This is a genomic window from Serratia sp. TMDUHS_CL, assembly GCF_037137105.1.
Classification (GTDB): Bacteria; Pseudomonadota; Gammaproteobacteria; order Enterobacterales; family Enterobacteriaceae; genus Serratia; species Serratia nevei.
In genome coordinates, this window is the sequence record NZ_JBBBDV010000004.1 from 224,372 (window position 1) to 320,246 (window position 95,875).

At 60.6% G+C, this 95,875-nt stretch carries 78 protein-coding genes, 4 tRNA genes and 1 pseudogene (1 of these 83 only partly in view); 25 read left to right on the forward strand and 58 right to left on the reverse strand.

All coding sequences use genetic code 11. The annotated features are described in order from the left end of the window. A protein-coding gene (locus tag WCL58_RS10985; RefSeq protein ID WP_141957774.1) for a hypothetical protein crosses the window boundary here: on the reverse strand, positions 1–261 show its 5' portion. 102 nt of this gene lie to the left of the window's left edge; the window shows 261 of its 363 coding nt (coding positions 1–261); the start codon lies at positions 259–261; the stop codon falls past the left edge of the window. Between the two features lie 123 nt (positions 262–384). After that, complete coding sequence (gene yjfP / locus WCL58_RS10990) at positions 385–1,137, reverse strand: esterase (RefSeq protein WP_060440893.1); 753 nt, start codon at positions 1,135–1,137, stop codon at positions 385–387. A 127-nt stretch (positions 1,138–1,264) separates the two neighbouring features. Between yjfP and bsmA the strand changes: the two genes are divergently transcribed. Both bsmA and WCL58_RS11000 read left to right on the forward strand, forming a co-directional pair. Further along, positions 1,265–1,573, forward strand: coding sequence for a biofilm peroxide resistance protein BsmA (gene bsmA, locus WCL58_RS10995; protein ID WP_038879199.1), 309 nt, complete (start codon positions 1,265–1,267; stop codon positions 1,571–1,573). Between the two features lie 122 nt (positions 1,574–1,695). Next, positions 1,696–1,971, forward strand: a complete 276-nt coding sequence (locus tag WCL58_RS11000; protein WP_033638652.1) for a DUF1471 domain-containing protein — start codon at positions 1,696–1,698, stop codon at positions 1,969–1,971. Here the strand turns inward: WCL58_RS11000 and WCL58_RS11005 are convergent. The 16 genes from WCL58_RS11005 to nnr all read right to left on the reverse strand — a co-directional run bounded on the left by WCL58_RS11005 (position 1,968) and on the right by nnr (position 20,593). Further along, positions 1,968–2,366, reverse strand: coding sequence for a DUF350 domain-containing protein (locus WCL58_RS11005; RefSeq protein WP_015376394.1), 399 nt, complete (start codon positions 2,364–2,366; stop codon positions 1,968–1,970). The two genes, WCL58_RS11000 and WCL58_RS11005, sit on opposite strands and share 4 nt — an antisense overlap. Positions 2,367–2,432: 66 nt before the next feature. Next, positions 2,433–4,061 carry an isovaleryl-CoA dehydrogenase gene (locus WCL58_RS11010; RefSeq protein ID WP_169317983.1) on the reverse strand — a complete coding sequence of 543 codons (1,629 nt, stop codon included), beginning with the start codon at positions 4,059–4,061 and terminating at the stop codon, positions 2,433–2,435. A gap of 116 nt (positions 4,062–4,177) precedes the next feature. Then, the gene (rlmB, locus tag WCL58_RS11015; RefSeq protein ID WP_038879203.1) at positions 4,178–4,909 is read right to left on the reverse strand and encodes a 23S rRNA (guanosine(2251)-2'-O)-methyltransferase RlmB; all 732 of its coding nucleotides are present in this window, start codon (positions 4,907–4,909) and stop codon (positions 4,178–4,180) included. A 61-nt stretch (positions 4,910–4,970) separates the two neighbouring features. Next, a complete protein-coding gene (gene rnr / locus WCL58_RS11020; protein ID WP_060421893.1) occupies positions 4,971–7,445 on the reverse strand; it encodes a ribonuclease R in 2,475 nt (824 codons plus the stop codon). Positions 7,446–7,504: 59 nt separating this feature from the next. Further along, a complete protein-coding gene (gene nsrR, locus WCL58_RS11025) occupies positions 7,505–7,930 on the reverse strand; it encodes a nitric oxide-sensing transcriptional repressor NsrR (protein WP_015376391.1) in 426 nt (141 codons plus the stop codon). A gap of 233 nt (positions 7,931–8,163) precedes the next feature. Continuing rightward, positions 8,164–9,462: an adenylosuccinate synthase gene (locus WCL58_RS11030; RefSeq protein ID WP_033648701.1), complete on the reverse strand. Its 1,299-nt coding sequence runs from the start codon at positions 9,460–9,462 to the stop codon at positions 8,164–8,166. 98 nt (positions 9,463–9,560) lie between these two features. Further along, complete coding sequence (locus WCL58_RS11035) at positions 9,561–9,761, reverse strand: DUF2065 domain-containing protein (protein WP_336851144.1); 201 nt, start codon at positions 9,759–9,761, stop codon at positions 9,561–9,563. 63 nt (positions 9,762–9,824) lie between these two features. Further along, positions 9,825–10,829, reverse strand: coding sequence for a protease modulator HflC (gene hflC, locus WCL58_RS11040; RefSeq protein ID WP_336851145.1), 1,005 nt, complete (start codon positions 10,827–10,829; stop codon positions 9,825–9,827). Between the two features lie 3 nt (positions 10,830–10,832). After that, entirely contained in the window at positions 10,833–12,083 is a 1,251-nt protein-coding gene (gene hflK, locus WCL58_RS11045) for an FtsH protease activity modulator HflK (protein WP_038879209.1), read from the reverse strand. 68 nt (positions 12,084–12,151) lie between these two features. Beyond that, entirely contained in the window at positions 12,152–13,432 is a 1,281-nt protein-coding gene (hflX, locus tag WCL58_RS11050; RefSeq protein ID WP_004933675.1) for a ribosome rescue GTPase HflX, read from the reverse strand. Positions 13,433–13,530: 98 nt separating this feature from the next. Then, entirely contained in the window at positions 13,531–13,839 is a 309-nt protein-coding gene (hfq, locus tag WCL58_RS11055) for an RNA chaperone Hfq (protein WP_004933678.1), read from the reverse strand. A 114-nt stretch (positions 13,840–13,953) separates the two neighbouring features. Beyond that, positions 13,954–14,895 (reverse strand): tRNA (adenosine(37)-N6)-dimethylallyltransferase MiaA, encoded by a 942-nt coding sequence (gene miaA, locus WCL58_RS11060; RefSeq protein WP_060421891.1) that lies wholly within the window; start codon positions 14,893–14,895, stop codon positions 13,954–13,956. Next, positions 14,888–16,771, reverse strand: coding sequence for a DNA mismatch repair endonuclease MutL (gene mutL / locus WCL58_RS11065; RefSeq protein ID WP_336851146.1), 1,884 nt, complete (start codon positions 16,769–16,771; stop codon positions 14,888–14,890). Before mutL ends, miaA begins: the two co-directional genes overlap by 8 nt. 22 nt (positions 16,772–16,793) lie before the next feature. After that, positions 16,794–18,590 (reverse strand): N-acetylmuramoyl-L-alanine amidase AmiB, encoded by a 1,797-nt coding sequence (amiB, locus tag WCL58_RS11070; protein WP_336851147.1) that lies wholly within the window; start codon positions 18,588–18,590, stop codon positions 16,794–16,796. Positions 18,591–18,597: 7 nt separating this feature from the next. Continuing rightward, positions 18,598–19,068: a tRNA (adenosine(37)-N6)-threonylcarbamoyltransferase complex ATPase subunit type 1 TsaE gene (gene tsaE / locus WCL58_RS11075; protein ID WP_038879220.1), complete on the reverse strand. Its 471-nt coding sequence runs from the start codon at positions 19,066–19,068 to the stop codon at positions 18,598–18,600. Positions 19,069–19,078: 10 nt separating this feature from the next. Beyond that, positions 19,079–20,593, reverse strand: coding sequence for a bifunctional ADP-dependent NAD(P)H-hydrate dehydratase/NAD(P)H-hydrate epimerase (gene nnr / locus WCL58_RS11080; RefSeq protein WP_084826949.1), 1,515 nt, complete (start codon positions 20,591–20,593; stop codon positions 19,079–19,081). On the opposite strand from nnr, the gene queG reads away from it, so the two are divergent. Next, the gene (queG, locus tag WCL58_RS11085; protein ID WP_060421876.1) at positions 20,592–21,731 is read left to right on the forward strand and encodes a tRNA epoxyqueuosine(34) reductase QueG; all 1,140 of its coding nucleotides are present in this window, start codon (positions 20,592–20,594) and stop codon (positions 21,729–21,731) included. The genes nnr and queG overlap by 2 nt on opposite strands. 311 nt (positions 21,732–22,042) lie before the next feature. Here the strand turns inward: queG and WCL58_RS11090 are convergent. The 4 genes from WCL58_RS11090 to orn all read right to left on the reverse strand — a co-directional run bounded on the left by WCL58_RS11090 (position 22,043) and on the right by orn (position 23,128). Then, positions 22,043–22,118, reverse strand: a tRNA-Gly gene (locus WCL58_RS11090). A 54-nt stretch (positions 22,119–22,172) separates the two neighbouring features. After that, positions 22,173–22,248: transfer RNA gene (locus WCL58_RS11095), tRNA-Gly, on the reverse strand. Positions 22,249–22,314: 66 nt separating this feature from the next. Beyond that, positions 22,315–22,390: transfer RNA gene (locus tag WCL58_RS11100), tRNA-Gly, on the reverse strand. Positions 22,391–22,582: 192 nt separating this feature from the next. Beyond that, the gene (gene orn, locus WCL58_RS11105) at positions 22,583–23,128 is read right to left on the reverse strand and encodes an oligoribonuclease (protein WP_033636776.1); all 546 of its coding nucleotides are present in this window, start codon (positions 23,126–23,128) and stop codon (positions 22,583–22,585) included. Positions 23,129–23,373: 245 nt separating this feature from the next. Between orn and rsgA the strand changes: the two genes are divergently transcribed. From rsgA to mscM, 3 genes are all read left to right on the forward strand, one after another. Then, complete coding sequence (gene rsgA / locus WCL58_RS11110; protein WP_004929686.1) at positions 23,374–24,423, forward strand: small ribosomal subunit biogenesis GTPase RsgA; 1,050 nt, start codon at positions 23,374–23,376, stop codon at positions 24,421–24,423. Between the two features lie 76 nt (positions 24,424–24,499). Then, complete coding sequence (gene asd / locus WCL58_RS11115; RefSeq protein ID WP_060440899.1) at positions 24,500–25,393, forward strand: archaetidylserine decarboxylase; 894 nt, start codon at positions 24,500–24,502, stop codon at positions 25,391–25,393. A gap of 13 nt (positions 25,394–25,406) precedes the next feature. After that, positions 25,407–28,754, forward strand: a complete 3,348-nt coding sequence (gene mscM / locus WCL58_RS11120; RefSeq protein WP_336851149.1) for a miniconductance mechanosensitive channel MscM — start codon at positions 25,407–25,409, stop codon at positions 28,752–28,754. A 68-nt stretch (positions 28,755–28,822) separates the two neighbouring features. Here the strand turns inward: mscM and epmA are convergent, their stop codons facing one another. Beyond that, complete coding sequence (epmA, locus tag WCL58_RS11125; RefSeq protein WP_004929681.1) at positions 28,823–29,800, reverse strand: elongation factor P--(R)-beta-lysine ligase; 978 nt, start codon at positions 29,798–29,800, stop codon at positions 28,823–28,825. A 385-nt stretch (positions 29,801–30,185) separates the two neighbouring features. On the opposite strand from epmA, the gene frdA reads away from it, so the two are divergent. From frdA to blc, 5 genes are all read left to right on the forward strand, one after another. Beyond that, a complete protein-coding gene (gene frdA, locus WCL58_RS11130) occupies positions 30,186–31,982 on the forward strand; it encodes a fumarate reductase (quinol) flavoprotein subunit (RefSeq protein ID WP_038879239.1) in 1,797 nt (598 codons plus the stop codon). Next, entirely contained in the window at positions 31,975–32,709 is a 735-nt protein-coding gene (locus tag WCL58_RS11135) for a succinate dehydrogenase/fumarate reductase iron-sulfur subunit (protein WP_033636770.1), read from the forward strand. The genes frdA and WCL58_RS11135 overlap by 8 nt, the downstream gene beginning before the upstream one ends. A gap of 15 nt (positions 32,710–32,724) precedes the next feature. Next, the gene (frdC, locus tag WCL58_RS11140) at positions 32,725–33,117 is read left to right on the forward strand and encodes a fumarate reductase subunit FrdC (protein WP_142109166.1); all 393 of its coding nucleotides are present in this window, start codon (positions 32,725–32,727) and stop codon (positions 33,115–33,117) included. 12 nt (positions 33,118–33,129) lie between these two features. Continuing rightward, complete coding sequence (frdD, locus tag WCL58_RS11145) at positions 33,130–33,489, forward strand: fumarate reductase subunit FrdD (protein ID WP_004929672.1); 360 nt, start codon at positions 33,130–33,132, stop codon at positions 33,487–33,489. 84 nt (positions 33,490–33,573) lie between these two features. Then, positions 33,574–34,107, forward strand: a complete 534-nt coding sequence (blc, locus tag WCL58_RS11150) for an outer membrane lipoprotein Blc (protein WP_141957765.1) — start codon at positions 33,574–33,576, stop codon at positions 34,105–34,107. On the opposite strand, the gene sugE is transcribed toward blc, so the two are convergent. From sugE to efp, 4 genes are all read right to left on the reverse strand, one after another. Continuing rightward, entirely contained in the window at positions 34,101–34,418 is a 318-nt protein-coding gene (sugE, locus tag WCL58_RS11155; protein ID WP_004929669.1) for a quaternary ammonium compound efflux SMR transporter SugE, read from the reverse strand. The two genes, blc and sugE, sit on opposite strands and share 7 nt — an antisense overlap. 192 nt (positions 34,419–34,610) lie before the next feature. Beyond that, positions 34,611–34,742 carry an entericidin A/B family lipoprotein gene (locus WCL58_RS11160; protein WP_033636766.1) on the reverse strand — a complete coding sequence of 44 codons (132 nt, stop codon included), beginning with the start codon at positions 34,740–34,742 and terminating at the stop codon, positions 34,611–34,613. A gap of 121 nt (positions 34,743–34,863) precedes the next feature. Further along, on the reverse strand, positions 34,864–34,995 hold the full coding sequence (locus tag WCL58_RS11165) for an entericidin A/B family lipoprotein (RefSeq protein ID WP_049202118.1): 132 nt from the start codon (positions 34,993–34,995) through the stop codon (positions 34,864–34,866). Between the two features lie 70 nt (positions 34,996–35,065). Then, entirely contained in the window at positions 35,066–35,632 is a 567-nt protein-coding gene (gene efp, locus WCL58_RS11170; RefSeq protein ID WP_004929666.1) for an elongation factor P, read from the reverse strand. Positions 35,633–35,674: 42 nt separating this feature from the next. On the opposite strand from efp, the gene epmB reads away from it, so the two are divergent. Further along, positions 35,675–36,703: an EF-P beta-lysylation protein EpmB gene (gene epmB, locus WCL58_RS11175; protein WP_033636765.1), complete on the forward strand. Its 1,029-nt coding sequence runs from the start codon at positions 35,675–35,677 to the stop codon at positions 36,701–36,703. A gap of 82 nt (positions 36,704–36,785) precedes the next feature. On the opposite strand, the gene WCL58_RS11180 is transcribed toward epmB, so the two are convergent. The 5 genes from WCL58_RS11180 to WCL58_RS11200 all read right to left on the reverse strand — a co-directional run bounded on the left by WCL58_RS11180 (position 36,786) and on the right by WCL58_RS11200 (position 41,823). Further along, the gene (locus WCL58_RS11180; protein WP_025305007.1) at positions 36,786–37,130 is read right to left on the reverse strand and encodes a DUF4156 domain-containing protein; all 345 of its coding nucleotides are present in this window, start codon (positions 37,128–37,130) and stop codon (positions 36,786–36,788) included. 178 nt (positions 37,131–37,308) lie between these two features. Continuing rightward, positions 37,309–38,934 carry a methyl-accepting chemotaxis protein gene (locus tag WCL58_RS11185; RefSeq protein ID WP_084826952.1) on the reverse strand — a complete coding sequence of 542 codons (1,626 nt, stop codon included), beginning with the start codon at positions 38,932–38,934 and terminating at the stop codon, positions 37,309–37,311. Between the two features lie 226 nt (positions 38,935–39,160). Beyond that, positions 39,161–40,807 carry a chaperonin GroEL gene (gene groL, locus WCL58_RS11190; protein ID WP_004929662.1) on the reverse strand — a complete coding sequence of 549 codons (1,647 nt, stop codon included), beginning with the start codon at positions 40,805–40,807 and terminating at the stop codon, positions 39,161–39,163. Between the two features lie 44 nt (positions 40,808–40,851). After that, positions 40,852–41,145 (reverse strand): co-chaperone GroES, encoded by a 294-nt coding sequence (locus WCL58_RS11195; protein WP_004952634.1) that lies wholly within the window; start codon positions 41,143–41,145, stop codon positions 40,852–40,854. Positions 41,146–41,334: 189 nt separating this feature from the next. Next, positions 41,335–41,823, reverse strand: a complete 489-nt coding sequence (locus WCL58_RS11200) for an FxsA family protein (RefSeq protein ID WP_308343397.1) — start codon at positions 41,821–41,823, stop codon at positions 41,335–41,337. Positions 41,824–42,192: 369 nt separating this feature from the next. Here WCL58_RS11200 and aspA point away from each other — a divergent pair, with 369 nt between their 5' ends. From aspA to WCL58_RS11230, 6 genes are all read left to right on the forward strand, one after another. Beyond that, positions 42,193–43,629, forward strand: a complete 1,437-nt coding sequence (aspA, locus tag WCL58_RS11205) for an aspartate ammonia-lyase (RefSeq protein ID WP_004929659.1) — start codon at positions 42,193–42,195, stop codon at positions 43,627–43,629. 125 nt (positions 43,630–43,754) lie between these two features. Then, entirely contained in the window at positions 43,755–45,056 is a 1,302-nt protein-coding gene (locus WCL58_RS11210) for an anaerobic C4-dicarboxylate transporter (protein ID WP_033654882.1), read from the forward strand. Between the two features lie 109 nt (positions 45,057–45,165). Next, a complete protein-coding gene (gene cutA, locus WCL58_RS11215; RefSeq protein WP_004929657.1) occupies positions 45,166–45,489 on the forward strand; it encodes a divalent cation tolerance protein CutA in 324 nt (107 codons plus the stop codon). Beyond that, positions 45,465–47,189 carry a protein-disulfide reductase DsbD gene (locus WCL58_RS11220; protein WP_060440903.1) on the forward strand — a complete coding sequence of 575 codons (1,725 nt, stop codon included), beginning with the start codon at positions 45,465–45,467 and terminating at the stop codon, positions 47,187–47,189. Before cutA ends, WCL58_RS11220 begins: the two co-directional genes overlap by 25 nt. A 39-nt stretch (positions 47,190–47,228) precedes the next feature. After that, positions 47,229–47,804: a division control transcriptional repressor DicD gene (gene dicD / locus WCL58_RS11225; protein ID WP_060440930.1), complete on the forward strand. Its 576-nt coding sequence runs from the start codon at positions 47,229–47,231 to the stop codon at positions 47,802–47,804. 160 nt (positions 47,805–47,964) lie between these two features. Next, a tRNA-Phe gene (locus WCL58_RS11230) sits at positions 47,965–48,040 on the forward strand. An 868-nt stretch (positions 48,041–48,908) separates the two neighbouring features. Here WCL58_RS11230 and WCL58_RS11235 read toward each other — a convergent pair. The 10 genes from WCL58_RS11235 to WCL58_RS11280 form a co-directional block, all read right to left on the reverse strand. Next, positions 48,909–49,454: a response regulator transcription factor gene (locus tag WCL58_RS11235; protein ID WP_141957757.1), complete on the reverse strand. Its 546-nt coding sequence runs from the start codon at positions 49,452–49,454 to the stop codon at positions 48,909–48,911. 433 nt (positions 49,455–49,887) lie between these two features. Continuing rightward, on the reverse strand, positions 49,888–50,697 hold the full coding sequence (locus tag WCL58_RS11240) for an MrpH family fimbial adhesin (RefSeq protein WP_154632739.1): 810 nt from the start codon (positions 50,695–50,697) through the stop codon (positions 49,888–49,890). Positions 50,698–50,946: 249 nt separating this feature from the next. Continuing rightward, on the reverse strand, positions 50,947–51,480 hold the full coding sequence (locus WCL58_RS11245) for a fimbrial protein (protein ID WP_080440259.1): 534 nt from the start codon (positions 51,478–51,480) through the stop codon (positions 50,947–50,949). Further along, positions 51,477–51,953, reverse strand: a complete 477-nt coding sequence (locus WCL58_RS11250) for a fimbrial protein (RefSeq protein ID WP_230201692.1) — start codon at positions 51,951–51,953, stop codon at positions 51,477–51,479. The genes WCL58_RS11245 and WCL58_RS11250 overlap by 4 nt, the downstream gene beginning before the upstream one ends. Before the next feature lie 34 nt (positions 51,954–51,987). Further along, entirely contained in the window at positions 51,988–52,479 is a 492-nt protein-coding gene (locus WCL58_RS11255) for a fimbrial protein (RefSeq protein ID WP_060440905.1), read from the reverse strand. A 134-nt stretch (positions 52,480–52,613) separates the two neighbouring features. Continuing rightward, positions 52,614–53,270, reverse strand: a complete 657-nt coding sequence (locus tag WCL58_RS11260; RefSeq protein ID WP_060440906.1) for a fimbrial protein — start codon at positions 53,268–53,270, stop codon at positions 52,614–52,616. 36 nt (positions 53,271–53,306) lie between these two features. After that, the gene (locus WCL58_RS11265; RefSeq protein ID WP_060440932.1) at positions 53,307–54,059 is read right to left on the reverse strand and encodes a fimbria/pilus periplasmic chaperone; all 753 of its coding nucleotides are present in this window, start codon (positions 54,057–54,059) and stop codon (positions 53,307–53,309) included. Positions 54,060–54,076: 17 nt separating this feature from the next. Further along, positions 54,077–56,650: an outer membrane usher protein gene (locus WCL58_RS11270; protein ID WP_336851152.1), complete on the reverse strand. Its 2,574-nt coding sequence runs from the start codon at positions 56,648–56,650 to the stop codon at positions 54,077–54,079. Positions 56,651–56,695: 45 nt separating this feature from the next. Continuing rightward, a complete protein-coding gene (locus WCL58_RS11275) occupies positions 56,696–57,238 on the reverse strand; it encodes a fimbrial protein (protein ID WP_336851154.1) in 543 nt (180 codons plus the stop codon). A 91-nt stretch (positions 57,239–57,329) separates the two neighbouring features. Continuing rightward, on the reverse strand, positions 57,330–57,863 hold the full coding sequence (locus WCL58_RS11280) for a fimbrial protein (RefSeq protein ID WP_060440909.1): 534 nt from the start codon (positions 57,861–57,863) through the stop codon (positions 57,330–57,332). A 414-nt stretch (positions 57,864–58,277) separates the two neighbouring features. On the opposite strand from WCL58_RS11280, the gene WCL58_RS11285 reads away from it, so the two are divergent. After that, positions 58,278–59,033: a winged helix-turn-helix domain-containing protein gene (locus tag WCL58_RS11285; protein WP_141957744.1), complete on the forward strand. Its 756-nt coding sequence runs from the start codon at positions 58,278–58,280 to the stop codon at positions 59,031–59,033. 55 nt (positions 59,034–59,088) lie between these two features. On the opposite strand, the gene WCL58_RS11290 is transcribed toward WCL58_RS11285, so the two are convergent. From WCL58_RS11290 to fes, 11 genes and pseudogenes are all read right to left on the reverse strand, one after another. Further along, entirely contained in the window at positions 59,089–59,583 is a 495-nt protein-coding gene (locus tag WCL58_RS11290; protein ID WP_185741762.1) for a hypothetical protein, read from the reverse strand. Further along, positions 59,564–60,352 (reverse strand): winged helix-turn-helix domain-containing protein, encoded by a 789-nt coding sequence (locus WCL58_RS11295; protein ID WP_336851156.1) that lies wholly within the window; start codon positions 60,350–60,352, stop codon positions 59,564–59,566. The genes WCL58_RS11290 and WCL58_RS11295 overlap by 20 nt, the downstream gene beginning before the upstream one ends. A 262-nt stretch (positions 60,353–60,614) precedes the next feature. Next, entirely contained in the window at positions 60,615–61,232 is a 618-nt protein-coding gene (locus WCL58_RS11300) for a DUF2238 domain-containing protein (protein WP_336851158.1), read from the reverse strand. Positions 61,233–61,353: 121 nt separating this feature from the next. Beyond that, on the reverse strand, positions 61,354–62,418 hold the full coding sequence (gene yncE / locus WCL58_RS11305; RefSeq protein ID WP_060425210.1) for a 7-bladed beta-propeller protein YncE: 1,065 nt from the start codon (positions 62,416–62,418) through the stop codon (positions 61,354–61,356). 60 nt (positions 62,419–62,478) lie between these two features. After that, positions 62,479–63,339, reverse strand: coding sequence for an isochorismatase (locus WCL58_RS11310; protein ID WP_004930014.1), 861 nt, complete (start codon positions 63,337–63,339; stop codon positions 62,479–62,481). Positions 63,340–63,342: 3 nt separating this feature from the next. Next, a complete protein-coding gene (locus tag WCL58_RS11315; RefSeq protein WP_336851159.1) occupies positions 63,343–64,971 on the reverse strand; it encodes a (2,3-dihydroxybenzoyl)adenylate synthase in 1,629 nt (542 codons plus the stop codon). Positions 64,972–64,978: 7 nt separating this feature from the next. Further along, entirely contained in the window at positions 64,979–66,184 is a 1,206-nt protein-coding gene (locus WCL58_RS11320) for an isochorismate synthase (protein ID WP_087762887.1), read from the reverse strand. A gap of 212 nt (positions 66,185–66,396) precedes the next feature. Then, complete coding sequence (gene entS, locus WCL58_RS11325; protein ID WP_047729313.1) at positions 66,397–67,653, reverse strand: enterobactin transporter EntS; 1,257 nt, start codon at positions 67,651–67,653, stop codon at positions 66,397–66,399. A 176-nt stretch (positions 67,654–67,829) separates the two neighbouring features. Further along, entirely contained in the window at positions 67,830–71,774 is a 3,945-nt protein-coding gene (locus WCL58_RS11330; protein ID WP_141957737.1) for an enterobactin synthase subunit F, read from the reverse strand. A gap of 35 nt (positions 71,775–71,809) precedes the next feature. Beyond that, positions 71,810–72,013, reverse strand: a pseudogene (locus tag WCL58_RS11335) (MbtH family protein); the annotation flags it as partial. Beyond that, the gene (gene fes, locus WCL58_RS11340) at positions 71,988–73,367 is read right to left on the reverse strand and encodes an enterochelin esterase (protein WP_072271055.1); all 1,380 of its coding nucleotides are present in this window, start codon (positions 73,365–73,367) and stop codon (positions 71,988–71,990) included. The gene fes and the pseudogene WCL58_RS11335, both read right to left, overlap by 26 nt. 284 nt (positions 73,368–73,651) lie before the next feature. Between fes and WCL58_RS11345 the strand changes: the two genes are divergently transcribed. Then, the gene (locus WCL58_RS11345; RefSeq protein WP_141957735.1) at positions 73,652–75,934 is read left to right on the forward strand and encodes a TonB-dependent siderophore receptor; all 2,283 of its coding nucleotides are present in this window, start codon (positions 73,652–73,654) and stop codon (positions 75,932–75,934) included. Positions 75,935–75,993: 59 nt separating this feature from the next. On the opposite strand, the gene WCL58_RS11350 is transcribed toward WCL58_RS11345, so the two are convergent. From WCL58_RS11350 to WCL58_RS11360, 3 genes are all read right to left on the reverse strand, one after another. Next, on the reverse strand, positions 75,994–77,226 hold the full coding sequence (locus WCL58_RS11350; protein ID WP_141957733.1) for a YncE family protein: 1,233 nt from the start codon (positions 77,224–77,226) through the stop codon (positions 75,994–75,996). 47 nt (positions 77,227–77,273) lie between these two features. Then, positions 77,274–80,183 (reverse strand): condensation domain-containing protein, encoded by a 2,910-nt coding sequence (locus WCL58_RS11355; RefSeq protein WP_336851161.1) that lies wholly within the window; start codon positions 80,181–80,183, stop codon positions 77,274–77,276. A 78-nt stretch (positions 80,184–80,261) separates the two neighbouring features. Beyond that, positions 80,262–82,355, reverse strand: a complete 2,094-nt coding sequence (locus WCL58_RS11360) for a TonB-dependent receptor (protein WP_025304960.1) — start codon at positions 82,353–82,355, stop codon at positions 80,262–80,264. Positions 82,356–82,889: 534 nt separating this feature from the next. On the opposite strand from WCL58_RS11360, the gene WCL58_RS11365 reads away from it, so the two are divergent. Both WCL58_RS11365 and WCL58_RS11370 read left to right on the forward strand, forming a co-directional pair. Further along, the gene (locus WCL58_RS11365; RefSeq protein ID WP_336851162.1) at positions 82,890–84,500 is read left to right on the forward strand and encodes a condensation domain-containing protein; all 1,611 of its coding nucleotides are present in this window, start codon (positions 82,890–82,892) and stop codon (positions 84,498–84,500) included. Between the two features lie 64 nt (positions 84,501–84,564). Further along, entirely contained in the window at positions 84,565–87,660 is a 3,096-nt protein-coding gene (locus WCL58_RS11370) for an amino acid adenylation domain-containing protein (protein WP_336851164.1), read from the forward strand. 42 nt (positions 87,661–87,702) lie between these two features. Here the strand turns inward: WCL58_RS11370 and WCL58_RS11375 are convergent, their stop codons facing one another. Together WCL58_RS11375 and gltP are read right to left on the reverse strand one after the other, a co-directional pair. Then, positions 87,703–89,046, reverse strand: coding sequence for a condensation domain-containing protein (locus tag WCL58_RS11375; RefSeq protein ID WP_336851165.1), 1,344 nt, complete (start codon positions 89,044–89,046; stop codon positions 87,703–87,705). A gap of 275 nt (positions 89,047–89,321) precedes the next feature. After that, positions 89,322–90,638, reverse strand: coding sequence for a glutamate/aspartate:proton symporter GltP (gltP, locus tag WCL58_RS11380; protein WP_015376334.1), 1,317 nt, complete (start codon positions 90,636–90,638; stop codon positions 89,322–89,324). A 900-nt stretch (positions 90,639–91,538) separates the two neighbouring features. Here gltP and acs point away from each other — a divergent pair. The 3 genes from acs to actP all read left to right on the forward strand — a co-directional run bounded on the left by acs (position 91,539) and on the right by actP (position 95,549). Then, a complete protein-coding gene (acs, locus tag WCL58_RS11385; protein WP_084826977.1) occupies positions 91,539–93,497 on the forward strand; it encodes an acetate--CoA ligase in 1,959 nt (652 codons plus the stop codon). 91 nt (positions 93,498–93,588) lie between these two features. After that, positions 93,589–93,900, forward strand: coding sequence for a DUF485 domain-containing protein (locus WCL58_RS11390; RefSeq protein WP_004930047.1), 312 nt, complete (start codon positions 93,589–93,591; stop codon positions 93,898–93,900). Then, on the forward strand, positions 93,897–95,549 hold the full coding sequence (gene actP / locus WCL58_RS11395; protein ID WP_148874231.1) for a cation/acetate symporter ActP: 1,653 nt from the start codon (positions 93,897–93,899) through the stop codon (positions 95,547–95,549). The genes WCL58_RS11390 and actP overlap by 4 nt, the downstream gene beginning before the upstream one ends. Positions 95,550–95,875: the final 326 nt, after the last annotated feature.

The following is a 95,875-nucleotide window of genomic DNA, read 5'->3' on the forward strand; positions in this document are numbered from 1 at the left end:
ACCCGTCAAGGTCGCCCGCTGTTCGAACGAGAGCGTATCGGCCGCTGCGGTGTGAGTGGCTGCCGCTTTCGGCGCGGAGGCGAACAGCGCCGTCATGTTTTGCACCGTCTGCGCCGTGATGCGCGACAGCGGATTCGCCTGGTTTTGCCGCGCCTTGCCGTCGGCGGCCCCCAACATCTCGCTGAATGCCGCAGAGTTAAGCTCGGCGCGCGCTTTCATCGTCCCCATTAAACCGGCCGTACTGCCGATGCTTTTTATCATGCCCTCTGCTCCTTGCTGCCCTGAAAGAATTCACGCAGACATTTTCCCCTTCATTCGGCCAAACGATGGCCGAAACAGCAGGCACAGAGCGGTGCAATTCCAGGCATCGCGCCCGGCGGAGCATTACAGTTCGCGGCGGAAGAAGTCGGCCGTGGCGGACAGCGCCAGCGGCGTGATGCGGTGCTTCACCCCCGGTTCGATGAGCGACGTCAAACGGCCGTCCGCGCCTTGCTGCCGCAGTTCAGCCGCCAAACGCAGGCTGTCCGCCGCCGGCACCACGTCGTCCGTCTCGCCGTGCCACAGCAGCAGCGGCCGCCCGGCGATCGCCGCCAAACGCCCTTCCAGCTCATACTCCGCCAGCACGGCCGTGCGCGCCGCAAACGCTGGCGGCGAGAGCGCCTCGCCCTCTTCGCCCAACGGCGGATACAGCGTTTGCGCCAGCGCACGGTAATAGCCGGAACCCATCAGGCTGGCGGCCGCCCGGATCCACGGGAAGCGCGCGAAGGCGCCAAGCGCGGTCATGCCCCCCATAGAGGCACCGGCGACGCCGATACGCCCGTCGGCAATCAGGCCGAGCCGCTCGAAATGCGCCTTGATCTGCGGCAGCTCGTCGATATTGCTGCGCAGGACCTCCCAAAACGTGGCCAGACGCCGCGCCTCATCGCCGTCGAACCGCTCGCCGTGCCGATCGGCATCCGGCAATATCACCCGAAAACCGGCGCGCGCCAGCGCATAGGCGAAGTACGCGTACACCTCTTTCGACGAGGTATAGCCATGACAGAAGAACACCGTCGGCAAGGGCCGCTGATAGTGCCCTGCGGGGACGGCATGGATCACCGCAATATCGCCCGCCCGCTCGTCATGAATTTCGATCATCCGTTCATCCTCAACTCACCTGTTGGCATTCATCATGACAAACTTGCGCCAGCCAGCGTTAGCTCAATCTGTTCCAGCTTATATTGCGTTACACTGAAGCCATCGTACCGGCTCTTTCGAGGTCACCATGACGCTTGTCCGCACACTCATCGCCCTGACGCTGGCCGCACAGCTTTCCGCCTGCGGCATCATGACCACCACGCCGAAACCGCCGCCACCGCCCACCGCACAGGCGCAGGAGATCGTCCGCGCACAGACCGCCGAGCTGGTGAAGATAGGTACCGTCACCGCCGTGGTGCGCGGCAGCCCGATGGACGTGGAAGCGGAGATCCAGCGCAAGGCCACCGCCGCCGGCGCCCGGTATTACGTGATCATCATGAACAGCGAAACCATCGTGCCGGGCCAATGGTATTCCCAGGCGATCCTGTATCGGTAAGGCGGGGATTTTTTAAGCAGATTTACACTGGCTTTGCACAGGCTGAAGTAGGGTATTGCACACTGTCGGACAGCATGCCGCATGTTGCGGGTGCGATTCAGGATCTGACGAAGGGGAACGCCATGAAACGCTCCACCGCACTCACCTCCCTCCTGCTTTCAGTAGGGCTGCTCAGCACCGGCGCACAGTCCGCCGAGCTGGCGCCCGCCGATCGCGTGACGCCGCTCAGTGAAATCGCCGAGATCACCTTTAACGATCTGCCCGGTTCACCGCAGGAGGCGGAGCAGGCCATCGCTCGCACCGCCGGCCAACACGGCGCCAGCTATTACCGCATCCTGCGGATGGAAGAACAGGCGCACCCGCTTGGCTGGCGCGCCTCGGCCATCTTATACCTTTAGTAGCTCATGCAAGCCGCATTCAACACGCCGCCGCTCACGGAGACGCCCCCCAGGAAAATCCCGGCGGCCAGGTGGTTCGCTTCGATCTTGTCGCTGATGCGTGGCATGTAGATCTTCACGGCCGCGAACAGCAGCAGTTGCACCACCAGCGCCACTACGCCCCACAGCAGGTAATCCAGCAGGCTGATCGAGTTGATCGCCGCGCTGGCCAACGGGATCACATACCCCAGGCAAGCGCCGATGAAAGCAAAGGCGGCGGATTGATTATCGGCCTTGATCAGCGCCCATTCGTCGTGCGGAGTGATGCGGGTATAGACGAACAGAAACACCAAAATCATGGCGAAACCGCTGAAGAAATAAGAGGCGAACGCCGCCAACGCGCTGAGAATATCCATGTGCATTTTCCTGTCAGAGTGAGGCTGAATTAAAAAGGTTTTCGCCGCCGCGCGCCACCCTTTTCCCTAACCGCCGATAGCGCGGTTGAGCAGCAGTTCGCACACCTCGGCCGACAGCAGGCTCTCGCCGCGGTGATCCAGCGTCAGGTGGCACCAGGCGTCGGCTATCTGCGGGCTGGCATGCTGCAGCAGCTGCGCGGCACAGCACAGGTCGAACAGCTGCTGGGTCAGCAGCCGCCCCATCTCTTCACGCGGTTGCCGCACACGCTGCTGCCACTGCCGCCAGGCGTGATCGAACAAGCGATTCTGGCCGCGCACCGGCTGCAGCTCGAACTGCAGCATTTCGAGCGCGCCCGGCAGCTTGTGCAGGCTGCGCAACACGTCCAGACACATGATGTTGCCGGAACCTTCCCAGATGCTGTTGACCGGCATCTCGCGATACAGGCGCGGCAGCTCGCTCTCTTCGCAGTAGCCGATACCGCCCAGCACCTCCATCGCCTCGGCGATGAACGGCATGCCCTGGCGACAGATGCTGTATTTGGCCGCCGGGGTCAGCAGGCGGCTGTAGATCAGTTCGCCCTCATTGCTGCGGCTTTCCCAGGCGCGGGCCAGCCGGAACAGCAACGCGGTATGCCCTTCCAGCCGCAGCGCCATGCGCGCCAAAACCTGGCGCATCAGCGGTTGTTCGATCAAGAGCTTGCCGAACGCCTGCCGCTGCAGCGCATGATACAGCGCCACCGACAGCCCGCGGCGCATCAGGCCGTGGCTGCCGAGCGAGCAGTCGAAACGGGTCAGGCCGCCCATCTTCAGGATATGCCGCACGCCGTCACCCTCATCCCCCAACAGCCAGGCGGTGGCGTCCTGAAACTCCACTTCGCTGCTGGCGTTGGAGCGGTTGCCCAGTTTGTCTTTCAACCGCTCCAGGCGAATGGCGTTGCGGCTGCCGTCCGGCAAAATGCGCGGCAGGAAGAAACAGGACAACCCGCCTTCGGCCTGCGCCAGCACCAGGTGCGCATCGCTCTGCGGCACCGAGAAGAACCACTTGTGCCCCACCAGCCGGTAGGCTTCACCCGGCCCGCGCGCGCCGAGCGGCGCGGCGGTAGTGGTATTGCTCAAAACGTCGGAACCGCCCTGCTTCTCCGTCATGCCCATGCCGATCAGCAGGCCGCGCTTTTGCCCGCCCGGCAGCAGGTGAGCGTCATAACGATCCGACAGCAGCGGCGTCAGCCAGGAGCGAAACTCGACCGGCAACGCCTGCAGCAACAGCGGCGTAGCGCCGAAGGTCATGGTCACCGGGCACAGCGTACCGGCCTCAACCTGCGCATGCAGCATAAAGCGCGCGGCGCGCGCCACGAAGGAACCGATGCGCGCATCCTCCTGCCAGGGCAGGTTGTGCACCCGGTTGGCGATCAGCCCCTGCATCAGGATATGCCAGGCGGGATGAAAGCGAACGTCGTCCAGCCGCTGGCCGGTGGCGTCGTAGCGCAGCAGCTCCGGCGGGTTGGCGTTGGCCAGGCGGCCCAGCTCCAGCGACTCCTGGGTGCCAAGCTGCTGGCCCAGCGAAGCCAATACCTCGGCGTCCCAGCCGCCCTGCTCGCGCTGCAACGCTTCGCGCAGCGGCGTATCGGAGAGAAACAGGTTGCTGTTGCCCAGCGGCTTGGGTTGGTTAAAAACGGTGTGCGTAGTCCAGACCATGAGAGTGCTCCCTGAGAAAAGCGTCAGGAGTAAGTATGGTCGGCGCAGAGATTTCTGCCGAAGGCGGGATCACAAGAGGGGGAATTAACGGGGGCTCAGGGCCCCCGTCAGGAGGATCAGCCGCGCTGACGCACCGCTTCGAACAGGCAAATGCCGGTGGCGACCGACACGTTCAGCGAAGAGACGGTACCGGCCATCGGGATGCTGATCAGCTCGTCGCAGTGTTCGCGGGTCAGACGACGCATGCCTTCGCCTTCCGCGCCCATCACCAGCGCCATCGGGCCGGTCATTTTGCTCTGATACAGCGTATGGTCGGCTTCGCCGGCGGTACCCACCACCCAGACGTTCATTTCCTGCAGCAGGCGCAGCGTGCGCGCCAGGTTGGTCACGCGGATCAGCGGTACGCTCTCGGCGGCGCCGCAGGCCACTTTCTTGGCGGTGGCGTTCAGTTGGGCAGAACGGTCGCGCGGCACGATCACCGCGTGCACGCCGGCAGCGTCGGCGCTGCGCAGGCAGGCGCCGAGGTTATGCGGGTCGGTCACGCCGTCCAGCACCAGCAGGAACGGTGTCTCCACGCTCTCCAACAGGCCCGGCAGATCGTTTTCCTGATACTGACGCCCTTCGCGCACCCGGGCGATGATCCCCTGGTGCACCGCGCCTTCAACCTTGTCATCCAGCCACTGGCGGCTCGCCACCTGGATCACGATGCCGGTCGCTTCCAGCTCGGCGATCAGCGGTTGCAGGCGGCGATCTTCGCGGCCTTTCAGGATAAACACTTCCAGGAAGCGTTGCGGATCGCGCTCTAACAGGGCTTTGACGGCGTGAATGCCGTAAATAATTTCGCTCATGATGCTCTTTTAAATTCGTGCGGCCGGCGATAACCGGCCGATGGTAACGATGTGCGGCAGGTTAAGCCTGCTCAGCACCTTTCTTCTTGGCTGCGCGTTTGGCTTTGGTCGCCGCCGCGATTTTCCGCGTTTTGTCGGACGCTTTCTTGGCTTTCTTCTTCGCCTTCTTCACGTTGTCCGCGGGCTTGGCGTCATCCTGCTTGCGGAAGGCGCTGTCCGGCTCGAAGTTGGCCGGCGGTTTGCCGCCGCGGCGCTTGCCGCGCCCCGCGCTACCGCTGTCGCGCAGCGTGCGCTGGCCGCCCTTCTTGGCGCGATCGCGCTCGGTTTTGCCTTCACCGCGCGCTTTGCGGGTGCTGGACACCAGCGCGAAGTCGATCTTGCGCTCGTCCATATGCACCGCGTCCACGCGGATCTCCACCGTATCCCCCAGGCGATAGACCGTGCCGGAAGACTCGCCGATCAGGCGCTGGCCGATATTATCGTAGCGATAGTAATCATTATCCAGCGTTGATACGTGCACCAGCCCGTCGATGAACAGATCGTTCAGGCGCACGAAGAAGCCGAAGCCGGTCACGCTGGAGATGATGCCGCTGAACACTTCACCGACGTGATCCTGCATGAAGTCGCACTTCAGCCAGTCGGCGACGTTGCGCGTCGCTTCGTCCGCGCGGCGCTCGGTCATCGAGCAGTGTTCGCCCAGCTGCAGCATCTCTTCGAATTCGCTGTGCCAGCCGCCGGTCGGCGTCCAGCGCTCTTTCGGCTCGCCGTGTTCTTTGGCCAGCTGATATTTGATCGCGCGGTGCAGCGCCAGATCCGGATAACGGCGGATCGGCGAGGTGAAGTGGCCGTAAGACGCCAGCGCCAGGCCGAAGTGGCCGCGGTTTTCCGGATCGTAAATCGCCTGCTTCATCGAACGCAGCAACATGGTTTGCAGCATTTCGTGGTCAGGGCGCTCGGACACTTCATCCATCAGCACCGCATAGTCCTTCGGCTGCGGCTTGTTGCCGCCGCCCAGCGTCAGCCCCAGCTCGCTCAGCACGCTGCGCAGCGCGGAGATGTGGTCGTCGCTCGGACGATCGTGCACGCGGTACAGCGCCGGCTCGTTGCGTTTCTCGACGAAGCGCGCGGCCGCCACGTTGGCCATGATCATGCACTCTTCGATCAGCTTGTGGGCGTCGTTGCGCACCGTCGGCTCCACGCGCTCGATGCGGCGTTCGGCGTTGAAGATGAACTTGGCTTCTTCGGTTTCAAACGCGATGCCGCCGCGCTCGGCGCGCGCCTTATCCAGCACCTTATACATCGCGTGCAGCTCTTCCAGGTGCTTGACCAGCGGATGGTAGTGCTCGCGCAGCTCCTGATCGCCCTGCAGAATGTGCCACACCTTGTTATAGGTCAGGCGAGCGTGCGAGCTCATCACCGCTTCGTAGAACTTGGCCGTGGACAGGCGCCCCTGGGCGGAGATGGTCATCTCGCACACCATGCACAGGCGATCGACCTGTGGGTTCAGGGAGCACAGCCCGTTGGACAGCACTTCCGGCAGCATCGGGATCACCTGCGACGGGAAGTACACCGAGTTACCGCGGCTGCGCGCTTCATCGTCCAGCGCGGTGCGCGGGCGCACGTAGTAACTGACGTCGGCGATCGCAACCCACAGGCGCCAGCCGCCGCCGCGTTTTTTCTCGCAGTACACGGCGTCATCGAAGTCGCGTGCGTCTTCACCGTCGATGGTGACCAACGGCAGCTTGCGCAGATCGACGCGGCCCTTCTTGGCCGCTTCCGGCACCTGCTCACTGAGATCGGCCACCTGCTTTTCCACCTGCGGCGGCCAGGTATGCGGGATCTCATGGGTGCGCAGCGCGATGTCCACCGCCATGCTGGTGCCCATCTTGTCGCCGAGGATCTCGACGATCTTGCCGACCGCCTTGGTGCGGCGGGTCGGACGCTGCGTCAGCTCCACCACCACCATAAAGCCCATGCGCGCGCCGCTGACGCTGTCCGCCGGGATCAGAATATCGAAGCTCAGACGGCTGTCGTCCGGCACCACGAAGCCGGTGCCGGCATCCATGAAGAAGCGGCCGACAATCTGGCTGGTTTTCGGCACCAGCACGCGCACGATGCGCGCTTCGCGGCGCCCTTTGCGATCCGCGCCCAAGGCCTGCGCCAGCACCACGTCACCGTGGATCGCCATTTTCATCTGTTCGGCAGACAGGTACAGATCGTCTTTGCTGCCTTCCACGCGCAGGAAGCCGTAGCCGTCGCGGTGGCCGATCACCGTGCCGCGCAGCAGATCCAGACGTTCCGGCAGCGCGTAGCACTGGCGGCGGGTAAACACCAGCTGGCCATCGCGCTCCATGGCGCGCAGGCGGCGGCGCAGCGCTTCCAGCTGCTCTTCACCGCTGAGGCCCAGTTCGTTGCCCAGTTCTTCGCGGCTGGCCGGCGTTTCACGTTTCGCCAAATGGGCCAGGATATATTCACGACTGGGGATGGGGGATTCGTATTTTTCTGCTTCTCGTTCCAGGAATGGATCTTGTGACATTGCGGTTCCTCCGTTGTCATCAGCAGGATGACGTTGAGCCTTGTCTTCTCAACGTCGTTTTATTCGACAAGCAATAGCTTGTAGAGCGGCGGATTGTCTTCGACCATATCGGCCAACGTATGCTTATCCAGCTCTTCAAGGAAATTCTGTACGCCCTGTTGGAGCACCTGCTTCAGTCGGCAGGCAGGGGTGATGTGGCAAAACTCGCTGCTGCAGTTAACCAGCGCAAGCGGCTCCAGCGCCCGCACCACGTCGCCGAGGCGAATGCTCTCGGCCGGTTTGCCCAAACGGATGCCGCCATGCTTGCCGCGCACCGCCGTGACAAAACCGACCCGGCTCAACTGATTGATGATCTTCACCATATGGTTGCGAGACACGCCGTAAACCTCGGTCACTTCCGAGATACTGGTCATCTTGTCCTGCGGCAACGAGGCCATGTAGATCAACGCCCGCAGGCCATAATCAGTAAAACTTGTTAACTGCACATCTTACCTCTGGGTATCGCTTTACCCGTCTGATACGCCGCTTTTCGGCGCTATTCAAAAGATTACTCATTGGATAATAAACCAGCCGGAGAGTTCGTCGCTAATTATTTAGCGAATCCCGCGCCCTAAGGCGGGTTTATGAAAGGATTTTTTGACGTGAAACCGCAATCGGAGGGAGTCAGGATAAAAACAAACCGGGACGCGCCCGGTTTGTTTACTGCCGCAAAGCCTGATTATGCGTCGAACGGGTCGCGCAGGATCATGGTTTCGCTGCGATCCGGGCCGGTAGAGATGATATCTACCGGTACGCCGGTCACTTCTTCGATGCGCTTGATGTAGTTCAGCGCAGCCTGAGGCAGCTTGCTGTGCTCTTTCACGCCAAAGGTGGTTTCGCTCCAGCCCGGCATGGTTTCGTAGATAGGCTCGATACCTTCCCAGCCTTCAGCCGCCAGCGGAGTGGTATCCACTTCGCGGCCGTCCGGCATGCGGTAGCCCACGCAGATCTTCACTTCTTTCAGGCCGTCCAGGACGTCCAGCTTGGTCAGGCAGAAGCCGGACAGGGAGTTGATCTGCACGGCGCGACGCACCGCTACCGCGTCCAGCCAGCCGGTACGACGACGACGGCCGGTGGTGGCGCCGAACTCGTTACCCTGCTTGCACAGGTACTCGCCGGTTTCATCGAACAGTTCGGTTGGGAACGGGCCTGCACCCACGCGAGTGGAGTAGGCTTTCACGATGCCCAGCACGTAGTCCACATAACGCGGGCCGATGCCGGAACCGGTAGCCACGCCGCCGGCGGTGGTGTTGGAAGAGGTGACGTACGGGTAAGTACCGTGGTCGATATCCAGCAGGGTGCCCTGAGCGCCTTCGAACATGATCAGGTCGCCACGCTTGCGCGCGCCGTCCAGCAGTTCGGAAACGTCAACCACCATGGCGGTCAGGATGTCGGCGATAGACAGCACGTAGTCCAGCGTCGCCTGATAATCGACGGCTTCAACTTTGTAGTAGTTGACCAGCTGGAAGTTGTGGTAATCGACGATCTCTTTGAGCTTAACGGCGAAGGTTTCTTTGTTGAACAGGTCGCTGACGCGCAGGCCGCGACGAGCCACTTTATCTTCGTAAGCCGGGCCGATGCCGCGACCGGTGGTACCGATCGCTTTCGCGCCGCGCGCTTTCTCACGCGCGTTGTCCAACGCGACGTGGTAAGGCAGGATCAGCGGGCAAGCTTCAGAGAGTAACAGACGTTCGCGTACCGGGATGCCACGCGCTTCGAGTTCACCCATTTCTTTCATCAATGCGTCCGGCGCCAGAACAACACCGTTGCCGATGATGCTGGTGACGTTTTCACGCAGAATACCTGAAGGAATTAAATGAAGGACGGTTTTTTCACCGTTGATTACCAGAGTGTGGCCAGCGTTATGGCCACCTTGGTAGCGCACAACATATTGAGCCCGTTCAGTCAGCAGGTCTACAACCTTGCCTTTACCTTCGTCACCCCATTGGGTGCCCAGTACGACGACGTTCTTACCCATTTTTCAAAATCACCGATTGCTTAAAAATGGATTCTACCACCGTAATTTTCGATTTTCAGCACTTTTAGCATACGATTGCATAAATTTTGGGCTAGACTTTAAAGACCCGTGCGGCCGCTCAAAATGTAGTAGATCACGCAGCCCGCAACCACTATTCCGCCGCCAAATCGCCGCAGCGTCGCGTCCGGCAGTTGCGACATCGCCACAATCATTTTGCGCCAGGCCTGCGGAAACAGCATCGGCCCTAATCCTTCCAGCACCAGAACCAGCCCGAGCGCCAGCCAAATCGTTGAGTTCATGCATCCCCCAAAAACGAGAAAGGGCCCGCGTAAACGGGCCCTCGATCAGATTGCCTGCCGCGCTTACTTGCGCAGGGTATCAGGCGACTTCATGTAGCGGAAGAAATCGCTGTCCGGGCTCAGTACCAGCACGTCCTGGTTGTCCTTGAAGCTGGCTTCATAGGCACGCAGGCTGCGGATAAAGGCATAGAAGTCCGGATCCTGGCTGAACGCGTTGGCGAACAGTTTGGCCGCTTCGGCATCGCCTTCACCGCGGGTGATACGCGCCTGACGCTCGGCTTCCGCCAGGGTACGGGTCACTTCGTAGTCCGCGCTGGCGCGCAGCTTCTCGGCTTCTTCCTGGCCCTGCGAGCGCAGACGACGGGCTACCGCTTCACGCTCGGCGCGCATACGCTGGTAGATGGCGTCGGACACTTCCGCCGGCAGGTTGATCTGCTTGATACGCACGTCGATCACTTCGATGCCCAGCGCCGCCATGCTGTTCGGGTTCACCTGCGGCTGTTTGCCGGAGGTTTCCCGCTCAACGCGCGCCGCCGCAGAGGCGATAGCGTCATCGGCTTCGGTGGTCGCCACTTCTTCGCCGTCACCCACGGTGCCGGTGTTCAGCGCGTCACGCACGTCGGACATCAGCTTGCCGCGCGAGTCGGTCACGATGTCTTTCACGTCCAGGCGGCCGATTTCGGAACGCAGACGGTCGCTGAACTTACGCTTCAGCAGCACTTCGGCCTGGGAGACGTCGCCGCCGCCGGTCGCCAGATAGTAACGGCTGAAGTCGCTGATGCGCCACTTCAGATAGGAGTCGACGATCAGGTCTTTCTTCTCGCTGGTCACGAAGCGATCGGCCTGATTGTCCATGGTCTGGATACGCGCATCCAGGTTCTTCACGGTCTCGATGAACGGGATCTTGAGGTGCAGACCCGGCGCATACACCAGCGGCTTGTTTTCGCCGTCGCGCAGAACCTTGCCGAAGCGCAGCACGATGCCGCGCTGGCCTTCCTGCACCACGAACAGCGAAGCGTACAGCACCACCAGCACCGCGAGGACAATAACTACAAAAGACTTACGCATTGATTACTCTCTCCCTACGCGAGTGGTGTCGTCACGCTGCGCATTCGCCCGGCGCTGATCCATAATCGAACCGCCGCTGGTACGCGGAGTGCTGCTGTTGGCAGCCGGCGCAGGATTCGGATTGAGGCGAATCAGGCTGGTATCCTTGTTGCCGCTCTCCGGCGCCGCACCTTGACCGCGCAGCATCTGATCCAGCGGCAGCACCATCAGGTTGTTGCCTTTGTCGCTCACCAACACCTTACGGGTATGGCCCAGCACTTTTTCCATGGTTTCGATATACAGACGCTCGCGGGTGATCTGTGGAGCGGACTTGTATTCCGGCAACAGTTTGGCAAAGCGCGCCACCTCACCCTGCGCTTCCAGGATGGTACGGTCTTTATAAGCCTTGGAATCTTCCAGCAGACGCTGCGCCTGGCCGTTCGCACGCGGCTGAACTTCGTTGGCGTAAGCTTCCGCTTCACGGATGTATTGCTGCTCGTTCTCACGCGCGGCGATCGCATCGTCGAACGACGCCTTCACCTCTTCCGGCGGACGCGCCGCCTGGAAGTTGACGTCCAGCAGCGTGATGCCCATGTTGTAAGGACGAATGGTCTCTTCCAGCATGCGCTGCGTATCGTTACGCACCACGGTACGGCCTTCGGTCAGGATGCGGTCCATCGAGTATTTGCCGATCACGCCGCGCAGGGCGCTGTCGGTCGCCTGGCTCAGGCTGTCGTCGGCATTGACGACGCTGAACAGGTACGCTTCCGGGTTGGTCACGCGGTACTGCACGTTCATTTCCACGCGCACCACGTTTTCATCGGAGGTCAGCATCACGCCGGACGCCGCCAGCTCGCGCACGGATTCCACGTTCACCGGACGCACGTCGTCGATGAAGGTCGGCTTCCAGTTCAGGCCCGGCTGCACCAGGTGGCTGAACTTTCCGAAACGCGTCACGACGCCGCGCTCGGCTTCCTTGATGGTGTAGAAGCCGCTGGCGGCCCAGATCACCACCACGGCCACCGCCGCGATACCGATAATGCGGCCGCTGAAGCCCGGACCAGAGGTGCCGGTGCCGCCGCTATTGCTGTTGGAGCCTTTGCCCCCGCCGAAACCGCTCAATTTCTTGCTCAGTTTGCGGAAGATATCGTCCAAATCAGGTGGCCCTTGATCACGACCGCCTTTGTTGTTACCGCCAGAGTTGCCGCCATTGTTATTGCTGCTCCCCCACGGGTCGCGGTCCTGTCCGTTATTACCGGGCTGATTCCACGCCATGTTTTAGCTCCATATTCTGTGATTGGGTACTTCAGGCTTTCGCGAAGCATAAATGTAACAGGATATGATCATACGATAAAGTCAATCAGGTCCTGTTCTTGCTTGCAGAGACGACGCCATTCGACGATCGGCATTCGCACCACCACGCCAATGCTACCGTCCTCTTCGTTCCACTCTTTTTCAATCGCCTGAAGCTGGTAAAAACGGCTGCGAAGACGGCCTGCCCGTGGCGGTAAGCGCAATTCGTAATGCGCGATCTCCCCCGATAAGCGCTCCGTCAACGCCTGATACAGCAACGGAATACCCTCTCCGCTGGCGGCGGACAGCCACACCCGGATCGGCAAGTTTTCGTCGTTGCGGTCGATACGCGGCACAAAATCGTCCAGCATATCTATTTTGTTCATCACTAACAGTGTAGGGATTTCATCCGAGTCTATCTCCGCCAGCACGGTGTTCACCGCTTCGATGTTCTCATCGACGCGCGGATCTGCGGCATCGATGACGTGCAGCAGCAGAGATGCCTGGCGCGTTTCCTGCAGCGTCGCCTTGAAGGCGGCCACCAGATCGTGCGGCAGGTGCCGGATAAAGCCTACGGTATCCGCCAACACGGTATCCCCCACGTCCGGCACGTCAATGCGCCGCAACGTAGGATCCAGGGTGGCAAATAGCTGGTCCGCCGCATACACCTCGGCAGACGTTATTCGGTTAAACAGGGTGGATTTGCCGGCGTTGGTGTAGCCCACCAGCGATACGGTCGGCACATCGGCGCGGGTCCGCGCGCGTCGGCCTTGTTCACGCTGCTTTTCTACCCGCTCCAGGCGGCGCAGAATTAAGCTGATGCGATCGCGTAACAGGCGACGGTCGGTCTCAAGCTGGGTTTCCCCCGGCCCGCGCAGGCCAATCCCCCCTTTTTGCCGCTCCAGGTGCGTCCAGCCGCGTACCAGACGCGTGGCGATGTGACGCAACTGCGCCAGCTCCACCTGCAGCTTACCTTCATGGGTGCGGGCACGCTGGGCGAAGATGTCTAAAATCAGCCCGGTGCGATCGATCACCCGGCATTCGCACAGGCGCTCGAGGTTTCTTTCCTGCGCCGGGGAAAGGGAATGATCAAACAGGACAACAGACGCGCCGCTGGCTTTCACCGCATCTGCAATTTCTTCGGCCTTTCCTTCGCCGACAAAGTACTTCGGATGCGGGGCTTTGCGGCTACCAGTCACCACTTGCAAAGCTTCGACACCGGCTGAGGAAACCAACGATTCGAACTCGTTGAGGTCTTCCGTATCTTTGTCTTGCGAGAAATAGATATGAACCAGTACGGCCTGCTCACCGGCTTCATAACGGTCAAACAAGCGTGCAACCTCTCAAACGGACACTCACCGTGAGTTTGGGGGACATAAACAGCCCGCGGCTGCTTATGCTCCCCGTCATGGTTGACTTGCAACGCGCTTTATTCAGCGTCATCGCTTTCCTGCTGCGGCTGTTGCTGCGCAGACGGATTGTTGCCATGGTGATAGTTGCTTGAACCGCCGCTCGGGTTGTTGCTGTGATGCGAAACCGGACGTGACGGGACAACGGTAGAGATAGCGTGCTTGTACACCATCTGGCTAACCGTGTTCTTCAACAGGATGACAAACTGGTCAAAAGACTCAATCTGGCCTTGCAGCTTAATACCATTCACCAAATAAATAGAAACCGGAACACGTTCACGACGCAATGCGTTCAGGAACGGATCTTGCAAAGATTGCCCCTTAGCCATTCTATCTTTTCCTTATTTGCTTGTTGTTTGTAACTAAGAACCTGTCGGCTCTAAAATAAACGACGTAAAAAATTTGCGCGCTGAATACTCAGCAATTGTACACAATCACCCAACCTATGCACTAACAACCTGTGTCACCGAGTCCAAAGCCTCTCCCGGCTTTTCACTGTCCAACCAATGGACCGACTCCCAACCCCGTAACCAGGTCATCTGGCGTTTAGCCAACTGACGTGTTGCGCAAATACCACGATAAACCATCTCATCGTAACTAATTTCACCAGACAAGTATGACCACATCTGGCGGTAACCGACACAGCGAATGGAGGGCAAGTCCGTATGCAAATCACCCCGTGCGAAAAGTGCACGCGCTTCCGTCTCAAAACCCGCCGCCAACATTTGATGGTACCGCAGCTCGATGCGTTGATGGATCAACTCACGGCTGGTCGGCGCTATCGCAAATTGGTGAACTTGATACGGTAACGATTCACCCGAAATTTTAGTCAGTTCCGTTAAAGTTTTACCCGAAATAAAAAAAACTTCCAGTGCTCTGGACAGTCTCTGCGGATCATTCGGATGAATTCTCAATGCCGCGACCGGATCGATCGCCTGTAACTGACGGTGCAACGCCTCCCAACCCTGCTCCGCCGCTTGCCGTTCGATGCGCTCGCGCACCGCGGGATCGGCAGACGGCAGCGGCGACAATCCTTCCAACAACGCCTTGAAATACAACATGGTGCCGCCGACCAGCAGCGGAATGCGCCCGGCGGCGGTGATGTCGGCCATCTCCTTCAGCGCGTCGGCGCGAAACTCCGCGGCCGAGTAAGCTTCGGCGGGATCGCGAATATCGATCAGCCGATGCGGCGCCTGCGCCAATTCTTCAGCGCTCGGCTTGGCGGTGCCGATATCCATGCCGCGATAAATCAGCGCGGAATCGACGCTGATCAGTTCCACCGGCAGGCGTTCGCGCAGCGCGATCGCCAGCGCGGTCTTGCCCGAGGCGGTCGGCCCCATGATGAAAATAGCCGGGGGACGTGGTGTCATTTCAGTTTCAGTCATGCTTGAGGGCCGCCAGTGCGGCCTGTAAATCAACGGGTTGTAAAAGTCCGCTCGGTGGCGATTTGACCAGCTGCGGGCAAAGTCGTTCAACGTCGGTCAGCAATTGTATCGCTTGCGAGGTGTTCCACTGTTCATGTTCGCTGCCAAGGCGGCGAGCGAGCCAGGTGGCCAGCACCGCGGGCGACATCTCCTGATGTTCGGCCAGATAGCCTAACAGTTCGGGTATCAGTTTTTGTAAATTTTGTTGGCGTAATGGTAAAGGCACTGCGCGCAGCGTCACACGGCCGTGATCCGCCTGCAGATCCAGCCCCATCATCGTCAGCAGCGCCTGATGCCGCGCGATGGCCGCCACTTCGCGCTTGTCCAACGTCAGCTTGACTGGGATCAGCAGCGGCTGCGGCCGCAGCCCTTCCGTCGGCGGGTTGAGCTGCGCCTGACGCAGCCAGCGCTCGGCCACCGTCAGATTGAGCAACGCCGGCTGCTGGCGCTGTTCAATCAACGCGTAGCACGGCGGGTGGATCATCAGCACCCGGCCAAAACTGTGCTGGCCGCTCGCCAACGGCGTTTCCGCTGCGGCTTTCGCCGGCGGGAACAGCGGCGGCTTGCTCGAAACTTCCGGCGCCGCATCGGCCTGCGGCTCGGCGGCGGGCTGCATCAGTTTACCGTACAGCTCGCCTTCGCGTTTCTGGTAACCGCCCGCCGTTTGCCAACCCAGCTGCGGTGCGCGCTCGCGGGCGACGCCGGCCGGTGGCGGCGTTTCACGACGCGGCGCAGGCTGAGAAAAATGGTTGCCGCCGGCGGCGACGCGATTTTCCGGCTGCCAGACCGGCGCAGGCGCTTCGTCAGGCGTTTCCGCCAGCGGCAGCGGCGGCGTCTGACCGGCCTGCTGCAGCACGGTGGTTACCGCCTGGTAGATAAAATCGTGCACCAGCCGCGCCTGATGGAAACGCACTTCGTGCTTGGCGGGATGAACGTTGACGTCCACCTGGTGCGGATCGACCTCCAGATACAGCACGTAAGCGGGCTGCTGATCGTCCTTCAGCTGATCCTGATAGGCCTGACGAATGGCGTGGTTGATCAAGCGATCGCGCATCATGCGGCAGTTGACGTAGCAGTACTGCATTTCACCCAGCTGGCGCGCCCCGGCCGGATCCGCCACCCAACCGCGGATGCTCAGATCGCCGTGCTGCCAGTCGATGTTCAGCGCATGCTGCAAAAATGCCGGGCCGCAGATGCTGCCCAAACGGCGCTCGTGCTGGCTCTCTTCTTTCGCCGCCCGGTATTGACGGATCAGTTTGCCGTTGTGGCTGAGGTTGATCGCCACATCGAAACGCGCCAGCGCGATGCGCCGCACCACTTCGTCGATATGGCCGAATTCGGTTTTCTCGGTGCGCATGAACTTGCGGCGCGCCGGGGTGTTGTAAAACAGATCCAGCACTTCCAGCGTGCTGCCGACCGGGTGCGCGGCGGGTTTGACCGTCACCGCCTGCTCGCGCCCTTCGGCATAGGCTTGCCACGCCTCGCTCTGCTCGGCGGTGCGCGACGTCAGGGTCAAACGGGAAACCGAGCTGATACTGGCCAGGGCTTCGCCGCGAAAGCCGAGGCTGACGATCGCCTCCAGGTCGTCGAGCGTGCTGATTTTACTGGTGGCGTGCCGCGCCAGCGCCAGTGCCAGATCGTCCTTGCCGATGCCGCAGCCGTTGTCGCGAATGCGGATAAGCTTGGCGCCGCCGCGTTCAATGTCGATATCGATGCGCGTCGCGCCGGCGTCCAGGCTGTTTTCCACCAGCTCCTTGACGACCGACGCGGGGCGTTCAACCACCTCTCCGGCGGCGATCTGGTTGGCGAGCTGTGGCGGTAACACCTGGATAGGCATGCTGACTCCTGTAGCGATGGCGCTAGGCCTGCGGAATGGTCAGCGTCCGATCCAGCGGCGCGACGTCCGACTTCAGATTATTGACCCGTTTCAGATCGCCGACGCTGACCCCGTAGCGAGAAGCGATGGAGGAGAGCGTATCCCCGCGGGCCACTTTATGTTTAGACGGCTTCTTGGCCGGCGTTTTCGCCTTGGCGACGGTAGTGACGGCGGCGGTTTTCCCCGCCGGCACCTTCAGGCGTTGCCCCACCCACACGCCGTCTTTTTTCAGTTTGTTCAGATCCCGCAGCGCCGCCATGGTGGTGCCGTAGCTGTCGGCGATGCCGGACAGCGTTTCCGCCCGCTTCACCACGTGGATCTGGGTCTTGCCGCTTACGCTGCGGCTCGCGCCGGCCGAGCTAACGATAGGCTCAGGCTGGCGCACGTCTGGTGTTGAGGTGTTAACCGCCGCTGCGACGTCCAGCGGTCGGTTTTCCACCTTTGGGTCGGCTTGCAGCGGATGCGCCAGGAAGTAGCTGCGCAGGCCGTTATGAATGGCCTTGGCAATCTTCTCCTGATACGCGCTACTGCCCAGCAGCCGCTCCTCCGTGCTATTACTGATAAATCCGGTTTCCACCAGCAGCGAGGGAATATCCGGTGAGCGCAGCACGCCCAGGCTGGCATGTTCCGGCCGGCGTTTGTGCAGCGATCCGACGCTCTGCAGCTGCTGCAGCACTTTCACCGCCACGTCATACCCGACGCGCTGCGAGTGGCCGAACTGCAGATCCAGCACCGCCTGGCTCAGGTAAGGGTCTGCCTGGCTGTTGGCCAGCAGATCGCCGGCGCCGCCGAGCAGTTCGGATTGCTTCTCATGCTGTTCGAGCCAGCCGGCCATTTCGCTGTTGGCGCGGCGGTTGGACAGCACCCAGACAGAGGCCCCGCTGGCGCTGCGGTTTGGCGCTGCGTCGGCGTGGATGGAGACCAGCACGTTGGCGCCCTGTTTGCGCGCAACGTCGGAGCGTCCCATCACCGAGATGAAGTAGTCGCCGGTACGCGTCAGCACCGGTTTGAACTGCGGATCGGCGTCCAGCATCGCCTGCAGGCGGCGCGCAATGGCGATGGTGACATTCTTTTCTTTCAGCCCGCTCGGGCCAATGGCGCCCGGATCCTGGCCGCCGTGGCCAGCGTCGATCGCCACCACCACCCGATCGCCGGAACCGGCGGAAACGCGGCTGCTGCGCGGCGTGACTTCGGTGGCGGTGCCTGCGACGACGGTCTGTTTATTGGTAAAGGGATTCGATCCCGTCGGCGCTTTGCGCAGCGGCGGCTCCGGCGCTTCACGCACCGCGACCGGCGCCTGACGCGGCGGTGGGTTGACCGCAACCGGCGCAGGCGTTTGCACCGGTGCCTTGCGCGCCACCGTATTGGCACTGCCTTCGGCCGTAATGGTGAACACCACGGTATGCACGCTGCCGTTCTGGCGGGTGGAGACGCGGGTTTTGGCGCGCTGGGTCAGATCAAACACCAGGCGCACGCTCTGAGCGTCTTTCGGCGCGCTGGAGCGAATGCTTTTCACCAGGTTTTGGCCGCTGAAATTGAGCGGCAGGCCGCCGACCTTGCCCATCTGGTTAACGTCCAGCACCACGCGATCCGGGCCGTGCAGCGGGAAAAACGCGTAGTCCGGCGGGCCATTGAAGCTCACCGACACCGTCGCTTCACGCTGGGCGTTGGACACTTTGATATCGGACAGCGAAGACGCCGCCAGCGCGTTCAGCGCGCCGAGTGGCCCCAGCACGGCGATCAGCATGATGACCGCAAATTTTTTCAACACGTGCGTCATTGCGGCATCATCCCTGTGATCCATGAATGCGGTCTAACAGCTGGCTGCCGTAAGTGGAAATCGCCTCGATCTTCGCCTCTCGCCCCTCGCCCTGATAGCAAAGATGCAGCGCCAGATCCGGCTCCGGCAGCACGCCGGTGCCCTGTTGCGGCCATTCGACCAGGCAGATGGCGTCTTGCGCGAAGTAATCGCGAATGCCCATGAATTCAAGCTCTTCAGGATCGGCCAGGCGATACAGATCGAAGTGATACACCGCCAGCGGCTGCAAGGCATAGGGTTCCACCAGCGTGTAGGTCGGGCTTTTGACGTTGCCCTGATGCCCTAACGCCTGCAGGAAACCACGGCTGAAGGTGGTTTTACCGGCGCCCAGGTCGCCGTAGAGATAGATGACGCTGGCGCGATCGCAGGCCTTGGCCAAAGTGGTGCCCAAAGCGACAGTCGCTGCCTCGTCCGGCAGAGGTAAAACGAGTTCTTTCATTCGATAAAGTCTATTTTGCCCACTCAGGGTTAACGAAATGAAGGATGTCCGGCAGTAAATCGGTCGCCAACATGCCTCTTGTTCCTTGTCTTTCCGCTACGCGATCGCCGGCCGCGCCGTGTACGACGCAGCCCGCACAGGCGGCATCATACAGCGGGAGCTTTTGCGCCAGCAAACCGCCGATGATGCCCGACAGCACATCGCCCATGCCGCCGGAGGCCATGCCGGCGTTGCCGACGTCGGCGATCGCCATCTGCCCCTGCTCATCGGCAATCAGCGTGCCGGCGCCTTTCAGCACCGCCACGCCGCCGTAGCGCGCCGTCAGCTTGCGCACGGCAAGTAAGCGATCACTCTCGATGTCGGCAGTGCTGCAGCTCAACAGCCGCGCCGCCTCTCCAGGATGCGGAGTCATCACGCGATTCTGCCGTTTCTCGGGATTTAATGCCAGCAAGTTCAGCGCATCGGCGTCCCACAAGGCCGGTTTATCGCTGGTTTGCAGCACGTTCAAGGCGTTTTTGCCCCATTCAGCCTGGCCCAGCCCCGGGCCAATCACCAGCACATCCGCCCATTGCATCGCCTGCCGCAGCGTCGCCTCGTCCAGCGCCTGCGCCATCAACTCCGGCCGGGCCGCCAGCAGCGGTGCGACGTGTTCAATGTGAGTAAGCACTCGCACCAATCCCGCCCCGCTGCGCAGCGCCGCTTCCGCCGCCATGCGAATGGCGCCGCCGAATCCGCGGTCGCCGCCCACCAACAGCAGGCGGCCATGCTCGCCCTTATGGGCGCAGGGGCGGCGCGGATGCAGCCAGCGCGGCAACGCCTCGGCGGTAAGCCGCTGAATCTGTTCCGGTTGCTTCGCCAGCCAACCCGATAAGCCTAGCGCATTCTGATGAAGTTGCCCGACCCAGTCACGCGCCTGGCCGGTCAGCAATCCCGGTTTGAGGCCGATGAACGTGACGGTGTGCGCGGCACGCACGACCGCGCCCGGCACCGCGCCGCTTTCCGCCAGCAGGCCGGACGGGATATCGAGCGCGACCACCGGCGCCGAATGGCGGTTGACGGCCTCGATCAGCGCGTCGTAAGGCGCACGCGGCGCGCTGCCAAGGCCAGTGCCTAACAGGCCGTCGATAATGAGAGAGACAGACGCCGGCCAGCGGCTGTTCGCCGGCAGAATATCACCGCCGGCGGCCAGCCAGGCCTGACGGGCCGCTGCGGCTTCCGGCGGCAAAGGCCGTGCGCCTTCGCAGGCGATCAACGTCACCTGCAGGCCCGCCGCCTTCGCCAGGCGCGCCACCACATAGCCGTCGCCGCCGTTGTTGCCGTGGCCGCACAGCACCAGCCAGTGGTCGCGGGAGGGGTACGCGTTGCGCGCCAATGCGTAGGCCGCCTGACCGGCGCGCTGCATCAAATCGTAAAGAGAAATACCGAGCGAGGCCGCCGCCGCGGGTTCCGAGCGACGGATCCAATCCGCAGGCCAGACAGAGTGTGGTAAACTGTCAGCGTATGCTTTTTCACTGTGGCCCGTCATGACGCACCCCCTCGATCTCCATCAACTCGCCCAACATATCAAGCAATGGGGGCAATCGCTAGGATTCCAACAGGTTGGCATCTGCGATACCGACCTGAGCCTCGAAGAGCCGAAGCTGCAGGCCTGGCTCGACAAGCAGTACCACGGCGAGATGGAATGGATGGCGCGCCACGGCATGCTGCGCGCGCGCCCTCACGAACTGTTGCCGGGCACGCTGCGGGTGATCAGCGTACGCATGAACTACCTGCCGGCCAAGGCGGCGTTTGCCAGCACCTTGCAAAATCCGCAGCTGGGTTACGTCAGCCGCTACGCGCTGGGGCGCGACTATCACAAACTGTTGCGCCAGCGCCTGAAAAAGCTGGGCGATCAGATCCAGGCCTACTGCGGCGAGTTGAATTTCCGCCCCTTTGTCGATTCCGCGCCGGTGATGGAACGCGCGCTGGCCGCCAAGGCGGGCATCGGCTGGGTTGGTAAACACTCACTAATTCTCAACCGCGAAGCCGGGTCGTGGTTTTTCCTCGGCGAGCTGCTGATCGACCTGCCGCTGCCGGTGGATAAGCCGCAGGAAGAGCAGTGCGGCCGCTGCGTCGCCTGCATCACCACCTGCCCGACCGGCGCCATCGTCGCCCCCTATACCGTAGACGCCCGGCGCTGCATCTCCTACCTGACCATCGAGCTGGAGGGCGCGATCCCGGAGGAATTCCGGCCGCTGCTCGGCAACCGCATCTACGGCTGCGACGACTGCCAGCTGATCTGCCCGTGGAACCGCTTTTCGCAGCTCACCGACGAAGACGATTTCAGCCCACGCGCCGCGCTGCATGCACCGCAGCTGATCGATCTGTTCAACTGGACGGAAGAAAAATTTCTGCGCATCACCGAAGGCTCAGCAATACGCCGCATCGGCCACCTGCGCTGGCTGCGCAATATCGCCGTGGCGCTGGGCAATGCGCCCTACGAGGACGGCATTGTGCTCGCGCTGCGCACGCGCCTGGGCCAGGACGCCATGCTGGACGAACATATCCACTGGGCGCTGGCGCAGCAGCTTGCCCGCCGCGAGGCGCAGGGCATCGAGGTGCAGACGGCGCAGAAAAAACGGCTGATACGGGCTGTGGAAAAAGGTTTGCCGAGGGACGCCTGACGGCGTGCGCCGCGCGGCTATTTCACCGGATGTCTCACTCTGTGGATTTGTGCATAAAAATAAAAACACGTTGTCTTTCAACTGCAACAAAAAGAGCAAGTGATCGGCATAACGTTTTGGGATAAATAAATAAGTTTATAAATCAAATAGATAAATATTTAATTTGTATGACGTTGATTTTTCAGGCAGGCGGGTTTATGTACAGAGGCTGTGGATAACTCTGTTCACAACATTTTTACCAGGCGTGTAAAACGGGACAAAAACCCGCGCCGGATAAGGCGTTGGATTTGAATTTGAAACGAAGAGAAAATTGGAGCGGGAAACGAGACTCGAACTCGCGACCCCGACCTTGGCAAGGTCGTGCTCTACCAACTGAGCTATTCCCGCATTGAGATGCTTTTGGCATCCGGTCACCAAACACTGACTTGACCTTTGAATTTTTGGAGCGGGAAACGAGGCTCGAACTCGCGACCTCAACCTTGGCAAGGTTGCGCTCTACCAACTGAGCTATTCCCGCGTCGCATAGGTACTGCTTGATACTGCTTTATTTATTCATCATGCCGCATCGCGACATTGTTGAATTTGGAGCGGGAAACGAGACTCGAACTCGCGACCCCGACCTTGGCAAGGTCGTGCTCTACCAACTGAGCTATTCCCGCCCGGCGTATCGATGGTGGAACGTTACGAAATTCTTCATCGGTACGGGGTGCGCATTATACGAGAAATCCTTTTTGTCGCAAGCCCCTGAAAGCAAAAAAACGCGATTTTTGTTTGATTGCCGATTAAAGCGCCAGATTGGCGAATTAAGCGGCTAAAAACGGCGTTTTTTCCCCGCAGGGGCCGTCATCGCCTTAAAGCTGAATGAAATGTTCGCGGTAATAAGCCAGCTCGGCCACCGATTCGCGGATGTCGTCCAGCGCCTGATGGGTGCCCTGCTTCTTAAAGCCGGCGAGAATTTCCGGCTTCCAACGGCGCGCCAGTTCCTTCAAGGTGCTGACGTCCAGATAGCGGTAATGGAAGTAAGCCTCCAGCTCCGGCATGTAGCGGAACAGGAAACGGCGGTCCTGGCCCACGCTGTTGCCGCAGATCGGCGATTTACCGGCCGGCACCCACTGCTGCAGAAAGGCTATCGTTTCCAGCTCGGCGGCGCGATCGTCCTGGCGGCTGGCTTTCACCCGCTCCACCAGCCCGCTGCCGGTATGGGTGCGCACGTTCCACTCGTCCATCAAGGCCAGCTGCTCGTCGGATTGGTGCACGGCGATCACCGGCCCTTCCGCCAGGATGTTCAGGTTGGCGTCGGTGACCAGCGTGGCGATCTCGATAATGCGGTCACGCTCGGGATCCAGCCCGGTCATCTCCAAATCGATCCAAATCAGGTTATTTTCGTTTCCTGTCATGATGTTTCCTGCCTAAAAGCCGAGAGAAAAACGCTGTGCGGACGAGACGACGGGCGCCGCCGGTGGCGACGCGCCGCAGCCGGCGGCTAACAACGGTTATTTAATATAAAATAGCGTGTATCATAGTCTTTTTGGTCGCCCTGGGCGACATATACCCTGACGGGTTCAAGGCTGCGCTCGGGGCAAGTCCCCCGCCGCAGCTGTGCGTATACGTAAAGGTATAAAACCGATTCAAGTGAGGCGCAGTGAGTAAGAACAAACTGTCCAAAGGCCAGCAACGCCGCGTGCAGGCGAACCATCAGCGCCGTCTGAAGCGCGCTGATAACAAACCGGAACCGGATGATTCCCAGCTGGGCGAGCCGCAGGAAGGCGTCGTTATCAGCCGTTTCGGCATGCACGCCGACGTTGAGGCGCCGGATGGCACTCAGCACCGCTGCAACATCCGCCGCACGCTGCGTTCGCTGGTCACCGGCGATCGCGTGGTGTGGCGCCCCGGCCTGGGCACCCATGAAGGGGTAAAAGGCATCGTGGAAGCGGTGCACGAGCGCACCTCGGTGCTGACGCGCCCGGATTTCTACGACGGCGTGAAGCCGATCGCCGCCAATATCAATCAGATCGTCATCGTGTCGGCGATCCTGCCCGAGCTGTCGCTGAACATCATCGACCGTTATCTGGTGGCCTGCGAAACGCTCGAAGTCGAGCCGCTGATCGTGCTCAACAAAATTGACCTGCTGGACGCCGAAGCGCGCAAGCTGGTCGACGGCATGATGGATATCTATCGCAAGATTGGCTACCGGGTGTTGGAAGTTTCCAGCCAGACGCGGGAAGGCATGGCGGAATTCGAACAGGCGCTGGCGGGGCGCATCAGCATCTTCGCCGGCCAGTCGGGGGTCGGCAAGTCCAGCCTGCTGAATGCGCTGCTGCCGCCGTCCGAAGAGCAAATTCTGGTAAATCAGGTTTCCGACGTTTCGGGCCTCGGGCAACATACCACCACCGCCGCGCGGCTGTACCATTTCCAGCACGGCGGCGACGTGATCGACTCCCCGGGGGTGCGCGAGTTTGGCCTGTGGCATCTGGAGCCGGAACAAATCACCCGCGGATTTGTCGAATTCCGTGATTATTTAGGCGGTTGCAAATTCCGCGACTGCCGCCACGATACCGATCCCGGCTGCGCCATCCGCGCGGCGATGGAGAAAGGCGATATCGCGGAAGAGCGTTTCGACAACTATCACCGCATTCTGGAAAGCATGGCGCAGGTGAAGGTTCGCAAGAACTTCACGGACGCCGCAGACTGACACTGACGGGCGGGCATTGACGACGGCGGAGCCCTCGTTACAATGCGCGCCCTTTACCCTGATTCACGAGGTTAACGTGCTGGATAGCATCAAGATTAAATTGCAATATTGGTTGCCGAAGCTGGCGCTGACCCGCCTGGCAGGCTGGGGCGCCGACAAACGGGCCGGCTGGCTGACCCAACTGGTGGTCAAGGCCTTCGCCCGCTTCTACCGCGTAGACATGCAGGAAGCGCAAAATCCGGACCTGGCGTCTTACGCCACCTTCAACGACTTCTTCGTGCGCCCGCTGCGCGACGGCGCGCGCCCGATCGTCGCCGACGCCAACTGGCTGGCGCTGCCTGCCGATGGCGCCATCAGCCAGCTCGGCCCGATCCGCGACGATCAAATCTTCCAGGCCAAAGGCCACCACTACAGCCTGGAAGCGCTGCTGGCCGGCAACTACCTGCTGGCCGAGCCGTTCCGCAACGGCCTGTTCGCCACCACCTATCTGGCGCCGCGCGACTACCACCGCGTGCACATGCCGTGCGCCGGCGTGCTGCGCGAGATGATCTATGTGCCGGGCGATCTGTTCTCGGTCAACCCGCTCACCGCCGCCAACGTGCCTAACCTGTTCGCGCGCAACGAGCGCGTGATCTGCGTGTTCGACACCGACATCGGGCCGATGGTGCAAATCCTGGTCGGCGCCACCATCGTCGGCAGCATCGAGACCGTCTGGGCCGGCACCGTCACGCCGCCGCGCGAAGGCATCATCAAACGCTGGACCTACCCGGCCGCCGGTGAAGAAGGCGCCATCGCGCTGGAAAAAGGCGCCGAGATGGGCCGCTTCAAACTCGGCTCCACGGTGATCAACCTGTTTACCGCAGGCAGCGTGCAGTTCGCGCCGCAGCTGCATAACGGCACCGTCACCCGCATGGGTGAGGCCTTCGCCGAGATCCCGGCCGCCGCTGAAACACCACAGACCCCGCTCTAAAGGAATCGACGCCGTGCGCCTGATCATCACGCTTTTGCTCGGTTGCCTGCTGTGGCAACCGGCGCTGGCCGCCCCCGTGCCGACCGAGAACCAGCTCAAACAGGAGCTGAAGCAGGCGGAAAGCAGCAAAAACGCGCCAAATCAGGCGGAGACCACCGAGGCGCTGCAAAGCGCCCTCAACTGGCTGACGGAGCGTAAAGAGTCGCAGACTCGCTCTGAACAGTATCAGAAGGTGATCGACGATTTCCCGAAGATGACGCAGGAACTGCGCCGTCAGCTGGTGCTGGAAAGCAACAAGATCCTGCCGAACGGCGACGATCTGCCGGCCGCCGAGCTGGAACAGCAGATCCTGCAAACCAGCAGCCTGCTGCTGGAACAGGCGCGCCTGCTGCAACAAGAGCAGGATCGCACGCGGGAAATCAGCGATTCCCTCGGCCAGCTGCCGCAGCAGCAGACCGACGCCCGCCGCGCGCTGACCGAAGTGCAGCGCCGTCTGCAGGCGCAGCCCGCCAACCCGACCACCCCGTACGCGCAGGCCGCCCTGGCCCTGCTGCAGACCGAAGCCGCGGCGCGCAAAGCCAAAGTGGACGAGCTGGAGCTGGCGCAGCTGTCGGCCAACAACCGGCAGGAGCTGGCGCGCATGCGCGCCGAGGTCTATAAAAAGCGCCACGAGAAAATAGACGTTCAGCTGCAGGCGCTGCGCAACAACCTCAACGCCCAGCGCCAACGCGAAGCGGAACTGGCGCTGGAAAAAACCGAGCAGCTGGCCGAGCAGAACGGCGACTTGCCAAAAAGCATCAGCCAACAGCTGCAGATCAACCGCGAACTGTCCGCCGCGCTGAACAGCCAGGCGCAGCGCATGGATCTGATTTCGTCGCAGCAGCGGCAGGCGGCGGCGCAGACGCTGCAGGTGCGCCAGGCGCTGAGTACCATCATCGAACAGGCCCAGTGGCTCGGCTCGTCGTCGGCGCTGGGGGAAACCCTGCGCGCCCAGGTGGCGACGCTGCCGGAGATGCCCAAGCCGCAACAGCTGGACGGCGACATGGCCCAGCTGCGCGTGCAGCGCCTGCAGTTTGAAAACCAGCTGGAAAAACTGTCGCAACGCGAATTCAAACGCGACGACGGCAGCGCGCTGACCAACCAGGAGCAGCGCATCGTCGATGCCCAGCTGCGCACCCAGCGCGAGCTGCTGAACTCGCTGCTGTCCGGTTGCGACACCCAAATCCTCGAGCTGACCAAGCTGAAGGTGGCCAACACCCAACTGATCGAAGCGTTGAACGAAATTCGCGACGCCACCCACCGCTATCTGTTCTGGGTGCCGGACGTCAATCCGATCAACTTCTCTTATCCGCTCAACGTGGCGCACGATCTGACGCGCGTCCTGTCGCTGGACACGCTGTCACAGCTCGGCGGCGCTTTCATGATGATGGTGACCAGCCGCGAAACGCTGATCCCGATCTTCGGCGCCCTGCTGCTGGTGATTTTCAGCATCAGTTCGCGCAAGCACTATCACGCCTTCCTCGAGCGCGCCAGCAGCCGCGTCGGCAAGGTGACGCAGGACGAATTCTTCCTGACGGTGCGCACCGTGTTCTGGTCGATTCTGGTGGCGATGCCGCTGCCGGTGCTGTGGGCCGCGCTCGGCTACGGCCTGCAGAGCGCCTGGAACTACCCGGTGGCGGAAGCGATCGGCAAAGGGGTGACCGCCACGCTGCCGATCCTGTGGATCTGCATGATCTGCGCCGCTTTCGCCCATCCGCAGGGGTTGTTCATCGTGCACTTCCGCTGGCCGGCGAAGCAGGTTTCGCGCGCCATGCGTTACTATAAGATGTCGATCTGGCTGATCGTGCCGCTGATCATGGCGCTGATCACCTTCGATAGCCTGAAAGAGCGCGAATTCGCCAACACCCTGGGGCGGCTGTGCTTCATCCTGCTGTGTCTGGCGCTGGCGCTGGTCACCCACAGCCTGAAGCGCGCCGGCATCCCGCTGTATCTGGATAAAAACGGCTCGGGCGACAACATGCTCAACAGCGCCTTCTGGGGGCTGCTGCTGTCGGCGCCGCTGCTGGCGGCGCTGGCCTCGACCGTCGGTTACCTCACCACCGCGCAGGCGCTGTTGGCGCGCCTGGAAACCTCGGTGGCGATCTGGTTCCTGCTGCTGGTTGTCTACCACATCATCCGCCGCTGGATGCTGATCCAGCGGCGGCGCATCGCCTTCGATCGCGCCAAACAGCGCCGTGCCGACATCCTGGCCCAGCGCGCCCGCGGCGAAGACGAAACTTCGCACACCCCAAACAGCACCGAAGGATCCATCGATCCGGACGATTCGGACTTCGATCTGGACACCATCAGCGCTCAGTCGCTGCGGCTGGTGCGTTCGATCCTGACGCTGATCGCGCTGGTGTCGGTGATCGTGCTGTGGTCGGAGATCCACTCCGCGTTCGCCTTCCTGGAAAACATCTCGCTGTGGGATGTGACCTCGACGGTGAACGGCGTGGAGACCGCTCATCCGATCACCCTCGGCGCGGTCCTGATTGCCATTCTGGTGTTGATCATCACCATGCAGCTGGTGCGCAACCTGCCGGCGCTGCTGGAGCTGGCGGTGCTGCAGCACCTGGATCTGACGCCGGGCACCGGCTACGCCATCACCACCATCACCAAGTACCTGCTGCTGGTGTTCGGCGCGGTGCTCAGCTTCGCCTGGATCGGCATCGAGTGGTCGAAACTGCAGTGGGTGGTTACCGCACTCAGCCTGGGGTTGGGCTTCGGTATGCAGGAGATCTTCTCCAACTTCATCTCCGGCCTGATCATCCTGTTCGAGAAACCGATCCGCATCGGCGATACCGTGACGATCCGCAACCTGACCGGCACCGTCACCAAGATCAACACCCGCGCCACCACCATTTCGGACTGGGACCGCAAAGAGATCATCGTGCCGAACAAAGCCTTCATCACCGAACAGTTCGTCAACTGGTCGCTGTCGGATAACCTGACCCGTGTGGTGCTGACCGTGCCGGCACCGGGCGAAGCCAACAGCGAAGAGGTGACCAAGATCCTGATGAACGCCGCCGAAAGCTGCTCGCTGGTGCTGGATAACCCGGCGCCGGAGGTTTACCTGGTCGATCTGCAGCAAGGTATCCAGATCTTCGAGATGCGTATTTACGCCGCCGAGATGGGCCACCGCATGCCGCTGCGCCACGAGATCCACCAGCTGATCCTGGCGGGCTACCGCGAGCACGGCATCACGCTGCCGTACCCGCCGTTCCAGGTGCGCACCGAGACGCTGTCGCGGCTGACCAACAACGGCCGTACGCCGCCGTCTACGCCGGCGCCGAACACCAAGCGCGACACCGGGGGCCTGTAAGCGGTTCTCGCGATAAAAAAAGGACCGGCAAATGCCGGCCCTTTTTGCTTGTCTTACCGCCTGAAACGTCAGGCGATCCCGACCGGGAAGGCCAATACGTCGCTCAGGCTCTCGGCGCCCAGCGCCAGCATCACCAGGCGATCCACGCCCAGCGCCACGCCGGAACACTCCGGCATGCCGTGCTGCAACGCCGCCAGCAGGTTATAGTCGATCGGCTGCTGCGGCAGGCCGCGCTCCGCGCGCTTGCGGTTGTCCTGCTCGAAGCGCTGCTGCTGTTCACGGCCGTCGGTCAGCTCGCGGAAACCGTTCGCCAGCTCGATGCCCTTGAAGTACACCTCAAAACGCTCCGCCACGCGGTGGTCCTCGGTGCTGATCTCCGCCAACGCCGCCTGGCTGGCCGGGAAGTGGTAAACGAACGCCGGCTTTTCACGGCCGATATGCGGCTCCACGCCCACGGTGAACAGCAGCTGCAGCAGCGTATCGCGATCTTCTTCGGTATCGGCGATGTTGCTCAAGTCGAGTTTGGCCGCCGCTTCGCGCAGCTGCGCCTTCTCCGCCGACAGCGGATCGATGTCCAGATGGCGCAGGAAGGCCTGCTGATAAGACAGGGTCTCCGCGCTCTCGCAGTCCAGCACCTGTTGCAGCAGATCGTCCACTTCGTTCATCAGGCGGTACATGTCGTAGTGCGGACGGTACCACTCCAGCATGGTGAATTCCGGGTTGTGATGTCGCCCGGCTTCTTCATTGCGGAAGCTGCGCCCCATTTGGTAGATCGGGCCGCTGCCCGCCGCCAGCAGGCGCTTCATGTGATATTCCGGGCTGGTCATCATGTATAGCGTCAGGCCCTCTGCCGCCCCCGGCCCGACGAAACGCGTCTCGAACGGGAACAGGTGAACGTCGGTGACCGTCGCCTGGCTCATGGTGGGCGTCTCAACTTCCAGCACGCCACGATCGGCGAAGAAACGCCGGATCTCAGCCAGAATCGCTGCGCGTTTCAACAAATTGGCGATGGGTGCACTAGGCTGCCAGCTTGCCGTTTCGCTCATGGTAATTAACTCCGAAATCAAACAGGGGATGCAGTCTACTCGCATCCTTGCAGCCAAACAAATTCTTCACGATACACAACCGGCCATAACGCCAATTTCCGATAAATAGGCGGCAAAAGCGCGTTAAAAAGGGTAAAGCACGCCGAACACGCGAAAAGGCAGGCAAGCCTGTTGGTCGAGCGTTAATCGACAAAACAATCGATCACATCAAATTTCGACTACTTAACTTTAGGTATAGTTAATTCCCCATTATTGGTGGGAGATATCTATCCTTAACCTTTAAGCAACATTAATCGGTTCAATTAGTTAGCACCCGAAGAGTTCGCTAAATTTTAAGCATAGATATTTAACTTGCCGTTCTTAATAAGAACATTGGAGGAATGCAGTGCAAACCTTTAACGCCGATCTTGCCATTATTGGGGCCGGGGGCGCTGGTTTACGTGCAGCAATAGCCGCAGCGGAAGCCAATCCCCAACTGAAAATCGCGCTGATCTCTAAGGTCTACCCGATGCGCAGCCACACGGTCGCCGCCGAGGGGGGCTCCGCCGCCGTCACCCAGGATCACGATACCTTCGACTACCACTTCCACGACACCGTCGCCGGCGGCGACTGGCTGTGTGAACAGGACGTGGTCGATCACTTCGTGCATCAGTGCCCGCGCGAGATGACCCAGCTCGAACAGTGGGGCTGCCCGTGGAGCCGCAAACCGGACGGGTCGGTCAACGTGCGGCGCTTCGGCGGCATGAAGATTGAACGCACCTGGTTCGCCGCCGACAAGACCGGCTTCCACATGCTGCACACCCTGTTCCAGACCTCGCTGAAATACCCGCAGATCCAGCGCTTCGACGAGCACTTCGTGCTGGATATCCTAGTGGATGACGGCCAGGCGCGCGGCCTGGTGGCGCTCAACATGATGGAAGGCACCCGCGTGCAGATCCGCGCCAACGCGGTGGTGATGGCCACCGGCGGCGCCGGGCGCGTCTACCGCTACAACACCAACGGCGGCATCGTTACCGGCGACGGCATGGGCATGGCGTTCCACCACGGCGTGCCGCTGCGCGACATGGAGTTCGTGCAGTATCACCCGACCGGCCTGCCCGGTTCCGGCATCCTGATGACCGAGGGCTGCCGCGGCGAAGGCGGCATCCTGGTGAACAAGGACGGCTACCGTTACCTGCAAGATTACGGCATGGGCCCGGAAACCCCGCTGGGCGAGCCGAAGAACAAATACATGGAGCTGGGCCCGCGCGACAAAGTGTCCCAAGCCTTCTGGCACGAATGGCGCGCCGGCCGCACCATCGCCACCCCGCGCGGCGACGTGGTCTACCTCGATCTGCGCCACCTGGGCGAGAAAAAGCTGCTGGAGCGGCTGCCGTTCATCTGTGAACTGGCCAAGGCCTACGTCGGCGTCGACCCGGTGAAAGATCCGATCCCGGTGCGCCCTACCGCGCACTACACCATGGGCGGCATTGAAACCGACCAGAACTGCGAAACCCGCATCAAGGGGCTGTTCGCAGTCGGCGAATGTTCCTCCGTCGGCCTGCACGGCGCCAACCGTCTCGGCTCCAACTCGCTGGCAGAACTGGTGGTGTTCGGCCGCGTCGCCGGTGAGCAAGCGGCCCGCCGCGCGCTGGAAACCGCGCCGGCCAACGGCAGCGCGCTGGATGCGCAAACCCGCGACGTCGAAACCCGCCTGAGCAACCTGATGAAGCAGGAAGGCAACGAAAACTGGGCGAAGATCCGCGACGAAATGGGGCTGTCGATGGAAGAAGGCTGCGGCATCTACCGCACGCCGGAGCTGATGCAAAAAACCATCGATAAGCTGGCGGAGCTGAAAGAGCGCTTCAAGCGCGTCAACATCACCGACAACTCCAGCGTGTTCAATACCGATCTGCTGTACACCATCGAGCTGGGCTACGGCCTGGACGTCGCCGAATGCATGGCGCACTCCGCGTTTAACCGCAAAGAGTCGCGCGGCGCTCACCAACGCCTGGACGAAGGCTGCACCGAGCGTGACGACGTCAACTTCCTCAAGCATACGCTGGCGTTCCATAACCCGCAGGGTGCACCACGCCTCGAATACAGCGACGTGAAAATCACCAAGCTGCCGCCGGCCAAACGCGTCTACGGCGCAGAAGCCGAAGCGCAGGAGAAAAAGAATAAGGAGCAGGCAAATGGCTGAGATGCAAACCCTGAAGATCGAAGTCATGCGCTATAACCCGGAACGCGACGCCGAGCCGCATTTCGTCACCTACGCCGTGCCTTACGACGAACAGACCTCGCTGCTCGACGCGCTGGGCTACATCAAGGACAACCTGGCGCCGGATCTCTCCTACCGCTGGTCCTGCCGCATGGCGATCTGCGGCTCCTGCGGCATGATGGTCAACCGCGTGCCGAAGCTGGCGTGCAAAACCTTCCTGCGCGATTACGTCGGCGGCATGAAGGTCGAAGCGCTGGGCAACTTCCCGATCGAGCGCGATCTGGTGGTCGACATGACCCACTTCATCGAAAGCCTGGAGGCGATCAAGCCTTACATCATCGGCAACGATCGCAAACCGGAAGACGGCCCGAACGTGCAGACCCCGGCGCAGATGGCCAAGTATCACCAGTTCTCCGGCTGCATCAACTGCGGCCTGTGCTACGCCGCGTGCCCGCAGTTCGGCCTCAACCCCGAGTTTATCGGCCCGGCGGCGATCACGCTGGCGCACCGCTACAACCTGGACAACCGCGACCACGGCAAGAAACAGCGCATGCCGCAGCTTAACGGCCAAAACGGCGTCTGGAGCTGCACCTTCGTCGGCTATTGCTCCGAAGTCTGTCCGAAACACGTCGATCCCGCCGCCGCCATCCAGCAGGGCAAGGTGGAGAGCGCCAAAGACTTCATGATCGCCATGCTGAAGCCGCAATAAGGGAGAAAAATTGCCATGACAACTCAACGTAAGCCCTATGTGCGCACCATGACGCCCACCTGGTGGCAAAAGCTCGGCTTCTACCGTTTCTACATGCTGCGTGAAGGCACCTCAGTGCTGGCGGTGTGGTTCAGCATCGTGCTGCTCTACGGCGTGTTCGCGCTGAAGGGCGGCGCCGAGAGCTGGGCCGGCTTCGTCGGCTTCTTGCAGAACCCGCTGGTGCTGTTGGTCAACGTCGTAGCCCTGCTGGCGGCGGCGCTGCACACCAAAACCTGGTTCGATCTGGCGCCGAAGGCCGCCAATATCGTGGTCAACAGCGAGAAAATGGGGCCGGGCCCCATCGTGAAAGGGCTGTGGGCCGTCACGGTCGTCGTCAGCGTGGTCATCCTGGCCGTGGCCCTGATCTAATCCGGAGGAAACATGATAAATCAAGCACCTAAACGCTCCGACGAGCCGGTTTTCTGGGGATTGTTCGGCGCCGGTGGCATGTGGGGCGCGATCGTCGCACCGGCCATCGTGCTGCTGGTCGGCATTCTGCTGCCATTGGGGCTGTTCCCCGGTGAAGCACTGGGTTACGAGCGCGTGCTGGCGTTCTGCCAGAGCCTGATCGGCCGCCTGTTCCTGCTGCTGATGATCATTCTGCCGCTGTGGTGCGGCCTGCACCGCATCCACCATGCGATGCACGATCTGAAGATCCACGTACCGGCCGGCAAATGGGTGTTCTACGGTCTGGCGGCGATCCTCAGCGTGGTCACCGTTATCGGCGTCGTCACCCTGTAAACCGCTCAGGCGGCCAACGCCCGTTGGCCGCCCTTTTCTCATCGGCTACACTGTCTACTCGCCCCCGGTAAACAGGAGTCACCGATGCGTTTATGGTCAAAGCTTAGCGTCATGCTTTCCGCCCTGCTCTCCGTCGCTTGCAGCGTCTCCCCGCCCAAAGACATCAAGGTCGTAAACAATTTCGACAGTCAGCGCTATCTCGGCACCTGGTACGAAATCGCGCGTCTGGATCATCGTTTTGAACGCGGTTTGCAGCAGGTGACCGCCCACTACAGCCCACGCGCCGACGGCGGACTGAAAGTCATCAATCGCGGCTTCAATCCGCAGAAACAGCAATGGCAAGAAAGCGAAGGCAAAGCCTACTTTATCGGCTCACCACAGGTCGCGGCGTTGAAAGTGTCGTTCTTCGGCCCCTTCTACGGCGGCTATAACGTGATTGCCCTGGACCCGGACTACCGCTACGCGCTGGTTTGCGGCCCAAACCGCGACTATCTGTGGATCCTGTCGCGCACCCCGACGCTTGACGCCGGCGTGCGCGACAGCTTATTGCAGACGGCCAAGGGCTACGGTTTCGCCACCGATGCGCTGATCTGGGTGCAACAGTCCGCCGATCAGTGACTGCTGAACTTCAGCCCGAGAATGCCGACCACGATCAGGCACAGGCTGATGATACGCGCGATATTGGTCGACTCGCCCAACAGCACCATGCCCATGATGGCCGCGCCCACCGCGCCGATGCCGGTCCACACCGCATAGGCGGTGCCGGCGGGCAGCGTTTTCATGGCGTTGGCCAACAGCAACATGCTGACCACCATCGCGGCGATGGTGATGATGCTCGGCGTCAGCCGGGTAAAACCGTGGGTGTATTTCAGACCGATAGCCCAAACCACTTCGAGCAAACCGGCGATAAGCAGAATAATCCAGGCCATGAGACGGCCTCCCTACCACTGGGGTCGTCCCCGATATAATGACGCGTAAACGGGTCGTCCCGTTCAGCGGGGTGATGAACGGCGGGTAACCTCACCCGCACTGCGGCAGGATAGCAGCAGCGTTAACGCTCAGGCAAGAGGAGGAAATGCGGCGGCCCTCCGCGCGCGGAACGCCGCCGGGTGGAGAACGGATTATTCCGCGCTGCGCTGAATGGCCTTGCCGCCGGCCTGAATGTCCTCACCCACGCCGCGGGTGGTGTTACAGGCGGTCAACGAGGTCAAAATCATCAAAGAGAAGATCGCGATAATACTTTTCTTCAGCATAAGAAAGTCCTTATTTGTCGTTGATGAAAAAGTACGGCTTTCTAAGCTTAGTCAAAATTGGCGCAGAGAGTGGGATCGCCACCGGCTTTGTGGCGCAAATACATCGGGTTAAAGGACGGGATCAGCCGGCCGTGCGGGAGATGGCGCCGCCGAGATGCTGAACGTCTTCGCCGAAACCGCGAAACGTATTGCAACCGCTAAGGGAGAAAAGGAACAACAGGGAGAGCACGGCCAACAACGTTTTCTTGAACATGCGGGTTTTCTGCCAACGAACGGGGATGGGATAAAACAGAGGAACCGCGGGGGTTCCTCTGCTTTGAAACTTATTTAACGCGAGAGACGTATTCGCCAGAGCGAGTGTCAACTTTGATCACTTCGCCGATCTGGACGAACAACGGCACTTTAACCACGGCGCCGGTGCTCAGGGTAGCCGGCTTGCCGCCAGTCCCTGCGGTATCGCCTTTCAGGCCCGGATCGGTATCGGTGATTTCCGCTTCGATGAAGTTCGGCGGCTGAACGGCGATTGGACGGCCATCCCACAGGGTGATGATGCACTCTGCGTTGTCCTGCAGCCATTTGGCCGCATCGCCTACGGTTTTGCCGTCAACCTGATGCTGTTCAAAAGACTCAGGGTGCATGAAGTGGTAGAACTCACCGTCGCTGTACAGGTAGTTCATGTTGGTGTCCATCACGTCTGCGCCTTCGCAAGAATCGGTAGACTTGAAGGTTTTTTCCACGCGGGTGCCGGTCAGCAGACGACGCATTTTCACGCGTGCAAACGCCTGGCCTTTGCCCGGCTTAACGAACTCACTGGCTTCGACGGCGTAAGGTTCGCCCTCGAACATGATTTTAAGACCCGGACGGAAATCGTTGCTAGAATAAGTCGCCATGATGGCCCTCTGAATATTTGAACTGGTAGCTTAGCCAAAAAAATGGCACACATTATAACCCAAAGTACGGCACATAGAGAAGATTGGTTGCATCAACTCGCCGATGTTATTACCGATCCTGATGAATTACTGCAGCTTTTGTCACTGAATACGCACCCGGAACTGCCGCAGGGGCGCGATGCCCGCCGGCTGTTCGCCCTGCGCGTGCCGCGCGCCTTCGCCGCACGCATGCGCCCCGGGGATGCCAACGACCCGCTGCTGCGCCAGGTGCTGACCGCCAGAGAGGAGTTCATCAACGCCCCAGGGTTCACCACCGATCCGCTCGATGAGCAGCGCAGCGTGGTGCCGGGCCTGCTGCACAAATACCGCAATCGCGCACTGCTGCTGGTCAAGGGCGGCTGTGCGGTCAACTGCCGTTACTGCTTCCGCCGCCACTTCCCCTATCAGGATAATCAGGGCAATAAGAACAACTGGCGGCAGGCACTGGATTATATCCGCCAACACCCGGAACTGGACGAGATCATTTTTTCCGGCGGCGATCCGCTGATGGCCAAAGACAGCGAGCTGGAATGGCTGGTTGGCGAACTGGAGGCCATCCCGCACCTGAAACGCCTGCGCATTCACACCCGCTTGCCGGTGGTGATCCCGGCGCGCATCACGCCGGCGCTGTGCCGCCTGCTGTCGGCCTCGCGCCTGCAGGTGCTGATGGTCACGCACATCAACCACGCCAACGAAATTGACCGCGATCTGCAAAGCGCCATGGCGCAGCTGCGCCTCGCCGGCGTCACGCTGCTCAACCAGAGCGTGCTGCTGCGCGACGTCAACGACGATGCCGACACGCTGGCGGCGCTCAGCAACGCGCTGTTCGACGCCGGTATCCTGCCTTACTACATCCACGTGCTGGACAAGGTGCAGGGCGCGGCGCACTTCATGGTCAGCGACGATGAAGCGCGCGCCATCATGCAAGCGCTGCTGAGCAAGGTGTCCGGCTATCTGGTGCCGCGCCTGACGCGCGAAGTGGGCGGCGAACCGAGCAAAACGCCGATCGATCTGCGCCTGATGCAGGAGTGACGCGCGCCAAGTCCCCCAACGAAAAGAGGAATGCCGTGGCATTCCTCTTTTTTTATCTCTTTGCGGCTCCGGCCTCAGCGCCTTACGGGCACTTGTAAACCTGGCCGACCATTTTGCTGTCCAGCGGTGCGAAGCTGGAGAGCAGATTCTGGCTCGGGCTGTTGGCGCCGTAGATTACGTTGCCGCCCATGGCCGCCGCCTTGTTGCGCAGATCGTTGGCCGCACCGCGCATGGAGCTGCCTTCACCGCCGTTGCCGGACAGCCAGTTGCTCTGGGTGCCGGTCACTTCCCCCAGCAGCTGGCATTCCGCCGCCGGCTTGCTGTCGGTGAACTTGATCTGCTGACCCGCAGCGGTCAGTTCATGAGTGGTGCTGCAACCCGCCAGCAGCATCGCTGCCGAGAGACCCAGTAAGGCTTTAATCCGCATCTTGTTCCCCATTCGATGTTGAGAATTACGCAAAAGCTTATCAGAAAGCGATGCCATCTCTTAAGCATCCGTTGCCACGCGAGCGGGCCAACGTCTTGAGCGACAGCTGATGACTTACCAGTTTACCAGCTAAATCGCCCCGGGCGGCAAAAATATCATCAAATACAGTGCGGCGGCGTTAGGCCCAAGCGGCAACGGCCGCCGATGCCTGCGCCTCCACGTCGCCCTGGTGCGGTTCCCCCTCCGCCAGTTGGAATACCGCCACCGCCTGCGCCAGCAGGGCCGCCTGCTCCTCCACGCCGACGGCGGTGGTCGCCACCTCCTCCACCAGCGCGGCGTTCTGCTGGGTCACCTGATCCATCTGGGTCACCGCTACCCCGACCTGCTCGACGCCCTTGCTTTGCTCTTCCGACGCGTACGAGATGTTATCCATCAGCGACGTCACCTGGTTCACCGAGCCAACGATGGCATTCATCGTCTCGCCGGCCTGCTCCACCAAGCGCACGCCGGCGGCGATATCGCCGGTCACGCCGTCGACCAAACTGCTGATTTCCTTGGCCGAAGTCGCGCAGCGCTGCGCCAGATTGCGCACCTCGCCGGCCACCACCGCAAAACCCCGCCCCTGTTCACCGGCCCGCGCGGCCTCCACGGCGGCGTTCAGCGCCAGGATATTGGTCTGGAAGGCGATGCCGTCGATCACGCTGGTAATATCCCCCACCTGACGCGCGCTGTCGTTGATCGCCCGCATCTTGTCGACCGCGCTGGCCATCAGCGTTTCGCCGTTGCGGGCAATGCCGGCGGTCTGATTGACCATCCCGGCGGCCTGGTTGGCGTTATCGGCGTTTTGCCGCACCGTCGCGGTGATCTGTTCCATGCTGGCGGCGGTTTCCGTCAGCGCGCTGGCCTGTTCTTCCGTGCGGCTGGAAAGATCGGCGTTGCCGACGGCGATCTCGTGCGTACCGTGGTTGATCGACTCCACGCCGTCACGCACCTGCTGCACGGTGGCGCTCAGTTCCTGCTGCATCGTTCGCAGGCTGGCAAACAGCATGCCGATCTCATTGTTGTTGCGTACCGCGATCTCGCAGCGCAGATCGCCGCGCCCAACCTTTTGCAAGTGTTCGGCGATCTGGCGCAGCGGCAGGATCAAGCGCCGGCGGAAATCACGTTGCACGGCGACCAGCAGCAGCAGGATCGCCGCCAGGGTGCCGCTCAGCAGGCGTGCAAAGACTTTTTGGGTCTGCTCCGCCTCTTCCACCGCCAGACGATGGGCGGCCACCGTGGCCCGCATGTAGTCGGCAAACTGGCTATCCAGCCGCTGGCGCACCTGGCGCTTCTCTGCCGCCATAGCGTGCAGCCGCTCGATCAGCGCCACCTGCGGCGTGTCGGCCAACAGCGTCAGCTCTTGCTTCAGCACCGCCTGCTGCGCCAGGTAGACCTTTTTCATCGCCTCGCCCAGATCCGGGCGCGATACCGTCAGGCCCGGCGTCTCCCAGAACAGGTTGAACGCGACGTCGGCGCTGCGCAGCTCGTTACGTGCCTCAATGATGCCCTGCCGGATATCGGCGGCGTCCGTCTGCGCCATGCGCTCGAACGCCATGTTGTCGATCAGCGTCTGCGTTTGCAGCAAAGCACGCCAACTGCGGTTCAGCGCGGCTTCCTCGTCGGAGAAAGTGCTCATCCTGCCGATGCTGTTGCCGTTTTGCTGCATGAAATAGAAGGCGATGGCGCCGGTTCCCATGGGCATCAAGCCCAACAGCAACAGCATCAACATCAGCCAGGTGGCTATTTTCATATTTTTCAGCATAAGTCGTCTCCGTTGACAGTCACACCGGCGAGGGAAAATTCCCCGCCTGGTAGGGGCTATAATCGGTACGAAACGACAACGGTTTAGGGTAAAAGCAAAATAATGCAATAATTCATTCAGTGAACTAATAACAAGCTAAATAAACATTCTTTTTATTGATTTTTAAGATAAAAAAAACCCCGGTCGTTTGACCGGGGTTCTCAGCACACAAACGTGTGGGGGATGATTACATCATGCCGCCCATGCCGCCCATGCCACCCATGCCGCCTGCTGCGCCCAGATCCGGTGCGTCAGCCTTCGGCAGGTCGGTGACCATGCATTCGGTGGTGATCATCAGGCCAGCCACGGAAGCCGCGTACTGCAGAGCAGAACGGGTCACTTTGGTCGGATCCAGGATACCCATCGCGATCATGTCGCCGTATTCTTCAGAGTAAGCGTTGTAGCCGTAGCTGCCTTCGCCCGCTTTCACCTGGTTGGCGATAACGGAAGCTTCTTCACCGGCGTTGACCACGATCTGACGCAGAGGGGCTTCCATCGCGCGCAGCGCAACTTTGATACCCACGTTCTGGTCTTCGTTGTCGCCTTTCAGCGCGGCGATTTTGCCTGCAACGCGGATCAGCGCTACGCCACCGCCGGCCACCACGCCTTCTTCCACTGCGGCGCGGGTCGCGTGCAGGGCGTCTTCAACGCGGGCTTTCTTCTCTTTCATTTCAACTTCAGTGGCTGCGCCAACTTTGATAACGGCAACGCCGCCGGCCAGTTTCGCTACGCGCTCCTGCAGTTTTTCACGATCGTAGTCAGAGGTCGCTTCTTCGATCTGCTGACGAATTTGAGCAACGCGGCCCTGGATGGTCGCTTCGTCGCCCACGCCATCGATGATGATGGTGGTGTCTTTGTTGATCACAACGCGTTTTGCCTGGCCCAGGTCTTCCAGGGTGGCTTTTTCCAGCTCCAGACCGATCTCTTCAGAGATAACGGTACCGGCAGTCAGGGTTGCGATGTCCTGCAGCATGGCTTTACGGCGGTCGCCGAAGCCAGGCGCCTTAACGGCAGCCACTTTCACGATGCCGCGCATGGTGTTGACCACCAGGGTCGCCAGCGCTTCGCCTTCTACGTCTTCAGCGATGATCAGCAGCGGTTTGCCTGCTTTGGCAACGGCTTCCAGCACCGGCAGCATTTCGCGGATGTTGGAGATCTTTTTGTCAGCCAGCAGGATGAACGGGCTTTCCAGCTCAACAGAACCGGTTTCCGGCTTGTTGATGAAGTAGGGGGACAGGTAACCGCGGTCGAACTGCATACCTTCAACCACGTCCAGCTCGTCTTGCAGGCCGGTGCCTTCTTCAACGGTGATAACGCCTTCTTTGCCCACTTTCTCCATCGCTTCCGCGATCAGTTTACCCACGGTTTCGTCGGAGTTGGCGGAGATGGTGCCGACCTGAGCGATAGCTTTGGAATCGGAGCAAGGTACGGACAGTTTTTTCAGTTCTTCAACCGCAGCGACAACCGCTTTGTCGATGCCGCGCTTCAGATCCATCGGGTTCATGCCTGCAGCAACCGCTTTCAGGCCTTCGGTGATGATGGATTGAGCCAGTACGGTTGCCGTGGTGGTGCCGTCGCCCGCCGCGTCGTTCGCTTTGGAGGCCACTTCTTTCACCATCTGTGCGCCCATGTTCTCGAACTTGTCTTCCAGTTCGATTTCACGCGCAACGGAAACGCCGTCTTTGGTGATGGTCGGTGCGCCGAAAGATTTATCCAGCACTACGTTGCGGCCTTTCGGGCCCAGGGTCACTTTTACTGCATCAGCGAGAACATTCACGCCGCGGAGCATTTTCACGCGAGCGTCATTGCCGAATTTTACGTCTTTAGCTGCCATTGGTATTTCCCTTCAACTCGTTCAGTTCAGAAGATAAAGCGCAATTACGCTTCAACAATTGCCAGAATGTCGCTTTCGGACATGATCAACACTTCTTCATTGTCGATCTTCTCTGCTTTCACGCCGTAGCCGTCGTTGAAAATCACGATATCGCCAACTTTCACATCCAGCGGTTGGATGTTGCCGCTTTCCAGCACACGCCCTTTACCCACTGCAACCACTTCACCGCGAGTGGATTTACCCGCCGCAGAGCCAGTCAGGACGATGCCGCCAGCAGATTTTGATTCAACTTCTTTGCGCTTGACGATAACGCGGTCATGCAATGGACGAATACTCATTGAACGCTCTCCTGTAAGAAGGTCTCTATCAGATTTAGGGTTGTACACCGGATGGTTGTTGTTACCGGCCTCGTGGGATTTGAGATGGGGGCGTTCCAGCCCCCTTCAAGGGGGCTAGCGAAAAAAATTTCGCATTTTTGGTCGCGCGGGTGCTACAGAGATGAAAAACGCGGCCTGAGCCGCGTTTGCTTAACGATCGCGGGGCTTGCGCTCCTCGTCCGGGCGGTGTTCCAGCACCGGGCGTTCGTCGTCCTTGCGCTGAAATTCGCCGTCGAAGGTGTTGCCGTTGGCGGCGTCGCCGCCCGTCCAACCGCCGGGGCGATAAACCGACAGGTGCGGCATCAGCTTCAGCGTCAACGATTTTTGCACCGGCGGCAGCAGCAGCAACAGGCCGAGGAAGTCGGTAAAGAAGCCCGGAATCAGCAGCAGGAAGCCCGCCAGCACCAGCGAAACGCTTTTCACCATTTCCGCCGCCGGGCTTTCGCCGGCCGCCAGTTTTTGCTGCATCTGCACGAAGGTTTTCATGCCCTGATTGCGCACCAGCGAGATGCCGACGCAGGAGCTGAACACCACCAGCAGCAGGGTGACAGCCACGCCGAGCACGGCGGCGACTTTGATAAAGATGGATATTTCTATGTAAGCCAGCAGAAATATCAGCAGTAGCGGTAACCAGCGCACCTGGTTCTCCTATCGGTAGGTAAAGCGCGGCCGCCACGGGGCGACGGCGCGAAAAAAGAGGCCGTAAACGGCCGACACCATTACAATGAGGGCATCACCCCACCATTTCAACCGAGAGCCGGTTTTTATTGCTAAAGTTCACAAACGTGAAAGAAGTCACAGAACCGGAAAAGGGCATATCCTTAAACACCATAAGGTGATCTGGATTCAGTCATTTCTTACCAACCAGCATATGATCTGGGCAGCAACGGGCGATTTGGTTAATCGTTTCACGCCCCAAGCCTTCGGCAATATTAATTTAGGCTGTGCCCTTACTAGCCTTGACCTGACAAATTATTAATTCGGCAGCAACACATAGAGAAGGTTCTCATGTCAAACAACATTCGTATCGAAGAAGACCTGTTAGGAACACGTGAAGTCCCCGCAGACGCTTACTACGGAGTTCACACTCTGCGTGCGATTGAAAACTTCTACATCAGCAACAGCAAAATCAGCGATGTCCCCGAGTTCGTTCGCGGCATGGTGATGGTGAAAAAGGCCGCGGCGATGGCCAACAAAGAACTCAAAACCATCCCGCGCAAAATCGCCGACGTGATCATCCAGGCCTGCGACGAGGTGCTGGATAAAGGCAAATGCATGGATCAGTTCCCGGTGGACGTGTTCCAGGGCGGCGCAGGCACCTCGCTGAACATGAACACCAACGAAGTGCTGGCGAACATCGGCCTGGAGCTGATGGGCCATCAAAAAGGCGAATACCAGTACCTGAACCCGAACGATCACCTCAATAAGTGCCAGTCCACCAACGACGCCTATCCGACCGGGTTCCGCATCGCGGTGTACGCCTCCAACCAGAAACTGATCGACGCCATCAACCAGCTGCGTGAAGGCTTCGACCGCAAGGCGAAAGAGTTCGAAACCATCCTGAAAATGGGCCGCACCCAGCTGCAAGACGCAGTGCCGATGACCCTCGGCCAGGAGTTCCACGCCTTCAGCGTGCTGCTGAACGAAGAGACCCGCAACCTGCACCGCACAGCGGAGCTGCTGCTGGAAGTGAACCTGGGCGCCACCGCCATCGGCACCGCACTCAACACCCCGGAAGGCTATCAGCCGCTGGCGGTGCAAAAACTGGCGGAAGTCAGCGGCCTGCCGGTGGTGCCGGCGGAAGACCTGATCGAGGCCACCTCCGACTGCGGCGCCTACGTGATGGTGCACAGCGCGCTCAAACGCCTAGCGGTGAAACTGTCCAAAATCTGCAACGACCTGCGCCTGCTCTCCTCCGGCCCGCGCGCCGGCCTGAACGAAATCAACCTGCCTGAGCTGCAGGCGGGATCGTCCATCATGCCGGCCAAAGTGAACCCGGTCGTGCCGGAAGTGGTCAATCAGGTGTGTTTCAAGGTGATTGGCAACGACACTTGCGTTACCATGGCGGCCGAAGCGGGCCAGCTGCAGCTGAACGTGATGGAGCCGGTGATCGGCCAGGCGATGTTCGAGTCGATCCACATCCTGACCAACGCCTGCTACAACCTGCTGGAAAAATGCATTAACGGCATCACCGCGAATAAAGAAGTCTGCGAACACTACGTCTTCAACTCGATCGGTATCGTCACCTATCTGAACCCGTTCATCGGCCACCATAACGGTGACATCGTCGGGAAGATCTGCGCCGAAACCGGCAAGAGCGTGCGTGAAGTGGTGCTGGAACGCGGCCTGCTGACCGAAGCCGAGCTGGATGACATCTTCTCCGTGGAGAACCTGATGCACCCGGCCTATAAAGCCAAACGCTATACGGATGAAAATGAACAATAACAGACCTACCCGGTAGCCCTGAAAGGCACGCTAAATCCTCTGGATAGCGTGCCTTTTTACTTTCCGGCGCCCACAAAATTTTAACGTTTGATTTTCAATTTCTCTCATTTTAAGGAGTAAACACTATGCTAGCCTTGGAATTGGTTATCGTTCTGCTGGCCATCTTTTTAGGGGCCAGGTTGGGCGGTATCGGTATCGGGTTCGCGGGGGGATTGGGCGTTCTGGTCCTGGCGCTGATCGGCGTCAAGCCGGGCAGCATTCCCTTCGACGTGATTTCCATCATCATGGCGGTGATCGCGGCGATCTCCGCGATGCAGGTCGCCGGGGGGATGGACTATCTGGTGCAGCAGACCGAAAAGCTGCTGCGCAAGAACCCCAAGCACATCACCATTCTCGCCCCTATCGTCACCTACTTCCTGACCATCTTCGCCGGCACCGGCAACATCTCGCTCTCGGCGCTGCCGGTGATCGCCGAAGTGGCGAAAGAACAGGGCATCAAGCCTTGCCGGCCGCTGTCCACCGCCGTGGTGTCCGCCCAGATCGCCATCACCGCCTCGCCGATCTCCGCCGCGGTGGTGTACATGTCTTCGGTGATGGAAGGCCACGGCGTCAGCTACCTGCACCTGCTGATGGTGGTGATCCCGTCCACCTTCTGCGCCGTGCTGGTGATGTCGCTGCTGGTGACCTGGCTGTTCGACTCCAAGCTGTCTAACGATCCGGTGTACCTGAAACGCCTGGAAGAAGGCCTGATCACCCTGCGCGGCAACAACGCGCTGGAGATCAAACCGCGCGCCAAAGCCTCGGTGCTGCTGTTCCTGCTGGGCGTGCTGTGCGTTGTCGCCTATGCCATCATCAACAGCCCGGGCTTGGGCCTGGTGGCCAAGCCGCTGATGAACACCACCAACGCCATCCTGATCATCATGCTGAGCGTCGCCACGCTGACCACCCTGCTGTGCCGCGTCGACACCGACATGGTGCTGAACTCCAGCACCTTCAAGGCCGGCATGAGCGCCTGTATTTGTATCCTCGGCGTCGCCTGGCTGGGCGATACCTTCGTGCAGGCCAACATCGACTGGATCAAAGAGACGGCCGGCAGCGTCATTCAGGCGCACCCGTGGCTGCTGGCGGTGATCTTCTTCTTCTGCTCGGCGCTGCTGTACTCGCAGGCCGCTACCGCCAAGGCGCTGATGCCAATGGCGCTGGCGCTGAACGTATCGCCGCTGACCGCCGTCGCCTCCTTCGCCGCCGTCTCCGGCCTGTTCATCCTGCCGACCTACCCAACGCTGGTCGCCGCAGTGCAGATGGACGATACCGGCACCACGCGCATCGGCCGCTTCGTGTTCAACCATCCGTTCTTCATTCCCGGCACCATGGGCGTGATCTTCGCCGTGGTATTCGGCTTCCTGCTCGGCAGCATCATGCTGTAACGCTCCGACCGGGGCTGCGGCCCCGGTTTTCCTTCTGGCGATAAACTCGCCTTCTAGCCAATCCGCCTTCAGGGTATAGTGCCCATTCGAACCGATGAGAGGGCTGAAGATGTCTGATTGCGAAGCTGTCGTCATACTCTGTACCGCACCCGATGAAGCCAGCGCCCAGGAACTGGCGGCGCGGGTCCTGGGCGATAAGCTGGCGGCCTGCGCCACGCTGCTGCCCGGCGCTACCTCGCTGTATTACTGGGAAGGGAAACTGGAACAGGAATACGAAGTGCAGATGCTGTTCAAAAGCGATCGCCGCCGTCAGCAGGCCCTGCTCGACACCCTGAAACAACATCACCCTTACCAGACGCCCGAGCTGTTGGTGCTGCCGGTGATGGCCGGAGATAAAGACTACCTGTTATGGATCAACGCTTCCTTAAACTGATTTTGCTGCTGTGCAGCCTGTTCTTCCTGCCGCAGGCGGCGCAGGCTTCGCTGTTCGCGCCGAAGGGCGGCAGCCAGTTCGTGCCTGTCGATCAGGCCTTCGCCTTCGATTTCAAACAGCAAGGCAGCCAGGTAACGCTGAATTGGCAGATCCGCCCCGGCTACTACCTGTATCGCCAGCAGATCAAACTGGTGCCACAGCAGGCGACGCTCGGCGCCTTTACCCTGCCCGAAGGGGTGAGCCACAAGGACGAGTTCTTCGGCGAAGTGGCGATTTTCAAACAGCAGCTGAATCTGCAGGTGCCGCTGCAACAGGCGGCGGCCAACGCCAGCCTCAGCGTCACCTATCAGGGCTGCGCCGAGGCCGGCTTCTGCTATCCGCCGGAAACCCGGATCATCCCGCTGGACGCGGTCAGCGCCGGCGCGGTCGCCCCGCTCCCGGCGGTTGACACCGCACCAACCGAACAGCCCGCTACGCCGGCCAACCTGCCGTTCTCGCCGCTGTGGGCGCTGCTGATCGGTATCGGCATCGCCTTCACCCCGTGCGTGCTGCCGATGTACCCGCTGATCTCCGGCATCATCCTCGGCCGCGACCGACCGCAAAGCAGCGGCCGCATTCTGGCGCTGGCGGTGGTTTACGTGCAGGGCATGGCGCTCACCTACACCCTGCTGGGGCTGGTGGTGGCCGCCGCCGGCCTGCAGTTCCAGGCGGCGCTGCAGCACCCTTACGTGCTGATCGGCCTGTCGGTGCTGTTTATCGCGCTGGCGCTGTCGATGTTCGGCCTCTATTCCCTGCAGCTGCCCTCGGCGCTGCAAACCCGGCTGGCGAGCTGGAGCAACACCCAACGCGGCGGCTCGCTGGCCGGCGTGTTCCTAATGGGCGCCCTGGCCGGGCTGATTTGCTCGCCCTGCACCACCGCGCCGCTCAGCGCCATCCTGCTGTATATCGCCCAGAGCGGTAACCTGTGGGCCGGCGGCGGTACGCTGTACCTGTACGCACTGGGGATGGGCATTCCGCTGGTGATCGTCACCCTGTTCGGCAACCGCCTGCTGCCGCGCAGCGGCCCGTGGATGCAGTACGTGAAAGAGGCCTTCGGCTTCGTCATTCTGGCGCTGCCGGTGTTCCTGCTGGAGCGGGTGATCGGCGATCTGTGGGGCCTGCGCCTGTGGAGCCTGCTCGGCCTGGCGTTCTTCGGTTGGGCCTTCGCCCTGAGCCTGAGAAGCGCGCGCGGCTGGGCACGCGCCCTGCAGCTGCTTCTGCTGGCGGCGGCGGTGATCGCCGCGCGGCCGCTGCAGGACTGGGCCTTCGGCGCCGATCAGGCGCAGCAGGCGGCTCAACCGCACCTGACTTTTACCCGCATCAACAACGTCGAGCAATTAGATCTGGCGCTGCAACAGGCGCGGGGCAAGCCGGTGATGCTGGACCTGTACGCCGACTGGTGCGTGGCCTGTAAAGAGTTCGAGAAATATACCTTCAGCGATGCGGCGGTGCAGGCGAGCCTGGCCAACGCGGTGCTGCTGCAGGCGGACGTCACCGCCAACGGTGCGGAACAGGCGGCGCTGCTGAAGCATCTGCAGGTGCTGGGGTTGCCGACGATCCTGTTCTTCGATCCGGCCGGCCAGGAGCTGACGGCCCAGCGGGTCACCGGTTTTATGAAGGCGGAAGCCTTCAACGCGCATTTGCAGAAAGTGATGCGATAAATGACACTGAAGATCGGAAGCGAATGGGAGGAAGCACAAGTGCAACGTGAACACGTCCTTGATACCGCGCTGGGCCTGTTGGAACAACAGGGCCTGGCGACCGCCACATTAGAGATGCTGGCGGAAAAACTCGACGTTCAGCCCGGCGATCTCAAACGGTTCTGGCCGGATCGCGAAGCGCTGCTGTACGACTGCCTGCGCTACCACGGCCAACAGATCGACACCTGGCGCCGCCAGCTGCTGCTGGATGAAAACCTGAGCCCGCAGCAAAAGCTGCTGGCGCGCTATGACGTACTGGCGGAATACGTGCAGCAAGACCGCTATCCCGGCTGCCTGTTTATCGCCGCCTGCAGCTTCTTCCCGGAAACGGATCACCCGATCCATCAGTTGGCGGAGCAGCAAAAGCTGACCTCGCTGGAGCTGACCCGCGAACTGCTGCGCGACATGGACGCCGACGATGCCGACATGGTGGCGCAGCAAATGGAATTGATTCAGGAAGGCTGCCTGAGCAAACTGCTGATAAAACGCCAGCTCCAGGACGTATCGGTCGCCAAACGGCTGGCGGAAGACATCTTGCAGGTGGCACAGTGCCGCCGCAACGGGGCGCTGAGCTGAGCGAGCCGCGCTTACGGCGCCGCCAACCCAAGGTGATAGCCACAGCAGGCGCATTTTTTGCGCCCTTTGCCTGAAAAGCCAGCAACCGGAGGCATTTTAACGTCTTTCACGCATAAAGCCGTTGACGGCCATCGGCCAATACGGTTTAATGCTGCCCGTTGCCCGGATAGCTCAGTCGGTAGAGCAGGGGATTGAAAATCCCCGTGTCCTTGGTTCGATTCCGAGTCCGGGCACCATATTAAGAAGAACCCGCCTATGGCGGGTTTTTCGCTTTCTGGAGTACGAACTCTCCATCGAACTGCGTTCGATTATTCGGCCTGAAGGCCTCACCCTGCGGGCCAGCGCTGTTCAACCCGGCGCAGGCGCCGGTTGTCCGAGTCCGGTCGCCCTATTTAGAGAACCCAGCCTATGGCTGGGTTTTTGCTTTTCAGGGCAAGGACTCGTCATCGCGTGACTCCTGATGATTGCAATTAGCCCCACAGCCACCACCGCATTGTTCTATCGACCATTTCTCCCTGCAGCGTCAAACGCCTTTTTCTCATACGTTTCGCATGCATAAAAAATGAGAACACGCTCAGGCAAAACAGTAATATCGCCAGAAAAAATAAACTCACTGTACCTTCCTTTGGTAACGCTTATTGGCGCGCTTTATTTCCGAAAAACTACCTAACCAGATACCGGAGCGGTATTATTCCCTAGTGTTATCTTTAGGGCTGAATCCATAAACCTCTCCAATCAGAATCACAAAAAGCAGAGAGGCAGCCCTGCTTTTAATATGCATAATGACAACTGACAGATAACGGCATACTTTTCATAACGGCTGCAGAAAAAATGGACTTCTACGTCTCATTTTTCTCTTTTTCCTTAGGTTTGTCGGTGCTGCCGCCTGATACTTCAGTACACCGTGGTTGCCGTTGAAACCGGCATATACACAAGTCACCAGCATCGTGCAGAAAAGAATCAATGAATATTCACTTTATCCATAGATACATATCGAAACATCAATTAAAAACATTCTGGCTGTGAATTTAATGATTGAAATAAAATCACATATAAAATGATAAAATATAACAAAAATAATAAACTGAATATCCCTCATCACGGTTAAGAATATTCTCCATCATGAGAAAGCAGCCAGTAAATAAAATCATGCTGCCGCGTCAATAATAACTTGTCCATAACAGATCGTTTATGGCTATGCACCGTTTTTACACTTACCCCCATCATTCTGGCAACCTGGGCCTGCCCCACACCACGGCGTAGATGGCCGACTACCTGCCTTTCACGATCGGTGAGCGTCAAGGTAGCAACGTTGGAACGGATGCCTTCACTGGAAAATAAACAAGCCAATAGACGGAAAAGCTCGTTTTGCCGCCCGGCTCGATAAAGTACGTATGATGCTTCGTCTGAGGCCGTGAACTTTCTTTCCTTAATCGTCACTACCTGAGCCGCAACGGGCTGGCCTACGCGGCGCCAACGCTGCGCACGTCGTCCAGAAGTGACGATCACCACATCGGCACGCTCCGCCTCTTCCGGCTTTAAGAAAGACACCTTTTTCTGATTAACCTGGGCATATTCAATAATACTGTACTGTAAACCGGCCGCGTAATAGCGATTTTCGTCATCTATAAGGAAATTCAGATTTCTCATTTACCCCCCATTTATTTATTACGTACTATTTAATTACCCGCAAAAAAAAAATTGAACGCAATGATATTTCCCTCAGAGTAAAATAATATCTCATGAGAAATAATTTCAATCTCATTACCTGAAGAGGAAACGTACTTGCATTATCAAAACAGGCATTGAACAGGCTCTGTGTTTTTCCTAAAACATTTCTACAAGGAAAACACTCCAGCAATAGATAAAATTAATGCAAGTATGACTGGCACTTCATCACTAAAATTGAAGGTGCGATAAACCATTTCACCACAGAAGATCTCACCATTACTAAAAAATGCTGGCAACATAAATAGCCAACGTTAAAAACACTGGAAGCGGGAGTATAACGTGGCAATCATAAATATAATCACGCAGTTATATATAACAGTTAAAATGCCATTCCACCCGATACCAGGAAAAACTAAGGTATTGATAAAACCGCCACTGCAACGGCATTAAAAACTCCCGGTGATATGTCACCAACAGATTTTAACGTTGAACTAACCTGAACAATTTCACCTGTCGGCTCAACGACAATCCTAACCCCTTGCCCTGCCGGATAACCATTAATTTTAATATTTGAAATTAAGGTCGCTTCTTTATTTAACGCCACCCCAGCCGCACCCTCACTAATAAAAACATCAACATTTGTTTTTTTATTGCAGGTAATCCTTAAAGGTTCATACACCGTGTTTCCGACCAACTCACCCAAGTTGACAGCACCATGGTTTAACGTAAGGTTAGGTGTCTCAATATCACAAGAAACGTTCCCCTCAGGCGGATTTGCACATATTGAACCAGGCATGCGCTTTATCGACCCGGCAACATCGCTCCTATAGAACAACCCTACGCATGCCCCACCAACAATAAGGTACCGGTTATAGGGAAATCTCCCGGTTCTCGGTAGACCCACGTTTCTTTTAAAATTCTCGCCGAGCTCCCCCATCGTCCGTGAATTTGCAACCCATGAAACGTTTGAAGCACTCCAATAGCCATCAGTGTCATCACGGAAACCCGATACGTTATATGAGCTGGTAATCATTATTGTACAATTTAAATTATTATAACAGGGGTTTGGTTTTTCATCTTCAGTTGTCCACTCAAGCATCTCATAATAAAACACCCCCCACAATAGCCCCCCTTCTTTCTTTGTCACCTGGAAATATATTTCTGCGTTAGCACTCTCTATACTAAAAATCAGAAAAATAGCCATCAGTATTTTCTTAGCCATAACGTTGCCAGTTTAAAGTTTAAGAAATCTAAGTGATAAGATATTAATTGGCCACCTTGGTCAATCAATGCCATTAGCACAGTATAAATAACGCCTCATGCCTACATCGCAATAAAAAAACCAAAACTCAAGAGGCAATACCCCCGAAGAAATCAGATAAGGTAATAGATATTTTTTGCCTGGATACGTACATTACGCGATTAACGAAGCAACGATACCTTATGCCTGCTCAAAAGTGCGTGGAACCCATCACTCATATTCCAGGCTAAAAGTGGCTGCCGCACTAAACGTGCCACGACCGATAGTTCTATTCGCAATCGCTTCCGGCTCACCGCGCACATAAGCCAACAGGCGAATACCGTTGGTGCCGTCCGCCAGAATGAACTTCTCGCCAGAGTGGTTAATTGGCACCATTTGCCCTTCCGGCGTTTCCAAGCCGATAGCGATACCGCCAGCCTGGCTGGACGGTGCCAACAAGCCAGGCAAAGCCAAACTCTCTGTTCCGTTCAGCGTCATTCGCACCGTTTTGCCCACACTGAGGTCGCACTCAGCCAGGATAATTTCGAACTGTACGCCCGGTGAGCGCAGATTCTGGTAAAGGTACTTGTCCACTACGCTGCCAAAATTGAGCACCACCGTCTCCTGCCCGGGCGGGATCACGCAGGGTTCCGCCACCAGTGCGCCTCTAAATGTCATATTGTCCGCAGCCCTCGCCGGCAACAATGCTCCCCACCCTAACAGCAGCCCAGTGATGATGTTCTTTGCTATCGTCCGTTTCCTCATTGGTATTCCACCTGTAGTGTCGCCGTGGCCAGAAAGGCGCCCTCTTTTAGCTTCTCCCCAGGCTTAGCTACCGGTACAGCCTCCAGCAGCGGCGGATTGCCGGGATCGATCTTGATGCCGCTGTTAGGGGGAAAGGGCACACCGTTCTGATAAACCCGGATACCCAGGTTGACGTTATCGGTTAGCACCGCCGTCTTGTCGAATCCGGCAACAGAGCCCTTTAATGTCAGCACCGTCTCCCAAGGTACAGCGCCTGGCGCCTCACACCGGATACGATAATTCACTGCCTGACGATAGTTATTCCCGTCTATTTTATTAACCCCAACCCGTAGGCCGAAATCAACATCCAGCATGCCGCCGTCATTGATGCTACAGGGGGGCGGCGCACGAAGAAAACCGCGAAACTGCATATCGGTCTCAACAACCGCCCATAGCGGCATGTGGAACAAGGTCAAGACGCTCAGTAACAACATTGCTATCGGACCAGACCGCATGGTATTTATCCCCTTATTGATAATCGACCCGCAGTGTAGCGGAGGCGGTAAATTCACCAGTCGGCAGAGTGGCCCCGTTCTGTTTCACTGGCACCGCTTCCAGATTCGGCATGCTGGGATAAGTGAAATTTTGCCAATCGTTAAGCGGTATACGCGCACCGTCTCTCAACAGCCCAATGCCTAAACCATTCACACTGGTTTTCAACAGCGTCCCATCGAAACCTGCAGCGGCGCCGGAGATCTGCAGCCGCATGGCATTTTTCCAGGGCCCATTACAGCTCAACCCATAGTCCACTGGCTGACGGTAGTTACTGCCGTCGATGCGTGTAGTCATAATCTCATCACCGAAGTTAACCTCGATCGGTTTGCCACCGTTGAGGGTACAAGGCAATGGTGCCAGAACCGTAACACTGATCGTCACGATGCTCACCGCCGCCTGCGCCATTGAAGTCACCGAAGCCAATAAGGTGAGCACCAGCCATACTTTGCTCTTTCTACTTTTCATGTATGTCCCTCACGTTCCTTACCTGACATTCACACTCAGAAAATATCTACCGCTACCACCGTCGAGCTGGAGAAGTCTCCCGATGTGAATGTAATAATGGTAAGCCGCAGGGAAAATGACTTTTCATATTCGCCTCAGTCATAACTCAGAGCAAAATCCACCACCGCTCGATACGCGCCGGCCCTCAGCGGCGCCACGGTGCGCTCGGGCATAACGCTATAACTCAGTACGTTGCTGCCCGGCGTTAGCCACAACGGCGCGCCGCGGCTGCCCAGCCGCACATCGCGGCCATGCGCATCCAGCAGGCGCAGCCCCAGGCCGGAGACACCCTGCGCCTTCACCAGCTGCGGGTTATCGGTGTCGGCCGGGGCATTAAAAGCCACCCGCACCGCCGGCTGGTCATGCGCCCAGAGCAGCGCCCCGGTGCGTTCATCCCGGCTCGCCGCCGGGCCGCGCAGGCAGTCGCGCAGCCGCAGCTCGACCGCCACCGGCATGCCGCGCGCGCCCATAACAGCCAACTTGCCGGTCGCTACCTCGCCCAGGCTGATATCCTGCCGCGCGCTGTCCATCTCCAGCCGGCAGGCGCTCTCCGTCAACGCCCCGCTGATATACAGCACACCGTTGGCGCCATCCACATCCCAGTTGTCGACGGCGTTGGCCGCCGGCAGCAGCCACAGCAGCGCCGTCAGACTGAGCGGCGCCATCAGCACCAGCCCGCCCAAGGCGGCGTAATAGCGCAGTTCACTCAAGGCATAAGTCCACTCACGCGCTTTGACGTTTGTCCTTGCCATTTTTCTTCCTCCTCAGGCGCCGTGCGGCCCGTTGACTCAGGACGCCGTCTTCTCCGGCGTCACCGTGCAGGCGCTGCCGCTGCAGTTAAAGCTCAGCTGCGGCCGGCCGCCGTAGTCGTTGATGTAGGTCAGCACCGGGCTGCCACCCAGGCTCCCCGCGCTTACCGTCAGCGGCATGTTGCCCTTCGGCGGCACCATAAGCGGCTCAAAGCCTTTGGCGCCTTCACCCCCCTTGCGGCTGGCTGCGTCAATAATAGTGACGTAGTACGGCGTCGGGTTATTGACGATGTACTTATCGCCCTGTTTGGTCAGCGTCAGCTGCTCCTGCCACGGCGCCGCGTTGCGCTCCGGCGCGATCGCCGCCGGGCGGTAGAACAGCTTGATGCGCGTCTGCAGCGCAATCTGCAGCGAGTTCGGCTTGTTGCTCTTCGGCGGGATCTCGCGCAGGTTGAAGTAGTACAGCGACTCCCTGTCCTGCGGCAGCATCTTCGCCGCCGGCAGCGCCTGGATCTTCACCTGGCTCGGCTTGCCCGGCTCGATGCGCTGCACCGGCGGCAGCACCGTCAGCGGGCTCTGGATCTTGTTGCCCTGCTCATCCTCCAGCCAGCCCTGCGCCAGATACGGCAGCTGCTTGTTCTGGTTGCTGACGCTCAGGCTGACCGACTGCACGCTGCCGTCGAAGATCACCCGCGTGCGGTCCAGCGCGATGGCGGCGTGCGCCGTCGGGGCCAGCGCCCCGGCCAGCAGAGCCGTGGTGGCCAGCAGGCCGATTACGTTACGTGTGCTCATCATCAAAACTCCTCAATTCAGTGTTCGTTGCCGCCGTCGCCCGCGCTCAGCGCCCGGCACGGCAGCAGTAAAGTATTCATCAGCATCTCCGGCGGCAGCGGCGTCGGCATCTGCACTTCGCACTGCGCCGCCCCGCCCCAATGCACCGTCATGCGCTCGCCGGCGTTGATGCCGCTCAGGTAGACGCTGCCGCCGTCGTTGACGATGCCGGTCTCCTGTTTGCGGGCGTTCAGCACCGTGGCGCCGAACGGCGGCTCGCTGCCGTCCGCCAGCTTGACCACCGCCATCGCCTTCTCCCCGGCGATCACCGCGAACTTGCGGTAGCCAATGGCGCCTTCAGTCAGCGTCGCCTGCACCACCGATTTCGTGGCCTCGGCGTTGTCCCCCAGCTTGTCCAGATCGATACTGGCCTTGTTGCGGTAGTAGCTGTTGACGTCCGTCACTACCGCCTTGCCCCAGCGGTTGGTGGCCACTGCGCTGCCGTAGCCGCGCACCGGCACCCCGGCCACCCCCTCGGTATCCAGCAGCAGCCGGGTGCCCCCCGCCATGTTGCTGCGGTGCAGCGCGCCGCCTTCGGCGGTCAGCGTCATGCCGCCCTGGGCACTCAGCCCGACCGCGCTGTACCGGTCCTGCAGGTAGCTGGCGTTGGCGCTCATACGTGACAGGTCGCCGTTGCGGTTGTAATAACCGCTCAGGCTGGCACCGCTGCGCGCCCCGCCGGCGCTAAGCTGATAGTTGCTGCGCTCGTCAATGCGGTCGTAATAGCCCACCCGGTGGCTGCTGTCGTCACGGTTGACCGTGGTGTTGTAGCTCAACGTGGCGCCGTTGCCCCACGGCACCGACAGCGATAGATAGGCGCCGTCGTCGTTACGCTCGTTGTAGCGATTGCGGTACGCCGACATCGACAGGCTCATGTTCTTCACGTTGCCCAGATCGAAATAGCGCGACAGCGTCAGGCTGTAGCGATCGTTAGCCGGCCGGTCCCAGTAGGTCTGGTGGCTGTAGTTGAGGTAGGCACTTAACCCCAGGTCGCGCAGCTGCTGGTTGTAGGTGATGGTGTACATCTCCTTGCTGTTGCCGAACCGCCGGCCGTATTCCCGTGCGTCCAGGAATTCGCTCATGCTCATAAAGTTCTTTTCCGCGAAGCGGTAGCCGGCGAAGGTTACCTGGCTGTCCAGCTCGTCGAAGGTCTTCGAGTAGCTGAGACGGTACGAGCCGCCGCTCAGCGTTTCGCCGCTTTGCGCCCTTTCATTCTGCTCATTCTGCGCCTGCTGCGGCAGCCTGGCGCGCGACTGGGTGACGTCGAACGACAACGCACCCAGCAGCATCAGGTCGCGGCCGATACCCAGCGCCAGGGCGTTATAGTCGCCACCCAGCAGGGCGCCGCCGTACAGCGACCAACCGTTGCTCACCCCCCAGGAAAACTCGCCGGTGCCGAACAGCGGCCCGCGATAGCGGTGATCGAGATCCGACGGCTTGCCCGCCGCCAGCTTGTAGCGCACAGAACCGGGGCGCGTCAGGTACGGGATGCTGGCGGTGCTCATTTTGAATGCCTGCACGCTGCCGTCCTGCTCTTCCACCTTCACGTCCAAATCGCCGGAGATCGCGTCGTTGATGTCCTGAATGCGGAACGGCCCCGCCGCCACCTGCGTCTCGTACAGCACCCGCCCCTGCTGGCTGATGGTCACTTTGGCGTTGCTCTTCGCCACCCCCACCACCTCCGGCGCATAGCCGCGCAGGTTGGGCGGCAGCATCATGTCGTCGGAGCGCAGGCTCAGGCCGCCGAAGCGGAAGCTGTCGAACAGGCCGGAGTCGAGGTAGTCCTCGCCGACGGTCAGCTTCGAGCGCAACGCCGGCAGCGCCCGATAAGCGTAGTAGCGGCTCCAGTCCAGCCGCTTCTCCATGCCCTGACCACTGCTCTGGTGGTTTATATTCGCCTGCCAGTCGGCGCGCAGCCGCCAGGCTGCCAGGTTAGCCCCCGCCGTGCCGTTGCCGCTCAGGCCGTAGCTTTGCCCACCATATTGCAGCTGGCGCTGCGTTTGGGCGTTGAGGTTGTAATCCAGCAACACGCCCGATATGCCCTCGTCCCAGCGCGCCGGCGGATCCCAGTCCTCCGAGACATAGTCCAGATAGGCCTGCGGAATGCTGAGGTACAGCGCCGAGGTAGCCAGATCGCCACGCGCCTCCATGCCCGGCAGGCTGGCTTCATCCAGGCACTCGCCCTGGTGCCACCAGTTCAGCTTGCCACGCATCTCGTCCTTAAGGCCGAGCTGCTCCACCAGCGCCGGCGACAGGCAGGCGCGGCTGCCGTTCGGATCGTCGTCAGGCGCGTAGAACGGCACCGGCTGCTCCGGCAGATCGCTCTTGTTCAGACGCACCACCATGCTGTAGCTACCAGGCATGATGAAACCACCGCGCGCAAACTGGCTGAGATCGATATTTTTGCGGTCGTTCACGTCCAGCACGTCGGTGTTGAACTGGATCTCTTCCGCCTGCGCCGCAGGCATTCCGCCGGCGAAGCCCAGCGCCAGCGCCACGCTGACGCTCAGAATATGAAAACGAAATGGCTTCCCTGCAGGCAAAAACATCATGTCCAGACCTTTTATTTATCAGATTCCCTGTGGGTAACGGTCGCCTCAGTAATAATCCATTTTGAAACGCACCGAGGAAAAATAACCCCCTACTTTAAGCGGCCGATTATTGGCAATCAGCGCCAGGGTAAAATTCAGCCGGTAATTTCCGGGAATAATCTCCATTGGCGGTAATGGCCTGCCCGGCCGAGCAATATTCCCATTGGAATCGGTAATTCTTAACGCCACGCCGGAGATATCACCGTTAATGCCAAACGCCTCACCATCGGCGTGACCGTCAAAGGTAATTTGAAATTGTTTCCAGTCCGGCAGTTTTTTATCGGTGCGTTCAAGAACGCAGTTCACCAGCTCAATGCTGAACGGCACTCCTATCCCATTCCCGCCGCGTTCAATATCCGCCAGCGCCGTATTTTTCATGTCGACAATTTGTTCCCGGCTTTCCGTGGCGATGGCGCAAGCGGTATCGATAATAGCGCCTTGCATATTGACGCGTCCTTCGCCTTGCGCAGCAGAAATAGCCTGCGAAACAAAACCAAACGACACCCACAATAGGCAAAACGCCCCTATTATTTTTATTCGACAGTTCATTCAACTTTCCCGTGAAATAACGATTCCCTGTAAATGGCATGCGGGTTGCCCCGCATGCCCGATAATCACACGTATTTCTTCGGGTAACTTATTACTGGTAAGCCAGGGTAAAGTCGGCCACGGACTGGAATTCACCCGGTACGATAGTTGCGCCGGAAGCAGTGCTGCCCTGCAGATAAGCGCTGAAACTCAGGGTATTGTTGCCATTGCCCAGACTTTGTGCAGTTGTAGCCGTACCCAGCTTGATCGGTTTACCAGCACTATCGGTAATGACGATCCCTGCCCCTTTAGCATCACCTGACAATGCCAGCAGCTCAGGGTTAGCGTCGGAAGCCGCGCCAGAGAAGGTCAATTTTACCGAATTCTTTCCACCCTCCTCAATGACACAGTTATCCAGCTTAACCTGGAAGTTTTTCGGGGCGGATTTACCGCCGCCTTTCAGCGCCACGTTGGAAATCGCACCCAGTTCAACTGTCTGATCCATGGATTCCGGGGTAATAGAGCAAGGTGCATCGATAATAGAGCCGCTAAAGGTCACTTTGCCGTGACCCTGATCGGCCGCGTTTGCCACAGAAGACGCGCCAAATACCATGGCCGCAGCCAGCATGATTTTGTTCAGTTTCATATAAATCCCTTACATTCCTTAGTAAGCAGTGGAGTAAATTAAATCCATAAGTCACCGACGTTATGCACTTCAGAATTTTCTGCGCCTCACATCGGTGGCTAATACGCTGCGTTTGGCGCCCCGTATCAGTGGGAACAAATTTACATCCCCTCACTGAAAATTGAAATGTTATGTCGTAAAAATACAAAAACACAGTTTTAAACACCAACAAATACACATAAAATAGGTTTTAAATTCAAAAAATAGCTTTTAATTATCGATATTTATTTTAAAAAACTTGTAAACAAATAAATATTTCACCTCTATTATAACAATAGAGAGAAAAATCCTATTTACAGCCAGGCGAGAGGATTGAAAAAAAGATATACAGCCATCAGAATAATCTCTCGACAGGAAAGTTGACGGAAAAGAGAAATGATTTTCATCATAAATGACATCGTCCTTTACAATGAGGAGGACGGCACGCTGGCGCATATCGATAACGCCAGTAATAAAATAGCTTTACTTAAACCCAGCGCCAGACTGCTATCGTTATTTATTCGCAATAATAACAAGCTGTTGCTGCGCGAGAGATTACTTAATGAAGTTTGGGTTGAACACGGTCTGAAAGCCTCGAACAACAACCTTAATAATTATGTTTCCGGCTTACGCAAGTCTTTGGCGCAATGCGGTACAGAAGAGATTATCGTGACTTACCCGCGCCAGGGGTTTAAATTCAACGCCATTAGCATTCACGAGACAGATGAAAAGAAGGATGAATATAAAAAAGAACATGAGAATATGTTGGAAACCACCACTATCCCGCCGCCGGGGAATAAACATCCAGGTATACGGCGTTCGCTGCAGAGATTAATTATGATCATGGCGGCGTGCCTGGTGCCTTTTTCCGCCGTCGTACTGTATCAAAACAGCACGCGTATTAATGTTTATCCGCTTGGAAGCTACGGAAATTGCCAGATTTACAGTATGACATCGGGCAGTGGCGATTTAGGTCAAATCAAACGGGTCATACAACGCGCCGGCTTCAGTTGCCAAACGCGCGCCGACGTTTATTACTACGATAATATCCGTAATGAGGGCGCAGAAAACAATGAACAATGGGTGACATACTGTCCTCGAGCCGGTAACAGCCCCTGCATCAACAATTATATCGATAACAAGCAGCCTTGAATTTTGCGATTTGTCCCAGGGTCATCAAACCAATCCCCCGGCCATGCCGGGGAACTTATTCCCCTTTCGTCGCGCAAACGAAAAATGGGGCGTAGTTACCGCTAAAGAGATAATGACGGCTATCGAGTTGCTCAACATGCCAATGCAGTACCGGCGCCGACATCAGCAATCGCCGGTTCAATTCCTCTTTCTCTAAATTATCCTGCGGTTTTCTCAGCTTTTCCTTCAGGCGTAACGTGTAATTATCACCTTGCTTGCGATAGTCCATCATCAGAATGCGGTCGACAACATAGCGAGTGTCGCCGTCATAGACGCTGCCGTTCAGCAACAAAGTGACACCTCTCGCCCCCTGAGGCACGACGCTGATCATCAGCACGCTCTGCATAAGACTACCAGGCACCTGATCGGCTAAACGCATTACCGCCCGGCATTCAGGCAAACGGGGCTTAAACCATAGAAAATACCCCGACATCCCGCAGCATAACGTCGCCGCCATCAGCAACAGCGGAAAACCATAACGCCGCATGCGGCTACTGTGCCCAGTGTTCATAATAATTCTCGCATTGTACCTTGCCGGCGGCCATATCAGCCTGTGGGCAGTAGTAGAAATAAGACGCTCTAACCCGACCGAAAACATTCGGCGCAACCGACTTGCTGTCGTAATACAGCACGGTCGCCGGCACGTTGCATGGGATGTTTTTCTGCTCCAAGAGCCCTTTCAAACGGCTTAAATCAACCTCACCCGGCCCTGGCTTGTGGTATGAGGTAACAAACTTGATCTCACAGCTGCCGATGTTGCCCACCGCCATCGCGCTGAGCGGCGCATAGCCGCTGTCCTGCCAGGCCCAGATCCCGCTCCCTACGGCCAGCAGCAGCAACCCGCCCAGCCCAATGCGTTTGAAACGCGTCAATCTAGCCGTGGGCTCTGCAGCAGGCGCGGCCTCGCCGACGAGCGCCGCGTTCTGCACCATCAGCGCCTCCGCCTGGCTATCTGTCGTCTTCAGCTCGCGAGCGGTAAACATAAACCCCTGCCGCGGCAGGGTGACGATGATCTCTTCCTCGCCGAGCGAAGAGAATGCTTTGCGCAGAATCGAGATGGTGTTGTTGAGGTTGTTGCCGGAAGCGACCTGGCCGTGCGCCTCCCACACCTGCATCAGCAGCGTTTCGCGGGAAAGCACCAGATTATTGTTGCGCACCAGGGCGGAAAGCAGGCGGTTCAGCGTGGCCGTCAGCACAATCGGCGGAATGTCGTCATGCAGCGAGATCAGCTCCGATCTATCTTCATGATATTTAATATTATTATTAATTATGTATCTCATAACTCCCTGCGCGATAAACTGGTTAACGCCCATTAGCCCCTATCAAACGTGGCAATATTAGCATAGCGCAAATGATAAGAAAATTCTTAACAAAAAGAATAAAATACAATAAAAACAAACACATATTCAATCTCACCATACAATTCACAGAGTGAATTTTGCAGCCTTTTTCTAATTCAATGCACAAATGAAGTGGATTAACAAACTGAGCATAAATAAAAAAACCCGCCATAAGGCGGGCCTGATCAACGTCGGAAAATACTCAGCGTAGGCGGCGAATTTGCCGGTCTTGCCAACCGGCGAACAGCAGCAAACCGCATAGCGCGCCGAGCAACGCGCAGAACATGTCGGACTGGGTATCCCACGGGTCGCCCTGGGTGCCGAGAAACTCGTCGGCGCCTTGGCCCAGCGCCAGCGCCGCCCACCACTCGATCAGCTCGTAAACGGCGCTGATGGCCAGCGCGATGCAGCACACCACAAAGCCCAGCATCTTGCGGCCCTGCACATAGCCGCCGCGCAGCAGGATTTCGCGCGCCACCAGCGCCGGCACCAGCCCCTGGAAGAAATGCCCCAGTTTGTCGTACGGGTTGCGGCCAAGATCCAGCCACTGCTGCACCTCAAACCCCAGCGGCACGCGGGCGTAACTGTACATGCCGCCGAAAATCAGGATCAGCGCATGGAAGAAAATCAGCGTATAGAGCAGCGGCGTCAGCGGATAACGGCGATGGGTCAGCCACAGCAGCGGCAAGGCGATCAATACCGGCGCCACCTCCATCAGCCAGGTGGTGCGATCGTAAGGGTGGATGCCGCTGTGGATCAGCGCGGCCAGCAGCAGCAGGGTGATAACGAACAACAACAGCGGGGTGCGCGAGGCGGGCATAACCAACGTTCCTTCGGGTTAACGGATCAATGCACACTTTATACCGCAGATCCTGGGGCGAAAAAAAACAGGCGGAGCGTCGCCGCTTCGCCTGTTCGGTGTGCGCTTACCCTGAGCGGGATTATTTCAGCGCTACGCGGATCACGTCGTCCGGCGCGGTGGCTTCTTTCTCGCGGCTGGAAGCCTGCTTGACGCTGACGTACAGCGTCTGGCCGTCCGGCGACAGCGCCAGGCTGTTCGGATGGGTCGGCGTCTTGATGGTGTTCAGCACCTTGTAGCTCTTGGCGTCGATTACGCTCACTTCGCCCGCCTGGCGATGGGTGACGTAAACTTCATTGCGCGCCGGGTTGAACAGCACCGCCAGCGACTCCGGCACGTCGATCTTGCTCAGGATGTTGCCGTTGCGGGTATCCACCACCAGCACCTGCGGCTGCTTGGAATCGGTGATGAACGCGCGATGGGTAGCGGTATCCAGGCTGATGTTCAGGAAGAAGTGCTCTTTGGACTCATCCAGCTTCTTGCGCGACAGCACCTTGTTGGATTGGGTGTCGATGGTCACCAGCTCGCCGTCGGCGTTGGTGACGTACAGGCGCTTGGCGGCGGCGTCCAGCGCCAGGCCGGTGCCGTATTTGCCGGTGTCGGTCACGGTGGCGCGCAGGGTCAGATCCTTGCCGTCCACCACCCACACCACGCTGGATTCACCCAGCCCGGTGATGTACAGGGTATCGCTGTCGGCATCCGCCACCAGTTCGCGCGGCGCCAGCGGCTTGACGGTCTCGGAACGCTTGCGCGCGTCCAGCACCAGGCGGCCTTTCACGTCGCCGGTCTTGGCGTCGATGGCGGTCACCGAGTTATTGACGGTGTTGCCGAAGAACAGCGTGCCGGTCTTGGCGTTGACGGCGGCGCCGAACGGTTTGATGTCGTTATGGATAATTTGGGTCACGTCCAGCGTGGTCGGATCCAGACGGTAAACGATGCCGCCCTTGTCCAGCTTACGGCTCTGCGACGTCGCCAGGTAGAGCGCGTTCTCGCTCGGGCTGTAGGCCATTTCATAGGCGCCCTTGCCAACCGGCTTGCGCAGCACTTCCGGCGCGGTCTGCGCCAGCAACGAGTTGGAGAACAACAGCGTGGACAGCAGCATCAGCGGAAATGCCGCACGTTTTCCCTTGGTGATCAAAGTATTCATCGAAATCTCCTTATAGAGCCAACGGGGCGGCCGCTCGGCCGCCCTCTTTCGTTATTAAAATCAGGCTTTCTCTTCGGAAAGCAGCGCCCACCAGCTGTCGATGGTCGGGTTGCGCGCCAGCGCGATAAAGTCGATGTCGCCGCGGATCTTGCGCCAACGGGTCGCCAGCTCCATGATGCGCACCGAATCCAGGCCGTAATCGATCAGGTTCTCATCGTTGCCCATGTCTTCGCTGTCCTCGTCAAGCAGCGGCAGGATCTGCTGACGCAGCGCATCGATGCTGGCGATACCGGCAGCCGGCAACAGAGAGGCGGTGGTCACCACCCGGCCGCAGCGGCCGGCGGTGTAACGCAGCGCCATCAGGTGTTCGTCACGCGAGAAGTCCGCCAGGCCGTCGGCCACCATGAACGGCTGGATGTTGCGCATGAAGGCGTCGATGGCGGTGGTCAGGCAGCCGATGTGCGCATACACCCCGCAGATAATCAGCTGATCGCGGCCGGACTCCTGCAGGATCTCCTGCAGCGGCGAGCGGTGGAAGGCGCTGTAGCGCCATTTCACCAGCACCGTGTCGTCTTCGTCCGGCGCCAGCGCGGCGGTCACCGCCTGCTGCTCAGGGTGTTTGTTCAGGCCCGGCCCCCACATGTCGTTCAACAGCGCGCGATCTTCATCGCTCTGCTGGTTCGGCTGCGCGGTATAGAACACAGGAATGCCCTGCTGTTTGCAGTAGCGGCGCAGGTTGGCGATGTTCTCCACCACCTGTTTAATCAGCGCGCTGTCTTCGCCCCAGAAATTGAGGAAATACTGCTGCATATCGTGGATCAGCAGCGCGGCGCGCTGCGGTTCTACCTGCCAGGTGACTTTATTTTGCGGCAGTTCGTCCGCCGTCGGCAGCGCGTAGTCATTAAGTTTTGGAATGGCCATCGATTAATCTCCCTGAGCCTGAGTCTGTAGTTGCGCGTCGAGCTGCTGGCGCAGCCGTTTTTTGTCCACTTTGCCGACCGGGGTCAGCGGCAGGCTGTCCACCTGAATAAAGCGATCCGGCAGTTTGAAGTCCGCCACGCCCTGCTCGCGCAGGTGGCGACGCAGCACCACCGGCTTCAGCGGCGCGTTGGCGATGATATAGGCGCAGCTCTTCTCCCCCATCAGCGCGTCCGGCATCGACACCAGCGCGGCGTTGATCACGTCCGGATGACGCAGCAGCAGGTTCTCGATCTCCTCGGCGGCGATCTTTTCCCCGCCGCGGTTGATCTGGTCTTTCTGCCGCCCCTGCACGGTGATGTAGCCGTCTTCGCTGATGCTGATCAGATCGCCGGAGCAGTAGAAACCGTCGGCATCGAAGGCGTCGGCGTTGTGCGCCGGGCTCTGGTAGTAACCGCGGAAGGTATAAGGCCCGCGCGTCATCAACCGCCCGACCTCGCCCGCCGGCAACGGATTGCCGTCGTCATCCGCCACCCATACTTCGTCGTCCGGCGACATCGGCCGCCCTTGCGTCGTCAGGATGTGGCGTTCGTCGTCGTCCAGCCGGGTGTAGTTCACCAGCCCTTCCGCCATGCCGAACACCTGCTGCAGTTGGCAGCCGATTTCGTTCTGAATGCGCGCCGCCAGCGTTTCGCCCAGCTTGGCGCCGCCCACCTGCAGCAGTTTCAGGCTGGCGAGCTGGGCATTGCCGCCCCACTCTTCGATCGCCTGCAGCCACAGCGTGACCGCCGGCGGTACCAGCGCCGTCACGTTGATTTGGTGCTGTTCGATCAGGCGGAAGCACTGCCCGGCGTCCGGATCGGCGGCGAACACCACCCGCCCGGCGCCATAAAACACGCCCAGTACGCCCGGCGAACTCATCGGGTAGTTGTGCGCCACCGGCAGCGCGCACAGATAACGGGTCTGCGCGTCGAAACGACAGATCTCCACGCTGCGGCGAATGCTGTAGTAGTAATCATTGTGGGTGCGCGGGATCAGCTTCGGCGTACCGGTGCTGCCGCCGGAAAGCTGGAAGAACGCCACCTGATCGGCCGCGGAAGGCTGCGCGACAAAACCGTCGCTCGCCTCGTCCAGCCAGGCGGCCAGCGCCAGCTCGCCCTCGGGCTGGCTGCGCAGCGCCACAACCCGCAGCGAAGGATGCGCATCGCGGAAGGCGTTCAGGAATTGATCGTCGGCAAACAGCCCGTGCTGGCGATCGGCGATCAGCAGCGCCGGTTTGATCTGCTCGGCATAGGCGTTCAGCTCGCTGCGCTGATGGCTGAATAGCGCGTTGACCGGCGCCACGCCAATTTTCAGCAGCGCGAAGAACACGATATAGAACTCCGCCACGTTGCCCAGCTGCACCAACGCGGTGTCGCCGGATTTCACGCCGCGGCGCAGCAGAGCGGCCGCCAGGCGATCGGCGCGCTGCTGCAGCTCGCGGTAGGTCAGGCTGCCCTGGGCGTCGATAATCGCCGGGGCGTCGTTGTTGGCCTGGCGGTCGAGGATCTCGGTCAGCGGCTTGTCAGTCCAGTAGCCGCGTTCGCGATAGCGGCTGGCGAACTCCGCCGGCCAGGGGGTAAAGGCAATGCTCATCTTGTCGTTATCCTTGATTCATACCAAAGGCACGCAGAATGGTGCTGAGTTTGGTGCCTGTTTCATGCCATTCAGATTCGGGTGAAGAGTCTTCCACGATGCCGGCGCCGGCGAACAGCCGCACCCGGTTGCCGTCAACGGTGCCACAGCGGATAGTCACTACCCACTCGCCGTTGCCTTCGTCGTCGCACCAGCCGACGATGCCGCCGAACAGGCCGCGATCGAACGGCTCCAGCTTGCCGATCAGGGCGTGCGCCTCGGCCGTCGGCATGCCGCACAGCGCCGGCGTCGGGTGCAGCAGGCAGGCCAGCGACAGGGCATTTTCGTCTGGAGACGCCGCCTCGCCGTCGATCGGCGTAGAGAGATGCCACAGCGTCGTGGTGGTCAACAATTCAGGGGTGTGCGGCACGTTCAGGTAACGGCAGCGGCCGGCCAGCACGTCACGCATGCTTTCGGTGACGATGCGATGCTCGTGGCGATCTTTCGCCGAGGCCATCAGCCGCTCTCCTACTTCGCGATCGCGCTGCGGGTCGGCCTCGCGCCGGGCGGAACCGGCCAGCGGGTTGGAATAGAAACGGCCGCCGTCCTGGCGTAGCAGCAGCTCCGGGCTGGCGCCCAACAGCGCGCCCTGCTCCAGCGGCACATGGAAATGGAAACCGTGCGGGTTCTGGGCAATCACGCGCGCCATCAGCGCATGGCGATCCACCGGCTGGCGCGTTTCGATCTCCAGCAGGCGCGACAGCACCACTTTATCCAGCTCACCGGCCTTCATCGCGTCGACGGCGTCGCTGACCATGTTCATAAACGGCTGCTGCGGCGGCAGCTCCGTCACGCCGGCCAGTTCAGGGCCGTTCGCCGCGGGCCGAACGCCGGCCATAAAGGCGGCGCGATCGAACCAGCGGCTCTGCTGCGGAATAAACAGCGCCGAAGGCTGCCGGGTATCGAACGGTATGGCGCCGCACAGCAGCGGTTTTTTGATGCCGGCCTGACGGGCCTCGGCAAACGCCTGCCGTACGCTGCGCTGGAACTCGCCGTTCAGGTCGGCGCCGTCTGCGGCCGGCAGGCGAATGCGGCTGAAACAACCGGTGGTGGTCAAGCTGCGGAAAGGAGAGGTAAAGAAGAAGCCCGACGCCGGAGAAAAATCAGCGGCGAACCGGTGTTCTTCGCGCTCCTGCATTTCCTTTCGATTGATGTCGTTCACGGCAGTATCCATCGCTTCGCCCTCAAGGATTTGAAGTGATAACCAATATAATAATGATTATCATTTGAGTTAATTCCGCGCTAAATTACTCGCCGATATTTGCTATGTCAATAAACGTAAGCACTTCTTTCATTTCGAAATCATGACATAAACGCTGTGGGTTTTACGCATGCCGATGATAAGCATTGCTATTTGATCCCACAGCGTTGTCTTAACGCGTTCGACTACTTTTCTGTGGCGGGCTGCGGCTCCGGTTTGTGCAGCGTGACCTGGCGCAAACCGGTCATGGCGAACAGCAACAGGATGCCGAGCACCGCCGCGCCGAAGCCGAAACCGCTGGCGCTCATCGCCGGCAGCATGAAGGCGCCCATCGCCCCCAGCAATAATGCGCCCAGCGCATCGCCCACCACGTTCTGCGCCGTCCACAGGCCGTTGATGCGGCCGAGGAAGTTGTCCGGCGTCAGGCTCTGGATCAGGCCGTATTGCAGCAGCGAGTTCAGCGCGCTCAGGTAGCCGAACGCCACCAGGCACAGCAACGCCAGGCTGTACCACGGCATCAGGCCGAACAGGCCAATGGCGGCGAACGCCGCGATCGCCGTCAGCAGCATCACCCAGCCGGGGCGCGCCACGTGCGCCACGCGCCCGCTGGTGAACGCACCGATGGCCGCGCCGAGCGGCACGGCGGCGTACATATAGCCGAGGTGGGCAGCGTCGATGTGCCAGCTCTCCGCCATCGCCGGGTACAGCACGCGCACCGCGCTGGCCATGGTCAGCAGCGCGCCGATCAGCGCCACCATGCCGATCACCTTGTTCTGGAACAGGAAGGCGAAGCCGCCCGCCAACGCGCGCAGCGGGTGTTCACGCGGCTGCGGCGGCGGCATCAGCTGCGGCAGGCTCAGCAGCGGCAGCAGCGTCAACAGGGTGCCAAACGCCGCCAGGCCGTAGTTCCAGGCAATGCCCATATGGGCAATCACCAGGCCGCCAATCGCCGGGGAAAGAATCGAGCCGAAGCGCACCGTCAGCATGCTGATGGCGCCCGCCTGCACGATGTTTTCGCGGCCCACCAGCGCCGGCGTGGCCGCCAGCAGCGCCGTCACCCCCACCGCGCCGAAGAAGCCGTCCCACACCGCCAGCAGATAAATGGCCGCCAGCGAAGGCGACGGCAACAGGGCGTTGAGGCACAGGCCGACGAAGCCGACGCCGCAGGTGGAGCGTGCGAACAGGATCAGCCGGCGCCGCTCATAGCGATCGGCCAATACGCCTCCCATCAGCAGCCCGGCGAACATGCCGCCGCCGGCCAGCGTCACCGCCAGCCCGACCTGCAGGGTGGAACCGGTCAGCGCCTGGATCTGCACCGGGATGGCGATCGCCATCAGCCCCAGCGCCACAATGGAGATAAAGCGCGCGCAGAATACCGCGCGGAAAGCCCGGTTGGTTTTCAGCAGGCTAAAATCAAGCAGGATGGAGGGTTTGCTACTCATCGGTTGTTCACCACATCTTTAAACGGGGATTCTGCAGTTGCGGGGCGCTATGCTAGCACAGATGACGAAATCAATAATGATAATAAAACTCATTGATATTCAACTGTGAGCAACCGCAAGAAACGCCGCCACACGCGGGGTAATCCCCGTGCCTGGCGGCGAGATGACGGGCGCGATTACAGCGTGCGCAAGATCCGGTTCAGCAGCGGCCCCAGCACTTTGAACGACGCCGGCGAAACGATATCGACATGCGCGCAGTCCAGCTCGTGCGCCTGCAGCGCATCGACGTACTGCGACCAGGTCTGCTGCACGTCCATCCCTTCCTGCAATGTGCGTTTGGCGACGAACAGCGTCGCCTGACCGCGGAAGCGGGCGGTGCGCGTGTGCGACAGCAACCGCACCGAATCGGCGTAGTTGGCTTCGATGTTGTCGAACATCGCGGTGCGCGTCTCGCCCAGCGCCGGATCGAGCGTATCCTGCGACACCGCCAGGAACTGCTCGCGCTCGCGCTGCACTTCCTTCAACACGTTGTCGTCCAGCATCACGTCCCAGTTTTGGGTCTCCGGCGGATAGGTATCCAGCAGGCCGAGGAACGCCACCTGCTCACCGCGCGCCTGCAGCCGGGCGGCGATGCCCTGCGCCAGCGTGCCGCCCAGCGAGTAGCCGATAAAGTGGTACGGCCCGTGCGGCTGTACCTGCAACACCGTCTGCAGGTGGGCATCCACCACCTGATCCATATCTTCGCTCAGCGCCAGCGGCCCGTCCGGCCGCGGCGACTGGATACCGACCAGCGACCAGTGCTGATCGAGATAGCGCGGCAATACGCTGAACTGCCAGGAGAAACCGGACGCCGGGTGCAGACAGAACAGCGTCGGCCCCTCGGTGACGCGCAGCGGCAATACGCTGTCGAATCCGCTGCGATCGGCCTCTTCCTGCGTGCGATCTTCCGCCAGCAAGGCCGCCAACTGCTCAACGCGCGACGCCACCATCACCTGGCCGACGGACACCGCCTTGCCCAGATCGCGGCGCAGCTCCGCCGCCAGACGCATCGCCAGCAGCGAATGGCCGCCGAGCGCGAAGAAATCGTCGTCGGCGAACACTTGCTCGCGCTGCAGCAAGCGGGCGAACACCGCCGCGATCTCGCTTTCCAGCCCGGCCTGCGGCGGCCGTCCTGCCTTGCGTTCACCGCCCTGCGGCTGCGGCAAGGCCTTGCGATCCAGCTTGCCGTTGGCGCTCAGCGGCAAATCGCTCATTTCCACCAGCGCCACCGGCACCATGTGCGGCGGCAGACGGTCGGCCAGCGCCGCGCGCAGGGATTCCGCATCCCAGTTCGCACCAGGCTGCATCACCAGATAGCCCACCAGCTGGCGCGCATCGCCGCCGGCGTCCACCGGCGTGCCCTGCAGCACCAGCGCGTGCGTCACCGCCTGGCGCACGCCCGGCAGCGACAGCAAGGCATGGTCGATTTCGCTCAGCTCGATACGCTGCCCGCGGATCTTCAGCTGATCGTCGCTGCGGCCCAAATATTCCACCGCGCCGTCCGGCAGCCAGCGCGCCACGTCGCCGGTGCGGTACATGCGCCCGCCCTCGCCGAACGGATCGGCGACAAAGCGGCTGGCGGTCAGATCCGGCCGGCCAAGGTAGCCGTGCGCCAGCTGCACGCCGGTCAGATACAGATCGCCCGCCACGCCCGGCGGCACCGGCCGCAGGCGCGCGTCAAGAATGCGCAGCCCGGTATTCCACACCGGCAGGCCGATCGGCACGTTGGCGCCGGTCACCTTCGCCAGCGCCTCGCCGTAGGCCGGATGCCAGGTCACGTCCACCGCCGCTTCGGTCGGGCCGTAGAGGTTGTGCAACGGCACCGCCGTGCGGCTTTGCCACAGGCGGCACAGCTCCGCCGGCAGCGCTTCGCCGCTGCAGAACACCTGGCGCAGCGCGGCGCAGCTCGCCACCGCCGCGTCGTCGTCCAGGGCGGCCACGAAAGCCGCCAGCATCGACGGCACGAAGTGCAGCGTGGTAATGCGATGTTGTGCGATCAGCTGTTGCAGCTGCTGCGGGTCGCGATGCGCCTCCGGCGGCGCCATCACCAGATGGGCGCCCACCATCAGCGGCCAGAAGAATTCCCACACCGAGACGTCGAAACTGCACGGCGTTTTCTGCAGCACCGCGTCGTCCGCCCCCAGCGGATACTGGTGTTGCATCCACAGTAGGCGGTTGACGATCGCCTGATGGCCGACCAGCACGCCTTTCGGGCGCCCGGTGGAGCCGGAGGTAAAGATGATATAGGCCGCATGGTCCGGCGTCGGGCCCGCGATCGCCACCCCGGCGGCGTGATCGGCCGCCAGCGGCGCGTCATACAGCAAGATTTCGCCCTTGTCGGCGAAGCGCGCCTGCTGCGCCGGGTTGGTGATGACCAGCCGCGGCGCGGCGTCTTCCAGCATCATCGCCAACCGCTCGTCCGGATAACCGGTGTCCAGCGGCAGATAGGCGGCGCCCGCTTCCACGATAGCCATCAACGCCAGCGACAGGAACACCGAACGCGGCAGCGCCACCGCCACAATGTCGCCCGGCCGCACGCCCTGCGCCACCAGCTCGCGCGCCAGCGCCGTGACCTGCTCGCGCGTTTCGCGGTAGGTAAAGCTGAAATGCGCATCCGCCAGCGCCGGCGCGTCCGGCGTGGTTTGCGCCTGCTGCGCCAGCAGCTGGCTCAGCGTGGTCGCCGGTACCGGGTGCGCCGTGTCGTTGACCCGCGCCAGCAGCGCGTGATCGTCGGCGGTCAGCATATCGGCTTCGCCGATCGGCAACGTTGCCTGCGCGGCGAACTGCGCCAGCAGCAGCGGCAACCGCTGCAGATGCGCCTGCAGTTCCTGGCGGCTGTAACGCTCGGCGTTGGCCAGCAGTTCAACCTTCAGCTGATGGTGCTCGTCGATAAACAGCGCAATCTCCAGATCGCGCACCGGCCCGGAGGCCAGATCGTGGGTGATGCCTTCGATACCGGCGAAGTCCAGCTGGTAATCGAACATTTTGAAGTTGAAGACCGTGCCGTACAGCGGTTCGCCGTCGCCGATGCGCCCCAGATCGCGCTGCACCTGTTCGGCGTCGTAGCGCTGATGGCGGCGCACCGTTTTCAGCTCGCGGCTGATGCGGGCGGCGGCCTCATACAGCGTGGCCTGCGGCTCGAGGTGCATCTCCATCGGCAGCACGTTGATCACCGGGCCGGCGGCGCACAGGGCGGCCGATCCGGTACGGCGCATGAAGATAAAACCGGCGCTGAAGCTCGGTTGGCCACTCAGGCGCGATACCCACAGCGCCACCAGCGCCACCGCCATATCGGCGGCGTTCAGCTTCTGCTGCGCGCCGCACTGCACCAGTTCGGCAAAGGCCTGCGGATCGCAGCGCTGTTCCAGCCGGTGGATGCGCGGCGTGGGGGTTTGCCCGGCCAGCGGCTGCGGGCAAAGGGTCGCCGGCGGCGGCAGCTGCCGCGCTTTTTCGAGCCAGAAATCGGCGTCGCGCTGCCAGGCCGGCGCCTCCCGGTAAGCCTGGTATTCCGCCACCACGTCGCTGAACGCCGTGAAAGGCGTCGGTTCCAGCGCGTCGCCGTGGCAAAGATGGGTGTAAATCGCCGCCACGCGGCGAGCGATGGCGGTGAAGCTGAAACCGTCCACCAGCAGATGGTGATAGCGCTGATACCAGAACCAGCGGTCATCCGCGAGGCGCATCACCACATGGCGATACAGCGGCGCGCCGCTGCCGGCGCGCAGATCGCTCGCCAGATCGATATCCATCAGCGCGCGCGCGGCGGCTTCGGGGTCCGGCGACGTCGTCAGATCGACGAGTTCCGGCTCGTGCACCGCCAGCGCGTCGTCCAGCCATTGCACCGGCACGCCGTCGCGTTCCGCAAAACGCAGGCGCAGCATATCCACCTCGCCCAGGCCCTGGGTAATGGCCTGCAGCAGAGGCTCTACGGCAATGGGGCCGTTGAGTTCGATGGCGTGGGCCACCGCGTAGGCATTGCGATGCGGGGAAATTTGATCGGCGACCCAGATGCCGGGTTGCGCCGCGACCAGCGGCCATTCGCCCGCAAGCGCCGGGCCGCTGAGAGAGTTAGGGGTGTGTGACACTGCTTATTGCTCCCGTGATTACCTGGCGCCGGCCACGCCTCGCGTGCTGCGACCGGCAGAATGTCTTGCCAATGCTGTTCCAGCCATTCGGCGCACGCAGTGCGCGCCGCCGGGCCGAAGACGATCGTCCACTCGGACGGAATGGCGCGGAAATCCGGCCACAAACTGTATTGTTGTTGTACGTTGCGCAGCACCAGGCTGCGCTGCTGTTGATCATCGAACGGATTCAGGCTTTCCATCATGTGTTCCTCGTGCCGTTGCCGTCGCCGATGCCGGATAAGCGGTGGCGAAAGCGGAAGCCCAGACCGCCTGCAGCCCGTCGGTCAGGCCGCTGCGCCAGCACAGCGCGTCGTGCCCGCCTTCCACCACCCGGTAGTGCACCCGATGGCCGGCGTCGCTCAGACGCGCCGCCATTTCGCCGCTGACCCGGTGCACCAGCTTTTCCTGCGAACCGGCTTCCATAAATACCTTCAGCGCGCCGTGGTTGCCCAGGCCATGCCGTTCCACCTGCTGCATCAACCAGCAGGCGTCGTCGGGAATGCTCGGCAACTGCAGCATGTCGCGCCGCGGCCACCAGTAGGAACCGGACTGGGTGATCACCGCGCCGAAGCGCTGCGGCCAGCGCAGCCCGGCATACAGGGAAGCCAGGCCGCCAAAGCTTTGCCCCGCCACCACCGTATCGGCCGGTTTGTCGCTGTGCGGCGCCCAGTCGGCCAGCTGCGGCATCAGTTCTTCCTGCACCGCCAGCCAGAAGTCGTCCTTGCAGGTCAGTTCGCGCGACCGGTGCGGCAGATCGATAATGTCGATCAGCACATACACCGCTTCCGGCAATGCCCCTTCACGGGTCAGCTGCATCAGCGGCTCCCAAACCGGCATCTGCTTCGCCCAGAACTGGCCGTCGAGCAGAATAGCCAACGGACGCTCGGCCGGCTTGCTGTCACCGGTGGTGTAGATCCAGACATCGCGGCTGTTGCCCAGGCGCTCGCTTTGCCAGGTATGGCGCTGCAAACGCGCCGGCAGCGGTGGCGTACAGCGCCCGCTGGCGATCTCGTACTCGTCGAACGAGCGCCATACCGGCTGCGGCGGCGCATCCGGCATGTGCAGGCCGGAGACGCTGTGGCCGCTGGCGCTTTGCCAGGAGCGATACGGGTTGAGCAGATCGGGGGTGGCGCTGGCGAACACCTGGTGCCACCAGTGGCGCAGGTTGTGCATGTTGGCGTGCGCATCGTCGCCGCTGAACGCCGGCGGCCGCTCGTCAAAGCAGGGGATAAAGCAGTAGCTGCCGCGCCAGGCGCCGCTCAGCTCGGTCTGCCAGTACCACACGTCGGTGCCGGCCAAACGCTGCAGGCTTTGCGGCGGATTCGGCTGATGATGGTCGGTCAGGCAGTTGATGTTGATCCACACGCGACGGTAGGCGGAGGTCAATTCGCATCCCTGAGGATCGCGCCAGAAAAAGGTGGTTCGCCAACGGCCGTTACCCGCCGGTTCTACCCATGGCGTACCGCGTCGTGCCACCGTCAACCACCACCCTGGACTGCCCGCATTGCTGCTGGCCAATAATCTGCTGCTTTCTGACTGTAGTTCTGTATTCACAACGCCTACCCATTTTGTAGTTGGCGGCACCGGGAACGTCGACTTTTCCCTATCGCCGGCCACCGCCCGAACGCACTGTACGCCAAATACTATTGATAATAATTTGCATTTGCAATAGTGTGTAAGGCTTGGAGATCGTGCTGGTATTGCGCGCAACGGACAGGGATCGGGGATACATCAATGGCATCCCTTGCCGCAGCCGATTTTCTATTTCCGACTACACAAAAACTACAACCGCCCTTCCCCCCGTTCGGCGAGGGATGGCAGCAAGGTAGGACACTCAGATGAAAAGCAAGCTATCACGTTATTCTTTAGCCACTCTTATCGGCTTGGGATTGGGCGCGTCCGCGTTCGCCAACGCCGCGCAGCAGACCGACACCACCACCACGGAAGAAAACAGCGGCACCACGGATAAAAAACCGCGCGGCGAAGACACCATCGTCGTGACCGCCGCCCGGCAGAACCTGCAGGCGCCGGGGGTGTCCACCATCACCGCCGACGAGATCAAAAAACGCCCGCCGGCGCGCGACATCAGCGAACTGATCCGCACCATGCCCGGGGTTAACCTGACCGGCAACTCCACCAGCGGCCAGCGCGGCAACAATCGCCAGATCGATATCCGCGGCATGGGCCCGGAAAACACCCTGATTCTGATCGACGGCAAACCGGCCTCCAGCCGCAACTCGGTGCGTCAGGGCTGGCGCGGCGAGCGCGACTCGCGCGGTGATACCGCCTGGGTGCCGCCGGAAATGATCGAACGCATCGAAGTGCTGCGCGGCCCGGCCGCCGCGCGCTACGGCAACGGCGCCGCGGGCGGCGTGGTCAACATCATCACCAAGAAGGCCGGCGATGCGCTGCACGGCTCGCTGAACGGCTACTTCAACGTGCCGCAGCACAAGCAGGAGGGCGCCACCAAGCGCACCGACTTCAGCCTGTCCGGCCCGCTGAGCGATTCCCTGAGCTTCCGCCTGTTCGGCGGCTACAGCAAAACGCAGGCCGACGCCTGGGACATTAACGAATCGCATAAATCCGAACGCGTAGGCGCCTACGCCAACAGCCTGCCCGCCGGGCGCGAAGGGGTGGTCGATAAAAACATCGACGCCTTGCTGCATTGGGACTTCGCCCATCTGCAGTCATTGGAGTTCGAGTATGCCTACGGCCGTCAGGGCAACCTGTATTCCGGCGATACCCAGAACACCAATACCAATGCCCTGGTGCAGAGCAACTACGGCAAAGAGACTAACCGCATCTACCGTGAAACCTTCGGCCTGACCCACCGCGGCGCCTGGGACAACGGCGTGAGCACCAACAACTACGTGCAGTTCGAGCGCACCCGCAATACCCGCCTGAACGAAGGCCTGGCCGGCGGCACCGAAGGCATCTTCGACACCAAAAATACCGGTTTCGGCACCACCAAGCTGGACGACTTCCTGGCGCACAGCGAAGTCAGCGTGCCGTTTGAGCTGGGCGTTTCACAGACCGCCACCCTGGGCACCGAGTGGACCCAACAGCGGATGAAAGACGGCACCTCCACCAGCCAAACGCTGATGGGCGGCACTATTCCCGGCATGGGCAACGGCACGCGCAGCCCTTACGCTTCCGCGCATATCTTCTCGCTGTTCGCCGAAGACAACATTGAGCTGACCGACACCACCATGCTGACGCCGGGTCTGCGTTACGATCTGCATTCAGAATCCGGCAACAACTGGAGCCCGGCGCTGAACCTGTCGCAGGAACTGGGCGACTACTTCACGCTGAAAATGGGTATCGCGCGTTCTTACAAGGCACCGACCCTGTACCAGACCAACGGCAACTACCTGCTGTACAGCAAAGGCCAAGGGTGTGCGGGCAGCGATGTCAGAAACGGCTGCTACCTGCTGGGTAACGACGATCTGAAGGCGGAAACCAGCGTCAACAAAGAGATCGGGCTGGAGTTCCATAACGAAGGCTGGCTGGCCGGCGTGACCTACTTCCGCAACGATTACCACAACAAGATTGAAGCGGGTAACTCGCGCATCGCCACCAGCAGCACCGGTACGGCGGTCTATCAGTGGGAGAACGTACCGAAAGCGGTGGTACAAGGACTGGAAGGCTCGTTGAACGTGCCGGTCAGCGAGACCGTCACCTGGAGCAACAACGCCACCTACATGATCGAGAACAAGAACAAGACCACCGGCGATTACCTGTCGGTGATCCCGAAGTTCACCGTCAACTCGACCCTCAGCTGGCAGGCTACGCAGGATCTGTCGATGCAGTCCACCCTGACCTGGTACGGCCGTCAGAAGCCGAAGAAGTACAACTACCAGGGTAAACCGGCCACCGGCGGCGAAACCCGCGAGGTCAGCCCTTATGCCGTCGTCGGCGCCAGCGCGACCTATGACCTGACCAAAAACGTCAGCGTCACCGCCGGCATCGACAACCTGTTCGACAAACGCCAGTTCCGCGCCGGTAACGCGCAGAACGTGGGCGACCCGATTACCGGCGCGATCAACATCGCCGGCGCGGGCGCGGCCACCTACAACGAACCGGGCCGTACCTACTACATGAGCATCAACACCCACTTCTGATGACATGATCCAATAACAAAGGGGCGCCGCGGCGCCCCTTTTTTTATCTTTCCATTCCGTTACTTGGTATGCAGCTGAATGCGCACCACGCTTTCCGGCTTGCCGGCCTTGGTGGAAGCGCCGTCGTTTTTCACCGTCACGAACAGCGCGTCGCCTTTCGGATCCAACGCCAGGCTGTTAGGGTGCGGCGGCAGGTCTACGGTTTGCAGGCGCTTGAGCGTTTTGGCGTCGAACACCGTCAGCGTGCCGGCGCCATGATCCACGCGCACGCCTTTGCGGTTGGCGACATACAGCCGCTGGCTGCGCTCGTCGAGCAGCAGGCCGATCGGCACCTCATCCGTCAGCTCGCTGGCCAGCACCTTGCCGCTGTCCGCATCCAGCGCAAACACCCGATGGCCGCTGCTGCGCTTCACGTAGTCGTGCCCCAGATGATGGTTGCGGTAGTCGTCGCGATCGATGCCCTGATCGACGCCCAGCAGGCGATTGCTCGCCGGGTCATACACCAGGTTCAGCAGCTGATCGGCCTGCACTTCGTGCGTGGCGGTGATCGCCAGCGTGTCGGCGTTCAGGGTGATCACCTGCCCCTGCATGTTGGAAACGAATACCCTGCGGCCCTTCTCATCCAGCGTGATGCCCACCGCATTGTAGCCAAAGCCCGGGATCACTTTCTCCAGCTTGCCGGCCTTGGTATCGACCACGTACAGCACGCTGTCAACGCCGAAGCCCAGCCCCGGCAGGAACAGGCGGCCGCTTTGCGCGTCATATTTGATCTCGCGGAGGCGGTACAGATAGTCCTCGGTGATTTTAAACTTCTTCAGCTCCGCCAACAGGAAGTCCAGACGCTTGCCGCTGATGCCCGCCTGCTTGTAAGCCTGCTCCAGCACCGCTTTGTCCAGCAGCTTGATGCTGCCCAGCGCGTGGTTGGTGGTGGTGTCCACCACCCCGACTTCGCCGTTGAAAGCCTGCGTCAGGTACAGGCGATTGCCCGCATCGTTCAGCGCCACGCCGAAGCCTTTCACCTGCAGCGGGATCTCCGCCTTGATCGCCAGGGTGTTGGGATCCAGCCGCAGCACGCGGGAGCGCGCCTCTTCCTTCCAGTCCGGCGCGCTGACGAACAGCGCCTGTTGCGAGGTGCTGTAGGCCATCTCCACCACCGTCGACGACAGCGCCTCGCGCTTGATGTCCTGCGGTTTGATGCCGGCATCGTCCGCCTGCGCGGCGCCGGCGACCACCAGAGAGGCCGCCACCAGCAGCGACAGTAACGCGCGCGGGGTTGCTAGGGTTCCAGACATCCTTTTATCTCCTTGAAAATCATGCTTTCGGTTAGAGTGAAACAACGTCATGCCTGCGGCCCGGGCGGCAGCGCCGCCAGAGCGATATCGCCAGCGATGTGCTGCGCAAACTGGGTAAAGACGTGCTGAACGCCGTCGGCGATCAGATTGGCCTGCTCCCGGCTGTAGTGGTCCTGACGGTAGGTCATCATCACCCGCAGGGATTTTTTCCCGGCCAGATCGTCTTCCATCACCTCAAACTGCAGGCCGAGCAGCGATTCGGCTTTCTCCGGCTCCACCTGACGGTAGGCGATCGCGCTGCCGTCCTGCAGCCGGAACTCGCCGTTCAGCTTGATGCGGCTGTGGATCTGGATAAACACTTCAAACATGTGGTTCTTGCGGTCGGCATCCACGCCGAACAGCCCTTCCTCCACCAGATCGATCGGAATATCGGTGTACGGCAGCGAGCCATTGATGGTGTTTTTCACCTGGCTGACCAACCCGGCCACCGTCAGCCCCTCGTCGAAGCGCACTCGGTGCACCACTACGGTGGTGAAGTAGCCGACGGTATCGAAGAACTCGGCGTCGTTACGGCCGGAGGTCGAGGTGCCCACCAGCAGATCCGCCGGGCCGCCGAGCAGGCGCAGCGCCGAGGTAATCCCGGCATACACCACGTTGAACAGCGAAGCGTTGTTGCGGCGGGCGAGCTGATACAGGCCTTCCGCCACGGCAGGATCGACCTCGAACTCCAGCCAGCCGCCGTTGACGTCCGCCGGTGCCGGCACCGCCGGATGGGTGGACGCTTCTTGCCGGAAGATCGGCTGGCCGACCGGCGCGCCGCGCAGCGCGTCGAGCCAGTAGTCCAGATGTTGCTGCTGCACCCCGGAGGCCCGCTGCTGCCGGGCGAAAGTGTGGAACTGCGGCGGTTGCCCGCTCCACTGCGGCGTCTGGCCGACGACGCGATGGCGATAGGCGACGCCCAGCTCATCCATCATCAGGTTGAGCGACCATTCATCCAGCACCACATGGTGGAACAGCAGCGACAGCAGCTGTTGGCCGTTGTCCGCATCGCGCAGCAGCGTGACGCGCAGCGGCAGCTCGGCGGCCAGATCGAACCGGTGCTGGCCGGCATCGGCCAACAGGGCGGCGGCGTTGCCCGCCGGCGTCTCGTGGGAGAAGCGGAACCACGAGTAGTCCGCAAGTTCGGCAGCCGGCACCACCACCTGCACCACTTCGCCCTGCTGCTCGACGAAGCGTGAACGCAGCACGGTATGGCGAGTCATGACGTCGATAAACGCCTGACGCAGCGCCGTTTCATCCACCGCATCGAAGAAGCGCAGAGAGAACGGCAGGTTGAAAATCTCGTCATGGCCGAAGGCTTCATACACCTTCCACAGCGATTCCTGCGCCAGCGACAGCGGCGCCTGCGCGCGATCATGGTCGTCGGCGGTGGCCACCGCGGCATTCGGCTGCGCGACGTTCAGGCGTTTGGCGTAGCCCGCCAACCCGCGCGCCGTCGGATGGCTGAACAGATCGTTAATGTTGATTTCGATCTGATGCAGGCTCAGCAAACGGCCGATCACCCGGGTAGCGACCAGCGAATGGCCGCCGCGATCGAAGAAGTCTTCATCCAGGGTCATTTCCGGCTCCACCAGCGCCTCACGGAACTCCTGCAAAATCAGCGGTGCAACGCTTTCGTCTGCGTCGCCGTTCGCCGCTGGCGCGGCCATCGCCGGGGAAGCGGCCTCAGCCACCGGCAATGCGACGGCAATCCGCTGCCCGGCCAGGAACGCGCTGAACTGCTCCAGCAGGAAAGGCGCCGCGTGCGGAGACAGGCGCGGGTCGGTGACCAGCTCCAGCGTCAGCGTTTCTGCCTCCGGCAACCCCAGCAGCAGCGCCAGTTCAAACGGCGTATGCAGCGGCGGCAGCAACAGGCGTTCGGCGTGAACGCCTTCCAGCCGCCACTCTGCGGCCAGATCGTCGCGCCAGGCCACCAGCAGCTGCGCCCGTTGCGGGTCCGGCTGTTCAGCCACGGCCTGCGCCAGCAGCCGCTGCCCGACGTCGCTCTCGCCATGCTGCACGGTCAGGCGCATCAGCGGCGCCGCCGTCAGGCCAAGCTCCAGGCCGACGAACTCCGCCGTTTCTGCGGCCGGCACGCACAGCTGCACCGCTTGGCCGCCAGCCTGCGCGGCGACGAACTCGGCAAACCGTGCCGCCACCGCCGCCAGCAAGGCCCGCGGCGTGTCGTTGGTGGGCAACAGCGAGCGCTCAATACGCGTGACCACGCGCGAGCCCACCGGCGGCAACGCTTCAGCGCGCTGCGCCGGGCTGCGGTAATCCTGCAGCGAGACGGCCTGGCGCACCCACGGCAGCTGCGGCTCCGGGGTTTCCGCCAGCTCGACCGGCGCCACCGCGAAAGGCAGAGGCATCGCATCCCCGTTGTAACGGGCGGACAGCATCGCCGGCAGGTGGCGCCACGGCAGCGTTTCCGCCAGGATGTCATGCAAGACCACGCCCAAAATCACGTCATCGCCCGGCGTGAGCAACAGCAGGCAGCGCAGCGGCGCTTCGCTTTCCAGTTCAAACGGCACCGCCTGCGCCTGCAGCAGGCAACCCATGGCATGTTGTTCGTCCGCCACCTGACGAAGGCTCACCGGCAACGGCGCCGAACCGGTTGGGCGTTTCACCAGACCGTTTTCGTCATCAAAAACGTAGCGCACGTCCACGCCCGGCGTTTCCCGCACCAGCGCCTGCAGCGCCGCCGTCACCCGGGCGATATCCACGTCCCCCGTCAGGCGCCAGGCCAGCGCCCGCTGCCCGCGTGCGTCACCCTGCTGCAGATGGGCGAACCACGCCCGCTCTTCGGCTTCGCTTACCGGCCGTTCGCCGTCCGCCGACGCCGCGCCCAGCGCCTGAAACGCGCTCTCCAGCCGCTGGGCCTCTTCATCGCTCAGAATGCTGTCAAAATCACCGATCACTGCGTTATCTCCTTTGCCCGGCCGTGCCGGGATAGCGCATAAAAAGGGGGACATTCGTCCCCCGTCATCGCGATAGCGTTAGAAATTCAGCTCAACTGCTGCGCCGACCAAGCGGCCTCGCTGAAGAGTCGCCGTGTAGATGTCGTTGCTTCTGACCATCTCGCGGCGGTCTGAATCAAACAGGTTTTTCGCATACAGCGTGGCGCGACCGTAGTCGAAGGTGTAAGCCAGCTGGGCGTTGGCCGTCCAATAGGAGCCGATGCGCCCGCGCGAGTCGTTGTCGTATTGCGAATAGTAGGAGTCGGTAAATGCCACGTTGCTACTCAGCTCCCACCCTTTCAGGAACTGATATTTAGCACCCATGTTGGCGGTGTAAGCCGGTGCGCGCGCCAGCTCATGCCCTTCCACGCCGCTGCCCGAGAACTTCTTGATGTCGGTTTTCAGCAGGCCGAGGTTGCCGAACAGCTCGAAGTCCCAGCGCGGCTGCCAGGTGGCACCGATTTCCGCGCCGTAGGTTTCCACCTTGTCGGCGTTACGGATCACGCTGGAGTTCTCACCCAACGAATAAGGCAGCTGCATATCCTTGTAATCGTTGTAGAAGATGTTACCCGTCAGCACCACGTTGGCGTCTTTCAGGTGATGGCGGGTGTACAGCTCGTAGTTCCACACATACTCGGAACCGTAGGTATAGCTGACCACCGGCGTACCGATCGTGATGCCGCCGCCGCCGGCGTTATAGCCGCGGGCGATCTTGGCGCCGTAGGTTTGGGTATCCGTCGGTTTCCAGGCCACGTCCAGCTTCGGCAAGAACACCGTATAGGTTTCGTCGAAGTCGATGCGCACCGCCTGGCTGCCGCCGTCGCGGCGACGGTGTTCGCGTTCCAGACGGCTGGCGGCGGTCACGTCCACCTGCGGCGTCAGCGCATAGGTCAGCTCGGCGAACGCCGAATGGGTATCGGTTTTATCTTTGAAGGTCGATCCGCCAAAGATGTTGACGAACTCATCCTGCGTGCCGTGGAAATAACGCAGCCCCGCCAGCCCGTGCAGGCGGCTGTCCGCGCCGCCGAAGCGCACCACCGGCTCTACGTGAACTTCCTGGCCGTCGATCTCGGCGTATTGGATGTTGTAAGCGGTCGGCCGATTGATATTGAAATCGGTATAGATAACGCGGTTTTCAAACGTCAGGGCATCGGAGGCCTCCCAGGCCAGATCCCAGATGGTGCTGTTCATGTTGCTTTTGAACACGGCGCGGCGCGGATCGTGACGCGGATTGGTCGGGTGCGGCTGCGGGTTGAGGCTTTCGTTCTGTGGCGCGGTGCTGCCGAAGTGGTTAAAGGTCAGCTTGGTGGTCAGATCGCGCAGGCCGGCCGGGTTGAACAACAGCTTGGCGCGGGCAGTGGTGGCTTCCACTTCGCGCGGGTCGCCCACCGGCGCATAGGCCGGCAGATCGGCTTCGCTGCGGCGGCGCTGGCGATCGACGCTGACGCGGAACGCCAGCTGATCTTCCACCAGCGGGCCAGATGCCATGGCGGCCAGCTGTGAAGAGTGCTGGTTGCCGGCCCCACCCTTGAAGGCGCTTTCCCACTCGAAGGTCGGATCTTTACTGGCCATGACGATGGCGCCGGCGATGGCGTTGCGCCCCTGGATGTAGCTTTGCGGGCCGAGGAACACTTCGACGCGATCCAGATCCCACAGCGACTGCGGGCCGAACGCCTGTTCGTTATAGGTCAGCGAACGGCCGTCCAACGACAGATTAAGGCGCGGACGGGTGCCGCTGAGGAAGGCGTTGGCGCCGACGTTCGGGCCGGAGCCGTCGATGCCGCGCACGGTCGGGAGTTCGTTGCCGATGCCCAGATCCACCACGTTGGGGGTCATGCGCAGCAGATCGGGGATCTGCACCGCGTCGGGCATCGAGGCGATGCGGTTGCTGTCGAACACCTGCACGCTGGAGCCAGTGTCGAAAATGGAACGTTTGATCTTCTCACCGGTGACCAGCAGCGTTTCCGCGTCCTGGTAGGTTTCGTTGCTCTTGGTTTCCGCCGCGTTGACGTTACCGATCGCCAGTGAACAAACCCCTAAAAATACGGAGGAAAACGCCCCAATGGCTTTCAACCCCGCTTTTTCCCCGTTTCCTACGCTTTCATGCCGTTGAGCCGCAAAATGCTTGCCCATAGATGTCTTCTCCTTTCATCCCAGAGGTGCACAAAATTTGATTTTTTTTACACAACCTACATCGACACTCACACAGACCATGACGCTCCGGCCTTCCCGACCTTTGTGTTGCTTATCCCTGCGGCAAACCCATGCCTTGCGCGGCCGAACGGGCGCGGCCCCGTCCACGGCCAAGCCGCCGGCGGAGCGGCCGGCGGCTTGTATAAAAACGTAAAATAATGTTAAGAATGATAATATTTTGCATTTTCTAATGCAAATCATTATCAACAAAGGTGTGAGGAAAGCCGCGATAACAGACAGAAAACCTTATACTTTCGCAGGTAAAACAGGCGCTGCAATAACAAGCAATCATTACAATGCTAAGAATAATATAGATAAATTATTCACACCCAACGATACGCCCATCCGCCCTCGCTAAAACCCCTTATAGATAGCACCCTCGCGTCAAATGGATTAAATAATAATAATTTTCATTCCTATTAACATTTGGATATATTCTTGCAGTCTCGTTGGCTGAATCAAAATGGATACCCGATGAAAGCTTTGACCACGATGCAGGCCGCCTATTGGGTAGGCCGACAGTCCGCTCCTCCCCTCGGCGGCATGGCCGCCCACCTGTATGCGGAATTCGACGGCGGCGAGCTGGATCTCGCCCGACTGCGCCAGGCCGTCGATGCGCTGTACCTGCATCATCCGCTGTTGCGCCTGCGCATTACCGATGATGGCCGGCAGACGATCGCGCCTCCCGGCCCCCGGCACACCTTGCATCTCGACGACTGGCGGCACGCCGATACAGCGACGCTGGCAGCCGCGCTCGCCGCCAAACGCCAGGCAAAAAGTACCCAGCTGCTGCCGCTGGAACAGGGCGTGCCCTGCGATATCAGCCTGAGCCTGTTGCCGGAAGGGCGCAGCCGCCTGCATGTCGATCTCGATATGATCGCCGGCGATGCCATGAGCTTTCGCCTGTTGATGGAAGATCTGACGGCGTTTTATCACCAGTGCCCACCGGTACCCTCCCATGACGCGCCGCCGGCCTACTTCGATCACCTCGCACAACGTGACGCCGACGGGGCGCTGCGCCAGCGGCGCGAACGCGGCCAGCGTTGGTGGCGTTCGCGCCTGGCGCTGGTGCCACCGGCGCCGCGCCTGCTGCGCACGCCGGACCGCTGCCGCAGCGATCGCCTGGCCATACAGCTGGACGCAGAGGAAAGCCGCGCGCTGGAGAACGTCGCCAAACGGCACCACACCTCGCTCTCGACGCTGTTTCTCGCACTGTTCGCCCTGGCCGTCGGCCAGGGGTGGAATATGACGCGCTTCCGGCTCAACGTGCCGCTGTTCCACCGCGAGAGCGAACGGGAGGACGCGCATCGCCTCATCGGCGATTTCTCTAACCTGGTGCTGCTCGGCGTGGAGCTGAACCCGACGGAAAACCTGAGCGCCTTCTGCCGGCGCCTGATGACGCAGCTAGCGGAGCTGATCGAGCATGCGGATTACCCCGGCGTGAGCGTGATGCGCGATCTGTCGCGCCTGCACGGCAGCCTGCAGCCTTCGCCGGTGGTGTTTACCGCCGGTTTCGGCATCCGCGGTAAGACGCTGTTTTCCGAACGGGTCACCGACACCTTCGGCCGTCTCGGCTGGGTCATCTCTCAGGGGCCGCAGGTGGCGCTGGATGCGCAGGTCGCCCACGTCGACGACGGCATTCTGATCAACTGGGACGTGCGGCTCGACGCGTTCCCCGAGCAGGTGCTGCCACGCCTGCTGGCCTGTTACCGGGCGCTGCTGCACCTGGCCGCGCGGCAAACGGCGGCGTTCGATCGCCCGCTGTCGCAGCTGCTGGCGCAATGCACGCCCGACGCGCTGGCGCAGCAGGCGCCGGTGCGCCAGGTGCTGCATCGGCTGCTGGCGCGGGTGGCCCCCGAGGCCGGCTTGCGCGACCACGACGATATCCACCGCTTGGCCTTGCCGGATGCCGGGGTGAACGCGCTGCTGACGGTGCTCAACAAGTATCTGGCAGCGGGGCTAACGGCGCAGGATCTGGCGGCGCACTCCTCCCCTGCGGCGCTGGCGGCATTGATCTGCCAACGCTCGCCCGAGGCAGGAAGGCATGCGAAAACGCTGCTCGCCGCGCTGGCGCCGCAGCACTGAGATCGGTTTCCGGGCGCGCGGCGCCCGGCTCGTTTTAATCGGTTAGCGACTATAGGGAAGTACCATGGAGACACCATTAACCGCACTGCAGCAGGCCTATCTTCTGGGCCGCAGCGATCGATGGCCGCTGGGCGGCGTGGCGATGCACGACTTTCGCGAATACCGCGCCCGGCAGCTGGACGTACCGCGCCTTGAAGCGCGCCTGACCGAGCTGGTACAGCACTACCCGGCGTTGCGCACCTGCATCGATGTGCAGCGCGGCACGCAGCACGTACGCCCGGAGGTGACGCTGCATCTGGATCGCCACGATCTGCGCGCCCTTGATGGCGAAGCGGCGCAGCGCCAGATCGAACAGCTGCGCGCGCGTTACTCCCACCAGCGCCACGATCCGAGCCAACCGCTGTGGCGCATCGCCGTGATCCAACTTGCCGAACAGCAGGATCCGACGGGATCGCCGTACGATACGCTGATCCTCACCAGCTTCGATGCGTTGATCCTCGACGGCCAGGGGATCTCCACCGTGATCGCGCGCCTGTTTGACGATCGCCCTCTGGCGCCGACCGCCGCTGCGCTGCCGCCCCCCGCCGCGTCGGTGGCGCAGCGCCAGGCCGATGCCGCCTACTGGCGCGACAAGCTGCAGGATGTCACCACCCCGTCAGCGTTACCGTGGCGCGCCCCGCTCGCCAATCTCACCTCGTCGCGCTATCGCCGCGCCACCCTGACGCTGCCGCGCGATACGATAAAACAGCTCGGCCGCTTGGGATCGCCACACGCGCTGCTGCGCAACAGCCTGCTCTCGGCGCTGATCCTCGATACGCTGGCCCACTGGACCACCGACGGCGAGCTGTGCGTCGGCGTGCCGGTGGCATTCCCCGCCGCCGACGGTGCACTGGGCAACGCCTCCAGCTTCGTAGCGGTACGCTATTCGCGCCACGGCGAAGATTTTATCCAGCGCGCACAAGCCTTGCAGGACGACGTGCTCGGCGCGCTCGACCACCTGACGTTTTCCGGCGTCGATCTGGCGCGGCAGTTGCTCGGCCAAAGCCAGGGCGGCCCGGCGCTGCCGGTGATCCTGACCAACTGCCTGGGCTGGGAGACGCTGCCGGCCGAGGCGCCGGTGCGCTTCCACGACGGCCTGACCCAAACGCCGCAGGTCGCCATCGACATTCGCCTGACGCTGGACAGCGAAAAAAACCTGCAGCTGTGCGTGGACTACGCCGAGCAGGCGCTGCACGGTGAACAGGTAGAAGCCATGCTGGCGGCATTGCAGCGACGCATCCTGCACAGCTGCCAACGGGCCGACCTGGCGATCGCGCCGCGGGACTTCATCGATCTGGCGCATTATCGCCACAACGACAGCGAAGCGAATTACGCACCTTATCCTTATCTGGCACAGCTGGCCGAGCGGCTGTTCGGCGCGCAAGGCGGCGGCAACGCGCTGATCTGCGACGAACAGACGCTGACCTACCGCGAGCTGGGCCAGCGGATCGCCACGGCGATCGCCAACCTGCAGAACCACGGCGTGCAGCCGGGCAACGTGGTCGCGCTGTATCTGCCGCGCAGCCCGGAACAGATCATCTTCAGCCTCGCCTGCGCCCTGCAGGGCGTGATCTGGGTGCCTGTCGATATCAACTCGCCGCCGGAACGCACCGCCTACCTGCTGGAAAACTGCCGGCCGACGCTGGTGGTGCACGGCGGCGATCTGGAGACGCCGATCGGCGTGACGCCGGCGACCCTGCTGGCGCCGACGGATCGCGCGCCTGCGCTGCCGGATGAGCAGACGCTGGTTGAACGCAGCGCCAGCCAGGCCGCGAGCTACTACCTGTATACCTCCGGCACCACCGGTAAGCCCAAATGCGTGGTGCTCAACAACCGCGCCACCGCCAACGTCGTCCACCAGACCCAGCAGCGCTGGGCGGTCACCGCCGACGACGTCTTCATTTCCGTCACGCCGCCGCACCATGACATGTCAATGTTCGATCTGTTCGGTTCGCTGTGCGCCGGCGCCACGCTGGTGCTGCCGGCGCCGCATCAGGAAAAGGACGCCATCAGCTGGAACCAGCTGGTGGAAAAGCACCGGGTTAGTCTGTGGTGTTCGGTGCCCGCGATTCTGGAGATGCTGCTCACCTGCAAAACGGCCGACAGCCTGCGTTCGCTGCGCCTGGTGGCGCAAGGCGGCGACTACATCAAGCCGGCGACGGTACAAACCCTGCGTACCCTGCGCCCGGATCTCGCGCTGTTCTCGCTCGGCGGGCCAACCGAAACCACCATCTGGAGCATCTGGCACCCGATCGCCCCGCAGGAGAACGGCACCGTGCCTTACGGCCGCCCGCTGCCGGCCAACCGCTACTTCATCTGCCATGACGACGGCAGCCACTGCCCGGCCGGCGTGGTCGGCCGCATCCATACCGCCGGGGTCAACCTGGCGTTGGGCTACCTGGAGCAGGGGGAGCTGAAACAGCACGATTTCGTTACCCTCGAAGGGCCGGATGGGCAACCGCTGCGCGCTTTTCGCACCGGCGATCAGGGCTACTACCGGGCGGACGGCAACATTATGTTCGCCACCCGGGTGAACGGCTATGTGAAGATCCGCGGCGTGCGCGTCTCGTTGCCGGAAATCGAAGACGTGCTGCGCCGCCATCCGGCGATCCAGGACATGGTGGTGGTGGATTACCCCAGCGGAGAGAACAACGAGGCGGCACTCGGTGCCCTGTATCTGACCCGCGACGGCAAACCGCTGCCGCTGTCCGAGATCCGCGCCTTCGCCACCGGCTATCTGCCCTGTACCCATATTCCGACGCGCTTTATCCATGCCGAGGCGCTGCCGCTGTCCGCCAACGGCAAAACCGACCGCCATCGCATCCGTGCCGACCTGAGCCACCAGCAAACCGCGTCGGCGCTGAACGCCTGTGCGGCCCCGCCGCCGAACGCGCCTTTGGCGCGCAGCGCCGAGATCCTGACCATTTACTGGCAGGCGATCGGCGTGGCACCGCGCCCGGAATGGGGAGAAGAGACGGCATTTATCGCCATGGGGCTGAAGCTGCCGCATATCAAACAGGTGGCGGAACGCCTCAATGACGCTTTCGGCACCCGGCTGGTGAGCAGTTCGCTCCTGCCGTGCAAGAACGCGCGCGAAGTGGCGGCGTTGTTGGCCAACTGAAACCACACCACTCGGGCGGGGACATCCCCCGCCCGCATTTTATCAGGCGGGCAACGCCGTCAGGGCCGCCAGCGGCTGCTCCCAGGCTTCCCGCTGCAGCGCGCGCAACAGGAATTCCTGCAGCGCCTCGCCATAGTCCAGCGCATCCTCCGTCGGGAACTGCTCCAGATAAATATCGATATCCACCTGCAGATCGCGGGCGTCGGTGCGGCCGCGATAAGTCAGGTTAAAACCGTCGCCCGAGCCGCCGGCCAATACGCGGCGGGTGCCGCTACAGCCGACAAAACGAGGCGCATCGAAGGGTTGCACGTTGATGAAGGGGGAAATAAAGAAGCGCGAGTCAGGATCCACACCGCGATCGGCGGCCAGTTGGCGCAGGCGGTAGCCGGCGTGGCTGCGCAGCTCGCGCAGCTGCTGCGTCAGAGCGGTGAGAAAGCCCCCCAGCGTCTCCGCTTGCGGCGGTGACACCAGCAGCGGCAGCGTGTTGACCGCCAACGAAGGCACGTTGGTGGCGGCCTGTCCGCGGCGATTCATCGCCGGCATCCACATCGGCAACGCCTCGCCCTGCCGGGTGTCGCGGGGCATCACCTGAAATAGCCAGGCCGCCGACAGCGCCACCAGCAAGTCGGGCCAATTGATGCCGCTGCGCTCCGCCAGCTGCGCCAGTCGTTGCGATACCGCCGCCGGCAGCCGGTGGTGGGTGCTCAGACGCCGCACGCCATAGGCCTCACCGCCCTTGCGCACCGTCGGCAGCGCCTGCGACGGCGGCAGATAGCTCTGCCAAAAGCGCCGATCGCGCTCGCATCGCTCAGAACCCGCGTAGGCCAGCTCAGCCTGTTGAAAGGCGTCGAAGGCACCCAGAGGCATACCCGCGCTGCCTTCACCCAGATAGTGTGCATACAACGCGGCGCAGCGGTGTTCAATTAGCGCCATACCGAAACCATCAACCAGAATATGGTGCGCACGTACGTACCAGAGGTAGCGCTCCGGCCCCAGCTTGATCAGCCAGGCGGCGGCTAACGGCTCGCAGTGCAGCGCCCGGCGCTGCGCGATATCTTCGCGCATCAGGTTTTGCGCCGCCTGCCAGGGATCGCCGTGCGTTTGCAGATCGATGCGTTGCAATGGCGGTATACGCTGTGGATCGTGCCGTAACGGCGGAGGAGAGTCGCCATGCCGCTCGCCAAAGCGCAGGGCAAACGCCTGCGTCTCGGCGAGGGTGGTGGCGATCGCCCGGCAGAGCGTCTCTTCCTCTACCGCGCCGCACAGTTCGGTGCAGTGTGCGACGGTGGACAGGGTCTGCCCGGGGTGCAAGGTGTGTTCTTCCCAGAAATCAAGCTGCGCTGGCGCCAGCGGCAACCATTCAGAGGCCAAAGCGGTGTCCGACATGTTACCTACCTTTGATAAGCCCGAATAAAGACGCCGAACGGGCATAACCCCGCCGTTCAACGACTTTTGCGTGTCTCCATACACCATCAAATGAAAATGATAATAACATCTATTATCATTTCTATTAATTTGGTAACACTTTAGATTCTGTTAAGCGGGGATGCAAGTCGCGCAGTGGGGATGGAGAGAAGAAAGTGGCGGAGAGAAGACGGCTAAAAACAAAACGCCCCGGCACAGCTGCCCGGGGCGTTTTTAACGTCGGCGACGCTCGGTGATTAGGCCTGATTGGCCGGCTTCACCTTCTGCGCCAGAAACTCCGTTTCGTAGGCCAGCGCCTTCTTGCGATCGAACTGGTGCTCCCACTTGGCGATCACCAGCACCGCCAGCGCGTTACCCACGACGTTCAGCGCGGTGCGCGCCATATCCAGGATACGGTCCACGCCGGCGATGAACGCCAGGCCTTCCAACGGAATACCGACGCTGCCCAGCGTGGCCAGCAGCACCACGAACGAGACGCCCGGCACGCCGGCGATCCCTTTCGAGGTGACCATCAGCGTCAGCACCAGCACGATCTCCTGCCCCAACGACAGCTCGATGCCGTACAGCTGGGCGATAAAGATAGCGGCAATGCTCTGGTACAGCGTCGAGCCATCCAGGTTAAAGGAGTAGCCGGTCGGTACCACGAAGCTGGTGATCGACTTGGGCGCGCCGTAGGCCTCCATCTTTTCGATGATGCGCGGCAGCACCGTTTCCGAGCTGGCGGTGGAATAAGCCAGGATCAGTTCGTCTTTCAGGATACGGATCAACGTCCAGATGCGCAGGTTGCACAGCCGGGCGACCGCCCCCAGCACCACCAGGGCGAAGAACGCGATGGCGAAGTACACCAGCACCACCAGCTTGGCCAGCGGCAGCAGCGAGGCGAAACCGAAGTTGGCTACCGTGACCGCAATCAGGCCAAACACCCCGATCGGCGCATAGCGCATGATCATGTGGGTGACTTTGAACATGCTCTCGGACACCGCCTTGAACACCTTCAGCAGCGGCTCTTTGGTCTCTTTCGGCAACGACGACAGCCCCAGACCGAACAGCACCGAGAAGAAGATAATCGGCAGCATGTCGCCCTTGGCCATCGACGAGAAGACGTTCGACGGGATCAGCGACAGAATGGTCGCCACCAGACTGTGCGAACCGCTTTGCACCTGTTCGGTGGTTTTCTCATACTGCGAAATGTCCACCGTGGTCAGCGTCGACATATCGATGCCGTGGCCGGGTTGGAATACGTTGGCCAGCGTCAACCCCACCACGATGGCAACGGTGGTGATCACTTCGAAGTAAATAATGGTTTTCAATCCGATGCGGCCCAGCTTTTTCGCATCGCCCACGCCGGCAATACCGACGATCAGCGTGGAAATAACGATCGGTACCACAATCATCTTGATCAGGCGAATAAAGATATCACCCGCCGGGCTGAGAATATTGCTGACCAGCCACTCACGAGATTCTGTCTGGTTGTGCAATACCGCGCCAACAATAATACCCAGCACCAACGCGATCAGGATTTGCCAAGCCAGGCTAATTTTTACACTTTTCATACCCAAAAAGTCCTCAAAGACTCTTTTCGCCGTACAAAGTCGCAACACGGAGAAAAGAATACTTAATCATTTATTACAGGCTTATGTTAATTCAGTGGAAGCGTTCACCTGCCCTGGGTGCGACGCAGTATAAATCTGTATCATCCGGGCGGCATGCTCTGCAAGCCTTGATTTGTCAGGGTTGAGCGCTGAATCGAATAACAAAAATTTCGCGTTACTATTTCAAATGGCATAATTGCTTGTTATTAAAAACATAATTTTTCATACAATGAAGCACATAGCCGCGCCGGCGACGTTTTTTTGAACGCCATTAAAATGCGTTATTTTTCGTCCATTCTGCATATTTAATCCGCATCAAATGTTTATATTTTGTTACGCATAAGTCAAATAAATGAGAATTGACCGAGTGACATTTTCGACCATAAATGCAGCACCGCTTTATGTTTAGCTTAAAAATAGAACGATGGCGCAGAGTGAATACCCCAGGGTATCACCCGGCCTTTCATCAGGAATTAAAGGTTAATAAAACGTTATTTCACGGCGTGCCGTCCATCGTTATATCGCGTTAATATCAACTTCGAATATTAATAGCGAAAAATAATCCAAAAAGATTTATAGCGTGAAATAACGCAGGCCTTTCCCACGCGATTAATCACGAGGCAAACAGTCTCGTCTTTTTTTATTCTTTTTTGTTCTTTAGATAAGTGTTTTTGGCTAAAAACGCGGGTTTATGATGAATTAAACGCCAAAGAGGTAGATACGTCCTGCAAATGCGACAGAACTATTACAAATCAATATCTTTGTTGCGTGATCTGCCGCGCAAAAAAGAAACAAAGAATCGTAGCAAACTATACTTAACCTTCAGTTGACATATCATTAACAACTTCAAGGAGAAAAGCTATGAGCCAACTGCATAAACACGCTATTCCTTCTGCAATTGCAGAGCGCGCCCTGATTAATCCGGCACAATACCAACAGTATTATCAACAGTCGGTTCAAGACCCAGAGGCTTTCTGGGGTGAGCATGGCAAAATCCTGGACTGGATCAAACCCTATACCAAAGTTAAAAACACGTCGTTCGATCCCGGCCACGTCAGCATTCGTTGGTTTGAAGACGGCACGCTGAACCTGTCGGCCAACTGTCTGGACCGCCATCTGGCTGAGCGCGGCGACCAGACCGCCATTATCTGGGAAGGCGATGACCCAACCCAATCCAAGAACGTGACTTACAAACAGCTGCACCATGACGTCTGCCAGTTCGCCAACGTGCTGAAAAAGCTCGGCGTGAAAAAAGGCGACGTGGTGGCTATCTATATGCCGATGGTGCCGGAAGCGGCGGTCGCGATGCTGGCCTGTGCGCGCATCGGCGCCGTACATTCGGTGATCTTCGGCGGCTTCTCGCCGGAAGCGGTCGCCGGACGCATTATCGACTCCAACGCCAAACTGGTCATTACCGCCGATGAAGGCCTGCGCGCCGGCCGCGCCGTGCCGCTGAAAAAGAACGTCGATGATGCGCTGAAAAACCCCGGCGTAGTCAGCGTAGCTAACGTGGTGGTGTTCCAACGCACCGGGAAACCGGGTTACTGGCAGGAAGGGCGCGATCTGTGGTGGCATGAGCTGACCCAGGGCGTTTCCGCCGACTGCCCGCCGGAAGAAGTGAACGCCGAGGACCCGCTGTTTATCCTGTATACCTCCGGCTCGACCGGCAAGCCGAAAGGCGTGCTGCACACCACCGGCGGCTACCTGGTGTACGCTGCGATGACCTTTAAGTATGTGTTCGACTACCACGACGGCGACATTTATTGGTGCACCGCCGACGTGGGCTGGGTCACCGGCCACAGCTATCTGTTGTACGGCCCGCTGGCCTGCGGCGCCACCACGCTGATGTTCGAAGGCGTGCCTAACTATCCGGGCGTCAATCGCCTGTCGCAGGTGATCGACAAGCACCAGGTCAACATTCTGTATACCGCGCCGACCGCCATTCGCGCCCTGATGGCCGAAGGCGACAAGGCGATCGAGGGCACCCGACGCGATTCGCTGCGCATCATGGGCTCGGTCGGCGAGCCGATCAACCCGGAAGCCTGGGAGTGGTATTACAACAAGATAGGCAACGCAAAGTGCCCGATCGTCGATACCTGGTGGCAAACCGAAACCGGCGGCTTCATGATTACCCCGCTGCCGGGCGCCACCGAGCTGAAGGCCGGTTCCGCCACGCGGCCTTTCTTCGGCGTACAGCCGGCGCTGGTCGATAACGTCGGCACACCGCAGGAAGGCGCCTGCGAGGGCAACCTGGTGATCGTCGACTCCTGGCCGGGCCAGGCGCGTACCCTGTTTGGCGATCATGACCGCTTCGAGCAAACCTACTTCTCGACCTTCAAAGGCATGTACTTCAGCGGTGACGGCGCCCGCCGCGACGAGGACGGTTACTACTGGATCACCGGCCGCGTCGACGACGTTCTGAACGTCTCCGGCCACCGTCTGGGCACCGCCGAGATCGAGTCTGCGCTGGTATCGCACCCGAAAATCGCCGAAGCGGCGGTGGTCGGCATTCCTCACAACATCAAAGGCCAGGCGATCTACGCCTACATCACGCTGAATCACGGCGAAGAACCGACGCCGGAGCTCTATACCGAAGTGCGCAACTGGGTGCGTAAAGAGATAGGGCCGATCGCCACGCCGGACGTGCTGCACTGGACAGATTCGCTGCCCAAAACGCGTTCCGGCAAGATCATGCGGCGTATCCTGCGCAAAATTGCCGCCGGCGACACCAGCAACCTGGGGGATACCTCCACGCTGGCGGATCCGGCCGTAGTCGACAAGCTGTTGGAAGAAAAACAATCAATGAAAGTGCCGTCATAATTTACGCCGCTTCAGGCCGCTCATTCGGATAACGCGCCGTTGAGCGGCCCTGGCGCGGCGTACTCTATCAATACCTACTGGAGACACTCTGATGAATGACACCATTTATCAAGGGATTGAAGAAAACCCGCGCTTTAAAGAGCTGGTGAGAAAACGCGGCCGGTTCGCCTGGCTGCTTTCGCTGATTACGCTGGCGCTGTACGTCGGCTTTATTCTGTTGATCGCCTTCGATCCGCAATGGCTCGGCACGCCGATCGCCGCCGGATCGACCATCACCCGCGGGATCCCGGTCGGCGTCGGGCTGATCGTGATCTCTTTCGTCTTGACCGGGATCTACGTGTTTCGCGCCAACGGCGAGTTCGATCGCCTCACCGCAGAAATCCTGCGTGAGGTGAAACAATGAAGCGTTTATTGTCCGCCGCTGCACTGCTGTTGCTGCCCGGTCTGGCCTGCGCCGACGCCATTGGCGGCGAGGTGCATCGTCAGCCGCTGAACATCCAGGCGATCGTGATGTTTATCCTGTTTGTCGGCGCCACCCTGTACATCACCTACTGGGCGTCCAAACGCACCCGTTCCCGCCAGGACTACTACACCGCGGGTGGACGCATCACCGGCCTGCAAAACGGCCTGGCGATCGCCGGCGACTTCATGTCCGCCGCCTCGTTCCTCGGCATTTCCGCCCTGGTTTACACCTCGGGTTATGATGGCCTGATCTACTCCATCGGCTTCCTCATCGGCTGGCCGATCATTCTGTTCCTGATCGCGGAGCGCCTGCGCAACCTCGGCCGCTATACCTTTGCCGATGTCGCCTCTTACCGTCTGCAGCAGAAACCGATCCGCACCCTGTCGGCCTGTGGCTCTTTGGTGGTGGTGGCGCTGTATCTGATCGCGCAGATGGTCGGTGCCGGCAAGCTGATCCAGCTGCTGTTCGGGCTCAACTACCACGTGGCGGTGATCCTGGTCGGTATCCTGATGGTGCTGTACGTGCTGTTCGGCGGCATGTTGGCCACCACCTGGGTGCAAATCATCAAAGCGGTGCTGCTGCTGGCCGGCGCCAGCTTTATGGCGCTGATGGTGATGAAGTCGGTCAACTTCGACTTCAATACCCTGTTCGCCGAAGCGGTGAAGGTGCATCCGAAAGGCATCGCCATCATGAGCCCCGGCGGCCTGGTCTCCGATCCGATTTCCGCGCTGTCGCTCGGCCTGGCGCTGATGTTCGGCACCGCCGGTCTGCCGCACATCCTGATGCGCTTCTTCACCGTGAGTGACGCCAAAGAAGCGCGCAAGAGCGTGTTCTACGCCACCGGTTTTATCGGTTACTTCTATATCCTGACCTTTATCATCGGCTTCGGCGCCATCTTGCTGGTCAGCGCCAATCCGGCGTTCAAAGACGCCACCGGCGCGCTGCTGGGCGGCACCAACATGGCGGCGGTACACCTGGCCAATGCCGTTGGCGGCAACTTCTTCCTCGGCTTTATCTCGGCGGTGGCCTTCGCCACCATTCTGGCGGTCGTAGCAGGCCTGACGCTGGCCGGCGCCTCGGCCGTTTCCCACGATCTGTACGCCAGCGTGATTAAAAACGGCAAGGCGACCGAGCGCGACGAGCTGAAGGTCTCCAAAATCACCGTTGTGGTGCTCGGCCTGGTCGCTATCGCGCTGGGGATTTTGTTCGAGAAGCAGAACATCGCCTTTATGGTCGGGTTGGCGTTCTCTATCGCCGCCAGCTGTAACTTCCCTATCATCATCCTGTCGATGTATTGGTCGCGTTTGACCACTCGCGGCGCGATGATTGGCGGCTGGCTGGGCCTGCTGACGGCGGTGATTCTGATGATCCTCGGCCCGACGATCTGGGTGCAGATCCTCGGCCATGAAAAGCCGATTTACCCGTATGAATATCCGGCGCTGTTCTCGATGATCGTGGCCTTTGTCGGTACCTGGCTGTTCTCGATCACCGACGGCTCGCTGGCCGGGCAGCAGGAGCGGGAACGCTTCCGGGCTCAGTTTGTCCGTTCGCAAACCGGGCTGGGCATCTCTCAGGGCAGCTCGCATTAACCGAATAATAAGTGAAAAAAGCAAACACACCCTAATCAAAGGCCCTTCGGGGCCTTTTCTCTGGCTGTTTATCGGAGAGAAGCTGGGGAAAGCAGCGCAGCCTAGCTGCGCTTTTTTGCGTTTTACGCATAGCAAAAAGCCCTGAACGTCAGTTCAGGGCTTTCGGCTTGGTTTGATGCCTGGCAGTTTATGGCGGGCGTCCTGCCCGCCCCCCTTCGGGCCGTTGCTTCGCAACGTTCAAATCCGCTCCCGGCGGATTTGTCCTACACAATTCGTCTCATCCTGAGACTCTCCCCTCCGGGGCCGCCGCACGCGGCGTTAAGGCC

Coding starts and splice junctions, on each gene's coding strand:
- yjfP (WP_060440893.1), bottom strand. CDS start 1,137: ATGATCGAAATTCATGACGAGCGGGCGGGCGATATTGCGGTGATCCAT.
- bsmA (WP_038879199.1), top strand. CDS start 1,265: ATGACGCTTGTCCGCACACTCATCGCCCTGACGCTGGCCGCACAGCTT.
- WCL58_RS11000 (WP_033638652.1), top strand. CDS start 1,696: ATGAAACGCTCCACCGCACTCACCTCCCTCCTGCTTTCAGTAGGGCTG.
- WCL58_RS11005 (WP_015376394.1), bottom strand. CDS start 2,366: ATGGATATTCTCAGCGCGTTGGCGGCGTTCGCCTCTTATTTCTTCAGC.
- WCL58_RS11010 (WP_169317983.1), bottom strand. CDS start 4,061: ATGGTCTGGACTACGCACACCGTTTTTAACCAACCCAAGCCGCTGGGC.
- rlmB (WP_038879203.1), bottom strand. CDS start 4,909: ATGAGCGAAATTATTTACGGCATTCACGCCGTCAAAGCCCTGTTAGAG.
- rnr (WP_060421893.1), bottom strand. CDS start 7,445: ATGTCACAAGATCCATTCCTGGAACGAGAAGCAGAAAAATACGAATCC.
- WCL58_RS11030 (WP_033648701.1), bottom strand. CDS start 9,462: ATGGGTAAGAACGTCGTCGTACTGGGCACCCAATGGGGTGACGAAGGT.
- WCL58_RS11035 (WP_336851144.1), bottom strand. CDS start 9,761: ATGAACTCAACGATTTGGCTGGCGCTCGGGCTGGTTCTGGTGCTGGAA.
- hflC (WP_336851145.1), bottom strand. CDS start 10,829: ATGCGTAAGTCTTTTGTAGTTATTGTCCTCGCGGTGCTGGTGGTGCTG.
- hflK (WP_038879209.1), bottom strand. CDS start 12,083: ATGGCGTGGAATCAGCCCGGTAATAACGGACAGGACCGCGACCCGTGG.
- hfq (WP_004933678.1), bottom strand. CDS start 13,839: ATGGCTAAGGGGCAATCTTTGCAAGATCCGTTCCTGAACGCATTGCGT.
- miaA (WP_060421891.1), bottom strand. CDS start 14,895: ATGACTGAAACTGAAATGACACCACGTCCCCCGGCTATTTTCATCATG.
- mutL (WP_336851146.1), bottom strand. CDS start 16,771: ATGCCTATCCAGGTGTTACCGCCACAGCTCGCCAACCAGATCGCCGCC.
- amiB (WP_336851147.1), bottom strand. CDS start 18,590: ATGACGCACGTGTTGAAAAAATTTGCGGTCATCATGCTGATCGCCGTG.
- tsaE (WP_038879220.1), bottom strand. CDS start 19,068: ATGAAAGAACTCGTTTTACCTCTGCCGGACGAGGCAGCGACTGTCGCT.
- queG (WP_060421876.1), top strand. CDS start 20,592: ATGACGCACCCCCTCGATCTCCATCAACTCGCCCAACATATCAAGCAA.
- nnr (WP_084826949.1), bottom strand. CDS start 20,593: ATGACGGGCCACAGTGAAAAAGCATACGCTGACAGTTTACCACACTCT.
- orn (WP_033636776.1), bottom strand. CDS start 23,128: ATGACAGGAAACGAAAATAACCTGATTTGGATCGATTTGGAGATGACC.
- epmA (WP_004929681.1), bottom strand. CDS start 29,800: ATGAGCGAAACGGCAAGCTGGCAGCCTAGTGCACCCATCGCCAATTTG.
- WCL58_RS11135 (WP_033636770.1), top strand. CDS start 31,975: ATGGCTGAGATGCAAACCCTGAAGATCGAAGTCATGCGCTATAACCCG.
- frdC (WP_142109166.1), top strand. CDS start 32,725: ATGACAACTCAACGTAAGCCCTATGTGCGCACCATGACGCCCACCTGG.
- frdD (WP_004929672.1), top strand. CDS start 33,130: ATGATAAATCAAGCACCTAAACGCTCCGACGAGCCGGTTTTCTGGGGA.
- blc (WP_141957765.1), top strand. CDS start 33,574: ATGCGTTTATGGTCAAAGCTTAGCGTCATGCTTTCCGCCCTGCTCTCC.
- sugE (WP_004929669.1), bottom strand. CDS start 34,418: ATGGCCTGGATTATTCTGCTTATCGCCGGTTTGCTCGAAGTGGTTTGG.
- WCL58_RS11160 (WP_033636766.1), bottom strand. CDS start 34,742: ATGCTGAAGAAAAGTATTATCGCGATCTTCTCTTTGATGATTTTGACC.
- WCL58_RS11165 (WP_049202118.1), bottom strand. CDS start 34,995: ATGTTCAAGAAAACGTTGTTGGCCGTGCTCTCCCTGTTGTTCCTTTTC.
- efp (WP_004929666.1), bottom strand. CDS start 35,632: ATGGCGACTTATTCTAGCAACGATTTCCGTCCGGGTCTTAAAATCATG.
- epmB (WP_033636765.1), top strand. CDS start 35,675: ATGGCACACATTATAACCCAAAGTACGGCACATAGAGAAGATTGGTTG.
- WCL58_RS11180 (WP_025305007.1), bottom strand. CDS start 37,130: ATGCGGATTAAAGCCTTACTGGGTCTCTCGGCAGCGATGCTGCTGGCG.
- WCL58_RS11185 (WP_084826952.1), bottom strand. CDS start 38,934: ATGCTGAAAAATATGAAAATAGCCACCTGGCTGATGTTGATGCTGTTG.
- groL (WP_004929662.1), bottom strand. CDS start 40,807: ATGGCAGCTAAAGACGTAAAATTCGGCAATGACGCTCGCGTGAAAATG.
- WCL58_RS11195 (WP_004952634.1), bottom strand. CDS start 41,145: ATGAGTATTCGTCCATTGCATGACCGCGTTATCGTCAAGCGCAAAGAA.
- aspA (WP_004929659.1), top strand. CDS start 42,193: ATGTCAAACAACATTCGTATCGAAGAAGACCTGTTAGGAACACGTGAA.
- WCL58_RS11210 (WP_033654882.1), top strand. CDS start 43,755: ATGCTAGCCTTGGAATTGGTTATCGTTCTGCTGGCCATCTTTTTAGGG.
- cutA (WP_004929657.1), top strand. CDS start 45,166: ATGTCTGATTGCGAAGCTGTCGTCATACTCTGTACCGCACCCGATGAA.
- WCL58_RS11220 (WP_060440903.1), top strand. CDS start 45,465: ATGGATCAACGCTTCCTTAAACTGATTTTGCTGCTGTGCAGCCTGTTC.
- WCL58_RS11235 (WP_141957757.1), bottom strand. CDS start 49,454: ATGAGAAATCTGAATTTCCTTATAGATGACGAAAATCGCTATTACGCG.
- WCL58_RS11240 (WP_154632739.1), bottom strand. CDS start 50,697: ATGGCTAAGAAAATACTGATGGCTATTTTTCTGATTTTTAGTATAGAG.
- WCL58_RS11245 (WP_080440259.1), bottom strand. CDS start 51,480: ATGAGGAAACGGACGATAGCAAAGAACATCATCACTGGGCTGCTGTTA.
- WCL58_RS11250 (WP_230201692.1), bottom strand. CDS start 51,953: ATGTTGTTACTGAGCGTCTTGACCTTGTTCCACATGCCGCTATGGGCG.
- WCL58_RS11255 (WP_060440905.1), bottom strand. CDS start 52,479: ATGAAAAGTAGAAAGAGCAAAGTATGGCTGGTGCTCACCTTATTGGCT.
- WCL58_RS11260 (WP_060440906.1), bottom strand. CDS start 53,270: ATGGCAAGGACAAACGTCAAAGCGCGTGAGTGGACTTATGCCTTGAGT.
- WCL58_RS11265 (WP_060440932.1), bottom strand. CDS start 54,059: ATGAGCACACGTAACGTAATCGGCCTGCTGGCCACCACGGCTCTGCTG.
- WCL58_RS11270 (WP_336851152.1), bottom strand. CDS start 56,650: ATGATGTTTTTGCCTGCAGGGAAGCCATTTCGTTTTCATATTCTGAGC.
- WCL58_RS11275 (WP_336851154.1), bottom strand. CDS start 57,238: ATGAACTGTCGAATAAAAATAATAGGGGCGTTTTGCCTATTGTGGGTG.
- WCL58_RS11280 (WP_060440909.1), bottom strand. CDS start 57,863: ATGAAACTGAACAAAATCATGCTGGCTGCGGCCATGGTATTTGGCGCG.
- WCL58_RS11285 (WP_141957744.1), top strand. CDS start 58,278: ATGATTTTCATCATAAATGACATCGTCCTTTACAATGAGGAGGACGGC.
- WCL58_RS11290 (WP_185741762.1), bottom strand. CDS start 59,583: ATGAACACTGGGCACAGTAGCCGCATGCGGCGTTATGGTTTTCCGCTG.
- WCL58_RS11295 (WP_336851156.1), bottom strand. CDS start 60,352: ATGAGATACATAATTAATAATAATATTAAATATCATGAAGATAGATCG.
- WCL58_RS11300 (WP_336851158.1), bottom strand. CDS start 61,232: ATGCCCGCCTCGCGCACCCCGCTGTTGTTGTTCGTTATCACCCTGCTG.
- yncE (WP_060425210.1), bottom strand. CDS start 62,418: ATGAATACTTTGATCACCAAGGGAAAACGTGCGGCATTTCCGCTGATG.
- WCL58_RS11310 (WP_004930014.1), bottom strand. CDS start 63,339: ATGGCCATTCCAAAACTTAATGACTACGCGCTGCCGACGGCGGACGAA.
- WCL58_RS11315 (WP_336851159.1), bottom strand. CDS start 64,971: ATGAGCATTGCCTTTACCCCCTGGCCGGCGGAGTTCGCCAGCCGCTAT.
- WCL58_RS11320 (WP_087762887.1), bottom strand. CDS start 66,184: ATGGATACTGCCGTGAACGACATCAATCGAAAGGAAATGCAGGAGCGC.
- entS (WP_047729313.1), bottom strand. CDS start 67,653: ATGAGTAGCAAACCCTCCATCCTGCTTGATTTTAGCCTGCTGAAAACC.
- WCL58_RS11345 (WP_141957735.1), top strand. CDS start 73,652: ATGAAAAGCAAGCTATCACGTTATTCTTTAGCCACTCTTATCGGCTTG.
- WCL58_RS11350 (WP_141957733.1), bottom strand. CDS start 77,226: ATGTCTGGAACCCTAGCAACCCCGCGCGCGTTACTGTCGCTGCTGGTG.
- WCL58_RS11360 (WP_025304960.1), bottom strand. CDS start 82,355: ATGGGCAAGCATTTTGCGGCTCAACGGCATGAAAGCGTAGGAAACGGG.
- WCL58_RS11365 (WP_336851162.1), top strand. CDS start 82,890: ATGAAAGCTTTGACCACGATGCAGGCCGCCTATTGGGTAGGCCGACAG.
- WCL58_RS11370 (WP_336851164.1), top strand. CDS start 84,565: ATGGAGACACCATTAACCGCACTGCAGCAGGCCTATCTTCTGGGCCGC.
- WCL58_RS11375 (WP_336851165.1), bottom strand. CDS start 89,046: ATGTCGGACACCGCTTTGGCCTCTGAATGGTTGCCGCTGGCGCCAGCG.
- gltP (WP_015376334.1), bottom strand. CDS start 90,638: ATGAAAAGTGTAAAAATTAGCCTGGCTTGGCAAATCCTGATCGCGTTG.
- acs (WP_084826977.1), top strand. CDS start 91,539: ATGAGCCAACTGCATAAACACGCTATTCCTTCTGCAATTGCAGAGCGC.
- WCL58_RS11390 (WP_004930047.1), top strand. CDS start 93,589: ATGAATGACACCATTTATCAAGGGATTGAAGAAAACCCGCGCTTTAAA.
- actP (WP_148874231.1), top strand. CDS start 93,897: ATGAAGCGTTTATTGTCCGCCGCTGCACTGCTGTTGCTGCCCGGTCTG.